The sequence below is a fragment of the Agrobacterium sp. CMT1 genome (genome assembly GCF_037203725.1).
Classification (GTDB): domain Bacteria; phylum Pseudomonadota; class Alphaproteobacteria; order Rhizobiales; family Rhizobiaceae; genus Agrobacterium; species Agrobacterium pusense.
This window is the reverse complement of sequence record NZ_JBBCAR010000007.1, coordinates 229732-342521: the sequence shown is the minus strand read 5'-3', so window position 1 is coordinate 342521 and position 112790 is coordinate 229732. Positions and strand designations below refer to the sequence as shown.

Sequence of the window (112790 nt, the reverse complement as noted above, 5' to 3'; positions counted from 1 at the left end):
AGCAAGGCCAGCAGCAGAGCAGCAAGATGCGCCAGCAGATCGACAAGCTAGGCGAAATCCTGCAGCAGCAGCAGAAGCTGATGGACGAAACCTTCAAGCTGGATCAGGCATTGCGCGACCGGATGCAGCGCGGTGATCCGCAGCAGGGCGGCGAAAGCGACGACCAGCAGATGGGCGAAAACGGCCAGCAACAGCCTCAGGGCCAGCAAGGCCAACAGGGTGAAAATGGCCAACAGGGCGGACAGCAGCAGACTGACCAGATGACCGCCGAGCAATTGCGCGAAGCGCTGAAAAACCTGCGGGCCCAGCAGGATGCCCTCGGCAAGCAGCTCGGCGAATTGCAGCAGGGACTTCGCGATCTCGGCATGGAGCCGGGCGAAAATTTCGGCAAGGCGCAGCAGGAAATGCAGGGCGCCGGTGAGGCGTTGGGCAGGAGCCAGGGTGAACAGGCCGTCGAGGGCCAGGGCAATGCGCTGAATGCGCTGCGCCAGGGCGCACAGGACATGATGGGCCAGATCATGCAGGCCATGCGCCAGCAGGGCCAGCAGCCGGGTCAGGGGCAGGAAGGCATGGCCGGTCAAGGCGGCCAGAACGGCCGCGATCCGCTCGGCCGTCCGCGCAGCACCACCGGCCCTGACTTTGGCGATCAGGTGAAGGTGCCTGACGAAATAGACGTGCAACGCGCCCGCGAGATTCTTGACGCCATCCGCGAAAAGCTCGGCAACAATCCGCCGGGTGAGGTGGAACGGCGTTATCTCGAGCGGTTGCTGGATATCAGGTGACGGTTAGCACAGGTAATGGTGCGCCTCGTTACATCCTTTTTCAGAAGCTAAAGTTTCCGTCATGCCGGACTTGATCCGGCATCCAGCAGACGCGCGTCTGCGCGGCGGAAAGAGTTCTTTCAGCCCAAGGACTTGGGCTGGCTGGATTCCGGCTCAAGGCCGGAATGACGGAGGTAGGGAACTGCGCTGAGCCAGGGGGCTGACCAACAAAAAAGGCGGCCCGACGGCCGCCCTTTAAATCTCTGCGCCCTTACCACTCAGGCCGCAAGCGCCCGCGCCACGGCCTTGCGAATATCCGGAAGCGCAAAAGGTTTGGAAACCACGTCCACGATCTTCGTCGCCAGATCATCCGCCCGTTCGCGCTGCTCGGCGTAACCGGTCATCAACAAAATACGCATGGCCGGGAAGCTTTCGGCGGCGCGGTGCGCCAGCTCGATGCCATCCATGACCGGCATGCGGATATCCGAAAGAAGAAGATCGAAACTGGTTTCCTGAAGCTTTTCCAGGCCCTGCTCGCCGTCTGCCGCCTCATGGGTCTCGTGACCGTCGAGACGGAGCGCCCGCGCCACGAAAGAACGCAGCGCATCCTCGTCTTCGGTAATCAGAATCTTCGCCATTACTCATTGCTCCTGGGCATCATTTCCAGCCGTGAGCAACATCGCAGGCTCCTCTTTTCAAGAGGTAAACACCCAGGCTTTGGCTGGGTGAATGGTTAATAAGGCGTCTCTTCGCTGTGCCGTTCCGGCACGGGAAAACTGCTCAGGCGTCGCCGGTGACAACGCCGACGAAGGGCAGCTCGCGGAACGCATAAGCGACATCCATGCCGTAACCCACCACGAAATAATCAGGACATTCGAAACCGACATAATCGGCTTCCAGATCTTCCTTGCGCTTGACTTTCTTGTCGAGAAGCACGGCGATGGTGACGTTGCGAGCGCCACGCTCGTAAAGCAGTTCCTTGGCGAAGCGCAGCGTGCGGCCGGATTCGAGAATGTCGTCAATCAACAGGACGTCGCGGTCTTTCACGTCGCTGTCGATATCCTTGACGATCCTCACGCCCTGCGAAACCGTGCCGGTGCCATAGCTCGACAGCGTAATGAATTCGACTTCGGGGGCAAGACCACTGTCATGTAGCGCGCGGATAAGGTCGGCCGCGAAAATGAACGATCCCTTGAGCACGGCAATGACGAGCAGATCCTTGGTCGGGCCGCTGGCAATGTGCTTGGCCATGTCGCGATTGCGCTCTGCAATCTGCTCGGCGGTATAAAGCGGCTCGATATTTTTTCCACGGACGACGGGCATTCTTACTCCTGTGCTGCGCCTTGCCGATTTTACCTTTCAGTAAAAATAGAAGACAGGCGTTAGCACAGTCAGCGTCCGGACGCACCCGCCTCAACGAAGGAAAGCTTGATCTCGGGCGTTTTTCCACCGGGATGGCGCAGTTTTGCCGAAAAACCGTGGCTGAAACCGGGCTGCATCTGTTTAACCGGCGGGTCAATGACCATGCTGGCGACCAGCTGCCCCTTGGCGGCAAAAAGGTCCGCGCGAAGGGCCGGCACCTCTTCGAGCTTGCCGCCGTTATTCTCCACGATACCATTGATAAGCAGGATATCCATACCGCCCGCCTCCTGCGGCGTCACGGTGACATGGGAAATAGCGAGGGGGCTGACCGACGCTGCTACAGCGGTCTTTTCCGGCACCACCACGGAGAGGCCGCCTGAACAGACAAAAACAAGAATGGCGAGTCCCGCCACCAGCGCGGAATAAGCGTCCGCCGAAAGGAGGGATAATCTGCGATCCAGCCAGCCGATGAAGGCGAGGCCGAGCACACCGATGGTGACAGGTGGTTTTGCACCGTCCCGGGGCCTCGCGCCGCGATTGTCGTTTCCGGGCTGGCGCGGACGGTTTTCCTTGATGGTGACAAATTCCGCGTCTACCACGTCAATTGTCGGGTTTGCCGCCCGCGCCGTGCGGCGCAGCGGCGTCTCCGGCATCAGGAGGTCAAAATCGAATGCCGCTTGCCGGCGAGATGAACGGAACATAGCCATAGAATTCCTTGGGTGAGGTTTTCCGGCCCGCAAAACTGGGCATTGCAACGAATCCTGCCAAGTTTTAAATTTAAATGGTTAATGCTTCGCAAAAACCGCTCGCCGGGCGTCCCGAACCGGGGTAGACCGCGCCCTCCGGCTTCATCCCAGCGGCTTGCGAACCACCACGAAACGAAGAGACTGGAAGTCCGTTGATCCATTTCGAAAATGTCGGGTTGCGTTACGGCATGGGACCCGAAATCCTGAGGGACATGACCTTCGATATTCCCAAAGGGTCGTTCCAGTTTCTGACCGGCCCCTCGGGCGCCGGCAAGACAACGCTCCTGCGCCTGCTACTGATGTCGCTGCAGCCGACCCGCGGCAATATCCGCATGTTCAATCGCGATGTGTCACGCATTCCGCGCAGTGAGCTGCCGATGTTGCGCCGACGCGTCGGCATCGTGTTTCAGGATTTCCGGCTGCTTGATCATCTGACGACCTATGAGAATGTCGCCCTGCCGCTGCGCGTGCGTGGCAAGGAAGAAAGCGCCTATCGCAATGACGTGATCGAGCTTCTGAAATGGGTTGGGCTCGGCGAGCGTGTCAACGTGCTGCCGGCGATCCTTTCCGGCGGCGAGAAGCAGCGCGCCGCCATTGCCCGCGCGCTGATGGACCAGCCGGAAATATTGCTGGCCGACGAGCCGACCGGCAATGTCGATCCGCCGATGGCCAAGCGCCTTCTCAACCTGTTTCTGGAACTCAACCGGCTGGGCACCGCCGTCGTTATCGCCACCCATGACTTCGGCCTGATGGACCAGATCGATGCGCGCCGGATGATCCTGACCGAAGGGCGGCTCGACATCTATGAATGAGATCACCCGCAAACCGTTGAAGCCGGAAGCGGCGCAGCCGAAGCGTCCGCCCATGCGCATCCGCCCGATGGCACCCATTCTGCCGCCCTCCAACATTCAGGGCAATGCGCTGATGGTGGTCATCGCCATCATGGCTTTTCTCGCCTGCCTCACGCTCGGCGCCGTTTCCATGGTGCGCGCCACCGCCGCCACGTGGCAGAGCCAGATTTCCCGTGAGATCACCATCCAGATCAAACCCGAGGACGGGCTGGACATGAATGCAGCGCTGAACAAGGCGCGCAATCTGGCGCTCACCTTCGTCGGCACCCGCGATGGCACCATTCTTGACGATGCGGCGACATCGCGCCTGCTGGAGCCGTGGCTCGGCAGCGGGCTCGATCTCTCCGAACTTCCCATACCGCGTCTCGTCGTCATCACCATCGATGAAAACAATCCGCCCGATTTCCAGGCGATGCGGGATATGCTGAAGGCCGAGATTCCACAGGCATTTCTGGACGACCATCGCACCTGGGTCGACCGGCTCGTTTCCATGGCAAGAACCACTGTCATGATCGGCGTTGGCGTCCTCGTTCTCGTGTTCACAGCCATGGTGCTGACTGTCGTATTTGCCACCCGCGGCGCGCTTTCCGGCAATCGGCACATTGTCGAGGTTCTGCATTTTGTCGGCGCGGAGAGCAGCTTCGTGGCGCGGGAATTCCAGAAACACTTCCTGAAGATCAGCCTCAAGGGCGCGGCAGCGGGCAGTGCGCTGGCAGCCGCCGTGTTCCTCGTCGCCGGTTTCTGGCAGTCGAGCACCGTCGCCACCCCCCAGAGCGATCAGGCAAGTGCGCTTTTTGGCTCCTTTTCCGTCGGCCTTGGCGGTTATTTCGGCATTGCGATGACGATGATCATCATCGCGCTTCTCACCACCATCACCGCACGCGTCACCGTCATCCGCACCATCGACGATATCGATCGCGTCCGGTCCGATCCGTCGAAAAGCGACGGCCTGGCATCGTGATGACACGATGAATCTAGCGGAAAAACTGAAACCGTCACGAACGGGATGTAACCTGCGGACGGTGGACAAAAATGCCTGTTCCTTGCCTTAATCGGCGAGTAATCAGGAGGAATGTTTGTGAGTCGGACGGACCAGGATCAGGCAGCGACGCGACCGGCCCGAAAGGGGCTTTTGGCGCGGCGTGGTCCATTGCGCCGTTTTATCCGCGGCCTCATCCTGCTCTGCGTCATCGCGCTCGGCGCATTTTCCGGTGGTTTCCTGTGGTTTGCCGATTCTGTCGCCTCGATGCGCCCGCCCGAGGGTGCCAGAGGCGATGCCATTATCGTGCTCACTGGCGGTTATCAGCGCATCGAACAGGCGGTCGGCCTTCTGAGAGACGGCGTGGGCAAACGGCTTTTGATTTCAGGCGTCAACCCGGCCACAACCCGCTCGCAGATACGCAAGATGACGCAAGGGTCGTCCGATATGTTCACCTGCTGCGTGGACATGGGCTACAAGGCGATAGATACGATCGGTAACGCCAATGAGGCGGCGAGCTGGATACGCGATCACAACTACTCTTCCATCGTGGTCGTCACAAATAATTATCACATGCATCGCAGCCTTCATGAATTGCGCAGCGCCAGCCCACAGACGCAATTCATCGCCTATCCCGTCATCAGCGCCGATCTTGCCCGCACCAACTGGTTCGCGGAACCGGATGTGGTGAGAACCATGCTTTATGAATATCTGAAATTCGTGGCGGCGGCCGGACGTGACCTGACGGGCTTCGGCAAGGGCGATGGCCTGCGCAAGGCCACTGCCGATCACACTGCACCTAAAGTCACTGCAGCTTCCTCATAAGCATCCAGAAACACGCTTGCTGCCGCCCCTTGTTTTCGTGTAGGCGTCTGACATCGGCATCCGGCATCGAAGCGCTAAAGACTTCGAAACGGCTGCGTCCCGGGAAGGCTGTTGATGCTCAAGCTGCGCTCTTTTCTTTTTAATACGCTGTTTTATCTCAACCTGATTGTCCGCATGATCGTGCTGACGCCGATCTATTTTATCCTGCCACGCAAGATCGCCTACGAAATCCCGAAGAACTGGGCGCGCTCCAATCACTGGCTGATGAAAACCATCGTCGGCACCACCTTCGAGATCGAAGGGCTGGAAAACATTCCAGAGACTGGCTGCATCTTCGCGCCGAAGCACCAGTCCTTCTGGGACACCTATGCGCTGCTGCCCAACCTTCCCGATCCGGTCTACATTCTAAAGCGCGAACTTTTGTGGATCCCGCTGTTCGGCTGGTACGCGATGAAACAGAGGATGATCCCGGTCAACCGCGCCGCACGCGGTAAGGTGATGCTGAAGGTGATGGAGCGCGCGAAAGAGGAAATGGCCGCGGGCCGCGAACTCATCATCTATCCCGAAGGGACACGCCGGCCGCCGGGCGCCGAGCCTGAATATCGTTACGGCATCGCGAGGCTGTACCGTGACCTTCAGGTTCCGGTCATTCCCGTCGCCATGCATCCGGGCCTCTTCTGGCCGCGCCGTTCCACCATGCGTTATCCCGGCCATTTCAAGGTGCGTATCCTGCCCGCCATCGAACCGGGGCTCGACCCCGATGTGTTCTTCAAGCGCCTGATCGATGTCACGGAAAAGGCGAGCGACGAATTGCTGCTGGAAACCGTGCGCAACAATCCGCATTTGCCCTTGCCGCCGACTGCGGTGAAGCGGATTGCCGAGCTTCAGGGCAAGGAATCAACGGCTGGCTGAGCGACAAGCGCGCCGACATTGGCAGCGATGCTCTCCAGCAAGGAATCGCGTATGCCCATGTCCTGCAGATGCTGCACGGTGTTGAAGACGTAATCCGTGTTTGGACCGGAGCGACCGGCCGCAGCCGCGATGATGACAGCTGATTCGGCTACGCCGAGACCGCCGATATATTGCTCATGCGCGGGATCGGCCACATATGTCACGGCGCTGCCGCGCCGGCCGTCGGAAAGCGCGATCGAAACTACCCGCTCCTTGTAGACGTTCGTCACCAGTTCGCGCTCACGCAGATAGGCCATGACGGGATCATGATCCTTGCCCCGCACGCGAAAAGCGACGCCAAGACATGAGCCACCGCGTTCCAGCCCGAGAACGAGGCCGGGCTTTTCTTCCGTGCCTCTGTAAAAATTGGAGCTGATGCAGAGCGAGCGCCGATAACCGTGCAATCGTGCCTGCTGCCTCTCCTCAAAGGCGAAGCCAGGGTTCCACATTAACGAACCGTAGCCAAAGACCCAAAAATCGTCCATATCCCAAGCCAAATCAAAATTCCCTGAAGTCTGTTCATCGGAGATCAATATGGCAGCGTCAAGCCAATCCGGCACGGCCAAAAAATTCCTCTGGCTCGCCATCGCCATCCTCGTGGTTATCGGACTTTATACCGCCGGGTGGTTTTACGCCGCCGACAGGCTGAAGCAGACTGTCCTGAACGTGATTTCCCCCTCGCAGGCCCGCAGCGTCAGCGGCGAATGCAGCGATATCGCCTTCAAGGGTTATCCCTTCCGCATCGGCCTCTTCTGCGCGAAGGTGACGGTGGATGACAGCCAGAACGGCGTCTCCGCCTCCTTTGGCGAATTGCGCTCGGCGGCACAGGTCTACAATCCCGGCCATATCGTCTGGGAACTCGATTCGCCTGCGGAAATCCGCTCGGCCCACGGCCTGACCATTTCGGCAGAATGGAAGAACATGCAGTCCAGCATCGTCACCAGGCTGAAGGGCATTGACCGCAGCTCACTCATCATCGACGGGCTAAAGGCGCAGGCGGTTTCCTCGGTCACCGGCCAGACCATCGACTTCGATGCCGTCAAGACGGAGATGCACCTGCGCCAGAACGGCGCCGATCTCGATGGCGCGATCACGCTCACGGACTCCGCGACCGTCATCAAGGACTGGCCGCAGATTCTTCCGCGCCTCAACGCCATTGCCGATGTCACGCTCGCCGGCAAGGCAGGCATGGTGGATGGCAGCGATACAGCTGGCCTTTATGGCGCAAGCGGCGAGCTTCGCCGGCTGGTCGCCGATATCGGCGAAGGCCGTGTCATGCGCATCAGCGGCCCCTTCTCCTTCGATAACGAGGGTTATCTCTCCGGCAAGTTCAAGCTGGAGATCGAAAAGCTCGGCGCGTGGTCTGACAATGCCAAGCAGGCGTTTCCACAGCTGCAATCTACCATCGACACGGCGCGCAAGCTGCTCGGCGCACTCGCCGGCGGCGGTGACAGGGCGTCCGTCGATCTCGTAGTGGACCGCGGCCGCGCCACGATCAGCGGCTTTATCCCGCTGGGCAAGATTCCGCCGATCTGAGGGTTAGCCCGTAATCGACGTCATCCTTGGGACAAGCCCGAGCATGACGAAAGCAAGGCTTTGACACTTTACCAGCGGTTTGATGGCCGGATCAAATCCGGCCAAGACCGTCACCAGCGGCGCCCTACTTCTTCTGATCCAGCGCGTGACGACCGAAGTCGGGCGCATCGACGTCCTGACCTGCCTGCACGATGGAGCGACGAATAGCGCGGGTGCGCGAGAACAGCTCGAACAGCTTGTCGCCCTCTCCCCAGCGAATCGCCCTTTGCAGCGAGGCGAGATCCTCGGAAAACCGGGCCAGCATCTCAAGGATGGCGTCCTTGTTGTGCAGGCAGACGTCGCGCCACATGGTAGGATCGGAGGCGGCCAGACGTGTGAAGTCGCGGAAACCGGAGGCAGAATATTTGATGACTTCCGATTCGGTCACCGTCTCCAGATCATCCGCGGTGCCGACGATGTTGTAGGCGATGATATGCGGCAGATGCGAAACGATCGCCAGAACCTTGTCGTGGTGTTCGGCATCCATTTCATCCACGCGCGAACCGAGCGCCCGCCAGAAATCCTTCAGCTTTTCCAGCGCTGCCGCGTCCGTGTCCGGCAGCGGAGTGAAGATGCACCAGCGGTCACGGAAGAGGCCGGCAAAACCGGCATCCGGGCCGGATTTTTCCGTACCTGCCAGCGGGTGGCCGGGAATGAAATGCACGTTGTCAGGCATATGCGGCGCCATCTGTGCGATGACCGAAGCCTTGGTGGAACCCACATCGGTAACGATGGCGCCCGGTTTCAGATGCGGTGCGATCTGCCGCGCCACGCTTTCAGACGCGCCGACCGGCACCGAAACGATGACGAGATCGGCATCCTTCACCGCTTCCGCCGCCGAGACGGTATAATCCGTGCCAAGCGCCAGTTCTTCCGCCCGTTCTAGCGTATCTTCGCTGCGGGTGGAAATAATCACATGGCGGGCGAGCCCCAGTTCCTTGATGTCCCGGGCAATGGACGAGCCGATCAGGCCGATGCCGATCAGCGCGATGCGTTCAAACATGATCTCAGCCATCAAGCCCGTCCCATGAACTCGTTGAGAACAGCGATGACGCCAAGATTGGCCTCTTCCGAACCGATGGTCATTCTGAGCGCATTGGGGAAACCGTAACCGCGCACCGCACGCAGAATGTACCCGCGGCGGCTCAGGAACTCGTCAGCGTCCGTTGCCCGCTTGCCGTCCTGATCCGGAAAATGGATGAGGATGAAGTTGGTGACTGACGGCGTGACGGTGAGGCCGAGGCCGGTAAAGGTCGTGACCAGCTTTTCCATCCACACCGCGTTGTGCGCCACGGCTTTTTCGACGAAAGCCTGATCGCGGATGGCAGCGGCACCCGCTGCGATGGCCGGCGCGCTCATGTTGAACGGCCCGCGCACACGGTTCAGCGCGTCGACGATGGCGGCCGGACCATACATCCAGCCCACGCGCAGGGCGGCAAGGCCATAGACCTTCGAGAAGGTCCGGGTCATCACCACGTTGCGGTTGCCGGAAACCAGTTCCAGCCCGGCCTCATAGTCGTTCTTGCGCACATATTCGGCATAGGCCGCATCCAGCACCAGCAGAACATGTTTCGGCAGGGCGGCCTGCAGGCGGCGAATTTCCGCAACCGGAACATAGGTGCCGGTGGGATTGCCGGGATTGGCGATGAACACCATTTTGGTCTTCGGCGTCACGGCGGCGAGGATCGCGTCCACATCGACAGCGCAGTCTTTTTCCTTCACCGTCACCGGTGTCGCGCCCGCGCCCATGATCTGGATCTTGTAGACGAGAAAACCGTGTTCGGTGATGATCGCCTCATCGCCCGCACCCAGATAGACGTGGCAAAGCAGGCCAAGAAGCTCGTCGGAGCCGTTGCCGCACAGGATATTCGCGATGTTGAGGCCATGCACGTCGGCAATGGCCTGCCGCAACGCAATCGCCTGCCCGTCCGGATAGATTTCCAGATGGCTGGCCGCCGTACTGAAAGCCTCGATGGCTTTCGGGCTTGGCCCGAGCGGGGTTTCATTGGAGGAGAGCTTATAAACCTTCGCAACGCCATCCACATGCTCCTTGCCCGGAACATAAGCGGCGATATCCAGAATACCCGGACGCGGAACAGGTTGGCTAAGCTCTGCACTCATTTGATCGACCTTTGGAAAGCGCCGGAGAACCCGGCAAAAGCAATGCCGGAGGCATTAGACCGGAACGGTCGCTTTGTCGAGGGTCAGCGCGGCTTTCCTTGGCTTGCGACGCAGTGGGTCAATTCAGTGGATCAGGCTTGCCCCATGAACTCGCTGAGAACAGTGATGACACCGAGATTGGCCTCTTCCGCACCGATGGTCATTCTCAGTGCATTAGGGAACCCGTAACTGCGCACGGCACGCAGAATATAACCGCGACGGCTCAGGTACGTGTCCGCATCCGATGCGCGCCTGCCGTCCCGGTCGGGAAAATGGATCAGCAGGAAATTGGCGACGGACGGTGTGACAGTCAGGCCGAGCGTGACGAATGCTTGCGTCAGCTTATCGCGCCAGAAAAGATTATGCTCAATCGTCGTTTCCACAAAAGCCTGGTCGCGCAGGGCGGCAGTACCAGCGGCAATTGCGGGTGCGTTCAAGTTGAACGGGCCACGCACACGGTTAAGTACATCAACGATGTCCGCCGGACCGTACATCCAGCCGATACGCAGTGCGGCAAGACCGTAAGCTTTGGAAAGCGTGCGGGTCATAACGACATTGGCCCTATCGGACACCAGCTCGAGACCGGTTTCATAGTCGTTGCGGCGCACATATTCGGCATAAGCCGCATCGATCACCAGAAGAACATGTTTCGGCAGGCTGGCCTGCAGGCGGCGGATTTCCGCAACCGGAATATAGGTGCCGGTAGGGTTGCCGGGATTGGCGACGAACACCATCTTCGTCCTCAACGTCACCGCCGATAAAATTGCGTCCACGTCGACAGTGCAATCCTTTTCCCTGACTGTGACCGGTGTTGCTCCCGCTGCGATGATCTGGATTTTGTAGAGGAGAAAGGCGTGCTCAGTAACAATCGCCTCGTCGCCCGCGCCGAGATAGGCCCTGCAAAGCAGTTCCAGCAGCTCGCCGGAGCCATTGCCGCAAATAATATTTGCCAGATCGAGACCGTGAACCTCTGCAATTGCATGACGCAGTGCGGCGGCCTGACCGTCCGGGTAAATTTCCAGGTGGCCGGCGGCCTCGCTGAAAGCCTCTATCGCCCTGGGGCTTGGCCCAAACGGCGTTTCGTTGGCGGAAAGCTTGTAAACCCTGACGACGCCATCCACATGTTCCTTCCCGGGAACATAAGCCGCAATATCGAGGATACCCGGACGGGGAACAGGTAGGCTAAGCTCTGCGCTCATTTTTATCGACCTTTGAAAAGACGTCGGAGAACCCGGCAAAAAGCAATGCAGAAGGCCTAGGCCGGAACGGTCGCTTTGTCGAGGGTCAGCGCGGCTTTCCTTGGCTTGCGGCCGCGCGGGTGGTGGGCACCCCCTGTGGCGCGAGTACCGGCACGAAAACCCGGCGCGAGGCGCGCTGGGTGACTGGCAATCCCTGATAGAGACGTTTTTGCGCTTCCACCACGATGACGCCGGAAAACAGCGGCCAGAGACGACGCCCGGTATGTTCGAGGTAACGGCGGAATTTCAGCACCGGCCGGCTTGTAGTGGGCGGAAAGAACAGCGCCTCGGCGGTGGCGCCCGGCGTGAAATTGGTTTCGCGCAACAGCGCCGTCAGCTGCCCGCGCGAATAGGGCCGGCCGGAACCGAAAGGCGTGTGTTCCATGCGCGCCCAGACGCCGCGGCGGTTCGGCACCACGATGACCAGGCGGCCGCCCGGCGCCAGTACCCGCCATAGTTCCTTGAGGCTTTCCCGCGGATTTTCGGCAAATTCCAGCGCATGCACCATGAGAACCCGGTCTATCGACGAATCGGGCAGCGGCAATTCCTCATCGAACACCAACGCGGTGGAGGAAAGCTCTCCCGCCGGCCAGTTCACCGCCCCCTGCCCGGCCGGCATGAAGGCGAAGGTGCGCTCCGTATCGCGGCGGAACCGGTCCAGAAACGGCACGGCATAACCGAGGCCCACCAGCCGCTCTTCCGGCAAGGGAGGCCACAGCATCGAAAGCGCCATGGTGATCGCCTGCTCGGCAGAGCGGCCAAGCGGAGAATGATAGAATTCGCGCAGATCGACGATATCGGTATTCATGGGCGAGAATGTAGCATCAGGCGGTTGGACTTCAAGGCGTCTGCCCTTACATTGGAAGTCAGTTGGGAAAGTCAGGCAGGCGAATGCGCCGGTTTTGGCCGGCAAATGGAGAGGATACGATGAAACCTTTGGAAATAGACGTCTTTCTTTGCCGCAGCGACAATTTCGGGGTTCTGTTGCACCACCCCGAAAGCGGGGCGACTGCCGCCATCGACGCGCCGGAAGAAGGCCCTATCCTGCACGCTCTCGACGGCCACGGCTGGAAGCTCACCCATATTTTCACCACGCATCACCATCAGGACCATGTGGAAGCCAATCTTGCGCTGAAAGACAAGTTTCAGTGCGAAATTTACGGTCCTTATGATGAGGCCGTGGCCATACCGGGGCTCGACCGCTCGCAGGCCGATGGCGACGAATTCGAATTCGCCGGCCGCCGCGTTCAGATCATCGCCACACCCGGCCATACGGCGGGGCATATCTGTTATTATATGCCGGATGACGGGCTGCTGTTTGCCGCTGATACGCTGTTTGCCATGGGCTGCGGCCGCCTTTTCGAACGCCCGGCGGCGGATATGTGGCATTCCTTCCAGAAGCTGATGGCTTTGCCGGATGAGACCAAGGTCTATTTCGGCCATGAATACACGCTGAGCAATGCCCGCTTTGCCCTGACCGTCGACCCCGATAATGCCGCGCTGCGTGGCCGCGCGGAAAAGGTGGAAAAGGCACGCCAGGCGAATGAATTCACCATTCCCACCACAATCGGGCTCGAAAAACAGACCAACCCCTATATGCGGGTGGCGGATACCGGCATTCGCAAAAATCTTGGTCTGGAAAGCGCCACCGATGCCGACGTCTTCGCGGAAATCCGCACGCGCAAGGATAATTTTTGATGGAAACGGATATATCTGCGCAGGCGATCATTCGTGAACTGGGGCTGGAGCCGCATCCCGAGGGCGGTTTTTACCACCAGACTTTCCGTGACAAGGCCGGCGGCGAGCGCGGTCATTCGACGGCCATCTATTATCTCCTGGAAAAAGGCGATCGCTCGCACTGGCATCGGGTAACCGATGCGGTGGAAGTCTGGCACTATTATGCCGGCGCGCCGATCGCGCTGCATCTTTCGCAGGATGGCCGGGAAGTGCAGACCTTCACGCTCGGCCCTGCCATTCTGGAAGGCGAGCGCCCGCAGGTCATCGTTCCCGCCAATTGCTGGCAGTCGGCCGAAAGCCTCGGTGATTATACCCTCGTCGGCTGCACCGTCTCGCCGGGCTTTGCCTTTTCGAGTTTCGTCATGGCCGAACCCGGCTGGTCGCCTGGGGATGCGCAGTAACTTTCAGAGCAATGCTGGCAGCGGGATGAGGAGGCAAAGCGAGAGCTTGCCCCCTCATCCGACCCTTCGGGCCACCCTCTCCCTGGCGGGGAGAAAAAATACGCCGCAGCGTCTGCTTTTCTTACACTACCATCAGCCTTAGTCAGCCGCCGTATTTCGTGGCGGTGATGTAGACCTGTCCCACCCGCGTCGGGATGATCGCATAAACAGGCGCATAGACATCCATGTTGTTCGACTTGGCGAACCAGATCTCCATCGAAATGGATTTCAGATATTCGATATCCTTGCGCCCCTGCCGGTAACCCGACTTCGGCACATAACGCGCCTTGCAGACGATGGCGTCGCCATTAAAACCATTGGTCTTGAACGGCTTGGTGCCGCTGGAGCTCAAAACGAGATCGAGTCGCGATTCGCCGTCATAGATCGGCAGGCGAGTCGGGCAGATGCGGCCGCCCGCGGGAATGATGAGACCGGAAATCGGATCGAGAACCGAGCGCAGGTCGCGGTCCTTGACATCAACCCAATTGTCCGGCCGTGTCTTCGGCACCGGTTTCACCGTTGTCGATGTCACGTTGCCGTTGCGATAGACGACGTCATAGGTGCGCACGCGTTTGCCGTCCTTATAGACCAGCGAATACTCGTTGGCCTGCAGCCGGTGGCCACGTCTCGCGCCGGAAACGGTCGTCTTGCCGGAAATATCCTTGAGAATGCTGGCAAGACCGGCGGCACTGAAGGACCCGGAGATCGAATAATTTGGTCCATCCATGCGAGTCGAAAAACTCGCTTTGGCAATCGGCAAAATGCCGAGATTGATGCTGTATTCGCTTGTGTGGCGCGCTTCGGCAGCGAGCGAGGGGGAGACACCCGCTAACGCCATTGTCGCGGCCACGAAAATGCTTTTTCCTCTGGCAATCATTTCGATATCACCTTAAAAGAGGCGCGGAAGCGGCCTTATCGGGCGATGATATACGCCGACTTGTGGCAATAAAAAAGCGGATGCCGGTTGAAAACGCCGGAATTTCCTTTCATTTGCTCGCGAGCGGCTTGACTGTTAAGTCTCGTCTGACTATAGAACCGCAACTTTCCAATCATGGCCAGTTGGATTGCCACCCCGGTTTTTGCCGGTGGCGAGCCAGTGGTGAAACAGACGAAACGAAATAGGTGTACCCATGTCCCGTGTATGCGAATTGACCGGCAAGGGCGTCCAGACGGGCAACAACGTCAGCCACGCCAACAACAAGACCAAGCGCCGGTTCCTTCCGAACCTTTGCCAGGTTACGTTGATCTCCGATGCTCTCGGCCAGCGTTTCCGCCTGCGTGTTTCCGCAGCCGCTCTGCGCTCCGTTGAACACCGTGGCGGCCTCGATGCCTTCCTTCTGAAGTCCGGCGAAAACGAACTGAGCATGCGCGCTCGTCTCCTGCGCCGCCAGATCGCCAAGAAGACGGCTGAAGCTGCTTAATAGCAGTTTCGACATCATCGACATTCGGAAGGCTTGACTGGCTTTGGCCGCTCAAGCCTTTTGCTTGTTTAATCCGGTTCCAACTGGTGGCATCACCCAGGATAAAAAAATGCTCTACCTGCGCTATACGCTTATCTATGTCGTGCTGATGACCCTCGTGGTCGTTGCGTCCAATTTTCTGGTGCAATATCCGCTTTCCGGTTCGCTGTTCGGCATCAATCTCGGCGACCTGCTGACCTGGGGTGCCTTCACCTATCCAATCGCCTTCCTTGTCACGGACCTGACGAACCGCCAGTTTGGCCCATCCATCGCGCGCCGCGTCGTGCTTGCGGGCTTTGTCGTCGGGGTCACGCTGTCTTTCTGGACATCCATTCCACGCATTGCGGTCGCCTCTGGGACGGCTTATCTGATCGGCCAGCTGCTGGACATTTCCGTGTTCAACCGCCTGCGCCGCCAGCGCTGGTGGCATGCGCCGCTGGCCGGCTCCATGCTCGGTTCGGTGCTGGATACGGCGCTCTTCTTCTCCATCGCCTTTGCGGCAAGCTTCTCCTTCGTCGGCCCCAACGATGCCTTCGCCATCGAAAACGCTCCCATCCTCGGTGTCTTCGCCGTGGAAGCGCCCCGTTGGATTTCATGGGCCCTGGGTGATCTTTCGGTGAAGGTTCTCGTCGGCCTTGTCATGCTCCTGCCTTACGGCGCGCTGATGAACACGCTGAAGCCGATGCCGGGCGCCGTCAAAACCGGCCGCGTTTGAGACCGTCAAGCGCGGATCAAATCGCGCTTGCAAGCCAGCCGTCAGCATTGCAGTCTGTCGTCCGTGGCACAGCGCGGAGACAGGTAGACATGCAGATCAAGGACGTTATCGACATTGTAGAGGCCGCCAGCGCTACGCTTTCAGGCTCAACCTTCAATGACGTCAATCTTTCCGGCACGGTCTTCGACAACGTCAATCTTTCCGGGGCGAGCTTCAACAATATTAATTTGTCAGGTGCGTCGTTCACGGATAACAACATGTCCGGCTGGTCGATCGATGACGTCAATTTTTCCGGTCTGAAACTGAGCAACTCAAATCTGTCCGGTGCGCAGATAACGTCATGCCGAATGACCGGCATGAAGATCGACGGCATTCCCGTCGAGGATCTGATGGCTGCCTACAAGGCGGCGCAGCAGCAGACTTGATTTTACTCCACTAGTCTGAATTCCAGCATCAGGTTGCGCTGGAGGAAAGAGTGGTTGTCATCAGAAATGATGACGAGGCGCGTCGAACCATCCGGCCCCTTCACCACATCCATGCCTTCCATATTGTCGATCTGGTAGGCCATGCCGGCTTCCATGAGGATTTCACCATCCACCACCGCGCCCGGCCGGATATCAGCACCATGTATGCGGCGGATGCGCATGCCGACGCCTTCGGCAAAATTGAAGCGGCGCTCGAGCAGCAACAGGTCGCCATTGGGCAGGAATGCGCCATCAGTCACGTCGAACGAGGGATGGTGGGTAACCGCGAATGTGCCTTTCAGCGGCCCCTCAAGGATCGCGGCGAGAAGATTGCCGTCCGCATCAATGCTTTTCTCCGCAACGACGACGAGAGCGCCGGCGAGCGGCGAATCGGCTGGCGAGACCGCGAGCGCCTCCATGCCGCCATTGTGGCGCAGCTCATTATTGGGAATGAGATGCGGCAGACGGCCAAGTGGCTTCGAGGTGGCAAAGCCCGGATCGGGATAGATATCGATCCTGTGGCGTTGCTCGTAACTGACGAAAACCCTGCCGCCGCGCAGCGCCAGCCCTTCCGCATCCATCTCCATCTTGCGCGGCGGTTCGCGACCGTTCATGTCCAGCATCGGGGTAATACGGACTTCAGCAAGACCAGACAGCGCCCCGACAGCGTCACGTGTGACCCTACCGGTCAGCCAGTGGCCGGTATCCAGCACCGCAACGAAGTCTTCCCCGTTGGGGCGGAACCGAATGGAGGAGATAGCGCCGAACAACTTTTCCGGCGCACTCATCACCATGCCGCCAATGAATTCCAGCTTGCCGAAACGTTTTTCGCTGGTGCCGACCTCGAAACCGGAGAGCTGACGGACGCTGACCGGCACATCGATGGCGGACGCGCCAATGGAAACCGGACAAAGCGATACGGCCGCCAGAATGGCGGCCATCAAGAGCGTTTTGCGGGTGGAGGACGCTCCGCCCTGCTTATCCCGCACGACGGACCCTGCGGGACGAACCGGCAGCGCCGCTCGTATCTTCAAAGAGCGCCGCGAGCTGTTCGGTCATCGCGCCAGCCAGCTCGTCCGCATCCACAATGGTGACCGCGCGGCGGTAATAACGTGTCACGTCATGACCGATACCGATTGCCAGCAGCTCCACCGGCGAACGCGTTTCGATCTGCTCGATAACGGCGCGCAGGTGCCGCTCCAGATAGTTGCCCGGATTGACCGACAGGGTTGAATCGTCCACCGGCGCACCATCAGAGATCATCATCATGATCTTGCGCTGCTCGGGGCGGCCGATCAGGCGATTATGCGCCCACATCAGCGCCTCGCCGTCTATGTTTTCCTTGAGCAAGCCTTCGCGCATCATCAGGCCGAGATTGCGCCGTGCGCGCCGCCACGGCGCATCCGCCGACTTGTAGATGATATGGCGCAGATCGTTAAGGCGGCCCGGCGAAGCCGGCTTGCCGCTGGCGAGCCATTGCTCACGCGATTGCCCGCCCTTCCATGCCTTGGTGGTGAAGCCCAGAATTTCCACCTTTACACCGGAGCGCTCCAGGGTACGCGCGAGAATATCGGCGCAGGTGGCGGCAACCGTGATCGGACGGCCGCGCATCGAACCGGAATTGTCGATGACCAGCGAAACCACGGTATCGCGGAATTTGGTGTCGCGTTCCTTCTTGAAGGAGAGCGGCTGCATGGGATCGATGATGAGCCTGACGAGGCGGGCCGGATCGAGATAACCCTCTTCCAGATCGAAATCCCAGGAACGGTTCTGCTGCGCCATCAGGCGGCGCTGCAGACGGTTCGCCAAGCGCCCCACAGCGCCCTGCAGATGAGCAAGCTGCTTGTCGAGGAAGGCGCGCAGACGGTCAAGCTCGGCCTCGTCGCACAGTTCCTCGGCGTGGATTTCCTCGTCGAATTCCTGCGTGAAGATGCGGTAATCGACTTTCTCGTTGAAATCATCGAAAGGGCTGTTGGGACGGCGGGTCTCGCCGGGCGTTTCGGAATCCTCGTCGAGATCGTCGGACATTTCCTCGTCCGACATCTCGGCGCCGTCCATCTCGCCTTCTTCCATTTCCTCCTGCGAGGCCTCGTTCTCATCGGCGGGCGTCGCGTCGGAGCCGGCCTCTTCCTCAACCTGCTCTTCTTCGGTCTCGTTGGTGCGCGGCTGGTCCTCGTTGGATTCCGCTTCCTGGCTTTCCGGCTCGTTATCCTCGTCGCCGAAATCCTCCGCCATCTGCATGGAGGTCAGCATCTTGCGCACCAGACGCGAAAACGCCTTCTGATCGCCGATCACCTTGGAAAGATCGTTCAGGTCGCCGGCAGCCTTGTCCTCGATGAAGTCGCGCCAGAGGTCGAGAACCTTGCCGGCACTTTCCGGCGGCTTTTCGCCTGTCAGCTTCTCGCGCACCAACAGCGAAACGGCTTCGGCAAGAGGAGCATCGTCCTGTTTTGTAATACCGGCAAAATTCGCCTTGGCGTATTTTTCCGTGTTCATGGCATGGATATTGGAAGCCATGCCCGGCATCCGCAGCGCACCGATCGATTCAACGCGCGCCTGCTCAACCGCATCGAAGATCAACCGCGCTTCAGCGCCCTGCGGCGACATCACCGCATGGGTATCCGCATCGTGGCAGGCGAGACGCAGCGCCATGGAATCGCCGAGGCCGCGGGTTATCGCGATTTCCTGCGCGGTGGGTTTCTTGGAAATTTCCGGCAGGCGCATGCGCTCGCCGGCAAGACCCGGCCGTTCATTGGCGAAAACGACTTCGACTTCGGCATCGCCAGCGACGGATCGCACGCATCCGGCAATCGCCTGACGCAACGGTTCCGTATCGACCGCCGTACCCGGTTTCGCCCTGGAATTGTCGCCGCGCGCTGCCATTGTCTTTCCTGTCGATTGTCGACGCCTGCGGCCCACGCATCTCTGGATGCGCGATCCGCCGGCGTCCTCAAGTCATGGATGATCTTTTCCGGGCAAGCCGGGAACGATCAGGCGCTGAGAACGATGTTCGCAGCGCTTTCCTTCAGCTCGACGCCAAAGGCCCGCTGATACTGTTCGGCCACCAGCGTGCGCTCCAGCTCGTCGCACTTGTTGAGGAAGGTCACGCGGAAGGCAAAGGCGAGATCGCCGAAGATTTCCGCATTTTCCGCCCAGGTGATGACGGTACGCGGGCTCATGACGGTGGAGAGATCGCCATTGATGAAAGCCGAACGGGTAAGATCCGCCACGCGCACCATCTTGGAGACGGTTTCGCGTCCCTTCGGATTGTCGAAGCTCTTCACCTTGGCGGCGATGATGTTCACTTCCTGCTCATGCGGCAGATAGTTCAGCGTGGTGACGATGGACCAGCGGTCCATCTGCGCCTGGTTGATCTGCTGCGTGCCGTGGTAAAGCCCCGTCGTATCACCAAGGCCGATGGTGTTGGCGGTCGCGAAAATGCGGAAGGCCGGATGAGGACGGATAACGCGGCTCTGGTCAAGCAGGGTCAGGCGGCCAGACGATTCCAGCACGCGCTGGATCACGAACATCACATCCGGGCGACCGGCATCATATTCATCGAAGACAAGCGCGACATTGTGCTGGTAGGCCCAGGGCAGGATGCCGTCCTTGAATTCGGTAACCTGTTTGCCGTCTTTCAGGACGATGGCGTCCTTGCCGACGAGATCGATACGGCTGACATGGCTGTCGAGGTTGACGCGCACGCAGGGCCAGTTGAGGCGGGCAGCCACCTGCTCGATATGGGTGGATTTACCCGTGCCGTGGAAACCGGAGACCATGACACGTCGGTTGTGAGCAAAACCGGCAAGGATCGCGAGCGTCGTGTCGCGGTCGAAAAGATAGTCGGGATCGAGATCAGGCACATAGGCGTCGCCCTGGGAATAGGCGGGAACCCGCAGATCCGTATCAATGCCGAAAACCTCCCGCACGGACACCGTCGTGTCGGGCAGGTTGGAAATATCAAGGTCGATTTTGCTCATCACGTCTCCAAGGCGGGCGGCAGCCACCCGGCCACATCATCAATCAGGCGGTAAACACAGAAGTTGGCTTAGCAGAAACCTGACTGCTTTAACAATTGATATGCTTGAACAACAGCCCGAAAACGTTCTTCCGAACCACGATCGCCACCATTAGCATCAGGATGGTGCTTTTTGACAAGCTCCTTATAGCGCCTTTTTATGTCTTCCTGCTTTGCACTGGAAGAAAGTCCGAGCGTATCGAAGGCTTTTGCCTCCAGCGTCTTCAATTTGCGGTCCTGCTGCATGCGGGTGCCGCCTGCCTTCGAGCCGCCCGCAAAACCGCCGGCAAAGCCGAAAGGATCACGGATACGGGCATTGCCGCTCGCCGTGCCGGAGCGCAGCGTGGAATGCAGCGGGCTGTCGCGGGCGGTCTTGTTGACGCCAACCGTCCAGGTGGGGCGATGGCCGGTGATCGCTTCCTTCTGATAACGGGCGATCTCGCTGTCGGACAGGCCGGAAAAATAATTGTAGCCTTTATTATACTCCTTCACGTGCTCAAAACAGAACAGGAAGAATTGCCCCTCAGCATTGCGGCCGACGGGTGCCCGGTGAATGCCCGGCTTGTCGCATCCGTCCCACTGGCAGGTTGGGGCCTGAACCTCAGGTTCCCGCTCCCTTTTCCGGCGCGTGCGGATGCGGTCAAAATATTTCGAATCCAGTTTCATGATGCCCTGATTATGGGGTGCGAAAAGCCGCACAACAAGAATTGACAAAGCGGAATGTTACAGGCTTTTAGGGAGCCCCCTTCAAAGACCGGCAAACAGAATTGGAGCCCTTCGAATGTCTCTGCGAGAGCGCATAGAAACCAAGCTTCGGGAAAGCTTTTCACCGGAGCGCCTGAGGGTCGTCGATGAAAGCCAGATGCATGCGGGCCACCAGCCGGATATCACAGGTACCGGCGAGACGCATATGCGTGTTCAGATAGTGTCGGAGAGCTTTTCCGGCAAGTCCCGCATCGAACGGCACCGGGCAATCAACGCGCTTTTGAAGCCCGAACTCGATGCCGGGCTGCATGCTCTGGCGATAGAGGCAGCGGCACCGGGGGAAGCGGTGCGGTTCTAGTGTCTAGTAGTGCAGCATTACTTTCGTATTTCCGGGTTAAGAATTCAGTCAGCGCAAAGATTCTGCGTTCCAAGATAGAGGCTTAATTCGACGGATCACCCGAATGTCGACAGCAGGCAGCCTTTCACTACGCGTCGCCATCATTGGCAATAGCGGCTCTGGTAAAAGCAGTCTCGCGGTAAAAGCGGGGTCGGCGCTGAAATTACCCATTTGCGATCTCGATCACCTTCACTGGCACGAGGATGGCCGCAAGCGGGACGAGGTGGAAGCGAAACTTCTGGCGATGCAGTATGCCAGTACTGACGACTGGATCATCGAAGGCGTCTATGGCTGGTTGGTTGAAACGACGCTGCATCGTGCAAATGTGCTGATATGGCTCGACCTACCCTGGGCGGAATGTCACGACGGCCTGTTGCGACGCGGCGCGCAACACGGCGAGACAGAGAGCGATCAAGCGGCCCTTCTGGCATGGGCACGAGATTATTGGACGCGGGCGACCTCATCATCCTTCGCGGGGCATCTACACCTTTATGAGGCTTTCGACGGCTGCAAAATCCGCCTTCAAACCCGGGCAGAAGTTGCGGAGCTGTCGCCGCAAAAGATAGAACGTCTGGCCAACGAGGCTAGCGGCTTCTAATTGAGTGGCGATCTGGGCCGTCACCCCGGATGCTTCTCCGACAGAAAGGACTGCACCTCGGATGCCGCAACGTCATCCGCCACGAAGGACTGGCCAATGCCGTGGGTGAGGATGAAGGTGAGCTTGCCGCCCTTGACTTTCTTGTCCTGCGCAATTGCCGTCATCAGCGTTTCGACGGGCGGCAATTCTCCAGGAATATCTTTCATCGTGGTCGGCAGGCCGACTGCCTTCAGGTGCGCTTCGACGCGCGCGGCATCGTCAGGACTTGCAAGGTTCAGGCGGGCAGAGAACTGGTGCGCCAGCACCATGCCGATGGCGACACCTTCGCCATGCACCAGCCGCTTGCTGTCGTAATTGGTTGCCGCCTCCAGTGCGTGACCGAAGGTGTGGCCGAGATTCAGAAGGGCGCGTACGCCGTTTTCCTTTTCGTCGGCCACCACCACGTCTGCCTTGGCCTGGCAGCTGGTCGCAATCGCCTGGATGCGGGCAGGGCCGCCGGTGCGGATGTCGTCCCAGTTCTTTTCCAGCCAGAAGAAAAAATCCGGCTTGTCGATCAGGCCGTATTTCACCACTTCGGCGTAGCCGGCGCGGAATTCGCGCGGACTGAGCGTATCGAGCACCGCCGTATCCGCCAGCACCAGATCAGGCTGGTGGAAGACGCCAATGAGGTTCTTGCCGTGGCGGGTGTTGATGCCGGTCTTGCCGCCGACGGAGGAATCGACCTGCGCCAGAAGCGAGGTCGGTATCTGCACGAAACGTACGCCGCGGCGGACAATACCGGCTGCAAAACCGGCGAGATCGCCGATCACGCCGCCGCCAAGCGCGATTACCGCATCATTGCGCTCCACCCTTGCGGCTAGAACCGCATCGCAGACAGTGACGAGATGCTCGAAGCTCTTGGTCTTTTCACCGGCCGGCAGGGTCAGGGAAACAGCCTCGATGCCGTCCGTCTGCAGTCCGTCCATCAAGCCTTCAAGGTAGAGCGGCGCGACATGCTCATCGGTAATGATCGCCGCACGCCGGCCCCTCAGCCGCGCCGAGATTTCGCCGCCAGCCCGGCCGATGAGGCCGGGCCCGATCAGAATGTCATAGGCGCGCTCACCGAGCGGCACATGGACGAGACGTTCATCGGCGTGGATTTCAGAAGGCGTCATGGGAATCAGTCTTTCTGTTCGATGCCGGCAATGGCGGCCAGCACTTCGGTCACGATGATTTCCTTGCGGACATCACGGGATTCGATGGTGAGATCTGCTTCCGAATAGATCGGATAGCGCTTCTCCATCAGGGCCGCCAGCGTGGCCCTGGGGTTTTCGGTCTTGAGAAGCGGGCGGTGATCACGCTTGTTCACCCTCTCCCACAACACCTCCAGATCCGCCTTCAGCCACAGCGAAATCCCACCACGGCTGATGTGCCGGCGCGTATTGTCGTTTATGAAGGCGCCGCCGCCAGTTGAGATGACCTTGGGCCCGCCGCGCAGCAGCCGCTTGATGACCCGCGTTTCCAGCGCCCGGAATTCTTCTTCACCATAGGTGGCAAAAAGTTCTGATATCGTCATGCGCGAAACCCGTTCGATTTCGACATCCGTGTCGATGAAGGGAACCCTGAGCTGCTGGGCAACCATGCGGCCTATCGCCGACTTTCCGGCGCCCATCAGTCCGACAAAGACGATATTGCGCCGTCCGAGCTTTGCCCGCGCTTGCTCCCCGAGTGTGGCCGGGACGGATAAATTCGTTTCGCTCATAAATTTGAAAGCCCGTTTGGCATGGATATCTGCAAATGTTTACGAAGCGTCAAGCCAAATTGCTGACTGAATTGCGGTGAATCACAATGATCGCCGCATGCGGCGGTGACAGTGGCAGGCTTTTTCAGCTTGCCGCCGGTTTCGCCGCACCGCATATACGTTTCGATCGCCACCTTCACGGAGCCGCCATGCCCACCCTCTTCCGCTTCACGATGATACTGGCGACCATCGCGGGGCTGGTCTATGGCGGCATGGTGCTGCTCGTCATGGTCGTTCAGCCCCGCGACCGCGAAGTAACGGTGCGCATTCCCTCGGAAAGGCTGAACCCACCGGGGGCAGAACCGGCAAGGCCCACCCCATGAGCGGTCAGCCGGCGGGGGGGCGCGACAGCGCGCGGCTGGAGAGTTTTCTGGAGATGATGAGCGCCGAGCGGGGTGCAGCCGCCAACACGCTCGCATCTTACGAGCGTGATCTGACGGACCTGCGCGAATTCCTTGGGAGCCGCCGCCAGTCTCTGACAGAAGCCGCCACATCGGACCTTTCCGCCTATCTGACCCATCTTTCCGCGCAAGGCTTCGCTGCGACCTCGCAGGCGAGACGCCTCTCATCCATGCGGCAGTTTTATCGCTTTCTTTATTCGGAAGGCCTGCGCAGTGACGACCCGACCGGCATCATCGATGCGCCCAAGAAGGGCGTTGCCCTGCCGAAAACGATGAGCGTCGCCGATGTAAACCGTCTCCTTGGGCTCGCGGCGCAGGAAGCGGCAACCGAGGGTCCCGGCCAGCTCGCGCGCATCCGCATGCATCTGCTGCTCGAGCTTCTTTATGCCACCGGCATGCGTGTCAGCGAACTCGTCTCGCTTCCCGTCAAAGTGCTGCGTCAGGAAGGACGTTTCCTGATGATCCGCGGCAAGGGTAACAAGGACCGGATGGTTCTTCTTTCCCGAACGGCGATCGAGGCCATGGAAAAATATGAAGCCGCCCGAAAGGCGCTTGCCTCAGAAAAAGGCAAGGCAGCGAAAAAGGCCGAAGCGACGGATAGCCCGTGGCTCTTCCCATCCAACAGCAAGGAAGGCTATCTGCCCCGTCAGGTCTTCGCCCGCAACCTCAAGGACATCGCCATTCGGGCCGGGCTGCACCCCTCGGCAGTGTCACCGCATGTGCTGCGCCACGCCTTCGCCAGCCACCTCTTGCAGAACGGTGCGGATTTGCGCGCGGTGCAGGAACTGCTCGGCCACTCCGACATTTCCACGACACAAATCTATACACATGTGCTGGAAGAACGCTTGCAAGAGCTGGTACAAACACATCACCCCCTTGCCAAACAGGGCAAAAACCTTGATTAGAGCGACCGGAACCGCCGGATAATCCGGTCAAACCTTGCGCAAAACGATCGGAAACGGATCTCATGCACAATTATCTCGACTTCGAAAAACCTATCTCGGACCTTGAAGGCAAGATCATCGAGCTGAAGAAGCTTGCCGATGAAGACGAGAGCATAGACACCTCGGAGGAGATCAACCGCCTGGAATCGCGCGTCAACGATGCGATGCAGGACATCTATTCCAAGCTGAACGCCTGGCAGAAAACGCAGGTCGCGCGTCATCCGCAGCGTCCGCATTTCGTCGATTACGCCAAGGCGCTGTTTACGGATTTCACGCCGCTTGCCGGCGACCGCAAGTTCTCCGAAGACGCCGCCATACAGGCCGGCCTTGCCCGTTTCAACGGTCAGCCAGTCGCAATTATCGGCCAGGAAAAGGGCAATGACACCAAGAGCCGGCTGAAGCACAATTTCGGCAGCCCGCGCCCGGAAGGTTACCGCAAGGCTATCCGCGTGCTGGAATTGGCCGACCGCTTCTCGCTGCCTGTCGTGACGCTTATCGATACCGCAGGCGCCTACCCCGGCGTGGGTGCGGAAGAGCGCGGCCAGGCTGAGGCCATCGCCCGCTCGACGGAAATGTGCCTGAACGTGAAGGTGCCGATCGTCTCCGTCGTCATCGGCGAAGGCGGCTCGGGCGGAGCCATCGCGATTGCCACCGGCAACCGCGTCTACATGCTGGAACATGCAATCTACTCTGTAATCTCGCCGGAAGGTGCGGCCTCCATCCTCTGGCGCGATTCGACCCGCGCCAAGGAAGCCGCGACCAACATGAAGATCACTTCGGAAGATCTGAAGTCGCTCGGCGTCATCGATGGCATCATTCCCGAGCCGATCGGTGGCGCGCATCGCGCGCCGGAAACCGTGATCAGCGCGACAGGCGACGTTATCGCCAAGGCGCTGGCCGATCTTTCCCAGCGCTCGGGCACGCAGCTTAGGGCCGAACGCCGCCAGAAGTTCCTGGATATCGGCCGTAATCTCTGAGGCGGCCTTAATTTCCGCCGCTATCGCCCCAACTCGGCCATAGTCCGGTCACATCAAAAGATGGATCGGCGGCCGCGGGGGCGGATCCGATTTGAGTTAAGAAGATGTAAACGGTTAATACCGTATTTAAATTGCACACGGAACGGTATAGAACTGCCGCCACTTCGTGCCATCGTCTTTCGGATCAGATCATGCGTTTGACACATTTTGCACTTCTTGCCTGTACCGCGCTCGTTCTCGCCGGTTGTAACGATACACTCGAAACCGTCGAACGTGATGTGTCGCACATCAAGAACAAGGTTGATTACCCGCTGTCTCCGTCCATTCTGGCCGAGATCGACAAGAAGGGCATGGACCGCACGTCGCCGATCATGATCCGTATCTTCAAGGAAGAAGGTGCGCTGGAAATCTGGAAGGCCAAGCGCGATAACCGTTTCGACAAGATTGCCGAATATCAAATCTGCGCATGGTCGGGAAAACTCGGCCCCAAGGTCAAGGAAGGCGACCGGCAGGCGCCGGAAGGTTTCTACAATCTGACGCCAGCCCATCTCAATCCGAATTCGAAATATTACCTCGCCATCAATACCGGCTTCCCGAACCGCTACGATGCTGCCAATGGCCGCAACGGCACCAACCTGATGATCCATGGCGCCTGCTCATCATCAGGCTGTTACTCGATGACGGATGCGCAGATTCTTGAAATCTACGGTTTTGCCCGCGATGCCTTCAAGGGCGGCCAGAAGACAGTTCAGCTGCAGGCATTTCCTTTCCGCATGACGGCGGAAAACATGGCCCGTCATCGCAAGAGCGAGCACCTCGAATTCTGGAAGATGCTGAAGGTCGGCTACGACAATTTCGAAGTCACCAAACGTCCGCCGGAAGTGAATGTCTGCGAGAAGAAATATGTCTTCAACCAGCAGGCGGAAGGTGGCAGCTTCAACGCGTCGGCCCAGTGCCCGCCCATGAGCACGCCGCCCGCACTCGTCAGCGCGCTTTCGAGCTATGAGAAGACTTACGATCTCGCCTATGAAAAGGCGATGAAGAAATATGAAGGCATGGCCTGGTACGACCCGAGCGAAGCCGAGCGCAAGGCGCTGGTGGCCGAAAAGCGCAAGGGCCGCGAACCCGCCTATGCCCCGACGGGCTCGGCGCTGAAGGCCGGCAAGCTGATGAAGGAAACGGAATATGCCGCGCTGATGGAGAAGAAGGCGCAGCAGGTGACATCGTCTTCGCCAGCGACCACCGCAACCGCCTCGGCGCTGCGTGGCCCTCGCCCTTCGGCTAACCAGCCGGCCACGGCGCCGCAATCGAACCCGGCACCAGCTGCCCCGACAATGGTTGCCTCGGCTACGCCTGCAGCAGGCCAGACTGGCGCTGCTGCCCAGAGCGTTCCGGTGCCAGCCATGAACCCGCTTGCCTATTCCGCAGCCCCGGCGCCGGAAGCACCGGAGAAGAAGCCCTTCTGGAAGTTCTGGGCCAAGGAATGACCGCAACAAGCGAGATCATCTATGATTTGAGGGGGCTTAAATGCCCCCTTCCGGTTTTGAGAAGCCGCAAGAAACTTGCAACGCTGAAGACGGGGGATGTTCTCACCCTCGAGACGACCGATCCTTTGGCGGTGATCGATATTGCACATATGTGCAATGAGGATGGGCATCGTCTGGTGGAGACGACGGCGCTGGATAAGGGCCATCGGTTTCGGATTATGAAGGGTGGGAAAACCGACGTTTGACGGTGTCGCCGGTGGTTCACCCCCTCTGTCCTGCCGGACATCTCCCCTCAAGGGGGGAGATCAGTCGCTGTGGCCGCTCGTTCCCTCGCCAGTATGCTCGCTGCGACCGTCGATGCGGAAAAGAGTATTCGGAGCAGGCCCCTTGTCGATCTCCCCCCTTGAGGGGGAGATGTCCGGCAGGACAGAGGGGGTAAGCCACACCCCGGCCCGGCCGCCATTCCATACTACTTCAAAACTTCAACCCCGAAACCGCCAAAGGATTATCCGTCAGTGCCTGCCGGTCAGGTCGATCGATACCCAGCGCGCTGGTGAAGGCAGCGAAGAGGTCCTTTACGAAAGCCTCCGGCAAATCCTTCGTAATCAGCACCATGCGCGTGCGCTGATCCGCGGGGTCCGGCCAGGCGGAAAGACGCTCCGGCGCGTGAAAAATCGTCTGCACGCCATGGAGCACCAACGGCCTGTCCGGATTGTCCGTGAGCTTTACGATGGCCTTCATGCGCAGAAGCTTTTCACCATGCGCCGAGCGCAGCAAATCCACGAACATGTCGATGGCCATTGGGCTTATCGGCTCGTCGTGTATGATCGAAAAGGAACGAATGGATGCATCGTGGCGGTTCACGTCGTGGTCATGGTGGTGGTGGTGGTGATGGTGATCATGTGCATGATCATGGTGGTGGTGATCGTGCAGCGCCTCTTCGCCTAACCAACGGCTGACATCGGCAGTTTTATTGCCGGCATCGTAAAGGCCGTTATTGAGAAGCCCCGCAGCACTCCAGTCGGTTTTGTCACCGTCCTCGATGATCGCGCGCGGATTGAGCGCCTCTAGGCGGGCAGTCAATGCCGCAATCGTGGCGTCATCGGCGAGCGCTCGTTTCGTCACCACAAGACGATCGGCCACAGCCACCTGTTTCACAGCTTCCTGATGATTGTCGAGTGTGGAGAGGCCGTTCACGGCATCCACCACAGTAACCATGCCAACCAGCACGAAATTCTGCGCAATGATCGGGTTACCCATGACCGACTGCATGACGGGAGCGGGATCGGCAAGGCCGGTCGTTTCGATGACCACGCGCTTCACCGGCTTCAGCTTGCCGGTCTGGATACCGTCCATCAGTTCCGCCAGCGTGTCCACCAGTTCGCCGCGCACGGTGCAGCAAAGGCACCCTTCCGCCAGTTCTATAATGCCCTCGCCCGCGCTTTCGACCAGCATGTGATCGATGCTGACATCGCCGAATTCATTGATGATGATCGCCGCGTCGCTCATGTCAGGATCCTTAAGGAGCCGATTGAGCAGAGTCGATTTTCCGGCGCCGAGAAATCCGGTGATAATGGAAACCGGGATACGATCGCGAGACATGTCTGGCCTGTATGTTGATTGCCGCTTTGGGGAAGTCAGTTCAGGACGTAAAACCCGCAACGGCATGAAGCTAAAACAAGTCGCCCGAGGCTGAAAGCCGCGAGCGACATTGTAATATCATAACATGATCGATCTGCGAATAGCCAAATGGCAGGGCGGCCGGGAGACCTGTCCCAGCACCTTCGCCTGTCCGTCAGAATGTGGGGCGCGGGATCGGGATCGGCACATTCGCCAATTGGCCCTTTGCGGCCGCGCCCTTGGGCGCATTAACCGCGACCGTCTCGCTGCCCGGTATAAGACCGGCGAAGGAATATTCCGGCGGACGGGTCATTTCCTGCACATAGGGCGAATGGATGACCATGCGGCCGGCATCGTCGCGTCCCTCACTGCGGATTTTCGCCGCCTTCGGGTTGCATATTTCGGCGCTGATATCGTTGACCTCTGCGGTATCGCCATAAGGGGCAAGCGAGGCGAGCGAGACACCCTGACCGGAAGGAGACGTCAGGCCCATCTGCAGAAGATCGGCCGACTGGTCGGTTCGACCCGCGAGACTATCGGCACCCAGCACCACAGTGATGATCGAGCGGCCATTGCGCACGGCCGATGCCACCTGGTTGAACCCGGAAGCGCAGATAAAGCCGGTCTTCATGCCATCCGCGCCATCGAAGCGGCCAACCAGCATATTGAAATTGGCGTAATTCTTTTTGCCCGTGGTGACGCCCTCAAGCGAGAAATAATGCGCATATTCGGGAAATTCCCGCTTGATGATCAGCGCCAGCAGCGCGAGGTCGCGGGCCGTCGTGTATTGGCCCTTCCCCGGCAGACCGTTGGGGTTCACGTAGTGCGTGGAATTCATGCCGAGGCGCTGCGCCTGCGCATTCATCTGCGCCACGAAATTATCCGTGGTGCCGCCGATGGTCTCCGCAATCGCGACTGCAATATCGTTGGCGGACTTGATCAGCAGCAGCTTCAGCGCGCTGTCCATCGTCAGTTTCTGGCCGGGCTTGAAATACATCTTGGAGGCGGGCTGGTCGGCGGCCTTCTTGCTCATCACCACTTCGGTCTGCGGGCTGATCTTGCCAGCCTTCATCTGCGAAAAGGCGATATAGGCGGTCATCAGCTTGGTCAGCGAGGCCGGATACCATTTGCGGAAGGCTTCCTGGTGCGAGATCACCTTGCCGGTTTTGACATCGACCACCATTTTCGGATTGGCATTGGCCACCGGGGCCGCGGCGACGACACCTGCGGTGATGATGGCAATGGCTGCGGAAAGCCGGCGGGCGGCGTTTGGCGATTTGAAAGTCTGTGGCAAGGCTAGTCCTCGAATTCCCGTCTTCAGTCGGGGAATGGCAATATTCACCATATATGTCCTAGCAATGGCAAAGTACATTGATTACGTCAATTATGCGGCGCACTATCCACCACGGAGGATGGAGTTTTACGACACGCCGTACCGATGAACCCAGGAATGAACGAATGCCGATTTTGAACAGAGCCGCCGAACTCCAGCAGGAAGTCAGCGAATGGCGGCATCACCTGCATGAAAATCCAGAGATTTTGTATGATGTCGACAACACCGCGGCCTTCGTCGCGGAGAAGCTGAAATCTTTCGGCGTTGACGAAATCGTGACCGGTCTCGGCCGCACCGGCGTCGTCGGCATCATCAGGGGCAATCTTCCAGGCAATCGCACCATCGGCTTCCGCGCGGATATGGACGCGCTGCCCATAGTCGAGGAAACCGGCAAAGCCTGGGCATCGAAAACGCCCGGCGCCATGCACGCCTGCGGCCATGACGGCCACACCGCGATGCTTCTCGGCGCGGCGAAATACCTCACCGAGACCCGCAATTTCGCGGGCTCGATCGCTGTCATTTTCCAGCCAGCGGAAGAAGGCGGCGCCGGCGCGCTCGCCATGGTCGAAGACGGCCTGATGGAGCGTTTCGGCATCGACGAAGTTTACGGAATGCACAATATGCCGGGCATTCCGCTTGGCGCCTTCGCCATCCGCAAGGGCGGCATCATGGCAGCACCGGACAAGTTCTCAATCACGGTCAAGGGCCGAGGCGGCCATGCGGCCCAGCCGCATCGCACGATCGACCCCATCACCATCGGCGCGCAGATCGTCGGCAACCTGCAAATGATCGCCTCACGCAATGCCGATCCGATCCGCTCCGTTGTCGTCTCGGTCACGCGCTTTCAGGCCGGCTCCAGCCACAACATCATTCCCAACGAGGCGCTGATCGCCGGCACCGTGCGCAGCCTCGATGAGACAGTGCGCAATCTCGCCCAGGAACGTATCAAGCAGATGGCGGAAGGCATTGCGCTTGCCAATGGCGCAGAAGCCGAAGTCGTCTATGAGCGCTATTGCCCGGTGACCTTCAACCACGCCGCTGAAACCGACCACGCTATCCGTGTGGCCCGCGATGTGGTTGGCGAACCGAATGTAGACCCCGATGTCGATCCCTCCATGGCAGGAGAGGATTTCTCCTTCATGCTGAAGGAAAGGCCCGGCTGCTTCATCTTCATTGGCAATGGCGATTCGGCCGGGCTCCACAATCCGGGTTATGACTTCAACGACGAAGCCATCGCCTACGGCATCTCCTATTGGGTGAAACTTGCAGAACAGCGCCTGACGAGCTGATGTCAGGCCAACGCGAAGAAAGCGGAGGACGAGATCAACCGCGATGAAGAACGCGGTTGATCCGCCGGCTGGGTCAGGTTAAAGAGCAATTCAGTGTCCACGTAGCTCAGCAGGATAGAGCACAGGATTCCTAAGACAAATTGGGGGTTGCGTCCGGAAACGACGCAATCGATCTGCTCAAAGTCGGGGAAAGCTTCGCTGGTCTTCCAGCATGCCAATCCCGAGCCAAGCTCCGGAGAAATCCGGTGAAGGTGTAGAGACTGGATGGGCAGCACCTAAAGGCCTCACGGCCCATGGTGAAGGGACAGTCCAGACCACGAACGCCCTTTCCAACAAGGCAGGGCGGCGGCGAAAGCCGAAGCGGTATGAATCCTGGGGTCGGAGGTTCGAATCCTCTCGTGGACACCATTTCCTGAAAATTATTTAAAATCAATGACATAACCTGATAGCAACCAGCAGACAGCTGGTCCGGGCGCGAGAAGTGGTGCGTATTCTTTGCCAGCCTGCCGCCTGCAATTGGCAAATATCAGATCGACCGACATAATAGCGTTTCCTCCTAGAACACAGAAAGTTCAAAGCTTCGTAAGGGAACGTTGAAAGCCCGCAATCGCTTCCTATTTCCTATCAGTGACGACGAGGCGCCTGTCGAAGTGGGTCGCGCGAGACGAGGGAGATTTGATGATCGACGAATATGGTCCATATGTGCAGATGTCCACACTTGGAGAACAGATGGCTGCCTGCTACCAGACGGATGCAAATCTCGCGCTGGAACCGCATCTGGCACATTACATGGACGAGGTGGAGGTGAATATAGCCGCCGACAGCTTCAACCATGTTGGCTTCCTGAACAGGATCAGCAGCCGGTTGCAGGTGACGCTGGCGGCAACGACCAATCAAAGACGCCGGGAGTTTCTGCAAGCGGTTGTGGCTTCGCTTCAGGAGCGGATCGACCGCCATTCGTTCGATGTGGCTCAATAGGATTGGACCGGTCATCTCCCCGCGGTTGACCGGCTTGCCGCACTTGGTTGACGAGACGGTCACAAGGCCTGTCTTACAGGAGCCCTCGGCGGCCGTTGTCGACTTGGACGCGCCGTCGTCATTCGACGAAAATCCGGACACTCGACGCGCGGCCATCGGCGTCAATCACCGTGAGTGTGGAAAACCCCTGCCCTTCCGGGCGCCATTCACTGTTGCGACGGTGGGATGCATCCGGCAGAGGCAAACCGTTGGCGAGCCAGCGGAAGGGTGCACGCCCGCCCTGAAGCTTCAGCACTAGTGGCGAGATGCCCGACTGGCCGGAAAGCTCCACCCGCGCGCCCTCGGGCGGATAAACGATGCGCGGGGCGCTTTCACGTCTTGAAGCCGAAAGCAGGCCGTTTGCGGTCGTCGTAAAACGCCGCTGGTTTGCCGGAAGGTCGGCCACACTCACGCGCGCGACGCCGGAGGGTGCTGCCGGCATTGGCGTGATGGCCACGCCCGATTTTTCAAAGGCCTCGAAGAGGATGGGAGCCGCCGTCGCGTAACCGGCAATACCCGGCACGGCGCCGTTATCGGCGCGGCCGACCCAGACGCCGACCACGTGCCGCCCGTCATACCCGATCGACCAGGCGTCGCGGTAACCGTAGCTGGTGCCGGTCTTGTAGGCGATGCCGCGCTGTTTCATGCCGAGTGGCGGCAGCACGCCGGACAGGATGTCCGAAACGTTCCAGATTGCGGCATCGGAAAACAATCGGTCTCCTTCCAGTCGTTCCGGGGCGGAGCGGACGCCATCACCGAGGCGTACCGGACCCTCGCCACCTGTCAGCCCGGCATAAAGCTGGACAAGATCGACAAGCGAAATACCGGCGCCTCCGAGAGCAATGGCGAGCCCGGGTGCTTCGTTGGCGGGCAACGCGAGTGTGACGCCAGACCGCCGGAACCGCACCATCAACGCCGATGGGCTCACCGCGTCGAGCAATTTCACGGCGGGCACGTTGAGCGACAGTTGCAGCGCCTGCCTGATGCTGACATCGCCCTGATAATGCATGTCGAAATTGCGCGGCCGGTAACCGGAAAAATCAGCCGGGCGATCCTCGATGATGGTCTCCTGACCGATCAGGCCATCCTCAAAGGCGAGGCCATAAATGAATGGCTTGAGGGTCGATCCGGGCGAGCGCACCGCGCGGCTCATCTCCACGAAACCCCTCCTCGCGGTATCGAGATAATCCGCCGAGCCGACCTCCGCCAGAATATCCCCGCTCTCTGCGTCGGCCATGACGATGGCGACGGATACCTTATCGCCGATTTTTCCTGCTGCATGGCGCGCCACGCCTTCCAGTTCCCGCTGGATCGACAGCTTCAGAGTCGAGCGTATTTCCGCAGCATTGGGGAATTTCGCACGCGCGGCAGCAGCCATGTGCGGTGCTAACGCCGGCAGATCGCGCCGGCTGGTCGGAACGCCCGCAAGCGTCGCCCGTTCCGCTTCGCCCTCACCCACGACACGTTCGACGGCAAGCCTCTGCAAGACCCGTTCCCTTGCCTGTCTCGCCGCCTCGGGATACCTGTCCGGGCGACGCCTTTCTGGCAATTGCGGCAGGGCGACCAGAAGGGCAGCCTCGGCCGTGTCGAGCCTTCCCGGCTCCTTGCCGAACCAGGCGAGGCTGGCCGCGCGTATGCCTTCGAGATTGCCGCCATAGGGCGCGATATTCAGATAAAGATCGAGGATATCCGCCTTGCTGAGCCGCCGTTCGATTTGAATAGCCCGCAGGGCCTGAAGAAGCTTTGCCGAGAAGGAGCGATCGGCGCGTGGCTCGACCAGCCGCGCCACCTGCATGGAAAGCGTCGAGGCGCCGGATACGATCCGGCCGTTGCTCACCAGTTGCCACGCGGAACGCAGCAAGGCCCAGGGATCGATACCGTGATGGTCGTAAAAGCGTTGGTCCTCATAGGCGACCAGCATCCGCAGGAACTGCGGATCGACTTCGGCCGCCGTGGTGTCGAGCCGCCAGCGGCCATCCGCTGTTGCAAAGGCACGCAGCAACTTGCCGTCTCGGTCCAACACCTCGAAGGATCGCTGCCGCGCTGTCTCGAGCGGCGGCGGGTAGGCCTTGTCCAGCGCATCCAGACCGAAGGCCGCACCGCCGATAAGCAATGCGGCCATAACGAAGCCGACGATGACAGCTTTTTTCCGCCTCATGGGGTCGCCGAACGCACCTCCATGCGGCCGGTTGCGGTGCGGGCGGCAAATTGCGGCCGGTACATATCCTCGACAGACGCCGCCGGATGATCATAAGTACCGGGAGTGACCGCGCGGACGACATAGGCCAGCGCAATTTCCGAACTGTCCCCTGCCGAGCGATCGAAGGCCGCCACAAAACGGTCGTAGCGGAATTCTGTATGCGCCGCCTCCGTTTCCGGCAACCAGTCGAAATTCGACAGTTCGGCCGAATTGACGAGGCTCGGATTGTCGATCTCGAAACCGGAAGGCAGTAGATCCGTCACCAGAATGCGCGACTGCCAGTTATTCTGCGGCACCACGTTCAGAACAACGACATAACGTTCGTTCTGTGTGACGTCGCTCGGGTTCACCTCTTCACCGTCCATGGAGTAATAGGTGCGGGTGATGGTGAAGCCTTCGCCGCCGGCAGCGAGCGGCTGAGCCGGCGGGGCCACCGTAGTGACGACGGCCGTGACCGGATCAGCCGAGGCATTGGCGACCTTCAGCGGTGCGGCCAGCAACTCGTCGCCGCTCATCCGCTTCCCGAAACCGCCGGTCTGCAGATCACCGTTCACATCGAGACGGATATCCTTGTCCTCGCCTTTCACGGCCCGGGCGGCCAGCAGCATCCATGCCTGCTCCTGTGTGCTGGTATAGGGCTTCTTTTCCCATTCCTTTGCCACGGCACCGGCAAGCTGCGGCACGACGGCCGGAACCGGACGGCTTTCCGCCGCCAGCGCCAGCGCCGCCGCACCGTCGCGAAGGGCGGAGCCGTAATCGGCGCGGGCGAAGCTGACATTGGTGGCGCGGCTGGCCATATCGAGCGACGCACCGAACACGGTCTTCGAACGGGCCTGGTCGCCGTAAAGCGAAAGGGCTGCGGCAACCTGCGCCTTGGCAAGCGGCGTCGGGAAATCGGCAAGCGCAGTATCGGCGTAATAACGCAGATCGTTGATCGCCGCCTTGCGGTTGCGCGCCAGCACATAAAGCGAATAGGCGATCTCGTTGCCGCGATCCTTTACATTGCTGTCATAGGACAGGCCGTTCTGCAGGTTGTTCAACGCCTGCACCATGGCCGCTTCGGGGACATCATACTTCTGCTCGCGCGCGCGGGTCAGGAAGTCGGTAATATAGGCATCGAGCCACAGATCGCCGTAACCCGGCGACCAGAGGCCGAAGCTGCCGGAACTCGACTGGAAGGACAGCACGCGGTAGACCGCTTCCTGAACCCTCTTTCGAGTGTCGGGATCTTCAGCCATGCCGCTGTCCTTCGTCAGTTCCGAGACGTAAAGCAGCGGCAGCGCGCGGCTCGTCGTCTGTTCGGCGCAGCCATAAGGATATTTGTCCAGCATCATCACCAGCGCCGGGATATCGAAAGCGGGCGAGCGCGTGACATTAACGGCGACGGACGAGCCGAGGAGCATGCTGTCGGCCAGAAGATCGCCATTGATCGTCAGGCTGCTGTTCGGCGCAATCTTGATTTCGCGCCGCGTCGTGACTGGAAGAACGGCCGGGCGCACCGGAATGTTCAGAACCTGCTCAAGCGAGACACCTGCCGCATTGGAGACCTTGATTGTGATCGCGCCATTGCCGGGCTGTTCGCCCGTCAGCGGAACGGTCAAAGACGACTTGCCGCCCTTTTGCAGCGCAAGTGTCTGCGACACTTCACCCTGATCGACCGTCAGAGCCGTATTGCTGGTCACATCCAGCCGGTAGTCGCCGGCGTCGCCATCCGTATTTGCGATATCGAGCCGCAATTGCGAGATATCGCCGGGGGCGAGGAATTTCGGCGCGCTGGCCGTTACCACGACGGGATCGCGAATGATGGCATCGGAAACCGCATGTCCCACGCCGGTCTTCGTCCAGGCAACCGCCATGATGCGGGCCGTCCCGTTGAACTGCGGAATATCGAAGCTCACCGTCGCCTTGCCGTTAGCGTCAAGTTCGACCGGACCGGCAAAGAAGGCCACAAGCTTTTCCGTGGGCGGGCTGCCCTGAAGGGCCGCCCCGCCGCCATCACCGCCGGTGCGCAGCCGGCCGGTGGCGCCAAGCGAGCCGTCAATCAGGCGGCCATAGAGGTCGCGGATTTCCAGTCCCAGCCGGCGCTGGCCGAAATACCATTCATCCGGCTTCGGCGGCTCATAGCGGGTGAGGTTCAAGATGCCGACATCGACCGCCGCAACGATGGCGTAGGCCTTTTCGCCCACACCAGCCCCCGCAACCGTGATTGGAATTTCGAGCGGCTGGCGCGGCAGCGTCTTCTGCGGCGCGCCGAGTGTGACGGCAAGCTTGCGCTCGGCCGGATCGACGGCAAGCCACTTGATGCCAATGGCGCGCATGGGCATACGGCTTTCCTGCGCGTCGCCGGGGCGGAACAGCGTCGCCGTCACATAAGCGCCGGCGCCCCATTCCTCGGTGACCGGAATGTCGATCTCGCCGCCCTCTTCGCCGATCTCGGCATTCTGTACCGCAATCAGCTTTTCCGAACCGGACGTTATCATCAATTCACCGGCGAAACGTGAGGAGACCTTGAGTTTGGCCGTATCGCCGATCTTGTAGCTCTGTTTGTCCAGCGCGATTTCCAGCGCATCCGGCGTTTCCGTCGAGCTTGCCTCGACATAGAAACCGGCATCGAATTCGACACTGGAAACCGGTGCGCCATTACCCGCACCCTCCACTTCCAGCCGGTAGCGACCCCAGGTGACCGGCACGGAAATTTCGCCGCCATTGGCGTCGACCGAAAGCGTGCCGGTTTCCTGCTGCTTGGTGTATTCCACGGGCTCATAACGCCAGGAATTACCCTGACGATACCATTGATAGTTACGCTCTACCTTGATGAGCTTCCAGGTCAGGCCATTCATCGCCTGTTTGGCACCATCGGCACTGACACCGATGATATGGAAACGTCCAACGGAGTTCTGGGCGAGATCGCCGGAAAACTGCGGCTTGATGCCAATGACGGATGCTTCCGCCTTGATGGGCAGCGCCAGCGAGCGTTCCACGGCGCGGCCGCCGGCTTCGCGCATGCGCACGGTGATGTTGGCGGAGAGAAGCTGCGTTGTGGATGGCAGATCGGTGAGATCAACGTTGAAGCTCGCTTTGCCCTCTTCATCCAGGACCGGCAGATCGGCAAGCGTCGTGCGGTTTTCCTCTTCGCTTTCCTCATCGGCCAGGCCGAAGAAATAACCTTCGAAATCTGCGCTGGTGCGCGTCGGCTTGATCGCGACCTCCCCTTCCAGCGTCAGGCCGGCAGCGGGCGCGCCATAAAGATAACGGCCATCGACGTCGATTGCCGTTTCTGCGCCCGGATCGATCTGTTTTGCCTTGCTCGAGAGGTCAAACTCGGTGCGGTCAGGCACAAAATCATCGACAAGGAAGCTCTTTTCGCTGATCGCAGCCGTTTTTGGGTCGGTATGGATGCGCAATGTCCAGGTGCCGCGCATGGCATTTGCCTGCAACGGCAGATCGACCGCATGACCGCCGAGCGCCTTGCCGTCGCTGACAAAGCGCCGGTCTTCCACCCCGTCAGGGCGTGAGAAAATGAAAGTGAGCGGCAGGTCCTCGATTGCCTTGCCGTCAACGTCACGGGCCAGGGCTGCGGCATGCACGGTCTCGCCGGCACGGTAGATGCCACGTTCGGTCCAGCTGAACACGTCGATAGCACCGGGTGCTGCACGTCCCGTCACGCCGCGATCCGAAAGATCGAAGCCTGCACGGGTCATATCGAGGAACACGTAATCCTTATCGCCGTTGCGCGCCGTCAGGATGGCAGGCGCCTGAGCCGCCGTGCCGCGCATCAGGCCGGCAGAGAACACCGCGCGTCCGTCCGCATCGGTTTTCGCGGTGCCCAGCACCTCGTTGTTCTTGGCCAGGAGCTGCAGATCCACGTCCGCAAGCGGTTTGGCGCTGCCGAGTGCGCGGACAAATACATTCAAACCGTCCGTTCCGGCATAGGTGGTGATGCCGGTATCCGACACGAGGAACCATTGGGTGGCGCGCGAATCCCAGGTTTCCGGCGCCGTGCCCGGCGGCACTGCAGTCAGCACGTAGATGCCCGGCTTGCGCTCCGGCAAGGCCTCATCCACTGGAAAACTCGTCACAACATCCTTGTTGAGATCGGGCTGGATATCAATCGAGCCCTGCCAGACAAGCTCGCCGATTTCGTTTTCGATACGGTCGGCATTGTAACCGTCCATCTGCGTCAGAAACTGCGAATTTGCGAGCAGCGCGGTGATATTGCGGTCACCGACGCGATAAAGCTTCAGGTCGGCCTTGTCGGCATTCACAGAGACAATCGGAATGCCACGGCGCGCACTGCCCGGCAGCACGAAATTCTCGCCGGTGAAGCGCACGCTGGCCGTGCGGTCACGCACGTAAATATCGAGATTGACCTGTTTTTCCAGCGGCTCTTCCACGGAAGACGGCAGGCCGGCGCGCAGTGCGATCTTGTAGCGCTGGCCATGGGTCAGGCCTTCGACGCAAATTTCGCTGCCCTTCGCCTCGATGGCCTTAGGAGCTGCCCCATCCAGCGTGATGAAGGAAGAATAATCGACGCCATTCTTCACCAGCGGTTCGGAAAACTGCACGCAGGCGCGCGGGCTTACGCTGTCCGTATCCACCGTATTGTTGATGACGCGAAAACCCTGGCGCGTGCGCAGGTCGGCATAGGCCGCCTTTGTCTGTGAATCGTCGGTAAGCGCAAGGCTTTCCTTATAGGCATTGAGGGCTGCGCGATAATTCTGGGTTCTTTCAAATGCCTTCGCCAGCCGGTTCAGGGCTTCGGTGCGGGCGCTGACTGTTCGGCTCAGCTGATAGGCATTGATGGCGGCAGACGCCGCCTGCCCTGCGATCGAATAATTATCGGTGACCTGCGCCGCCTTTTCGGAAAGCTCCGCCCAGAGCGCGCCGTCGTCTGGCGTGATCGCAAGGGCCTGCTTATAGGTCGTAACCGCATCGGGAACATTGCCCGCGCCCGCCTGCTGCCGCGCCATCTGTACGAGGGCTTCCACGCCTTGCCCGCCCTCACCGTCATTCGCCGCAAGGCCGGATTTCATTCGGCGCGCTTCCTGCTGCAGGCTCTCAGTGACGAAGGACAGGCGCTGCGGCGCGCCGATATCGGCTTCCGTCGCCACTTCGACAATCTTGCCGGCAACCGCACCGGGGAAGGCGTTCAGCTGATTGAAATCAGATTTGAGGAAGCACCATTTCACCTTTGGATTGTAGGTAAAGGCCTTGCAGGATGTGTCCCCGGCGCAAATCTCGCCACATTGCTCCAACGAGACGTTTTGCTCCGTCCTGAGATCGAAGCCGAAATAATCGCCATTTTGGGTGGTCACGACCTTGCGGGAGGGTTCCGCCGCCATGGCTGGCGCAAAAATCATGGCGGCTGAGACCGCAACCAGCGAAATCCGGACGAGCGCGCGCAACGACATCAGTTTTCTCCCCGCAACAGACATGTCGGGCGGGACTCTGGTCAAATCCACGCATGGTTGTCAACGCATCTTCGTCAATTCGCTCCATGACAATCTGTGGAGAGGAAAAGAAGCTGCGTTTAGTCCTCTATTTTACGCGCTTCCGAGATGAGCATGATCGGCACACCGTCACGAATTGGATAAGCAAGCCGCGCATTTTCCGAGATGAGTTCATTGCGGGCCCGGTCATAGGAAAGGCGGCCCTTCGTCAAAGGGCAGACAAGCAATTCGAGAAGCTTCGGATCGACGTTGTTCATTCTGTCGTCCATGGCGGCGATCCTACTGCAGCACGTTGCCGCCCTCACCCGATCCCTGGGCAAGAACGATCTCGGTGATGGCGATCAATGTCTCGGCCCGCGTCTTCAGATCGGGCGCTTCCAGCAGCGCCTGTTTTTCGGCGGGTCCAAAGGGAGACATCATGGAAAGCGAATTGACCAGAACACGGTTGCCGGCCCTTTCCACACTCTCCCAATCCGCTTCCAGCTGGTTGGCCTCCAGAAACGAGCGGAACACCCGCAGCAGGTTTTCACGGTCCACGGCCTCCTCATCGTATTCGCCGGAGAGATCGGCGATGAAGGGCGCGTGACGGAAACTGCGATAGGGCTTGCCGGCCTCCACCTCCTCCAGCAGACGGAAACGGCACACACCGGTGAGCGAGATGATGTAACGGCCATCGCCGGTTTCGGAAAAGGAGGTGATGCGGCCAAGGCACCCAACCGCACTCAACGGCCCGCCCTCTAGGCCCGATTCAATGACATGAAGGGCTGGCTGCACCATGCCGATGAGACGGTGACCCGCCAACGCCGTGTCGATCATGGCAAGATATCTTGGCTCGAAGATATTGAGTGGAAGATGGCCTTCCGGCAACAGAAGAGCACCGGGAAGGGGAAAAACCGGCACGGTTTCCGGCAGGTCGTCGCTCTTCACATATCTTGCATTTCCGACATGCATGGGAATCAAGCCCCCTGTTCACTGCTGCCGGCCGGCGGATCAACCGCCTGGCCGGGATATGCCCGCATTAAGAAAACAGTATCGACGAAAGCTTCCGGCGGCCCGCGACGGTCGCCGGATCCTTAAAGCCCCAGGCCTCGAAAAATTCGAGAAGCTGGCGGCGCGCGCCGTCGTCGTCGAAGGTCCGATCCTTACGCATGACGTAGAGCAGATGATCCGCCGCCTCGTCGCGCCGGCCCTGCGCATTCAGCACCTTCGCAAGCTTAACCCGTGCCTCGTGTCGATCCGGGTCGGCTGCCAGTTCGCTTTCCAGCGCCACGGGATCGCCGATCTTGCGGGCTTCCTCATATTGCGCGATCTTTTTCGAAACGAGCTGAATGCCCGCATCCTCATTAAGTTCCGCCGGCAGTGACGACAGCAATTCACTGGCCCGCTCATATTGTCCGGCGGCGATCATGCATTCGGCAATGCCGGCAATCGCTGCGGGGTTTTCCGGATCCGCCTGCATGACGGCGCCAAAGAGCTGTGCTGCGCCGTTAAAATCGCCATCGGCCAGAAGCTGTTTCGCTTCGGTCAGAACGGCCTCGATCTCCGCCTTGGGATCGCCTGCATCAGGGCCGGCAATCTTTTCGATGAATTGCTTGATCTGGCTTTCCGGCACCGCGCCCATGAAGCCATCGACCGGCCGGCCATCCGCAAAAGCGACGATTGCCGGAATGGACTGGATGCCGAGCTGTCCGGGAATGGACGGGTGGTCGTCAATGTTCAGCTTCACGAGCTTCACGCGGCCATTCGCTTCGTTGACGACTTTCTCAAGCACGGGCGTCAGCTGTTTGCACGGGCCGCACCAAGGCGCCCAGAAATCCACGAGAACTGGCTGACGACGTGACTCTTCGAGAACGTCCTTGGAGAAACCAGCCGTCGTTGTGTCCTTGATGTGTCCGGAGGACGCACCATTCAGCTCGCCACTATAGTGCGCGCTTGCGGACATCTGCCCGCCGTAGGAACCGCCGTAAGGATTATTCGTGTCGCTCATGCCGGTCTCCCGTAACCTCTGTCATATGTCTTGATTGAAGCAAAGATCGTATCTCACTCGCTGACTTTCAAGACAAGCGGCGTATGTCCGGTCGCCTCGAGAAAGCGAATGAGATCCGCGGATGCGATTGTCGTCGTCTGGTCGTTGGAGAGCGGGTGGCCATTGACAAGTTCGTTTTCCAGCAGCGCGCTATCCAACACAAAAGTGACCTGCCGGTCCGTGTCGTTGATTGCGCCGAACACCGTGACCGAACCCGGCACCACACCCAGATATTCGAGCATTTTTTCCGGCCGGCCGAAGGACACGCGGCTTGCCGCACCGATGGTCTTATGGACGCTTTTCAGATCCACCACCGCGTTTTCTTCCACGGTCAGAACGAAGTACTGGTCCTTCTTGTCCTTTACAAAGAGGTTCTTTGTGTGGCCGCCGGGGATGAGGTCGCGCAATGACTGCGATTCCGCGACAGTAAAGACGGGCTCGTGCTGTTTCGTGGTGTGCGAAATTCCAAGCCCATCGAGAAATTCGAACAGCTCCGCTGCCGTCTTGCGAGAATTCTCCGCCATATGCTGCCACCTGCCTCTGCCGATTCCATTGTCGTTGCGTCATGATTAAGGGGGCAGCCGCCCATTGGCAACGCGGGAAAAATCAGCTGCAGGAAAAATTATCAATCTTTTCCGCCGCTTGTCGCATTTCTCAAAGAAATTTTCGCGTTTTTGTCATTTCCCTGTTGCATTCCAAAATCGATTGAGCGATATAGCGCCCGTCGCCGCTTCGGCGGCCCACGGTTCAGCATACTACCCCGGACCGGTGGATTTGAGCGGGTGTAGCTCAGGGGTAGAGCACAACCTTGCCAAGGTTGGGGTCGAGGGTTCAAATCCCTTCGCCCGCTCCAGTTTCCCAAGTCATGATCTTCCGGATGTTTATTTTTTCGCAGCGGCGGTTTTCGTTTCGGCGTCATCGGCTTCATATTGTCTGTGTACGAGCGGTACAAAAATCGTCCCCCGGGCGGAACCTATATCGAGGATGGCCGTTTGAACGCTGAGGCTCCTAACCTCAGTTCCCTCTGATTGCCCGCTGCCAGCGGGCATTTTTTTTACCCTCTTTAAAGTCGCCTCCTGCGCCCGCCCCCTTTAAAACTACGGGTGAGAGCCCTGTCATACGCGGCTGAATGGCAGAACAACCCTGTCAGCAGCAACAATATGACGCCTTGATCTTGCCATATTTCATTCAGTGTGCTTTTGTGCAGCCGCCCTTGTGGGAGGGGGTAGAGGTTGAGGCCCGCTGGCTGCATTTCAGCAGTAAGCGGGTTTCCCTTTTTTTGGGCGAGATTCGCCGGCAAAGGCGCCTGATCCATTGCTATTTTCCACCGAGACAAGCAACGAACTCCCGCGCTGCACGGTGAGGTATGGTTTTTTCGTATGAAGAAAAGCGGTAGCGGGAGAGGGACTTGAACCCCCGACACGCGGATTATGATTCCGCTGCTCTAACCACCTGAGCTACCCCGCCACAGGGGAAACGTGACAGTCATGTGACCGGCCGTTCCATCAGGATGAGCGGCTTATAAGGTGCCGCTCCCCAAAGTGTCAAGCGCAAGATGCGCAAAAAATTCGCTTTCCCCATCGCTGCAAAAAGCGAGTGGTTTCAGGCGGCAACCGGCTTTTCCAGAAGCGCCTTGAGCGACGCCTCGGCCTCCGCCGAGCGTTCGGACCGTTCAATGAAACCGCCGCCGTACACGCGGGCATCCGCGCCCGGCGCGGAATAAAGCACGCAGGCCTGACCGGGCGCGACACCCGCCTCTCCGGTCATCAGGTCGACATAGATACCATTCTCATCCGCATGCAGCACTGCCTCCGTCGGAGGACGGGTGGAACGCACCTTGGCGAAGCAGGCAAAGCCCTGCCCGGCGTCGACGGCCAGGTCGCCATCACCCAGCCAGTTCATGTCACGCAGATAGACGCGGCGGGTTTCCAGCGCCTCACGTGGGCCAACGATGACCCGGCGGCCACGCGCATCGAGATGCACGACGTAAAGCGGCTCGCCTGTCGCAACACCGATACCGCGGCGCTGGCCGATCGTATAATGCACGATGCCATCGTGGCGGCCGAGCACACGCCCGTCGAGATGCACGATATCACCCGCCAGAGCCGCATTCGGCTTCAGCTTGTTGATGATATCGGTATATTTGCCCTGCGGCACGAAACAGATATCCTGGCTGTCGGCCTTCTTGGCAACGACAAGCCCCATTTCTTCCGCCAAAGCCCGCGTTTCGGCCTTGGAGAGGCCACCGAGGGGAAAGCGCAGATAATCGATCTGTTCCTGCGTGGTTGCGAACAGGAACCAGCTCTGGTCGCGGTCGCTGTCGATCGGCCGATAGAGCGCGCGGCGGCCCGGCTGGCCGGGAACGGGGTTGGGCCGCGAACGGATGTAGTGGCCCGTGGCCAGCGCATCGGCACCCAGTTCCTGCGCGGTCGCTAGAAGATCGGCGAATTTTACCGTCTGGTTGCAGGCAACACAGGGAATGGGCGTCTCACCCATCGCATAAGCTTCCGCAAAGGGGTTGATGACGGTTTCACGGAACCGCGCTTCATAATCCAGCACGTAATGGGGGATACCCAGCGTTTCGCAGACCCGGCGCGCATCGTCGATATCCTGGCCGGCGCAACAGGAGCCGGCGCGGTGCACGGCGGCGCCATGGTCATATAGCTGGAGGGTGATGCCGAGGACATCGTAGCCCTCGCGCTTGAGGATACCGGCCACAACAGAAGAATCGACGCCACCGGACATGGCGACAACGATCCGGGTATCTTCCGGCCTCTTGTCAAAATCGAGCGTATTCACGTTTTTTCCCATCGTCAGTCATAACGGGGGTAAAGGCCCCGCCGCCTGTCGGTCATCCGCCGCGAGAAACCTTGCCCACTAAAAGGGCCGTCCTGTCTCGCCATACCGCGGATTTAAGGGCTGCATATAGAAAGGAATGGCTTCACACGCAAGTACGGGGCGGAAAACCGCCCCGTAAAGCCGTCTGATTCCCCTTGTGGAGGGCTTCAGGCGCCAGCCGTCTTCTGGCCGCTGCTGCCGAACCACTTGTCGCGCTCCCGCCACAGGGCGGGCATGGCCAGCAATCCGATGGCCGTGAAGGCGATCAGCGTCTTGTTCAGCTGCGACAGTTCGGCCGTGCGTCCATCGAGATAATAAACGCCGTAGACGATCGCCACGTGCCAGACATAGACCTGCAGCGAGTGGCGGCCGAGCAATTGCAGGAACTTCAGCGACAGCACCCAGATAACGCCTTCGGCGATTGAGCGCACGAGCGGGCGGTGGTGATGCGGTCCGGCAATCACGAGCCAGGTGAGGCCAACGCCGACGGCGAGGAAGTTGATGAGATAGACCGGGCCGAAATCGGCGCGGATTTCCATCGTCGAAAACTTGCCCATCATGAATTCCGGCATCAGACCCCACGCGGTAGCGATGCGGAGCGGCATGAAGAACAGGCAGATGACAAGCGCCGCCTTCGGCAGCCAGGTATGCTCCGGGGAGAAAATCTTCTTCCACGGAATGCGGTTCTGCGCCGTCATAGCACCCATCACCAGCGCCGAGTAGAACACCAGCTGCCAGCCGAGCAGGTTGAAGCTGACGCGAATACCCTGTTCGTCCACGCCCTTGACGAGTTCATCGAGAGGCGTCGTCACAATCTGCTGCAGGCCAAGCTGTCCCGCCATCCAGACCAGCAGCGAGCCGGCCATGACATAGGCCCACTTGCCATCGAGGCAGAGCTTCACCAGGACAGGCGCGAAAATCATGTAGACAATATATTGCGGCAGAATGTCCATGAAGGTCGGCTGGAAGAGAAATGTCGCAATTGCCGCCAGACGCAGCGGATCGTCGAAAGACGTCATGCCGAGCCAATTGTACCAGATATAGGGCGCATGCGGAATGATCATACGGAAGAACAGAACGGCGATGACGAGACCCATCGCATAACGATAGAGTTCCAGCGCGCGGTTCCAGATCATCTGTTTACCGGCGTCATAGCCATATTTCATCATCTTGCGCGCATATACCATGCCGATCAGCAGGCCGGACAGGAATACGAAGCCCTGCGCGTCCTCGACAAAGGCGAACTGGCGATGGTTGATTTCCACCAGCCAGAAGCCGCCGGCAAACACCAGATGGTTGATCAGCATGAAGACGAGGAAGTAACCACGCATCCCGTCGATCAGGTCAAAGCGCTTCATTTCGATAGCTCTCCGTTCTCGCGGGCCGTGCATTGCCCGGCCACCCAGCCCGGCCTGCGAGATGCCGGGAATTGGATTGTCAACGCGTTTTTGCGGCTGAGGTTCCGCTCCCAAAGCGGTTTAGAACCGGCACGAAAAGTCACATTGACGTGTACGCCCTGTGGTTAGGACGCGGGGACTGAATGCCGGATGAATGAAAAAAGGCAATTCCGTGAAGCGGATAAGCCATGCGCCGGGGACATACCGTGGCAAACAAGCCTCAAGGCCTTGCATGGCAGGGGAAAGCCGAATCCGCCGAGCGTGGCTGGCGGATATATCACCCGTAAGATCTCCCAATCTTTTTTCGCGGCATCCCGCCATGCTTTTTAGGAAGCTTATCGAACGAAACGAATAAAGGCCCGGCGGTGAAGCGACCGCCGGGCCTTATCCGTTTAAGAGGCTCTGATTCGTCAGGCGGCGGCCTGGATGGCGGCGACCTGCCAGTTGTCGTTGCCGGGGCGGCGGACAAAGGTCCACATTTCCACCGATTCGGACGGATGTTGCTCGTCACCTTCGATCACCTTGCCCGAGGTGCGGTCGCGCATCACGTCGATGGCAGAGTAGCGCATCGCGACTGTCGCGTAGTCCTGCCCTTCTTCGTGCCATGCTTCGGCGACATCGCCCTGCAGTAGCGTCACCTCGCGCACGTCGTTTTTCACACCGCTGGTCGCGTTATCGCTGAGTTCTTCAGCGAGATAAGACATGGCTTCGGGCGTCGTCAGTTTGCGCAATGTGCCATAATCCTCGGCGGCATAGGCAGCCTGCACGTCTTCCAGCATTTTCTGGAACGTCTCGAGGTCGCCCTGCGTGATGCCGATTTCGTCGCCTTCCGAGATGGCGTTGGCATGGGGCGTGGGCTTTGCCGTTGCGGCAGCAGCAGCCGCTCCGCCCGCAGCGCCGGCCATCGCGCCGATCTTCGGAATCTTGAACGAGGATGCTGCCGGACCCGCCTGCGAACCGCCATTATAGGAGGAGCCGGAATGATCCGTGCGGTGCGAGCCGTTGGCCGATCCATAAGCGGGCTGGCCCTGACGGCGCGACGCGAAGAAACGCATGGCGAGCATGACCAGAAGGCCGATCAGCGCAACCTGCAGCAACATGCCGAAGAAACCGGCCATGCCGCCGAAACCGCCACCCAGAAGCATGCCGAACAGACCGCCCATCAGCAGGCCGCCCATCAGACCGCCCATCATGCCGCCGAAGAGGCCACGATTTTGCTGCGGCGCCTGTGCGCCAGGACGTGCCGGCTGAGCAGCGCCAGGAGCTGCCTGGTTGGTGTTGGGCGTCATGCTGCGGTTAATCGGCGCGGTCTGGCCGGGCGCAGTGCTGGTCGAAGGCGGAGCGGAGTAGGTCCGCGTGCCACGGCTGCCGAAACCGCCGCTGGCGCGACGTGCTTCTGCCATATCAACCGCCACAAAAGACACCGCGATACCAAGCGCGGCGACTGCGAACAAACCCTTGAAGCGCCGAAAGGCAGCAAACATCGTTATCTCCTGTTGGCCGCCCTCCCATGAGCGGCATCTCAACAGGCGATATAGCAACTCATGATCATCATTTTTAGACCGCTCGGCTTAAATTTTTTGTGATATGCAACCAAGGCGTGAGGCGCGTGAAATCTGCCGCAAATCGAAAGCTGGAAAAACAAAAACCGGCACAGGGTTTCCCCCGCACCGGTTCCTATTGTCCCCTTGGGAGGAACGATAGATCAGTCGACGTTGAACGTCAGCGGCTTGACCTGGCGGATGGCCGGGTTGGCGCGCAGCTTGTCCAGCACCTCTTCGGAAACCGGACCGTCGACATAAAGCAGGGCGATGGCGTCGCCGCCTTCCTTTTCACGTCCAAGCTGGAAGTTGGCGATGTTGACGCCAGCCTCGCCGAGCGTGGTGCCCATGAAGCCGATCATGCCGGGAACGTCGGTATTGGTGATGTAGATCATGTGCGATCCGACATCGGCATCCATGTTGATGTTCTTGATCTGGATGAAACGTGGCTTGCCATCCGAGAACACCGTGCCGGCAACCGAGCGGATCTGGTTTTCCGTCTTCACCGTCAGCTTGATGTAACCGTCGTAAACGCCGGTCTTGTCGCGCTTGACCTCGGAAAGGATGATGCCTTTCTCCTTGATCATGACCGGGGCCGAAACCATGTTCACGTCGGCAACCTGACTGCGGATGAGGCCGGCCAGCAATGCACTGGTCAACGCCTTCGTGTTCATGTTGGCGGTTGCACCGTCATAAAGGATTTCGATTTCCTTGGTGGCGCTTTCCTGTACCTGGCCGACGAAAGACCCGAGAACATCCGCGAGACGGATGAAGGGCTTCAGACGCGGCGCTTCCTCAGCCGTGATCGACGGCATGTTGATGGCGTTGGACACGGCACCCTTGACGAGGTAATCCGACATCTGCTCGGCAACCTGCAGGGCAACGTTTTCCTGTGCTTCCGTGGTCGAAGCGCCAAGATGCGGCGTGCAGACGACGTTCGGAAGGCCGAAAAGCGGGCTCTCGGTGGCGGGCTCGACTTCGAACACGTCAAAACCGGCACCGGCGACATGGCCGGACTTGATGGCGTCCGCAAGGGCAGCTTCATCCACAAGACCACCACGGGCGCAGTTGACGATACGTACGCCCTTCTTGGTCTTGGCAAGGTTTTCAGCGTTGAGGATGCCGCGCGTCTTGTCGGTCATCGGCACATGCAGGGTGATGAAATCGGCCTGGGCTAGCAACTCGTCCAGCTCAACCTTGGTGACGCCCATTTCCTGCGCGCGCTCCGGCGACAGGAAGGGGTCGTAGGCGAGAACGTGCATCTTGAGGCCAAGTGCACGCGAGCAAACGATCGAACCGATGTTACCCGCACCGATGACGCCGAGCGTCTTGCCGGTGATTTCGACACCCATGAACTTCGACTTTTCCCACTTGCCGGCCTGCGTGGAACTGTCGGCTGCAGGAAGCTGGCGGGCGACGGCGAACATCAGCGCAATCGCGTGTTCTGCCGTTGTGATGGAGTTGCCGAATGGCGTGTTCATGACGATGATACCGCGGCGCGAGGCAGCCGGGATGTCAACGTTGTCGACGCCGATGCCGGCGCGGCCGATGACCTTGAGGTTGGTGGCGGCTTCGATCAGCTTTTCGGTTGCCTTGGTGGCAGAGCGGATAGCCAGGCCATCGTAATTGCCGATGATTTCGGCAAGCTTGTCCTTGTCCTTGCCGAGCTTCGGCTGGAAATCGACTTCGACGCCACGATCACGGAAAATCTGGACGGCGGTTTCCGACAGTTCGTCGGATACGAGTACGCGAGGTGCCATGGTTCACGGGCTCCTTGAAAAACGGTGCAGTTTTGAAAGCGGGAACTATGCGGCCCTGCATCAGCGCAGGGCCGGTATCAAATCAGGCGGCAGCCTTGGAAAGTGCTGCCTTCTGCGTCTGGTAAGCCCAGGTGAGCCAGGGCATGACGGCTTCCATATCAGCCGTCTCGATGGTGGCGCCGGCCCAGATGCGCAGACCGGACGGGGCGTCGCGGTAAGCGCCGATATCGAGGGCGACATTTTCCTTTTCGAGCAGGGCGACGACGCCCTTGGCAAAATCGGCCTGTGCCGCGGCATCCAGCGCCTGGACCTCGGGATCGACGATCTTGAGGCAAACAGACGTATTGGAGCGAGTTTCCGGCTTCACGGCCAGGTTGGCGATCCAGTCGTTCTTCTCGATGAAGTCGTAAATAACCTTGGCATTGGCATCGGCGCGGCCAATCAGCGCCTTCAGGCCACCGAGATTCTTTGCCCAGAGCAGCGCGTCGATATAATCTTCAACGCAGAGCATGGACGGCGTGTTGATGGTTTCACCGGTGAAGATGCCTTCGATCAGCTTGCCGCCGGAAACCATGCGGAAGATTTTTGGCAGCGGCCATGCCGGTGCGTAGCTCAAGAGACGCTCAACGGCGCGCGGCGACAGGATGATGACGCCATGGCCGCCCTCGCCGCCCAGAACCTTCTGCCAGGAGAAGGTGACGACGTCGAGTTTCGTAAAGTCCATATCCTGCGCGAAAGCCGCCGAGGTGGCGTCGCAGATGGTCAGGCCCTTGCGGTCGGCGGGAATGAAATCGGCGTTGGGAACACGAACGCCAGAGGTCGTACCGTTCCAGGTGAAGACCACGTCGCGGTCGAAATCGACTTCGGCAAGGTTCGGCAGCAGGCCGTAATCGGCCTCGAACTTGCGAACGTCCTTCAGCTTCAGCTGCTTGACGACGTCGGTGACCCAGCCGGCGCCGAAGCTTTCCCAGGCCAGCATATCGACACCACGTTCGCCGAGCAGCGACCAGAGCGCCATTTCAACGGCGCCGGTGTCGGATGCGGGAACGATACCGATGCGATAATCGGCGGGAACATCAAGAACTTCACGGGTGAGATCGATGGCCTGCTTCAGCTTGGCTTTGCCAACCTTGGCGCGATGCGAGCGACCGAGCGGCGCATCGGAGAGAGCATCTAGCGACCAACCGGGGCGCTTCGAGCAGGGACCAGAGGAAAAATGCGTATTGCCCGGACGGACGTCCGGCTTCACGATATCTGTCATTTGACTACCCTTCCAGATAGGCGCTCCACGTTAGGGTGGAGTGTCCTGACGCCGTTGCTATTCCTGTCGCCGATCCCAGTCAAGCGGAATATGTCGCTACGCAGAAGAATCTTGGTCCATATGCGTCATGTCCCTTGCCACATGCCGATAAAACAAAACCGCCCGCACCCGGAGGATGCGGACGGCCCGAAACTATCAGCGGGACGTGACGTCTATTTGTAGACGGCAGGCTGCAGCGGAATATCGGCAGGCGGCATGTACTGAGCGGTATCGCAGCCATTGAAGACATAACGGCCACCAACGCGTACCTCATGCGAATAAAGACCTTTGTCACGACCGGGGCCGCCGCCATTCTCATAAGCGAACATGTCGCCCTTGTTGATGTGACGGAAACGGTAACCGATATCGGCCTTCAGATTACAGGTAACATCAATGGATGCGCCGGCCATAAGGGCGTAAGCGAAACGCCACTTGCCCCTGCCGCCGTGTTCGGTGGTCGGGTCGCAGCCAAGACCATTGACACTGCAGGATGTGTTGCGCAGCTTGTCCCACTTGACGTAGGAGCCGCCGATACCACCGCCGACATACGGCGTCACGCGTCCGTAAGTGCCGAGATCAACGTAGGCATTTGCCATCAGAGTGTAGGCGCGAACCGAGCTAAGATCCTCCGAGACGCAGCGGCCGGGAACGGAACCGCAGAAACCGCTCGTGGAGCCACGAAAATCCGACTTGCCCATATAGTCGAAGGTCACGTCACTGCGGAAATAGTTGTTGAACTGATAACCGACACCGGCGCCAATGACATAGCTATCGTCGATCTTCGCGGTATCGAAATCAGCGAGATAGCCACCAGGGCCACCCTGATAATAATTGGCACCACGCAGCTTATTGAAAGAATAACCGACGTCGCCACGCAGATACCAGCCGCTTGCCTGGGTGATCTCCACTTCGGGAGCATAGGTCGGCGCAGGCTCAGCTTGATAAAGATCGGCGGCAATGGCGCTGGTGCCGGTCAGCAGGACGGCCAGAAATCCGGCCAGGGCGTTTTTCATGACTTCCACTCCAGAAGAGGCACGTGCGTTTGCGGCAGCAGATGCCAGTGAACTGTTCAGTCATGGAGATTGACGTAAAATGGTTAAGTCCCGATTAACCACGCTCATTCACTATATTTATTAGTATATACTCAAAGAAAAAGCCGGCGGAAAGCCGGCTTTTTGCTGATTTATTGTTGCTATGCCTCACGCGGCAGAGCGGGCATTCGCGATGATGCCGACAAGATCATTGACGATACGCTCCACCTTCGCGCTATCGTCGCCTTCCGCCATCACGCGGATCAGCGGTTCGGTGCCGGAAGGGCGGATGACGAGACGGCCATTATCGGCAAGCGCACTTTCCGCATCCGCAATTGCCTGCTGCACGACCGGGTTTTCCAGCGGTTTGCCACCGGAGATACGGACATTCTTCAAAAGCTGCGGCACGGGCTCGAACTTGCGGCAAACCTCGCTCACCGTGCGGCCGGAGCGCTTGACCTTTGCGAGAACCTGCAATGCCGCAACAAGCCCATCCCCCGTCGTGCCGTAATCCGACAGCACGATATGGCCGGACTGCTCGCCGCCAACATTGAAATTGTGGTTGCGCATGTGTTCGACGACATAGCGGTCGCCCACCTTGGTGCGGGCAAGGGTGAGGCCCTTGTCGCCAAGAAAACGCTCAAGGCCGAGATTGGACATGACAGTTGCGACGATGCCACCGCCGCGGAGCGTGTTGTCTTCGGCCCAGCTGTCGGCGATGACGGCCATCAGCTGGTCGCCATCAACGATCTCACCGCGTTCATCAACGATGATGACGCGGTCCGCATCACCATCCAGCGCAATGCCAATATCGGCCCGCACCTCGTGGACCTTTTTCTGAAGGGCTTCCGGGTGCGTGGAACCGCATTCGAGGTTAATGTTGATGCCGTTCGGCTCGTTGCCGATGGTGACGACCTCCGCGCCGAGTTCCCAGAGAGCCGCGGGCGCCACCTTATAAGCCGCGCCATTGGCGCAGTCGATGGCGATTCGCAGGCCGCTCAATGTCACGTCGCGCGGCAGGGTGCGCTTCACGAACTCGATATAACGATAGATGTCGCCATCGACGCGCTTCGCTCGGCCGATTTCGGCAGGTTTCGCCAGTTGGGCGTAGATATCCTTGTCGAGGAGGTCTTCAATCTCCAGCTCCAGCTCATCGGAAAGCTTGTAACCGTCAGGCCCGAAAAGCTTGATGCCGTTGTCGGAGAAGGGATTGTGCGAGGCCGAGATCATCACGCCGATATCGGCGCGCAGCGAGCGGGTCAGCATGGCGACGGCAGGCGTCGGGATGGGGCCGAGCAGGAAGACATCGAGACCGGCGGCGGTGAAGCCGGCAACCAGGGCGTTTTCCAGCATATAGCCGGAAAGGCGCGTATCCTTGCCGATGACGACACGATGGCGATGATGGCCACGGCGGAAAATCGTCCCGACGGCAATGCCAACCCGCATCGCCAGATCAGGCGTCATGGGGAAGACGTTCGATTGTCCGCGGATACCATCGGTTCCGAAATAACGGCGTGCCATTTTAACTCCAAATCTTTTCCAGCATTCCGGCATAAGCTGAAAACAGCCGGAAGCGTTTTTGGCTAGATGCCACAAACCACGATAAACAGCACGTAAATTACCGCAAAAATGGCTTATATCTTGTTACCAAAATGAAAAGGCCACCCGGAAACCCGGATGGCCTTTTACAATTTCTAACAGACGCGGTCGATCAATGCGGCTGCGGCTCCATGCCGCCTTCGGCTTCACCGTCGCCCTTTGCTTCGCCGTCACCCTTCACTTCACTGGGACCGTCCTTCTTGGTGCCGGCCTTCGGCACTGCGGAACCACGGCTGCCCGGAGAATCGTCGCCCAGATCGCGGGCGGGCTTCTCACCCTTCAGCAGGGCCTTGATCTCGTCACCCGTCAGGGTTTCGTATTCAAGCAGACCCTCGGCAATCGCAACGAAACCATCGTGATTTTCCGTCAGAATGCGGCGAGCCTCGGCATAGGCCTCATCGATCAGGCGGCGAACTTCCGTGTCGATCGTCTGGGCTGTGGCTTCGGAGACGTTCTTCGACTGCGAAACGGAGTGGCCGAGGAACACTTCCTGCTGGTTTTCACCATAGGAGACCTGGCCGAGCGCATCGGAAAAGCCCCATTGCGTCACCATGGCGCGGGCGAGCTTGGTTGCCTGCTCGATATCCGAAGACGCGCCCGAGGTAATGTTTTCCTTACCGAAGGTCAGTTCTTCGGCAACGCGGCCACCCATCATGATCACGAGGCGCGACACCATCCACTTGTAGCTCATGGAATAGCGGTCGCCTTCCGGCAGCTGCATCACCATGCCAAGTGCGCGGCCGCGCGGGATGATCGTTGCCTTGTGCAACGGATCGGCCACGGCAACCTTCAGAGCGGTGATGGCATGACCGGCTTCGTGATAGGCGGTCAGCTTCTTTTCGGCCTCGGTCATGGCGGAAGAGCGGCGCTCCGCGCCCATCATGATCTTGTCCTTGGCGTCTTCGAACTCCTGCATGGTCACCACGCGTTTGTTGCGGCGGGCGGCCATGAGGGCGGCTTCGTTGACGAGGTTCATCAGATCGGCACCCGAGAAACCGGGGGTACCGCGAGCCAGAACCTTGAGATCGACATTCGGCGCGAGCGGCACGTTGCGGATATGCACCTTGAGGATGCGTTCGCGGCCAACGATATCAGGGTTCGGCACGACAACCTGACGGTCGAAACGGCCGGGACGCAGAAGTGCGGGGTCGAGAACGTCAGGACGGTTGGTGGCGGCGATGAGAATGATGCCCTCATTCGCCTCGAAACCGTCCATCTCAACCAGCAGCTGGTTCAGCGTCTGTTCGCGCTCGTCGTTACCGCCGCCGAGGCCGGCGCCACGATGGCGGCCGACGGCGTCGATTTCATCGATGAAAATGATGCAAGGCGCATTCTTCTTTGCCTGCTCGAACATGTCACGCACACGGCTGGCACCGACGCCAACGAACATTTCCACGAAATCCGAACCGGAAATCGTGAAGAACGGCACATTGGCTTCACCTGCGACGGAGCGGGCCAGAAGTGTCTTACCTGTGCCCGGAGGACCAACAAGCAGAACGCCGCGCGGAATCTTGCCGCCGAGGCGCTGGAACTTCTGCGGGTCACGCAGGAATTCCACGATTTCCTCAAGATCTTGCTTGGCTTCATCCACGCCGGCAACGTCGTCAAACGTCACGCGGCCATGGGCTTCCGTCAGGAGCTTGGCCTTGGACTTGCCGAAGCCCATCGCACCGCGCGAACCGCCCTGCATCTGCCGCATGAAGAACAGCCAGACGCCAAGAATGAGAAACATCGGCAGAAGCGTGCCGAGATAGCTCAGGAAGCCCGAGGAGCCATCGCTTTCCGGGCGCGCCACGATGGTCACGTTCTTGCTCTGCAAGCGCTCCATCAGGCTGTCGTCGATGACGGGGGAATAGGTCTGAAAGGCCGTGCCGTTTTCGGTATAGGTTCCGAGAACCCGGTTACCGGTGACGGTCACGTCGCGAACTCGCCCGGAATCCACGTCGCGGAGAAACTGGGAATACGGAATTTCCCGTGAACCCGTTTGCGTCGGCGACGTCTGGAACATGCTGAACAGCGCGATCAGCAAGAGGGCGATCACGGCCCACAAGGCGAAATTTCTGAAATTTGGGTTCATCGAACTCCCCGAACTCACACGGGCACAACTACTGCCCGCTATTACGTGCCCTTAACATAAGGACGACATCTGCCCTTGCCAAGGCAAAGCGCATTATCTGATGCGTTTTGGTGTAAAAACTGTTCCAAGGCAATTCACGAAAATGAGGCCCGATTTAAACCGGGGGCTGTGGATATGCCGGCCGTCCGAACAAAACAGCGATCGTATTTGCCAACTCAAGGTCGAAGCGTGGCAGAAAAAGATCGAAGGGCGCCAGCCTTGGCGTCACATCGACCGTCAACTCCCCGACCGTTTCCCCCGCTTCCGCTGCGGCGATTTGCGGAAGGCCCGATAGCGCCAATCTGGTCACTCCCGGCGGCACCGATGGAAAACCCGCTCCAGTACCAGCCTCCTCCGCGCTGACCCGGACAGGGAAAGGCGACCGGTTTTCCACGATGAAGCGATCATCCCACAGGCCCTTCTGATATGCCTCAAGACGAAGCTCCGGCAGATTTCGTTGCTCGCGGAAGATATATAGCCCATCCCGTCGGCGATCGAGCAGGACACGACCGACTGTCATACGTCCGTAATTGCCGGTTTTAAGGAAGCAAAGAACGCGCTCCATGCTGCCCGCGGCCGGCAGATAGGGCCGCCCGCCGAGACTTGCTATCAGCACTGCCAGCCCGTGCCGGAAATCCGCCCGATCAGGCGACACGCCGTCCGGCTGCAATTTCGCGAGCGCACCAGAAAAGACCTCGGCGTGTGCGCGCAGGAAAACTGCCGTTTTTTCAGAGGATATACGCCTTTTTTCCGCCTCTCCCCCATCGGCCGGAAGCGGAACATCAGGCAAGGCCTGCCGCATGCGAACACGCTCAAATCGTGGATTTTCGTTGCTTGGATCGTCGAGCCAGCGCCGCGAACGGGACGACACGTAATCGCGGATCGCCTGCCTTTCACACCTCAGGAATGGCCGCATGATCCAATGGCGCCGAGCGTATAAAACCGCGTCCGCCATGCCGGAAAGGCCGAGATTGTCCTCGCCGCTGTTGCGGGCAGCACGCATCGCGACGGTTTCCCTCTGATCGCCGGCCGTGTGACCCGTCACCACGAGATCGGCATCGAACGCGACGGCTGCTTCCGCGATAAGCCGGTAGCGGGCAAGACGGGACGCTTCCGAAATGCCGGAGACCGGCTTTAAACCTTCCCACCGGCGTGTGACGTGCGGAATGCCCAGCTCGGCGCAAAGTGTCGCAACCTTGCGGGCCTCATCGGCGGATTCCACTCGCAGAGCGTGATCCACTGTAACGGCAGAAAGCCGAAGCAGATCGCGCCCCTTCTCGGACATCACCTCATGCAATGCCAGCAACAGGCCGGTGGAATCGCTGCCGCCGGAGATTGCGACGAGAATATGCGCAGGTTCGCGGAATTTTTCGACAAAGGACCGTGCGGCCGCAAGCGGCGCAATTGGCTGTTCATTCGGAATGCGGACATCAACCGGCATGAAAAGACCGCCGCAATGGCAGGGAAAAGATCAGCAGCTCAGCCGCTTCTGTTCACTGGCGACTTTGTTCAGCACGGTCTTCGAGGCATTGGGGTAACGCTTCGGCACCTCGCGCAGCGTGGCGCAGGCCGTTTCGGTATTATCGAGAGCGGCAAGGGACATGCCAAGCTTCATCAGCATTTCCGGAGCCTTCGGAGACTTGCCATAGGCCTGGTGGCCGTTAAGAAATGTCTTCGCGGCTTCGTTGAACTTGCCCTGAGAATATTGCGCTTCACCCAGCCAGAAGCTCGCATCCGCGGCTTTCGTGCCCTTGGGGTAACCCTGCAGATATTGCTGGAACCCCTGCTCCGCCAGCTTGTAATCACCGGAAAGGACATGACCGTAAGCGGCCTGGTAGATATCGCCTTCGCTGGTCAGCGCCGCTGTATTGACGGGATCGGTCTTGCGCGTGCTGTTGCCTGTTGTCACGCCGGGAAGGCTGCCGGAAGAATTGTTGGCGCCTGAATTGAGCGTGCCGCCAATAGGCATCCCCTTGGAATCAAGTTCGATCGAACCGAGCGTGGTCTCACCCGGCGCGCCTGTCGGAGCACTGGAGGGAGCGGACGGTGAAACGGAAGCGCCACCCTCGGGTGGCGTTTCGATGATCGTTGCAACGTCGTCGGTCGGGGGCGTCGCCGGACTCACCGGACTTGCCTCCGCCTTCTTTTTCGGCGTTGCTGCAGGACTTCCGCCCTTTCCGCTTTCCAGTTCCTGGAAGCGGAACTCATTGTCTTCCTGCGCCTTGCGGATCGTTTCCTGCATCTGCAAAAGCTGGAAGCTCATTTCCTCGATACGGCCGTTGAGTTGCCGGATCTGTTCTTCAAGCTGCTGAACCCGATAGGCTTCATTGGCCTGAACCCGGACGACCGGGGGCTGCTGCTGAGAATTGATCGTGCCGAAGCTACCCCCCGCACCGAACAGCGGACCCGAAACGGCTGTGCCGCTCAAGCCGGTGCAGGCTGCAAGCCCCAGCATTCCCGCCACGACAAGTTTCTTCATCTCATTCGTCCTGCCTTAACTGATTTGCACCGGAATAGTGCAAGCCGGATTTTTTCCATATCGACCGAAAAAGCAACTTAACTTCGGCCAAACTATGAAAAAAACAAAAGGCGGCCCGAAGACCGCCCATTATTTACGTTCACAAAAACGTCAGGCGATTACATGCCTGCGCCGCCGAGAACCGTGACCGCGCGACGGTTCTGCGACCAGCAGGAAATGTCGTCGCAAACCGCGACCGGGCGTTCCTTGCCGTAGGAGATCGTCTTCATGCGGCTTGCCGGAACACCCTGAGAGGCCAGGAAGTCGCGGGTTGCTGCCGCACGGCGGGCGCCGAGTGCCAGGTTGTATTCACGCGTGCCGCGCTCGTCGGCATGGCCTTCAACCGTGATGGCGTAGTTCGGGTAACGGGCAAGCCACTGTGCCTGGCGCTGCAGGGTCTGCTGGGCGTCGGCGCGGATCGAGGTGGAGTCCGTGTCGAAGAAGATGCGGTCGCCGACATTGACCGTGAAGTCCTGCTGGGAGCCCGGCGTTGCAGAGCCTGCGCCACCAAGGCCGAGTTCACCGGCGCTGTTCGGCATGTTCTTCTTGTTCGCGCAGCCTGCGAGAGCAAGCGCGAGCGTCATGGCGATGACAGCCGGGTTACGGGCCAGTTTCTGCATGGGGCTGAGTGCCGAAATATGTGTACGGCTCATCGCCGGTCTCTCCTTAGGATTTCAATAACGTTGCCGGACACTAACTGATCGCGGTTAATAGCCGGCAAACGCTTATGGTTAACAGAAAGGAAATGTCCCAGTTTTTTGCTCCCTCACAACACTTTGCGGCAAGAAAGAGGCACATTTCCCTGTGGTATGCTTAAAACATCACGGCACCGGTTCAAGCCGGCGCCGTGATGGCAGTCATATCAGTCCAGAAGCGGCGACCAGGCCGGGTCTGAAGCGAAGGTCGGTGTCTTGATGAGCTGTTCATTATAGCCCGTCAGATCGATCGAATAGAGCTGCGGACCGCCCGCACCCGCGTTCTGGCGGAAGAACATCAGTACGCGGCCATTCGGTGCCCAGGTTGGCCCTTCATTGTGGAAGCCGCTGGTCAGGATTCGTTCGCCCGAACCATCCGTCTTCATCACACCGATCGAGAACTTGCCGCCAGACTGCTTGGTGAAGGCAATCAGATCGCCGCGCGGGGACCATACCGGCGTGGAATAGGAACCATCGCCGAAGGAAATGCGCTGCTGGCCGGAACCATCGGCATTCATGACGTAAATCTGCTGGCGGCCGCCACGGTCACTTTCAAAGGCAACACGCTGACCGTCAGGCGAATAGGACGGGGCCGTATCGATCGCCGACGTGTTGGTCAGGCGTGTCGTGGTACGAGAGCGCAGATCCATGGTGTAGATATTGGCGTTGCCATCCTGCTGAAGGCTCATGATTACCTTCTGCCCGTCAGGCGAAAAGCGCGGCGAGAACGTCATGCCTGGGAAGTTGCCGACGACTTCACGCTGTCCGGTTTCCAGCTGCAGCAGATAAACGCGTGGCTGCTGGCCTTCAAAGGACATGTAGGTGACTTCCTGACGGCTCGGCGAAAAACGCGGTGTCAGGACGATGTCGTTCGAGTTGGTCAGGTTGCGGACGTTGAAACCGTCCTGGTCCATGATCGACAGCTGCCGCTTGCGGGCCGTCTTCGGGCCGCTCTCGGAAACAAAAACGACGCGGGTATCGAAATAGCCCTTTTCACCGGTGACGCGCTCGTAGATGGCATCCGCGATGATGTGAGCGACACGGCGCCAGTTTTCAGGCTGGGTGAAGAACTGCTGGCCCGTCATCTGCTGATTGGCGAAGGTATCCCACAGGCGGAATTCGGCGCGCAGGCGGCCGTCGCTTTCGCGCGTCACGCGACCGGTAACGAGCGCCTGCGCATTAATGACTTTCCAGTCCTCGAAACGCGGCTGCTGATCCGGATTGCTGATCTTTTCGATGAAGGCGTTCTTGTTGACCGGCGCAAAAAGACCGGACCGCTGCAGGTCGGCGGCGATGACCGCGGAGACCTGCGCGCCGATGCCGTCGCTCGACATGAAGTCGGTGATGGCAATCGGCAGCGGCTCGACATTACCCTTGTTGATATTGATTTCCACCCGTGCAAAAGCCGGTGCGGAGAAAACCGACATGAGGGCCGCGACAGCGAGCACCAGCCGGATCGGCGAAAATATCTTCATGTTGCCAGGCCTTTCAGCATTCATAGCAATTCACTGGGATCGAAGTTCACGACGACTTCGTTCCATGCATCGTATTTGTCGGCAGGAAGGTTCGTGAACGGAGCAGAACGCATGATGGCGCGATAAGCTCCGCCGGAAAGGGCACGGCGCGTCCCTTCGGAACCGCCCGTCGCCTCGATCTCGGGCCGACCGATGATGGAGCCATCACGGTCGAGCTTCATGGTCACCCGGACGCGAACGTCCGAGGCATCCGCCATGCCGGGAATGATCTGCCAGTTCTTCTGGATCGCGCCGCGTAGCGCATCCATTTCCGTCTGGCTGAGCGTCGAGCCGCCCGTTGATTTCTTGCCGCCAAGGGCTGCCGTCTGCGTCGAGCGCTTTGCGCCGCCGCCGGAAGGCGCCTGCTTGTTCAACAGCGCGGCAATATCGTCAGCGTTGAAATCGCTTTCCTTCGAGGAAGCGGACTTCGCAGTCTCCTGCTTCTTCTCGCCGGGCTTCTTATCGGAAGGCTTGTCCGTCGACTTTGCCTGATCCGGCTTTTTCTCAGCTGGCTTTTCGGCCGGTTTTTGCTCCGCTGGCTTCGTCTCGGCCTGTTTCGGCTCTTCCGGCTTCGGTGGCTCGGGCCTCGAATTCGGACGGGGAACGTTCTGCGGCACCGGTATTTCTGCCGGCTCCTGCGTGGCAGGCGGCGGTTCTTCCGCCTTGGTTTCCTGCGGCGGCGGCTCGGTCTTGGGCTGCGGTGCGACTTCAGGCTTGGTCTGCGGCAAGGCGGCCATTTCCTGCGGCTTGGGAGCCGAGGTTTCCTCCTTCACGATTTCCTTCACCTCATTCGCTTTGGTATCAACGACGGGCTGCGGCTTCTCCTGCTTTGGCGGTGCGGCCGCGGCGATATTGTCGTTAGGCTTGGCGGTCGGCGTCGGCGGCGCCTCGATATCCGCGGTGTTATTGCCAATATTCTGCGCGTTCTCGATGATATCGGGACGGGTTGTTGGAACAGGCGCGGATTTTTCCGCCTTGGGCGCATTTTTATCGCCCTGCTGTATCTGGGTCAGTTCCTCGATCGGCACCAGCTCCACCGGCAAGGCCTCAGCCTGAGACACGTCAAGGGGTTCCGGCGAGCCCAGGGAGACAAGGGCGAAAGCCAGAAGCGACGCATGCACGATCGCGGATGTGGTAAGGCTGCCCTTCATCGCTTTACGTCAATTGTCCTGTTTCTGCTGGGTCACAAGGCCGATGTTTTTGAAACCGGCCGCCTGGATACGCGCCATCACATCCGCAACGACGCCATAGGCGGCAACGGAATCCGCGCGCACGAAAATGCGTTCGTTATAGCCGGTCGTGGCGATTGCCTGCAGCTTGTCCGCCACTTCAGCCGCTTGGATTTCCGTTTCCTGCAAATGGATCTGGCCATTGGCATTGACGGAAATGGTGATCGGTTGCGTGTCCGAATTCAACGCATTGGCGGAGGTCTGCGGCAGGTCGATCGGCACGCCGACAGTCATCATCGGCGCCGCCACCATGAAGATGATGAGCAGCACGAGCATGACGTCGACCAGCGGCGTCACGTTGATTTCGCTGATCGCGCCGCCTCTGCGCCGTCCGCCGCGTCCACCCCGGCGTCCGCCGGAACCGCCGCCGCTGCCACCTGCTGACATACCCATATCATCTACTCCGTTTTGCCTTGCGGCAAATCACTCGACGGCATTGCAGTCGGCCGCTTACTGGGCGGCCTGCCGTGTCTGAAGTTTTTCATCGATCTGTCGCGACAGGATTGCCGAAAATTCGTCGGCGAAACCTTCCATTCGGGCGGAAAGCTTGTGCGCGTCAGCCGTGAACTTGTTGTAGGCGATAACCGCGGGAATAGCCGCGACAAGGCCGATCGCGGTTGCAAGAAGCGCTTCCGCGATACCGGGAGCCACGACCGCGAGGTTGGTGGACTTCGAACCGGCAATCGCCTGGAACGAGGTCATGATACCGACAACCGTGCCGAAGAGACCGATAAAGGGGCCGGCCGAACCGATGGTGGCGAGCGAGCCGAGGCGCGCCTCGTATTGCTCGCTTTCCCGCGCCATGGTCACGTCCATTGCCCGGTCGATACGCATCTGCAGGCCGATGGGCGAACGTGCGCCACGCTCGAAGGATTTTTTCCATTCGCGCATGGCCGAAACGAAAATTGCGGCCAGACCGCCATTCTGGCGCTCCGCCAGCGTCCGATAGAGCTCTTCAAGAGACTGGCCCGACCAGAACACCTGTTCGAACTGGTCGAACTGGCGCCTCGCCTTGCCGAAGCTCACATATTTGTCGAAGACGATTGCCCACGTCCAGACCGAGGCGGCGATAAGCCCGATCATCACGAGCTTAACGATGAGGCCCGCCTGCATAAACAGCGCCCAGAGACTTACATCATGCGTCGCCGCTGCCAAACCTGCCTGTTCCATAAATATCCAATCCCCGAATCCAAACGCCCGGTACGGGACCGGGCGATTCAAACGCGTGTTAACGCTCGAAGTCCTGCGGCAACAGCCGCCAACCCCTTAGCCATACCCCGATACTTGCCAGTAAGCCTTACTTGCCAATAAATTTGGTGAAAGGAAGGCGTGCGCTGCACAAATGCCAGTTGCTAAAGTAAGACACCATTATGGTTAAAGGAGTGTTACAACCCGGCCACGCCCGGCGGATTTACTGATCCGGCCAGTCAATTACTTCAGAAATTTTTCCGCCACCGTCTCGGGAAGACGCCTTGGCCGGCCATTGGCATTGATGACGGCTATGATGACCTTGGCGGCGACGAGCAGCGTTTCACCGCGCCTGATTTCCTGATTGAGCACCATTTTTGCGCCCCCGGCCTTCTCGGTGATGGTGGTCACCGTCAGCACGTCATCCATCCGGGCGGGGCTTTTAAAATCGATCTCCATGCGATGCACGACGAAGACCAGACCTTCTTCATCAGCGGTCAGAAGCGCACTTTGTTCACAGCCGAGGCAACGCAGGTAATCGGTACGGCCGCGCTCAAGAAAATGCAGGTACCGCGCGTGATAAACCAGGCCGGAAAAATCGGTGTCCTCGTAATAGACGCGTTGCATCAGGCGGTGACCGTGTTCGATCAGTTCACCCGACAGCGAAACCAAAAGCTCGCTCATAATGTCTCCTTGGGATTTTCAGTAGCGTCAGAGCGGCCCTCGCGGACAATCAGATGCTCGTGCCGCAGGGGCAAGGCCTCGATGCGCTCTGCGATGAAGCGCGGGCGCAGATCGTTCCTGATCAGCGCGGAAGTTCGTGAAGGCAGCCAGCGGAATTCGACCTCAACGCCATCCATCACCCTGTGGACGATGTGGTTTTCATGGAATGGCAGGGCATGGCCCAGCGAAACGAGATAATAAAATCCCAACTCATGGGCCGAATAACCGTCATAGGCGAAAAAGTTTTCGGCCGACCATAAAAGGCGCTCCACCGAACACGTCCGATCAAGCTCCTCACCGATCTCGCGAACAATGGTCTGCTCGGAGCTTTCACCGATTTCAGCCCGACCGCCAGGCAAGGCCCAGTAGTCATCCCCTGCGCCACGCTGCACCAGAAGATGATCACTCTGAAAAATGAGGGCTGCCACGCGCATGCTGAAAAGCTGCGGTCTGCGATCCAACCGGATCATGTGACGTTGGGGCGGAGAGATCATTTATCGTCCAGATCGCCGTCGTGCCAGACAAGGTGTCGCGTGGCCCTGGGCAGGTTCTCTATTTCGTCGGCGATGAAATAGGGGGGAATATCGAGCTCCGTCAATGCCTGCCGGGTTGCCGCGACCCAGCGAAACTCAAGCTCGTTATCGCCATCCTGAACACGGTGAATAATGTCGGTGGGATGAAAGGCAAGCGTTTGCGGCAGGTCCATCAGGTAATAAAAGCCGAGTTCGTGCCAGTCCTTGCCTTCGTAATGGAAGAAATTTTCGACCGCCCAGAGAAGCCGCCCGATCTTGGCTTCCACACCGAGCTCCTCGACCATTTCTCGCGCCAGCGTTTCTTCTGAGCGCTCACCCATTTCGGCACGCCCGCCTGGAAAGGTCCAGAATTTTTCATGTGTGGCCCGGTGCACCAGGACGTGGCCATCGCGGAAGGCCAGCCCCGCGACCCGCATCTGGAAAATGCGCTTCGGCTTGAACTTGATGCGGATGCGGGTGTCCTGCTTGGTATCGTGTGTCATTGGGCAGGCCTGCGGGCTGGAAACATCAAATCGGTTTCCGTCCACCCTAATGCATCCATCTCGTCTTTTCTCGCCTTTGCATCATCTCCCACAATGAATTCATCCAGTTGCGGCGGCTTGACGGGGGTCCCGGACAGCATCGCATGCGCCTGCCCGCGATGATGCGTCTGGTGCTGGAAGAGATGCGACAGAACGTCGTCGCAGCGATCCTGCTGGATACGCCTGCCGCGGTGGATATTGACAGTAGCGGCGAGGCGATCTTCATCGAGCCCGTCGACAAGGGCGATCAACACCTCGTCAAGCTCTGTCTGGGCGCCTTGCAACGCCAGCATGTTGGCAAAGGGTTCCTCTACGGCAAAGGCGGCCAGTCCCAGTGTGCCGCCCTGCAACGCATCGATATAAAAGCGGTCGACAGTGTAGATATGATTGAGCGTCGCACGCAGCGTCGGGAAGAAACTGATGCGGCGGGCAACAAACGCCTCCTGCGAAAGCTGGAGACAGGCTTGATGCAGCCGGTAATTGGCGAGCCGGTTGTTGCGCGCAAGTTTGCGGAAAATCCGCAGCGGATCATAAGGCATCGGCATCCCTCCCGTAACACCTAACGGCGTCGTTCAATCGGTGCGTTCGAGCTCTGATCTGCTTTTCAGAACCTTGCCGCCATCTTCCTGTTCGATGAGATAAGCGGGTTCGTCTTTGCTCGCCTTACGCTTTATCGTGGAACCGGAAATCGTTCTTTCGACATCTTCGGTGAAGACTTCAAGGATTTTCCCTTCACCTGTACCCGTGCCCCAGTTCCAGCGGACCTTCGTACCCTTGCGATATCCAGACATGACCATCTCCGTGCTAAAGACGATCAAAGCCGGCAAGGCGGGTTTGTTCCCCTCAATCGTCCTCAAGCGTGAGCCGGAACTGTGCTGCCTCGAGATCCTTCGGCGGCTGCATGCCCAGATGTTTCCAGGCCGTGGCGGTCAGGATACGACCGCGCGGCGTGCGCTGGATGAAACCCTGCTGGATCATATAGGGCTCGATGATATCCTCGATCGCGTCGCGCGGCTCCGACAGTCCAGCGGCAATGGTCTCGATGCCGACCGGGCCTCCGCCAAAATTGACGGCGATCATGGTCAGATACCGCATGTCCAGCTGGTCAAGACCCATATTGTCGACCAAGAGCCGCGTCAAAGCCTCGTCGGCGATATCCCGGGTAACGGCTTCCGCCCGCGCCACCTCGGCAAAGTCGCGCACCCGGCGCAGAAGCCGTCCGGCAATGCGGGGCGTGCCACGCGCCCGCCTCGCCACTTCACGGGCACCCTCATCCGTCATGTTGAGACCCATCAGCCGCGCACCGCGACGGACTATAAGTTCCAGTTCATCAACCGTGTAAAAGGACAAACGCACGGGAATGCCGAAACGGTCGCGCAGCGGTGTCGTCAAGAGGCCGAGGCGGGTGGTGGCGGCGACAAGCGTGAATTTGGAAAGATCGATCTTCACCGAACGCGCCGCCGGGCCTTCCCCGATGATCAGATCGAGCTGGAAATCCTCCATCGCCGGATAGAGGATTTCTTCCACGGCCGGGTTGAGGCGATGAATTTCATCGATGAAGAGAACATCGCGCTCTTCAAGATTGGTCAGGAGCGCGGCGAGATCGCCCGCCTTGGCGATCACCGGCCCTGAGGTGGACTTGAAGTTCACTCCAAGCTCCTTGGCCATGATCTGCGCCAGGGTGGTCTTGCCGAGGCCGGGCGGACCGACGAACAGCACGTGATCCAACGCCTCGCCACGATTCTTGGCGGCCTCGATGAAGACCTTGAGATTGGCGCGCGCCTCCGCCTGCCCGGTAAAGTCGTCCAGCGACTGCGGACGCAGGGTGGTGTCGATGTCCTCACCGCGCTTTTCAGGGGTGATCAGTCTGTCCGCATCGCTCATTCAGGGCATTCCATTATTTCTAGAATTCATGAGGTCGTCTTCGCCGCTATAACATGGCTGTCGCGCCAGGGCCCGTCACGAAATTCAACACCGCATCCGGACGCTTGTGTAACGGGCTCACCTTACCGTGAAAGCTCCTTCAGCCCCAGCCGGATCAGCTTGGCGCTATCCGCGCCCTCACCGCCATTTTTCAGCGCCGCGGCGACCGCATTGGCGGCCTGGTCACGCGAATAGCCGAGATTGGTGAGTGCAGATACGGCGTCCGCCACCGGCGCGGAGGCTACACCCTCCCCGAGTTCCTGCTTCAGTCCGATAGCCCCGGACGCCTCGCCCGCGAAAGCCGGGGCCTTGTTGCGCAATTCGGTCACGAGCCGCACGGCCACTTTGGGCCCAACCCCCGGCGCACGCGATATTGACGCCTTGTCCTGGAGCGCTATGGCATTGGCAAGCTCGGTGGGCGACAGGGTGGAAAGCACCGCAAGAGCGACTTTCGATCCGACGCCCTGCACGCTCTGCAAAAGGTTGAACCATTCCCGCTCCAGCGCCGAAAGAAAGCCGAAAAGCTTGAGCTGGTCCTCTCGTACATAGGTTTCGATGAAGAGGATCACGGCCTCTCCGACGGAGCCTATTTTCGACAGCGTGCGCGCCGAACAATAGGCGACGTAACAGACGCCATGCACATCCACCAACACGTAATCCGTGCCGATTTCCTCGATGCTGCCCTTCAGTTTTCCGATCATGATCGCGCCCGCTGCAATGAGACTTAAAATTAACCGGCCGCCAGCAGCCGACGCATCCTGTCACCGCCGCGATTATGGGCGTGGCAGATTGCGATCGCGAGGGCGTCCGCCGCATCGTTACCCTTGAACTCGGCCTTCGGCATCAGGATTTTCAGCATCATGTGAATTTGCTGCTTTTCACCATGCCCCACGCCGATGACAGCTTTTTTCACGGCGTTCGGCGCATATTCGAACACCGGCAAACCGGCACGCGCCGGAACAAGCATGGCAATGCCGCGCGCCTGTCCGAGTTTCAGCGTGGCCACCGCGTCCTTGTTGACGAAAGTCTGCTCCACAGCCGCCTCATCGGGCTGATGGCTGTGCACGATTTCCGCCAGGCCGTCATGAAGCTGGCAAAGCCGGGAGGCGAGATCCATGTCGCCATCTGAAGTCACCGTGCCGGAAGCGACGAAACGCAGGCTGTTTCCCAATGTGTCGATCACGCCCCAGCCGGTGCGCCGTAGTCCGGGGTCGATGCCGATGATCCGAATCGTCTTTTGCATGAGGTACCTTATCTTTCCGGCCGCGAGACTGCCAGCGATAAGTGAACAAAACGACAACATTCCCGGATACAGACGTCAAGTCAGGGCCAAAGTTGTGCCAATGCCGACCTTTGGTAAAGGCCAATTTTTTTGATCCATCCTTCAATTCTACGCGACCTGTCTGGTAAATCCGCAGACGCGCCTTACATCCGCTGCAAAGACCCAGATTACGCAGGAGCGTCGGATGATCCCCTTTTCCCTTCTCGATCTTTCGCCCATCGGCGAGGGCGAGAGCGTCAGCGCGGCGCTCGAAAACTCCCGCCGGATGGCGATCAAGGCTGAAGAACAAGGTTATAACCGCATATGGCTGGCCGAACATCACGGCATGCCCGGCATCGCAAGCGCCGCGACGTCGCTCGTTATCGCCCATGTGGGTGCGGCCACGAAACATATCCGCGTCGGCTCGGGCGGTATCATGCTTCCCAACCACTCCCCGCTCGTCATTGCCGAACAGTTCGGGACGCTTGCAGCACTTCTGCCCGGCCGGGTCGATCTTGGCCTGGGCCGCGCCCCCGGAACGGATATGCGAACCGCACGGGCGCTGCGCCGTAATCTCGACGCCGGTGCGGAGAATTTCCCGCACGACATCGTCGAATTGCAAAGATATCTCGGCCCGCCTCAGCAGGATCAGGCGATCCTCGCCGTACCCGGCATGAATTCGAACGTGCCTCTCTGGCTGCTCGGCTCCAGCACCTATAGTGCGCATCTGGCCGCAGCCCTTGGCCTGCCCTATTCCTTCGCATCCCATTTTGCCCCTGACATGCTGATGGAAGCGATCCATATCTATCGCGAGCGTTTCCAGCCCTCCGAGGTGCTGGACAAGCCCTATGTGATGGTGGGCGTGATGGGTGTCGGCGCCGATACCGACGAGGAGGCGCAGCATCTCTTTACCTCGTCACAGCAGCAATTCGTCAATCTGCGGCGCAATGTGCGGACGCAGTTCCCGAAGCCCGTGCACAGCATGGAAGGCTACTGGAACGAGATGGAGCGCTTCTCCGTGGAGCACACGTTGCGTTTTGCCGCCGTTGGCGCGCCTGAAACGATCCAGCGTCATCTCGACGGTTTTCTGGCTGAAACACAGGCTGACGAACTGATTGTCTCGATGCCGATCCACGACATCGAAAAGCGGCTGCGGTCGGTCGAGATTTTCGCCGACGTGCGGACATCCATCAAAAAGGCCGCCTAAACAAAAAGCCCCGGAGCGGATCGCTGCCGGGGCCTTTTTTTAGGAACGTGAAAACGTCAGGCGGAAAGCTTGGCGAGAATTTCTTCCGACACTTCGAAGTTCGAATAGACGTTCTGCACGTCGTCATCGTCCTCGAGGTTGTCGATGAGTTTCATCAGCGACTGTGCCTTTTCTTCATCTACAGGTACCGTGTTCTGCGGCTTCCAGATGGCCTTGACGCTTTCGGCTTCGCCCAGCACGCCTTCCAGCGCCTTGGACACCTCGTTCATCGCTTCGAAACCGCAGATGATGATGTGGCCGTCTTCGGAAGATTCAACATCGTCCGCACCGGCCTCGATGGCCGCTTCCATCACCTTGTCTGCATCGCCGACTTCCGCCTTATAGGAAATCTCGCCGACACGGTCGAAGGAGAAGGAGACCGATCCGGTTTCACCCAGCGCACCACCAGCCTTGGTGAAGATGGATCGTACATTGGAGGCAGTGCGGTTACGGTTGTCGGTAAGCGCCTCGACGATGACGGCGACGCCGCCAGGGCCGTAGCCTTCGTAGCGGACCTCATCATAGTTCTCGCCTTCGGCACCCGCAGCCTTCTTGATGGCACGTTCGATATTGTCTTTCGGCATGGACTGGGCCTTGGCGTTCTGGATGGCCAGACGCAGGCGCGGGTTCATGTTCGGGTCGGGCATGCCCGTCTTGGCCGCAACGGTGATTTCGCGCGCAAGCTTGGAAAACATTTTGGACCGCACGGAGTCCTGCTTGCCCTTGCGGTGCATGATGTTCTTGAACTGTGAATGACCAGCCATGGAAAACCTGATTTATCGTAATTTGGAGATTGCGGGCCTTATAAGTGCGATAGGCTCATCGTTCAAGCCCGCAGGCGCTTTCTCTTGCCGCAACAACAGAAGGAACTGATTTATCCGCTCTTCGTTCTGATCATGAACGCGACGGAGAAGGCCATCTTGTCCACTCCGCCGCAGCCCCAAACCGGAAGGAGAAGACATATGGTCAGCCTGACTGAAGCAAGAGAAGCCCCGGCCCGCCAGCTCTGGGACGAGATCAATTCCGTCCATGCCGGCATGCTCGGCCTTGAGGGCCTGCACAGTCACATGCAGCCTATGGCGCCCCACGCTGACCCCAAGACCAACACGATCTGGTTTTTTTCCAAAAAAGATACTGATCTGGTAAAATCGCTCAAATCCGGATCCCGCGCACATTTCTGCCTCGTGGGCAAGGATCATGATTATCACGCCTGCCTTTCGGGCGTCCTCGAAGCGCGCGATGACAAATCAAAGATCGACGAATACTGGAATTCAGTCACCGCCGCCTGGTACGAGCACGGCAAGAGCGATCCGCAACTGACCATGCTGGCTTTGCATGTCGATGATGCCGATATCTGGGCTTCGACGGACAGTACGCTGAAATTCGGCTGGGAAATCGCCAAGGCAAACATGTCGGATGACAAGACGCCCGACGTCGGCGTTCGCCAGCACCTCACCTTCGCCTGAGAACCCGCTCCCCGAGCCTTTCCCCGCCCGTCGCCATTTACATGCCTTTCGGCACCAGTATCTGCGGCTGGCGGGGAAGGTTTCTCATCGAGACCCGGATGACCGGATCGCTTGCATAGGCGATAGCGAAATTTTCGCCAAACATGGTCAGAAACTGCTCCAGCGGCGGGCCGGTGCGATGCATCGGCAGAATCAGCGCGGAGCGCAGGCGCTTGACCACCCTGCTCATGCTGTCGGCCCCCATGGTCAAACCACCATCGACAGGCACCATCAAGACATCCAGGCGGCCGATCTCGGCATAATGCGTGTCCGTCAACTCATGATGCAGATGGCCGAGATGGCCGATACACAGCCCGGCAACCTCGAAGATGAAGATGGAATTGCCGTTTTCCTGAAAAGACTCATAATCTCCCCAGCGGTTGCGGATGTCGGTTGAGACATTGCGGATGTAAACGTCGCCCACGAGCACCTTGTGCTCGGCTTTTTCTCCCGGCGTATCGCTCCAGCCATGCAGCACATATTGAATGGCCGGGTCCGGATTGAGGGTGAAATGTGTTGAATGCGCCCGGTTCATGGTCACCACCGTCGGCATGACGGGAGGGCGATAGACGCCGTTATAATCCGTGGCAATCGTTACCCCGCCGGGACTTTCGATCAGGTAGGTGGAGTGGCCGATGAAGCTGATTTTCACCTCTTCCTTCGCCGTGGCCTGAGCCAGCTGAACACTGCGCGCATCGAAGCGCGCGAACATCACGCCCGGAATGGCGCTGGCGATCGCCTGGCACTGGCTGACGGGAGGACGGCTCGCCGACTGGGAGAAGGCCGCTCCCGAACAGGCGATCAGTCCTGTTATTGCAAGCATTAGCACGCGCAGCATCATGCCACTCCCCTGAACTTGCGAAGCTGAGAGGATGGGACAGGTTTTGCCGAGCGTCCAGTTACATCAGCAACTGAAGGCTGGCACTCTCGTCATTGTGAACGCTTCGGCGGGATCAAACCCAGAAGGAAGGCAGCGTTTCCGAAAGTCGCGGCCCGATGCGCAGTGGCGCAATTTTTTCCGCAAGCCCAGTCCGGTCGGAAATCTCCACCCCGACACCGCAGATCGTGGCAGGCCCGCTCGCTGCCTCAAAGCGGCCCTTCGGCATCTTGGAGATAAAGCGGTTGATCGGCTCTTCCTTGTCCATTCCGAGGGAACTGTCATAATCGCCGCACATGCCCGCATCCGACATGTAGGCGGTTCCGCCGTTCAATATCTGTGCGTCAGCCGTCGGAACATGGGTGTGGGTGCCGACGACGAAGCTTGCACGGCCATCCACGAAATGTCCGAAGCACTGTTTCTCGCTGGTCGCCTCGGCGTGAAAATCGAAGATGATGGCATCCGCCTGTTCCTTCAGCGGGCAGGCAGCAAGAATGCTTTCCGCCGACTTGAAGGGGTCGTCCAGCTCCGGATGCATGAAGACCCGCCCCATGATGTTGGCGACCAATATGCGTGCGCCGTTGCGGGCATAAAAAATGCCCGAGCCCTTGCCCGGCGTACCCTCGGGGTAATTGGCGGGCCGCAGGAACTGGTCATGGCGCTCGCAGAAGGAAACCGCCTCTTTCTGATCCCAGACGTGATTGCCGGTGGTGACAACATCGGCACCGGCATTGATCGTCTCGAGATAGATATCCTCGGTGATACCGAAACCACCAGCAGCGTTCTCACCGTTGACGATGACGAAATCCAGCTTCAGATCGGAAATCAGCCCGGGCAATCGCTCCCAGACAGCCGTGCGTCCGGTCTTGCCAACCATGTCTCCGAGAAAAAGAAGCCTCATTCACCCGCCCCGATCTTGCGCATGTTTCGATATTTCGTCCCCTCTAACGGGTAATCCATCTTTTAAAAAGTGCTAAAGCGCCTTTTGCCCACTATCGGAGATCGACAACGGGGCTGAAAACCAGCGCAGACCGCTTTCTGTCAGAATGGCGTGAAGCGAGACATCGTGCGGTTCCGCGGGGATGTCTGCCACTTCCTGACAGTCAAAGGCGACACCGATGAGAACGGGCTGTTTGCCCTTGGCGTGCAACCGCGCGATGGCGCGGTCATAATGGCCTGCGCCATAACCAACCCGTTGCCCGTGTCCATCGAAGACGGACAGAGGTACGAGCAGTATATCGGGATCGAGAAGCTCCGCATCCTCACCCGGACCGGTCGTGCCGAAGCCGGTCTTCACCAGCGGCGTATCCCTCTCGAAAGCCCTGAAGACAATGGTTTCACGATCCAGCACAACGGGAAGGACGAGACGTCCACCCCTCGCCCGCAACGCTTCCATCAGCGGACGGGTATCCGCCTCCGAGCGGATCGGCATGAAGCCGGAGATGACGGTCCCCGGCACAAGGGGAATATCCGCGGCACCGTGGGCGGTAATGAACTGGCTCTTCTCTTGCCGTTCCGCCAGTGTCAGAGCATCTCGCGCGGCGAGCCGTTCGCCGCGCAACCTTGCTTTTTCGGCAACGTCACCGGGCATCAGGCGGCCCGGCTCACGAGAACCTTGTCGATGCGGTGACCATCAAGGTCGATGACCTCGAAACGCCAGCCGTTGCGGGTTACATGTTCACCCAGTTCCGGCAGGCGACGGAACTCGTCCAGGACAAGTCCGGCGACGGTTTCGAACTCGGCGTCCTCATTGATCTGGAAGCCCATGCGATAAGCGAACTCATCGGCAGGCATCCAGCCGGCAACGAGGAACGAACCGTCCTCGCGCTCGACCATGGCCGGCTCTTCGTCGTCATCTTCCTGAAAGGCACCGGTAATGGCCTCCAGCACATCGCCGGAGCTGATGATACCTTCAAAATGGCCGTACTCGTCATAAACGAGGACCATGTGCACGGTGGAGCGACGCAGCGACTGGATGACGTCAACGGCGCTCGTCAGGTCGGACACGACGGGCACCTCGCGCAGAAGCTCACGAATGTTGAGCTCCTTGCCGGAGGCCAGCGCATCGAAGGCGTCCTTGGCGAAAAGCACGCCAAGAATTTCGTCGGACGCGCCGTTGCGCACCGGCAGACGCGAACGCTGCGTCCCGCGAAGCTGCTCGCGGATTTCCTCGGCGCTGTCTTCGATATCGACCACCTCCACGTCGCGACGCGGCGTCATCAGGCCGCGCGCGTTGCGGTCAGCAAGGCGCATGACGCTGGTGATCATCGCCGATTCTTCGGTCTCGATCACGCCGGCGCTATGGGCTTCGGCCAGAACGGTGCGAATTTCATCGTCGGTAACCGACGCGTTGGATTCGCCACTATGGCCGAGAAGCGCCAGAATGGCCTTACCCGACCGGTCGAGCAGCCACACCAGCGGCGCGCCGACCTTGGACAGTAGCATCATGGTAGGCGCAACACGCGCGGCAATCTTTTCAGGATCGCGCAACGCAATCTGCTTTGGCACCAGTTCGCCGACGATCAGCGACAGGTAAGTAATGGCGACGACGACCGAGCCGACGCCAATTGCATCGGCCGCACGGTCAGGAACACCCTGCTCCAGAAGCCACGCCGTAAAGCGGGCACCGAGCGTGGCGCCGGAAAATGCGCCCGAGAGGACGCCGACCAGCGTGATGCCGATCTGCACTGTAGAAAGAAAGCGTCCGGGGTTTTCGGAAAGGCTGAGCGCCTGTGTGGCGCCCTTGCTGCCTTGCGTGGCAAGCACCTTTAGCCTCGCCGGTCTGGAGGAGACAACGGCAAGCTCGGACATGGCAAGCACACCGTTCAATACGGTGAGCAGGACCACGATCATAATTTCAGTAAACAAGTTTAGCTCTTTGGGCTGTTGAACGGCACGTCGCGGTTTTGGCCGCAGCGCCCCTTTTTAAAGGGCATGACAGACATACCAATCCGGATAATAGGGAATTGTTCCGCCATTGCAATGACAGGAATATAAAAAAGCCGTGCCCGGCAGTTATGAAAAATGACTGTCGACTATCTCGAGGGTACAGGGAAGCATCGGAATTGTCCCGAAACTTCAAGCGCGTTCCACGGCGACCGATGGAGATTTACGATCCTGGGTGCCTACAAAAGTAGGTGGGCACCGTGTGTCCAGCCCCACGGGACTGGCCAGGGACAGCTCCCTTTGGATCGAGTATGGCCCCAGGGATTGTGGTTCCTGTCGAGAAGCGCAGAACGCATTCAAGATATAGGACGGATCGGTAAAAACCGCCAGAGGCGCAGAGCGAAATTTTATCGCTTCGGATTCCGGACGATCAGTGTGCCGCCGGTTTTGGGCGGTCCAGCAATTTTTCGGTAATGCCGTTCAGCCGGTCGGCCAGATCGCCGATGGCAAGCGCCACCATCTCATCCGACTTCGCCTTGTGCTCGGCCATGCCATCGCGATTGCGGGAGAGGGATGCGACCTCACCTTCCAGCTTCTCGATCTTGCGGTTGAGCTCGGAAAGCTCGTCCATCACCATGATACCAGCCATCACCGTTAGCCTCAGGTCGCCGATTTCTCCGAACTGGCTCTTGAGATGCCCGACATACCGGTCGAAACGGGTGGCAAGGTCGGTCAGGTGGTCTTCCTGGCCTGCTTCGCACGCCATGCGATAGGCCTTTCCGTCGATCATAACAGTAACTTGCGCCATGATACCGCTCCTATCGATCCAGCACCGCGCGGATCGTCTCCATGGCCGTCACCAGCCGGCGCGAAACCTCGCGATTGACTTCTTCAAGACGGTTAGCGCGAAACTCGGCCTGGTCCAGTTCCTGCGCCAGTCTGGCGCGGTCGACATGGACGCGCTTCACCTCGTTATCGATCTCGCCGGTCTCTCTCTGCCGCTCGATACGCATATCGATGGCATTTTCGAGATTTGTGATGGCAGCATTCAGCTCCGTCAGCGCAGATTGTAAGGTCTTCTCAGCCGACATCGTTTTTTCCAACTCGCACGCCACCGGCCGAATCGTCCGGTTTCAGGCCATTTAAACGCTCACGAGGTTATTACCCGATTTACCATCCCGTCAATCAAACCAGTGCATTGTGGCGTTTTGCTCTGTGGATGAACGAAGAAACCGGGCCGGGCGGGACACGAAATCCGTTCCAGCCCCCGCTTTGCGAAACGATTTTTATCGACCGCAGAACCGCAATTGCCCGTCGATTTATTGACTTGCCTGCCTCACCTGCTATGGATCAACCCGCTTTTTGGATAGTTGCGTAAAACTATCTCCTTTCACCCGGAAACAGACGGAAAAGCCATGATTTCTCGCGACAAACACAACCGGATGGCAAATGCGATCCGCTTTCTTGCCATGGATGCAGTGGAGAAGGCCAACTCAGGCCATCCCGGTCTGCCGATGGGCGCCGCTGATGTCGCCACCGTTCTCTTCACCCGCTACCTGAAATTCGATCCCAAGGCGCCGCTCTGGCCGGATCGCGACCGTTTCGTGCTGTCGGCAGGTCATGGTTCGATGCTTCTTTACTCGCTGCTCTATCTGACGGGCTACGAGGACATGACGATCGACGAGATCAAGCGTTTCCGTCAATTCGGTTCCAAGACCGCCGGCCATCCTGAATATGGCCACGCCACCGGCATCGAAACGACCACCGGTCCGCTCGGCCAGGGCATCGCCAACGCCGTGGGCATGGCAATCGCCGAACGCAAGCTGGAAGAGGAGTTCGGCTCCGACCTGCAGAGCCACTTCACTTATGTACTGTGCGGCGACGGCTGCCTCATGGAGGGCATCAGCCACGAAGCCATCGCGCTTGCCGGCCATTTGAAGCTTAACAAGCTCGTTCTCTTCTGGGATGACAACAACATCACCATCGACGGCGAAGTTGGCCTCTCCGACAGCACCGATCAGATTGCCCGTTTCCAGGCGGTTCACTGGAACACCATCCGTGTTGACGGCCATGATCCGGATGCGATCGCCGCTGCCATCGAAGCCGCGCAGAAATCGGACCGCCCGACCTTCATCGCCTGCAAGACCGTCATCGGTTTCGGCGCGCCCAACAAGCAGGGCACCCATAAGGTTCATGGCAACCCGCTCGGCGCAGAAGAAATCGCTGCGGCCCGCAAGAGCCTGAACTGGGAAGCCGAAGCTTTCGTCATTCCGGAAGACGTGCTGGATGCATGGCGTCTTGCCGGTCTGCGCTCCACCAAGACGCGTCAGGACTGGGAAGCCCGCCTCGAAGCCGCTGAGGCCGGCAAGAAAGCCGAGTTCAAGCGCCGCTTCGCCGGCGACCTGACGGGCAACTTCGATAGCTCGATCGATGCTTTCAAGAAGAAGATCATCGAGAACAACCCGACCGTTGCGACCCGCAAGGCCTCGGAAGACTCGCTCGAAGTCATTAACGGCGTGCTGCCGGAAATGATCGGCGGTTCTGCCGACCTGACGCCGTCCAACAACACCAAGACCAGCCAGATGAAGTCCATCACGCCGACGGACTTCTCCGGCCGTTACCTGCACTACGGCATCCGCGAACACGGCATGGCTGCTGCCATGAACGGCATCGCACTGCATGGCGGTCTCATTCCTTATGCGGGCGGCTTCCTGATCTTCTCGGACTACTGCCGTCCGTCGATCCGTCTTGCCGCGCTCATGGGCATCCGTGTCGTCCACGTTCTGACGCATGATTCCATCGGCGTTGGTGAAGACGGCCCGACCCACCAGCCGGTGGAGCAGATCGCTGCCCTTCGCGCCATTCCGAACCTGCTCGTCTTCCGCCCGGCGGATGAGACCGAGACGGCGGAATGCTGGCAGCTGGCGCTGGAACAGAAGCATCGTCCGTCTGCGCTGGCCCTCACCCGCCAGAATCTCGCTCCTTCGCGCAAGGAATATGAAGAGAAGAACCTGTCTGCTTACGGCGCCTACGAACTCGTTTCCGCCAGCGACGCCAAGGTTTCGATCTTCGCTTCCGGTTCGGAGGTCGAAGTGGCTCTGAAAGCGGCCGCAACGCTGAAGGACAAGGGCGTATCCGCCCGCGTCGTTTCCGTTCCCTGCTTCGAACTCTTCAAGGAACAGCCGGAAACCTATCGCAACGCCATCATCGGCAAGGCTCCGGTCAAGATCGCGGTGGAAGCCGCCATCCGCCAGGGCTGGGATTATTTCATCGGTAACGATGGCGCTTTCGTCGGCATGCACTCCTTTGGAGCGTCCGCCCCGGCGAAGGATCTCTTCAAGCACTTCGGTATCACGGCAGAAGCTGTCGTCGCCGCAGTCGAGGCAAAACTTGCGTAAGGGCTTCCCAAGCCCTCACCATTCAGCAAAGACCAAGCCCATTCTTGATCGGGAGACTGTAAATGACTGTAAAAGTTGCCATTAACGGCTTCGGCCGCATCGGCCGCAATGTTTTGCGCGCCATCGTCGAATCCGGCCGCACCGATATCGAAGTCGTCGCCATCAACGACCTCGGCCCGGTTGAAACCAACGCTCACCTGCTGCGCTACGATTCGATCCACGGCAAGTTCCCGGCCGACGTCAAGGTCGAAGGCGACACCATCATCGTTGGCGGTGGCAAGCCGATCAAGGTGACGGCCGTTCGCGACCCGGCAACGCTGCCGCACAAGGAACTGGGCGTCGATATCGCGCTTGAGTGTACCGGCATCTTCACGGCCCGTGACAAGGCTGCTGCCCATCTGACGGCCGGCGCCAAGCGCGTCATCGTTTCGGCTCCCGCTGACGGCGCCGACCTCACCGTCGTCTTCGGTGTCAACCATGACCAGCTGACGAAGGATCACCTCGTCATCTCCAACGCATCCTGCACCACCAACTGCCTCGTGCCGGTCGTGAAGGTTCTCGATGACGCCGTTGGCATCGATCATGGCTTCATGACCACGATCCACTCCTACACCGGCGACCAGCCGACGCTGGACACCATGCACAAGGATCTGTACCGCGCCCGCGCTGCAGCCCTGTCCATGATCCCGACCTCGACAGGCGCCGCAAAGGCTGTTGGCCTCGTCCTGCCGCACCTCAAGGGCAAGCTTGACGGCACGTCGATCCGCGTTCCGACCCCGAACGTGTCGGTCGTCGACTTCAAGTTCGTGGCCAAGAAGAGCACGACGGTTGCCGAAATCAACGCAGCCATCAAGGCGGCTTCCGACGGCCAGCTGAAGGGCATCCTCGGCTATACCGACGAGCCGCTGGTTTCCCGCGATTTCAACCACGACAGCCACTCGTCGATCTTCGCCAATGACCAGACCAAGGTCATGGAAGGCAACTTCGTGCGCGTCCTGTCCTGGTACGACAACGAGTGGGGCTTCTCCAACCGCATGTCGGATACGGCTGTCGCCTTCGCGAAGACCATCTAACGAATACCCATCAGTCGATGCATTCCGGCGGGAGCGATCCCGCCGGATTTTTTATTCCCGGTTTTCCTCTATAGTGCCGCCATGTTTTCAATTTCCTGCCTTTGTCTGGTCCATTTTGAAACGGACAAGGGACTCAGGGATAACGGTCGTGCGCAATGCACTTCGGCCCTGCCGTATCTTTCGATACACCCCGCCTTGCGTTACCTTTCAACGCCGCCGACCGAGCGCTGACAGACCGCAACCCGTGGCGCATTGACTGCGAACGTGCAGAGCAATCATTGCGGTGGCCAGCGCGGCGTGAAAGAGGCGGTGGACGTGGAATCATTTTATCTGTTGTTGCTGGTGGCAACTGTTCTTGTCCTCGTCGCCGCCTTCTCGAGCCTCATCGCCTACCGCTTCGGCGCGCCGCTGCTGCTGCTTTTCCTTGTGATTGGACTTGCGGCGGGTGTGGACGGACTCGGTATCGAATTCACCAACAACCCTCTCGCCTATATGCTCGGTTCGCTGGTACTTGCCGTCATCCTGTTCGACTCCGGGTTTGGCACGTCGATCCAGTCTTTCCGGCTTTCCGCGGCACCGGCAATGGCGCTTGCCACGGTCGGCGTTATTCTCACATCCGTCTTTTTCGCGGGCGCAGCCGCCCTCCTGCTCGGGCTCTCCTGGCTAGAGGGCCTGCTGCTCGGTGCCATCGTCGCCTCCACCGATGCGGCAGCGGTGTTTTTCCTGCTGCGCATCGGCGGCATCCACATCCGCGATCAGGTGCGCTCCACGCTGGAGGTCGAATCCGGCACCAACGATCCAATGGCCATCTTCCTCACAGTCGCCCTGGTCGAGATCATCGCCAAAGGACAGGGCCTGGCCGGTATCGACAGCGGTTTTCTGCTGCTTTTTGTTGAGGAAATGGGCCTCGGTGTGATCGTCGGCGTGCTAGGCGGTCTCATGATCGCCGCCGTGGTTAACCGTTTTGCCGCCGATCGCGGGCTGGCGCCGATCTTTGTGCTTGCGCTGGCGCTGCTCGTGTTTTCCTTCACCGGCACGATTGGCGGCAGCGGCTTTCTGGCGGTCTATGTCGCCGGCATTGTCGCCGGCAATCGCAGGATCTTCGCCAAGGAAACGATCCGTCGCTTCCACGAAGGGCTGACGTGGCTGGCACAGATCATCATGTTCCTGATGCTCGGCCTGCTTGCCACGCCGTCGCAGTTTCCTGCAATCGCAATTCCAGCCATCCTGCTGGCGCTGTTCCTGATCTTCGTCGCCCGTCCGCTCGCGGTCTGGCTCAGCCTCATGCCGTTTAACTACACCCAACAGGAAACCTCTTTCGTCGCCTGGGTGGGCCTGCGCGGCGCCGTCTCCATCCTGCTTGCCATCATGCCCATCCTCGGCGGACTTGATGACGCCCAGATCTATTTCAATGCCGCCTTCATCATCGTGCTGGTATCGCTCCTCGTGCAGGGCTGGACCATCAAACCGGTGGCAACAAGGCTGGGGCTGATCGTGCCGCCGCGCATGGGCGAGGTGGACAAGCTGGAGGTTGACCTTCCCGGCACGGCCAATCACGAACTGATTTCCTACCGCGTGGCAAAGGGCAGCGCCATCCTGCAGGGCGAGCGCATTCCCCGCTGGGCGATGCCTTCGCTGGTGGTGCGTGACGGTAAATCGATTCGCTACCAATATGCCGGGCGACTGCGTGAAAATGATCTTGTCTATCTCTTCATCGCCCCCGGTTATTCCCGCCTGATCGACCGGCTCTTCGCGAGCGCCCTGCCCGTCGCCGATGACGACGCCGATTTCTTCGGCACCTTCGCGATCTCTCCCGCCCGGCCGGCGAAGGAGCTTGATGCCGCCTATGGTCCCGGCCTGCTTGCGCCAGCAGAACAGGCAATGAGCATCGCAGAACTCATCGAGACACGTCTTGCCGGACGGGCCGATTATGCCGACCGCGTGCGCCTCGGCTCCATCGTCCTGATCGTGCGAACTTTGGACGAACATGAGGCGATAGCTGGTGTCGGAATTTCGCTGGAGCCGGTCGAACCGGCTACCACCCTGCCGATCTTCATCAGCTTCTCGGAAATTTTCAAACGGGTGCGCGACTATCTGGCGCAGCGGCGTCAGTCGCGTTCCACCGCTACCGCACAAGACGTGGTCGCACCTTCAAACACCGTGAGAGAAAATGAAGCCTGACCGGCTTGCGTCGGCAATCAGGCATAGTATGGTCCCTGCCGAACTCGCAACAAATCAGGATCGACCTATGCCCGCTTTCAAGACCATCGATGACCTCAACGACATTGCCGGAAAGCGCGTTCTCGTCCGCGTTGATCTCAACGTGCCGGTCGCGGATGGCAAAGTTACGGACAAGACCCGTATCGAGCGGGTCGCGCCGACCATTCTGGAACTTTCTAAGAAGGGCGCAAAGGTTATTCTGCTTGCCCATTTTGGCCGTCCGAAGGGCGAACCCGTGGCTGACATGTCGCTTTCCCAGATCGTACCAGCAGTTGAGGAGGTGCTGGACCATGCCGTCTCGTTCGCGTCCGACTGCATCGGCGCGCCGGCGGCGGAGGCCGTTGCGAAACTGAACGACGGCGATATCCTGCTTCTGGAAAACACGCGCTTCCACAAGGGCGAAGAAAAGAACGATCCCACCTTCGTCGGGGCTCTGGCGGCCAATGGCGATATCTATGTCAACGACGCCTTCTCCGCCGCGCATCGCGCCCACGCCTCCACCGAGGGCCTCGCCCGCCACCTGCCCGCCTATGCCGGCCGCACCATGCAGGCCGAGCTTGAGGCTCTGGAAAAGGGCCTCGGCCAGCCGGTCCGTCCGGTCGTCGCCATCGTCGGCGGCGCGAAGGTTTCAAGCAAAATCGATCTTCTGATGAACCTCGTGAAGAAGGTCGATGCCCTCGTCATCGGCGGCGGCATGGCCAACACCTTCCTCGCCGCCCGTGGCGCCCAGGTTGGAAAATCGCTCTGCGAGCACGATCTGGCCGAAACCGCAAAGCAGATCATGATCGAGGCCGCGACTTCCGGCTGTGCCATCGTGCTGCCGGAAGACGGCGTCGTTGCCCGCGAATTCAAGGCCGGTGCGGCCAGTGAAACGGTCGACATCAATGCCATTCCCGCTGACGCCATGGTGCTCGATGTCGGCCCGAAATCGGTTGAAAGCATCAAGGCCTGGATTTCACGCGCGGAAACGCTGGTCTGGAACGGGCCGCTCGGCGCCTTCGAAATCGAACCCTTCGATGCAGCCACCGTGGCTGCCGCAAAACATGCCGCGGAATGCACGAAGGCCGGCAAGCTCGTCTCCGTCGCAGGCGGCGGCGACACCGTGGCCGCGCTCAACCATGCCGGCGTTTCCGAGGATTTCTCCTATGTTTCGACCGCCGGCGGCGCCTTCCTTGAATGGATGGAAGGCAAGGAACTGCCGGGCGTTGCCATCCTGACCGCCGCCAAGTAAACTTATCTCACTTGCCTGACACGAGGCCGGACAAGCGATGCTTGTCCGGCCTTGTCTTTTGGTAAGTGCACGCGGGAGGAAAAGTTTCAAACGATTGAAATCATTTCAATCGTTTCAATGAGTTAGCGTGCCATTTCCCTGCCCTGGAACTTCTGTTATCGGAAATTTATTGTGCCTTGGGAGAATAGCAAATGACCGAACGTCTCGAAGACATCGCAATCAAAATGGTCGCCGACGGCAAGGGCCTGCTCGCCGCCGACGAATCCACGGGAACGATCAAAAAGCGTTTCGACAGCATCAATCTGGAGTCCACCGAGACCGCCCGCCGCGACTATCGCGAGATGCTGTTCCGTTCCGACGACGCCATGAAGAAATATATCTCCGGCGTCATTCTCTATGAAGAGACCCTGTTCCAGAAGGCTGCCGACGGCACACCTTTCGTTGATATCATCAAGGCGGCTGGCAGCCTGCCAGGCATCAAGGTGGATATCGGCGCCAAGCCGATGGCCTTCCACCCGCATGAATTCATTACCGAAGGCCTCGACGGTCTTTATGAGCGCCTGCGCAAGTACCACGAAGCCGGTGCGCGCTTCGCCAAGTGGCGTGGCGTCATCACCATCGGTGAACAGCGCCCGAGCTGGGGTTCGATCAAGGCAAATTCCCAGTCGCTCGCCCGCTATGCCGCTCTCTGCCAGCAGGCGGATATCGTGCCGATCGTTGAGCCTGAAGTCCTGATGGACGGCGAGCCGGGCACGCATGACATCGACCGCTGCGCGGAAGTCACGCAATGGGTTCTGCAGACCGTCTTCGCGGACCTGTTCGACGCCCGCGTGAACCTCGAAGGCATGATCCTCAAGCCGAACATGATCATCGACGGCAAGAAGGCCCGCAAGGCTTCCGTCGAGGAAGTGGCGGAAAAGACCGTGAAGGTCCTGAAGGCGACCGTACCTTCCGCCGTTCCGGGCATTGCCTTCCTTTCCGGCGGCCAGTCCTCCGAAGAAGCAACGGCACATCTCTCAGCCATGAATTCCGGCTATGACCTGCCCTGGTCTCTCACCTACTCCTACGGCCGCGCGCTTCAGGATACGGCCCTCAAGACCTGGGGCGGCAAGCAGGAGAATGTCGCTGCCGGCCAGCGCGCCTTCACGCACCGCGCCGCCATGAACAGTCTGGCGGCCAAGGGTAACTGGAAGCAGGAACTCGAAAAGGCAGCCTGAGGCTTCGCTCCAGAGCTTTAGTGAATGAAAGCCGCCTCCCGGGGCGGCTTTTTCTTATGGGCGCAGAAGCAGCGTTACCGACCAGATGACAAAGGCGGCAACCGCTATCTTCCAGCAATCGCCCCGTTTCTTCAGCCCCGGCAGGCCGAGCGGCCGGATAATCTGGACGGCCATGGCCAGCAGTAAAAAAAGGCCGATCGCCTTCGTCATTTATTGAGCCTTTTCTTTATTTCTGCATCGTCACAGGCTGGACATTTTTACCGTTCACCAGAAGAGTGCAACTCATTCGGGTAACTCCCGTTGTATGACCTGTCCGACCGTCCGTCCGAACGCATGAGAGTGTTGTCATGAGCAGAAATCTTCTACCCGTATTCGCTCTTTTATCCAGCACTCTGTTTCTCTTTCTCGGCAACGGTCTTCAGGGCCTCGTTCTGCCAGTGCGTGGCTCGGCAGAAGGTTACTCCAACGAGATACTTGGTTTCCTCGGAACCTCCTGGGCTGCGGGCTTCGTTGTTGGTTGTTTTGTCGCGCCGGCCATCGTGCGCCGTGCTGGGCATGTGCGGGCTTTTGCGTCTTTCGTCGCATTGGTATGCCTGACCGTGCTCATGACCGGTCTCATCGTTGATGACGTCTGGTGGATTACGCTGCGTGCGCTTACCGGCTTCTGCACCGCCGGCACCTCAATGATCATCGAAAGCTGGCTGAACGAGCGTGCCACGAACGAAAGCCGCGGCATGATCTTTTCGCTCTATATCGCCATCACGCTTCTGGGCGTCGTGGCGGGACAGATGATCGTGCCGATGGGAGATATCAGCAATACCTCGCTGTTCATGATCTGCGGCATCATTTATTGCATCGCCATTCTGCCGGCAACGCTTTCAAAGGCGGCCAGTCCACAGCCTTTGCAGAAGGTGAAACTGGATTTGCCGGCGCTCTATCGAAACTCCCCGGTCTCCTTCGTCGGCATTCTGATGATCGGCATCGCCAACGGTGCGTACGGCACGCTCGGCGCCGTCTTCGGTGCCCGGGCAGGCCTGGATCCGACCATGATCGCCATCATGGTGTCCGTCACGATTTTCGTCGGCGCATTGGCGCAGTTCCCGGCGGGTCGCCTTTCGGACAGGATAGACCGTCGTTACGTGCTGGCCGGCCTCGCGGGGCTTGGCGCCGTCGCGGGACTTGCGGTCGCAGCCGTGCAGCCGCATCACGTCTACGTTCTGATTCCGATGATCGCCGTTTACGGTGCAGCCGCCAATGCGCTCTATCCCATCGCCGTGGCGCACGCCAACGACTTTGCGGCGTCCGAGGATTTCGTCAAGGTTTCAGGCGGGTTGCTGTTGCTTTACGGCGTCGGCACCATTATCGGACCGACGCTCGGCGGCGCTGTCATGACCTATTCCGGGCCCTATGCGCTGTTTCTGGTCACAGCCGTCGCCCATATTTTGATTACTGCCTATGCCATTATCAGAAGCCGCAGGCGCGCCGCGCTTTCAACCGACGAGAAGGATAATTTCTCGACGATGATGCCGACGACGCCTTCGCCGCTGGTGACACCGGAGAGTATTGCGCTTGACCCGCGCGCGCCGCAATATCCCGGCGAGGATGGGGACTACGTGGAAAAAGGAGCAGGCATATGAGCCTCTTTGACGACGACCGCCCGCAAAAACCCGCTGCACACCAGATTGGCAGCGATCTCAGCCTCCTCTCCGTGGACGAACTGGACAGCCGGATCGAGCTTCTCCAGGCCGAAATCACCCGACTCGAAGAGGAAAGAAAGCGGAAATCCGCGGGAAGACAGGCGGCGGAGAATCTTTTCCGATCCTGATGCGCGGTGACCAATAAACCCGGCCCGCACGTGCCTAACGGCAGAATCGGTTCAACGTGCGTTCCAAAACAAGAGGTTTTGGGTCAGTCTTTCGTTTACCATTAACCAAAAATTAAGCTTTCTGAGAGATTACTATACATGTCCAGTTCTTCTGGATTTCAGGCATCTTCTCCATTCGGCGAATTGGTCTGATTTTTCTCCCTGTTTTACCTTGAGAGCCGCTTTCGCGGCTCTTTTTTTGCCGCCGTCGGCTTCGGTAAAACTGTGGGTATTAACCCTTCTTTAATAATTGCCTTGCGCATTTCAGGTAAAGATACCATCCTGAAAACACTAAAGGCCGGAACAAAATATCCGGATCGTCGTTGCCTGACAGTGTGGTGCGTGAGCAGGGATTTAAAGAAATGTCGGAACAGGTTTTAAATACCATAAGCTTTGCGGGGCGCGCGGCTGCTTCCAACCAGTTCAAGACCCTCTATACCGAAGGCATGACCCTGGTCGAGGAAACTGCAAGCTATCTCGACGGCGCCGGCCGCGCTGCCTCGAAAGTTTTGCCGCGCATGGCCTCAGTGCTTTATGCCGCGGAATCGATGCGCCTCACGACTCGCCTGATGCAGATGGCCTCCTGGCTGCTTCTCCAGCGCGCCGTCAACAACGGTGAAATGACCCGAGATCAGGTTTTGAGCGAGAAGAATAAGGTTCGCCTCGACAGCTTTAACGTCGACCGCAACGCGCCCGGCTGGAACGACCTGCCGGAGTCCTTCCGCGATCTTATCGAGCGCTCGCTGCGTCTCCAGAACCGTATCGCCCTGCTCGACCGCGAAATCTATCGCCCCTCCGAAGCCGCGAAGGTGCCGGACAATGAGAACAGCGTTCAGGCGCAGCTCAACCTTCTGCGCACGGCTTTCTCAATCAACTGAGAAAACACCACATTGAGTGGACAATTTGAAAGCAGGCTCACCGGCCTGCTTTTTTGTTTCAGCGGTCATGCGGGTAGATGCCGTCGCCAAAACAGCGCAACAAAAAAGCCCGGTAAAACCGGGCTTTTTTAACAATCCGTCCGCAAGGGAATCAGAGGCCGAGGCCACCGAAACGCTTGTTGAACTTGGAAACGCGACCACCGCGGTCCATAAGCTGCTGGTTGCCGCCCGTCCATGCCGGATGGGACTTGGGGTCGATCTCAAGGTTCATGACGGCGCCTTCCGAACCCCAGGTAGAGCGGGTTTCGTATTCGGTGCCATCGGTCATGACCACCTTGATCGTGTGATAATCGGGATGGATATCAGCCTTCATGACAATCTTCCTGGTTAAGTGACGTGCGGTCCATTTGCCGCAATTGCGTCAACTGAGCCAATTCAATAAATGAAGCCATAGTCCAGATGGGCTATGGCTTCCCAATTCGATGCGGAGCCTATACATGAAGGTCGCCGAGATAACAAGAGCCTGCTATCCCCTTGTGAAAGGAGATGGCTGCCGGGCAGGAATTTTACCGCAGACCGGAAATTCGCCCGCAAAAGGCCGAAAAATGGCGAAGAACGAGGAGCATAGAGGACGTGGCAGACATCGAACAGCATAAAGCGGTGAAACAGAGAAGCCTGAAACCGCTCCTTGGCCTGTTTCCTTATCTCAGGCGTTATCGTGGCTTGATGGCTGCGGCTCTTTTTGCACTTGTTCTGTCTTCCGCCACGACTCTCGCCTTGCCGCTCGCCGTTCGCCGCATCATCGATCACGGTTTTCAGACGCCTGATGGCGGTATGATCAACAGCTACTTCGCCATGCTTTTGGCCATTGCGGTTGTTCTCGCGCTCGCCAGCGCCATGCGTTATTATTACGTCATGACGATCGGCGAGAGGGTCGTCGCCGATCTTCGCCGCGATGTGTTCGCCCATCTCACCACGCTGTCACAGCAATTCTTCGATGCCAACCGCTCAGGCGAGCTCACCTCGCGACTGACGGCCGACACGGTGCAGATCCGCTCCGCATTCGGCTCATCTGCGTCGGTGGCGTTGCGCAACATCATCATGTGCTGCGGCGCCGTGGCGATGATGATCTATACCAGCCCCGGTCTTTCCGGACTCGCGCTGCTGGCCATTCCCTTTATCGTTTTTCCCCTGATTGCCTTCGGGCGCTCGGTTCGCGCCCGCTCCCGCACGACACAAGACACATTGGCCAATTCCGCCGCTTATGCTTCCGAGACGATTGCAGCGAGCCGCACCGTACAGTCCTTCAATGCCGAGACGCTGGCGAATGCCCGTTATGGCGCTTCGGTGGAAGCGGCCTATCAGGGCGCACGCGCCGCCATCGGCGCACGCTCCATCCTCACCGCCGTCGCCATCACGCTCGTCTTCGGCAGCGTTGTCGGCATTCTCTGGTATGGGGCGCAAAGCGTCCTGTCCGGTAGCATGACCGCGGGAACGCTCGGTCAGTTCGTGCTTTATTCGGTCATCGCGGCCAGCGGCCTTGGCCAGCTCTCGGAAGTCTGGGGAGAACTGGCGCAGGCCGGCGGCGCGGCGGAACGGCTGTCCGAACTGCTGGACGAGCGCTCGCCGGTTCTCGATCCCGTCGCGCCCGTCACTCTGCCCCAGCCACCGCGTGGCGAAGCCGCATTCGAGAATGTCGATTTTGTCTACCCGCTCGCGGCAGGACGGCCGATCGTCTCCGGCCTCTCCTTCAAAGTCAGTGCCGGCGAAACCGTCGCCATCGTCGGACCCTCCGGTGCGGGCAAGAGCACGGTCTTTTCGCTGCTGATGCGATTTTACGATCCGCAGCAGGGCCGTATCACCATTGACGGCGCTGATATCCGCGACGTCAAGCTCGCCGATCTGCGGGCGCGCCTGTCCATCGTCCCGCAGGATGTGGCGATATTCGCCTCCTCCATCCATGACAATATCGCCTTTGGACGGCCTGACGCGACACGGGAAGAAGTGCGCGCCGCCGCCATCGCCGCGCAGGCCGACAGCTTCATCGAACGCCTTACCGACGGATATGACACCCAGGTGGGAGAGCGCGGCGTGACGCTTTCCGGCGGGCAGCGCCAGCGCATCGCCATTGCCCGCGCCATCCTGCGCAACGCACCTATCCTGCTTTTGGACGAGGCCACGTCGGCGCTCGACGCGGAAAGCGAGACACTGGTACAGAAGGCTCTCGATGAGCTCATGAGCAGCCGCACCACCATTGTCATCGCCCACCGCCTTGCCACCGTTCTCAAAGCCGACCGCATTCTGGTGATGGATGAAGGCCGCATCATCGAGGAAGGCACGCATCAGAGTCTCATTCGCCAGAACGGTCTCTATGCCCGGCTCGCCCGTCTGCAATTCCAGACCGGGCCCGAAGAACTGCGCGCACAGGCCTGAGTTACGTCAGCACACTGCGCCCCGCAATGCGCCCGGAAAACAGGCATCCTCCAAGGAAAGTGCCTTCAAGCGCGTTATATCCATGCATGCCGCCACCGCCGAAACCAGCCACCTCGCCAGCGGCATAAAGCCCCGGCACCGGCTTACCGCCGGCGTCCAGCACCCTCGTCTCAAGGTCGGTGTGCAGGCCACCCAGGGTCTTGCGCGTCAGCACATGCAGACGCACGGCAATCAAAGGCCCCATGGCAGGATCGAGCAGGCGATGCGGTTTCGCCGTTCGCATCAGCCGGTCACCGAGGTAACGGCGCGCACCGTGGATCGCCGTTACCTGCGTATCCTTGCTAAAGCCGTTTTCAATCTCACGGTCGCGCGCTTCGATCTGCCGGCGGATGTGGTTGGTGTCCAGACGATCATTTCCGGCGATGGCGTTCATCGCAGGCACCAATTCTTCCAGCGTATCACGAACGGCGAAATCCTCGCCCCTTTCCATGAAAGCCCGCACGGGTCCAGGCGGCTCCTTTCCCAACCTTTTCAGCAACAGGCGCATATTCTTGCCCGTCAGATCAGGATTCTGCTCCGAACCTGAAAGCGCAAACTCCTTCTTGATGATCGCTTTGGTCAGAATGAACCAGCTGTAACCGCTGCCACGTTCACCCAGCATCTTCAGTGTGCCAAGCGTATCAAAGCCAGGCATGGCCGGCGCATGAAGCCGGTCACCATTCGCATCGCACCAGAAGGACGAAGGACCGGGCAGAATGCGGATGCCGTGACCTGGCCAGATCGGGTCGTGGTTTTTGACACCCTCGGTGTAATGCCACATGCGGTCACGGTTGATGACCCCGCCACCCGCCGCCTCGGTGATGGCGATCATGCGGCCGTCCACATGCGCCGGCACACCGCAAACCATGTTTTGCGGCGGCTGGCCCAGTCGTTCCACGGGCCAGTTGCGCCGTACCAGCTCCTGATTTCCGCCGATGCCGCCGGAACTGACAATGACCGCAGCAGCGGAAAGACTGAATTCGCCCTGCTCTTCCCGGCTGCTCTCCTCTCCGCGTTGCACCGGATCGCTTGCAAGAACCGCGCCGGAAACGCCGGTCACCCGGCCATCGGCGATATCCAGCCGATCAACCCGGTGGCGGAAGCGGAAGGATAGCCGCCCATCCGCCGCGATCAGCTTTGCCTTTTTAACGAAGGGAGCAAGCACCCCGGGGCCTGTGCCCCAGGTGACATGGAAGCGTGGAACAGAATTGCCATGGCCATCGGCCAAACCGCCGCCACGCTCGGCCCAGCCGACAACGGGAAACCAGCGCATACCCATGCGGTGCAGCCATTCCCGCTTCTCACCGGCAGCAAAATCGAGATAGGCCTCCGCCCAGCGACGCGGCCAGTGATCTTCCGGGCGATCAAAACCGGCCGAACCGAACCAGTCCTGCCTCGCAAGGTCGAGACTGTCTCGCACGCGCATCCGACGTTGTTCTGGGCTATCGATGAAAAACAGGCCGCCAAGCGACCAGAAGGCCTGTCCGCCCAGGTTCTGCTCACCCTCCTGATCAACCACGCAGACGCTGAGACCTCGCGCGGCAGCCTCCGTTGCCGCAACCAGCCCGGCAAGCCCCGCCCCGACAACGATCACATCATAGCGTTCCATCAGCCCCTCCCAGATATGACGGAATTACTTTTACGCGAACGTAAGTTTACTTTCGTCGGAAGGCAACCGCCCAGATGCGGTCCGCGATTTCAGCGCTCGGTCAGCTTGAGTTCGATACGGCGGTTCTGCTGCCGTGCCTCCGGTGAGTCACCTTCTGCAATCGGCTGATATTCTCCAAAGCCGGCAGCGACCAGACGGTTTGCCGGCACGCCCTTGGAGATCAGGAACTTCACAACCGAAGTGGCACGGGCCGAGGAGAGTTCCCAATTGTCGCGGTAGCGGCCGGAGCCGGACAGCTGGACATTATCCGTATGGCCATCGACGCGCAGGACCCAGTTGATCTCCGCCGGGATTTCCTTTGCGAGATCAAGCAGCGCGGTTGCGAGCTTCGCCATTTCCGCTTGCCCTTCCGGATTGAGTTCATTGCCGCCGGAAGGGAAGAGCACTTCGGATTGGAAGACAAATCGGTCGCCGACGATGCGGATGTTTTCACGATCGGACAGAATTTCGCGCAACCGCCCGAAGAAGTCGGACCGATAGCGGTTCAGTTCCTGCACCCGCTGCGCCAGCGCGACATTGAGGCGGCGGCCGAGATCGGCGATCTTGACCTGAGAAGAGGCATCCTTGGCTTCCGAAGCCTGCAGCGCGGCTTCGACCGAGGCAATCTGCGCCCTCAGCGCCGCAATCTGCTGGTTGAGCAACTCGATCTGCGCGGAGGCGCGGGAATTGGCCTGCCGCTGCTCGTCCAGTTCACCGGTGAGACTGCCGATACGGGCGTTGGCGCTGGCATTGTTGCCGGAGCCAGCGTCGAGCAGTGCCTGCAGCCGCGACCGTTCATTCTCAGACGCGGCAAGAGTGGATTGCAGGCTCGCCAAGGCGTCCTCCACATCCTGCTTGTTGCCCTTTTCCATGGCCAGAAGTTCGGTCAATTCGGCAATCTGGCTGTTGAGACGCGTCAGCACCTCGTCCTTGCCGGTAATCTCACGCGACAGCACGAATTGCGCGAGCACGAAGACCGTCAGCAAAAACATGATGGCCATCAGCAGCGTCGACAGCGCATCGACGAAGCCCGGCCAATAATCCACACCCCTGTCGCGGCGGCGGTTGCGCGCAAGCGCCATGGCTATTCGCTCCCGTTATCGTGCCGGGTGCGTCCGGAAGACTTCGTATCGCTGTCAATCCGCGCCGAAAGCCGGTCGAGCGTGCGGCGGAGCGATTTGGATTCCTCCTGTTGCGCCTCGATCCAGTCGCGCAACATCTGCTGTTCGCTGCGCATGTTCTTGACCAGACCCTGAATGCCTTCGGCAAGACTGGTCATGGCCGCCAGCGAACGCTCGGTGCTCACCACGGCCCCTGCGTCGCCCCGGGACTCCCTTGGGGCGTCCGTCGTATCCGTCACCGAGGAAAGCCAGTTTTCGAGCTGGGTGTAGAAACGGTTCTGGGCGCGGCCGGCCTGAAGATCGAGAAAACCGAGGATCAGCGAACCGGAAAGACCGAGCAGTGACGAGGAAAAGGCCGTTCCCATACCCGCCAGCGGCGCGGTGAGACCGGCCTTAAGCGAACCGAGAATATCATTGCTGTCACCGGCGCTTGGGTCGAGAGACTGGATGACGTTGCTGATGGCGCCAATGGTGCCGATAAGGCCCCAGAAGGTGCCGAGCAGGCCAAGAAATACCAGCAAGCCGACGAGATAACGCGAAGTATCACGCGTCTCGTCGAGGCGCGTTGCGATGGAATCGAGAATCGTGCGTTGCGTAACGGCAGAAAGGCGGACTTCACCACGCTTGCCGATCAGCGTGCTCATCGGCGCAAGCAGTTTGGGCGCGCGACCGACCTTTTCGACGCTGCCCGCGGCACGAAAGGCGTTGAACCAGCGGACTTCCGAACGCAGGCTCATCGTCTGCGTAAACACCAGAATGATGCCGATGGCGAGCACGCCGAGAATGAAGCCGTTGAGCCCCGGATTGGTCATGAAGGCGGTGTGCGCCTGCCGATAGAGAATCGCTGCCAGAAAACCGACGAGGATCAGAAACAGAACCATCGTCCAGAGAAACGGTGTGGGGCTGGACAGCTTGTGGCTGTATTCCCGTGTGGTCACCGGTTTCTCGACGCCAAGATCGAGCAGCTCCGAATCCGCCATAACGTTCGCATTCCCTTTGGTCAGCTATCCAGCGGAAGCTATTTGAAAATTGCGACGATTTGAAGCGAAAAGCCGGTCTTTCGTCACAGGCTTTTCACGAAAGAAGGCATGGAGCCGGGTGAGGGAAAACAAAAACGCCCGGCGAACATTCGCCGGGCATCGAAAACTTGTAAAAAACGGCAGGTTTTCTGCTGAAAACCAATCAGCGGCCCGGAATAGGACGGTTGGCCACCTCAACGAGCGCCTTGTGGATATATTCGTTGCCCGCAGCAACGGAACTGCTGCCGAAGATATCGGTGCCGCCCTTGATGTCGGAGGCGAAACCACCGGCTTCCCGAATCAGCACGAGGCCGGCCGCCATATCCCACGGCGAAAGATCGGCTTCCCAGTAACCGTCGAGACGGCCAGCGGCAACGTAGGCGAGATCGAGCGACGCCGCACCCATGCGACGGATGCCTGCAGCCTCCCCCATGACGTGACGAAGCTCGACCAGGAACTTGCCGTGGTTGCCGCGGCCGAGATGCGGCACGCCGCAGCCGATGACGCAATCCGTCAGCGCCTTGCGCGCGGCAACGCGGATGCGGCGATCGTTGAGGAACGCGCCGCCGCCACGCTCGGCGGTGTAGAGTTCGTCGGTGGCCGGATTGAAGATCACACCGGCGACGACTTCGCCGTTACGCTCCAGTGCGATGGAAACCGCAAAATGCGGAATGCCGTGCAGGAAGTTGGTTGTGCCATCGAGCGGATCGACGATCCAGCGGTGTGCACCATCGGTTCCCTTTTCCTCGCCGCCTTCTTCACCCAGGAAATCATAGGTCGGGCGCGCCTTCATCAGCTCCTCGCGCACGATCTTCTCGGCCTTCAGATCCGCCTGCGAAACGAAGTCGCTCGGTCCCTTGACCGAGACCTGCAGGTTCTGCACTTCACCGAAGTCACGCGACAAAGACTTACCCGCCTTTATGGCGGCCTGAACCATGACATTGAGAAGGGCTGAACGGGCCATCGATGTTTTTTCCTGGAAAGCTTGCGAACCGCCCGGAAGCTCACCGGGCAGGCACGTCATTATTTTCTTGAATTGAAAGTTTGCGGTTCAAGACCACAAAACGCGCGGAAATTCAAGGTAAAAAGCCCATGGGTCAACCCCGGTCAGGGAACGCAACCCTTCCATCAGGTCGGACGGAAACGATTTGCGGCCTCGATCGCCTTCTTCTGCTGCTCGTCATTGATGCCGAGATAGAAGTCCTCGAGAGACGGATCCTTCAATCCGGCGCGGCGGGAAAGCACGTACCATTTGGCTGCCTCAACCGGATCAGGCCGGGTACCGAGTGCCTGAATATAGAGATGCGCAACCTTGTTCTGCGCCACGACATTACCGCGCTGTGCTGCGCCATAGAGCCAGCGGAAGCCTTCGTCGAGATTACGCTCGCCACCAAATCCGTTGACCAGCCAGATACCGAGATCGACCTGTGCAGTGTCATAGCCGGCCTTTGCGGCGCGCATCAACCAGTCGCGCGCCTTTGCCTTTTTCTCGGCAGGCACATCCTTCAAGGACCAGTAAATTTGCGATACCGCATATTGCGCATCGGCAATGCCCTGTTCGGCGGATTTTTCATAGAAGGGCAAAGCCATCAGCAGGCCCTTGGCGCCCGGATTTTCCGAAACCAATATCTGGCCCCAGTTGAACTGGGCAGAGGCGTTGCCGGCTTCCGCTGCGCGACGCATGAAATCATCGGCCTTCGCCTTGTCACGCGTAACGAATTTTCCTTCCATCAGGATAAGGGCAAATTTGAACATGGCGACGGGATCGCCGCCCTGTGCGGCCTGCTGATACCAGAACGCGGCTGTTTTCTCGTCACGCGCAATGCCAAGTCCGCGCGACATCATTTCCGCCACCAGCGTCTGGGCGGGTGCGTCACCGTTCTGCGCGCGGTTCAGCGCCTTATCAAGCGCCTGCACATATTCGCCGCGCTGGAAATGGCCATAGGCCTCATCCACCCGGCCCTTGAATTCCTTCTCAGGCGGCAGTGCCGGCAGATCCGCACCCATGCGCTGATAGACGTTCACGCCGGCTGAAGGCTGCAAGTCCTTCTGCTCTTCGGATTGCACCCTGCCCTGACGGGTCGGCTGAGCCTCATTTTCCAGCTGTCGGGAAAGCGCGTTGTTTTCACTCTGCGGCCCGGATTGAGCAAGAGCGACACCCGCCGACGCGCCGAAAGCAAACGCCAGCAGCGAAACTGAGAGGCAGAAATGAAGCGAGCGCATGATCATCGCCTGTATCAACCGTCAAACCGTGGCGCTTTTTCGTCAAGCAAAGCGTTGATTTCAGAAACGGCCTGGGCGGCGCCACCGACATTATCGAAAACACCGCTGCGCATAGCCACGAACTCCACGCCCGTCTCCGCCACGGCAACCACGGATGAGAGGTCCGTGCCGCCCATGACGATGGCGGGGATTTCGATCATCGACGCCCACCACTCACCAAGCGCCAGGTTCTTGGGATGCGCCTCGGGCTTGATGTCGCCTTCGAGCTTCCCGAAAAACACGTAATCCGGATTGGCCTCGCCCTGCTCCAGCGCCTTGTGGCGGTCATCGGCATTTCCGCCGCCGACGATCAGTTTCGGGGTGAATTTTTCCACAGCCTCCGAAAGCGCCTCGGCGTTACCGACCACATGCAGCCCGTCCGCCTTCACCCGGCCGGCGACACGGCTGTCACCGGCAATGAGCGCTGCGGCACCCAACGCCTGCACGAGGGGTACGATCAGTTCGGCGCGTTTCTGGAAAGCGGCGTCATCCAGACCATATTGCGGAATGATGACCGAAGCGACATCGCCTCCCCGCAGCGCGGCTTCCACATCTGCCGCCTGCTTTTGCGCATCGTCCGATTGCGGGACGATCAGGACAAGGCGGCAACGGTCTTCAACAATGCTCATCGTTTCGTCCATTTCAAGCAGACGACGCTTCCGGCGCGATCTGCACTCGTTTTCATATGACAAATCCGATAAACCGGACCGGCGAAAGGATCAACCATACATCCATGCTGACCGATTTTCATTTTTATCTCGTCGCCATTCCCGCAGTGGTTCTCGTCGGCCTTTCCAAAGGGGGACTGGGCGGCGCGCTGGCGCTGATGGGCGTGCCACTGATGGCGCTTGCCGTATCGCCCGTGCAGGCGGCGGCGATATTCCTGCCGATCCTGATCGTCATGGATATTGTCGCGCTCTTCGCCTGGCGGCACTACAACCATCGCCAGACGCTCCTTATCATGCTGCCGGGGGCTATCGCCGGCATTGCACTCGGCTGGGCAACTTCGAGCATGATCTCCGCAGATGCCATGCGTCTCGTCGTCGCCTCGGTCACGATCCTATTCGTGTTGCGTTACTTTTATGAGAGTTTCAAAAGCCGCAACGGTCAGGAAATTCCGGCAAAACCGCAAAGGCCGGCCGCCGCCACGCTCTGGTCCAGCCTGTCCGGTTATGCGAGTTTCGTGGCCCATGCGGGTGGACCGCCCTTCCAGATCTACGTTCTGCCGCTGAAACTCGACCCGAAGACCTATACCGGCATGAGCGTGCGCTTCTTCGCCATCATGAATGCGATCAAGCTCATACCCTATTTCGCACTTGGCGCGCTCGACGCCACCAACCTCAAGACATCGGCAAGTCTGCTGCCCGTCGCGATGCTGGCGACGCTGGCCGGTGCAAGAGTGGTGAAATACCTTAAACCATCCGTGTTTTACCCGCTGATGTATGCCATGGCGTTGATTGCGGCACTGAAACTGCTGTGGGACGGACTGCCGTTCTAATACGGCAATAAAAAAGCTCTGGCAGCAGGTTTTCGCCGCCAGAGCTCGAAAGGGTCAGACCGCCGACCCCTCATTCATCGAGGGCCAGCGATCTGCCATAAATCAATGTCTTGTGGAGGCCTTGAGCCTCTGGAGTTCATCCTTCAGGCGCAGTTTACGACGTTTAAGGTCCGCGATCTCTCTATCGTCAGACGACGGGGAAGCAAGAATACTCTCGAGCTCCTCCTCCAGAGCACCGTGTTTCTTTTCGAGCGATGCAATATGAGCCTGAATGGTCATGCGGCACGTCCTTCCTTTTTGAACCTACCTCCAGCTCTCCATCGCTGGAGTTTCAGGTTTGCGACGACAATGTGACACGGATCGGTCGGCTTGTCGAAGGCGAAATGAAGGCAATAAGTGGGCAATTTGGTCGCAACGGATAACTTCCCGTTACCGCGATTTGATGATAGAGGCTCGTGAACGATCACATACGCGCCGGAGGCTATCCGGCTGGCATAAAATGGGGATGACAAGATGCCCGATCAGGACCAGGCGGACATCAGGCTCACGCTGGCGCGGCTGCGCCAGGAGCATGAGGATTATGACGCGGCGATCAATGCGATGATCCAGACCAGCTGCGACGCGCTGCGGATACAACGCATGAAAAAGAAGAAGCTGGCCGTCAAGGACAAGATGACCCAGCTGGAAGATCAGGTCATTCCCGATATCATCGCCTGAGCCCGGAGACATTACGTGACAGCAGAAACGCCCCCCGTCGCCATCATCATGGGCAGCCAGTCCGACTGGGAGACCATGAAGAACGCTGCCGACACGCTGGATGCGCTCGACATCGAATACGAAGCCCGCATCATTTCCGCCCATCGCACCCCTGACCGGCTTTACGATTTCGCCAACGGCGCGAAAGACGAAGGCTTCAAGGTCATTATTGCGGGCGCCGGCGGCGCTGCCCATCTGCCGGGCATGACAGCTGCCATGACGCCGCTTCCGGTCTTCGGCGTTCCGGTCCAATCGAAGACCATGTCCGGTCAGGACAGCCTCTATTCCATCGTGCAGATGCCCGCCGGCATCCCTGTCGGCACGCTCGCGATCGGCAAGGCGGGCGCGATCAATGCGGCCCTTCTCGCGGCCGCGGTGCTGGCGCTTGGCGATGAAGACCTTGCCGATCGTCTGGACGCCTGGCGTGCGCGCCAGTCGGCGGCTGTCGCGGAATACCCCATGGACAGCGCCCAGTGACGACACACGACATGGCAAAGACAACCAACCTCACCATCGGCATCATCGGTGGCGGGCAACTCGGCCGCATGCTGGCGATGGCCGCGGCGCGTCTCAACCATCGTACCATCGTGCTGGAGCCGCAGGCGGATTGTCCCGCGGCACAGGTCTGCAACGACCAGATCGTGGCAGCATATGATGACGAAAAAGCACTTGCGCAACTCGCAAGCCGCTGTGATGTCGTGACCTACGAGTTCGAGAACGTGCCCGTTGCCGCGGCAGAAAAACTCAGCGCCTCGGTTCCCGTTTATCCGCCGGCACAGGCGCTCAGCGCCTCACAGGACCGCTTGACGGAAAAACGCTTCCTCAACGATTGCGGCATTCCAACCGCCGATTTCCGCGCCGTGGATAGCCAGGAAGAGCTGGAAGCCGCGCTGGCAGCCTTTGGCGGCAAAGGTGTGCTGAAAACCCGTCGCATGGGTTATGACGGCAAGGGACAGCGCCTCTTCCGGGGAGGCGAAGACCCCGCGGGCGCGTTTGCAGCGCTTGGTGGCGTGCCGCTGATTCTTGAAAGCTTCATCGCCTTCGAACGCGAAATTTCGATCATCGCCGCCCGTTTCCGGGACGGGACCGTGACCTGTTACGATCCGGCCGAGAACGTTCATCTGAACGGCATCCTGCACACATCCACCGTGCCGGCCGCGCTTTCGGATGCCGCAAGGGATATTGCCGTGAAATCGGCGGAAAAGCTGCTGGCCGCTCTGGATTACGTCGGCGTTATCGGCATTGAGTTTTTCGTCCTGCCGGATGGATCGCTGGTCGCCAATGAAATGGCGCCCCGCGTGCACAATACTGGCCACTGGACGGAGGCGGCCTGTGTGATCTCGCAATTCGAACAGCATATCCGAGCCGTATCGGGCCTTAACCCCGGCAACACTGATCGCCATTCCGACTGCATCATGACCAATCTGATCGGCGACGACATCAACGACGTACCGGCATGGCTGTCGAAAAAAGACTGTCTCGTCCACCTCTACGGCAAGACGGAAGCACGGCCGGGCCGCAAGATGGGCCACGTGACGCAGCTTCTGCACACAGGAAAAGCCTAGTCTTTTAAGGCAAAGACGCGGGCAAGTGTTGACAGGCAGGGCTCAAACAGGTATCTGCCTGCCAACCGAAAAGAGCGCGCCCCGTTGCGCGCTTTTGATTGTTTGAATAGCACGGCACAAACCGTGCAAAACTGCGGACCAGTAAAATGAAGATCAAGAATTCGCTTAAAGCGCTTAAGGCCCGTCATCGCGATAACCGCCTGGTTCGCCGCAAGGGCCGCGTCTACATCATCAACAAGCAGAACCCGCGCTTCAAGGCTCGTCAGGGCTGATTGACTGCGACTGCGGTTCGCGATCAGATCGCGGATCACTTTGTTGACAGACCAGAAGTTTGCATTTGATATTGGGCGCAGTCGGGTTAAGCTTTAACCCATGCGCCCAAATCGTTTTTGCACCGCTCTGATTATTGCTCAGGGCTTCATGGTCTCAAGCCTCGCGTTTGCGGGAACGGCTGCTGTTGCTCAAGCGGCAGACGGAAAGCCAGCTGTTGCTGTCGAATCGGCGCCATCACCCGCCAAGACAATCGACACGCTTTTCGCTTCGCTGAAAAAGGAACGGAATGCGGTCAAGGCGCGCAACATCGCCAACCAGATCGCCTCCGAATGGAATGATTCCGGCAGCGCAACGATCAATCTCCTGATGCAATGGGCGGGTGAAGCTGCCGACGAAAAGCGCAACGCCGCCGCTTACGATTTTCTCGACCAGGTTGTTTTGCTCGATCCCGACTATGTCCAGGCGCCCTATCGCCGCGCGATGGTCCATTTCGCCGATGGCGACACCCGCAAGGCAATGGCGGATATCAACCTGACGCTGGAAAAAGAACCGCGCTATTTCCCTGCCCTCGCAAGCCTGGCCAACATCCTCGAAGCCTCCGGCCGCGACGAGCTGGCGCTGAAAGCCTGGGAGCGTTATCTGGCGCTTTATCCTGCAGACAAGGATGCCCGCAAGGAAGCCATCGACCTTTCAGAAAAGCTGGCTGGCACGCGCGGCTGATGTCGAGGGCAGTTTAAACAAAAATCGCCGCAGAAGCGGCGATTTTTCATTGAGGCATTTTCAGCCGATCATTCCATGCCGAGCGCGGCCATATAAGTCTGAAGAATCGTTTCTTCCTCGATGCGCTCGTTGGCATCCTTCTTGCGCAGGCGGATGATGGTGCGGATCGCCTTGGTATCGTACCCACGCCCCTTCGCTTCGCCCATGACATCCTTGATATCACCCTGAATAGCAGCCTTTTCTTCTTCGAGGCGCTCGACGCGCTCGATGAACTGACGCAGTTCGGCGGCGGCGACGGTTTCGGTGGTGCTGGTTTCGTCCATCATATCATCCTTCATTGGCGGCCCGCATGTGGGCCTTGTTCATTCAAACTGGCAAGGCGTTCGCCGGTCGCTGCCAGCAGGCAGCAAAATTCAGGCCTGTGAACTGCCCACTGAAAGGCGTCCCGTCAAGTCGATTCCGTCGGTGAAGACTTATTCCTTGGGCCGGTTCTGCTCGAAAGCGGCTTTCTGGTCGCCACTCGCTTCGCCCTGGTATTTCTCTTTCCAGTCCTCATAGGGCATGCCGTAGACGATTTCCCGGGATTTTTCCTTGCTGAGCGAAACACCCGCTTCCTCGGCCGCTTCACGGTACCAGTTGGAAAGGCAGTTGCGGCAGAAGCCCGCGAGATTCATCAGGTCGATGTTCTGCACATCGTGGCGTTCACGAAGATGTTTGACGAGACGCCGGAATGCGGCCGCCTCAAACTCGATCTGCCCGTTGTCGTTCTCATTTGTCATGGCGAAACTCCAGGCTCAATAGGGGCCGGTGCGGGAAGCGAACAGCTGATATTCATGCAGAACCGGATCGTCATTCATTACGGCAAAAATGGGAGCGAGCCGGTCTGACCATTCGGCGATCCCCTCCTCGTTCCCGATCAGATCCTGCCTGACCTCCAGAAGTGCGTGCGGTATACCCTTCGCCATACAATGACGATACATGGTATCGCCCTTGAGTGCTCCGTCATAGGGTTCGTTGTCGCCGACGAGAATGTCGCCGGTAGCGCGCAGATGCGCCAGCAGCGGATCGACCGCGCGATGATCCGTATCCCACAGAACCGCCGCATGCCATGGCCTCGGCGTTTCCTTCCAGAACGGTGTATAGGAATGCAGTGACAGGACGAGCGGCGCTTCTTCCGAGGCCTCGGCCACACGGGTCAGCACGCTGTCCACGGCATTGTGATAAGGCCGGTGAAAAGTCTCGATCCGCTTTTGCCATTCCTCGTCAGAAATCGGATGGTTTCCGGGGATGATCGCTCCGTCCGAGATTTTCATGATGAGAGTTGGATCATCCTCACCACGATTCGGATCGATCAGCAGCCGCGAGAAACGCCCGAGCACCGCCGGCACGCCAAGGCGCACAGCCAGCGAGCGCGTTAGCCCCTCTATACCGATATCAAATGCGATGTGGCGATGAAAAGCGGTTTGCGGAAGACCAAGATTGCCGTAGTGTGCCGGCAGAAGGTTCATGGCGTGGTCTGCCAGCAGAACCATGCCTTTGTCATAATCGCCTTCTATGATTTCATAGGGTATGAAGTCGTTCATCGATGATTTTTCTGGGGCAGCATTGAGGAGAGAAACTTGATGGCATGGCTTGAGGCCGGGCGCAAGTTACGGCGGAAGAACAGCCATCTACCTTATCGCACTCACGATCCCACGAACAATATAATCGATTAAACTCGCGTTGACTTTCTTGGGCGGCCACGCCAAGAAGTGTGTTCATTATAACCATGGAATCCGGATGGAAGCCGTGACTCAGTCATCTCTCGCTCGTCCCCGCCACATCAGGCACCTCGCCCGTCTTTTTTCCATAGCGGCATTGTTTCTGACCCCTTTCATGATCGCGGCGCCCGCGTATGCGGATTTTCGCGTCTGCAACAGCACGCAGAATCTCGTGGGGGTCGCAATTGGCTATCGGGCACAGGAGGGCTGGGTCAGCGAAGGCTGGTGGCAGGTCCCCGCCTCGACCTGCGCGACGCTGATCGAAGGTGAACTGCAGTCACGTTATTATTATCTCTATGCCGAGGATGCCGCTCATGGCGGCCGCTGGACCGGTGACGTCAACATGTGCGTGGCGGAAAACGAGTTCAAGATCACCGGTGTGGATGATTGTTATGCCCGCAGCTTCCAGAGAATGGGTTTCAAGGAATATGACACGGGCAGACAGGGCAGCTGGATGGTCCAGCTTTCCGATACGCCAGGCACACAGGGAAATCAAAACTGATGAAGCGTAACCGCAAAGTCAAAATTCTTGCAACTCTCGGCCCTGCCTCCTCCGATGAGGCTATGATCGAAAAGCTGCATCTCGCCGGCGCGGATCTTTTCCGGATCAACATGAGCCATGCGAGCCACGACCTGATGCGGACGCTCATTCAGCGCATCCGTTCGGTCGAGAGCCGCAACGGCCGCCCCATCGGCATTCTGGCCGACCTGCAGGGTCCCAAGCTGCGCGTCGGAAAATTTGCGGAAGGCAAGGTCGAGCTCGTACCTGGCCAGACCTTCACCCTTGATAACAACGACGCACCTGGCGACAACACCCGCGTTTTCCTGCCGCACCCCGAAATTCTCGAGGCGGTCAAACCGGGCCATCGCCTGCTGATCGATGACGGCAAGCTGCATCTGCGCGCTGAAAAGAGCGACGGCAAGAGCATCGTCACCACGGTCATTTCCGGCACGCGCATTTCCGACCGCAAGGGTATCAGCCTGCCCGACACTCTGCTCGGCGTCGGCGTTCTCACCGACAAGGACCGCGTCGACCTCGATGCCGTGCTGGAAACCAACGAGGTAGACTGGGTCGCGCTTTCCTTCGTCCAGCGTCCTGAGGACCTGGCTGAAGTGCGCAAGATCGCACGCGGCCGCGTCGGCCTTATGTCCAAGATTGAAAAGCCGCAGGCGGTGGAGCGCATCGAAGAAATCATCGAGCTTTCTGACGCCCTGATGGTTGCCCGTGGCGACCTTGGCGTCGAAATGCCACTGGAAGCCGTTCCCGGCATTCAGAAGCAGCTGACCCGCGCCTGCCGCCGCGCAGGCAAGCCGGTCGTGGTTGCCACGCAGATGCTTGAATCGATGATAACAGCGCCTGTACCAACCCGCGCTGAAGTGTCCGACGTCGCCACCGCCGTCTTCGAAGGCGCTGACGCGATCATGCTCTCTGCCGAGTCTGCCTCTGGCGATTATCCGGTCGAAGCCGTTTCCACAATGGCCTCCATCGCAAGCACCGTGGAACAGGATCCGCATTATTCCAACATCATCTACGCGCAGCGCGCCCAGCCGGAACCGACAGGCGCCGATGCGATTTCGCTGGCCGCCCGCCAGATTGCCGAAACCCTGAAGCTTGCGGCGATCGTCACCTACACATCGTCGGGCACGACAGGTCTGCGCGCGTCGCGTGAGCGGCCGCAGGTTCCGATCATCGCCCTCTCGCCGATCATCCAGACCGCACGCCGACTGTCGGTTGTCTGGGGTCTGCACTGCGTCGTCACCGGCGACGCCAGCGATCTGGACGACATGGTGAACCGCGCTTGTCGCATCGTCGTTTCCGAAGGCTTCGGCAAACCGGGTGACCGTATCATCATCTCCGCCGGCGTTCCGCTCGGCACACCCGGCGCGACCAACATGGTGCGTATTGCCTATATCGGCTCGGACGGCCAGAGCGGCGTCTGACGGACAGATGTCAGGAACAAAAAAACCCGCCGTCACCGGCGGGTTTTTTATTGGCCTCTCGGGCCGCATTGGCAATGAAGGCTCAGTGCATCTTGACCGGCGTGCTGAAGCGGCTCGATTCGATGGCGACCGCGCCCGGCTTGAAGCTTGCCGACGTCGCGGAAGCCGACATATCGTGGCTCAGCATGCGGTTGGCGACAACCCGCGGCGCCTTGACCGAACGCCCGGTCGTGCCCTTGTTCTGATTGAGCGCCCAATCCGAAATCAGGTCCTGTGTCAGACGCCCGCCGCCGACCATGGCCTGGTGGGAAACCGCAGCATCCTGCTTGCTCGGGCGTGCACCCTTTGTCGGCAGCCCGGCAGTGAGACCACTATTGATGGCAGGTTTCAGATCGAAAGCGTCACCGAAGCCGGGCTGTGGTTCCGCCTTGGCCGTTTCAGCAGGTGCGACCGTGACCTTGTGATTGACGGCGGCCGGGAAAGGAGCGGCTGTCGGCGTGACGGCTGACTGAACCTGCGACCGGGCAGCCTGACCGCTCTGTTCCAGAGCTGCGACCACCGTTGGTGAAAGTGTATCCTGCTGCGTCTCGGCGAGGTCGTCTTCACCCTCCGGATCGGCATTCGCGGCCGCCAGCAGGGCTTCCGCAACAGCCGGACGGTTGGCGGGGACCGGAACAGAGGCCAGTTCGCCCGTTGCTGCGGGCGTTGCGCCGTCAGCGGAAGCGGTGAGAACAGAACCCTCGGCATCCCCCTTCATGCCACGCGGCCCGAGAAGCGTCGGCACCGGAACTGAAACCTCGGCGAGATCGGCAAATTGCTGACGCTCGGCAGGCGCGGATGTGGGCGTCGGTGTGGTCGCTGCCTGCAGCGCATCCTGGGCTGCGTTACGCGCCGGCGAATAAAGCGCGGTCGCAAGGCCGGTATTGGCAGGCGGCTGGTTGCCGAATGCGGGACGGGCCGTGGGCAACGGAGCATCGGTCACACCCGGAAGTGCCTGGGCCGAAGCAACGGCGATCGTCGGTTCGGGCTCAGGAGCCGCCTGCTGCGGAGCTGCCGGGCGAGCAACCGCCGGACGTTCGGCGGGCTCGGGCGCTGCGATGCTATCGGGATCTTCATCCTCGTCACCGCCGCCAAACAGGGCCTGCAACAGGGTCTTGCGCTTGCCGCCGCCCGAAGAGGCCGGACCGGCACCGGCACTGGAAGCAACTTGAATGGAAGAGGAACTGACGCGCTTCTTGTAATCGGCAAGCGCCTGCTCATAACCGGGAAGCGGCTTACCATCGGAAGGAAGATGCAGCGTATTGCCATTCGGGAAGATGCGGACGAGTTCCTGGCGGCTCATGCGCGGCCAGGCACGAACGCCGCCGACATCCATATGCACGAAAGGAGATCCCGATGTCGGATAGAAACCGACGCCGCCGATCTGCATCTGCATGCCGATCTCGCGAAGCCGGGAAAGTTTCACGCCGGGGATATAAAAGTCCATGGCCTTGCCCAGCATGTGCTGGCTCTTTTCTGCGACACCCTTGGTGCGCGTGCGCAGAAGACCATTGGTTTCAGGCGAGCGGAAAGCCGACACAACGTTGATATAATCGGTGGCACCACTGCGGCGATAGACTTCCCAGACGAGATCGAAAAGGCGCGGGTCCATGCGTGTCGGCTGGTTGCGACGCCAGTCGCGCAGGAACCGGTTCAGCTCCTGCAGACCCTTCTGGTCATATTTTCCATTGCGCTTGAAGGTGATGACCGCCTTCTCGCGTGTGTGGATATAATACAGCTTGAGACTGCGCGTTTCGGCGGCGGCTTCCGTCGCCGAAACACCAACGAAAGGCATTGCGGCGAGCATCAGGCAGGCAAAGGTGACAGCGCGTGCCGACAGCTTCGTGCATATATCCTTGATCAAGCCGCGCGCCATCTTGCCTGAAAGCGCGTTATTCCGATGCAGATATGGCAATTCGATCCCCGCCTGGAAGACAATTTCTGTCACATTGCCTCAAATGAACGTCAAATACGGTGACACGATGGCAAAATTGCCACACACATACAACCTTCCTCTATATAGTGAATCAGCCACTAACAAGAGGTTTATAGACGGTAAGCGGATATCCTTGCTCAGAAGTTAACGAATTTTGCGATCTGCCCTCGAATAAGTGCCTTGCGCGATCATGCGACGTCTCGAAGTGGATCATCGGGATCGATGCCGTAATCCTTCAGCTTGCGATAAAGTGTCGAGCGGCCGATGCCGAGCTTTCTGGCAACCTGACTCATCTGCCCGCGATAGAAACGCAGGGCGAAACGAATAAGCTCCTCTTCGATCTCCGCCAGCTTGCGGATGTTGCCTGTCTCATCCGTGCTGGAGATCAGGCTTCCTCCCCTGTAAATGGTGGTGGAAACATCCGCCGGTTCATCCGTGACGACATGGTTTTCGACGGCTGGTGCCGGTGGCGAATAGGCTGCGAGCTTCAGTGACGATCCGGATGGCGAGCGGATGACATCCTCTGCGTCATCGCCTGTCGAGAATTCCGGCAGTTGCAGCGCGATCTGCGGAAAATCGGCATCCGACAGTTCCCCGCCCTGCGACAGCACGACGGCGCGGAAGACGGCATTTTCAAGCTGGCGAATATTGCCGGGCCAGTCATAGGCGGTCAGCAGCGCCAGCGCGCTGGCATCCAGGCCGACGGGATTGGGCAGCTTCTGCTCCGCGGAAAAACGTTCGGCAAACACCCGTGCGAGGTGGGGGATATCTTCCTTCCGGCGACGCAAGGCGGGAATGGTAATCGGAAAGACGTTGAGGCGATAATAAAGATCCTCGCGGAAGCGGCCTTCCTTGACCTCCTCGATGAGATTCTTGTTGGTGGCCGAGATCAGCCGCACATTTACTTTCTGCACCCGAGCGGAACCGACGGTCTCTATTTCGCCTTGCTGGACGGCGCGCAGCAGCTTGACCTGCACGTCCAGCGGCAGATCGCCGATCTCGTCCAGGAACAGCGTGCCACCATCCGCTTCCATGAATTTGCCGACGTGCTTTTCCGTCGCGCCGGTGAAGGCGCCCTTCTCGTGACCAAACAGAATGCTTTCCACGAGATTATGGGGAATAGCGCCGCAATTGACTGTAATAAAGGGCTTGTTCGCCCGGTCGCCGGCGGACTGGATGGCCCGGGCGACCATTTCCTTGCCCACGCCCGACTCACCCTCAAGCACCACGGGAATGCTGGACTGGGCGGCGCGCTGCGCCAGTTCGATCACCCTCAGCATTGCGGGGCTTGCGGAAACGATATCGGTAAAATTCACTGCATTGCTCCGTCCGCGCCTGCCCGTGCGGGCCTTTGCCTCTCTTCTGTCGAGCTTGAGCGCATTGGAGATGGCGGCGCCGATCCTTTCCGGTGAGACCGGCTTGACGACGAAATCGAAGGCGCCGGCGCGCATTGCCTGCACCACCGTGTCGATGCCGCCCTGCCCCGTCTGGACGATGACCGGAACGTCGACGCCCAGTTCACCGACGGCTTTCAGAAAGCCGAGACCATCCATCTCCGGCATCATGAGATCGAGGACGACGACATTTATTTCACCGCTATATTGCTTGAGGAGCTCCAGGCCGGCCTTGCCGTTCTCGGCAAGCAGGGCCAGGTGCCCATAACGTTCCACCGCATTTTTGAGCAGGCGGCGCTGGACGGGATCGTCGTCTATCACAAGAACATGCGCGGTCATTTTTAGCTCCGGTTTCCGGTTTATGGACCTGCGTCATGCGGTCCCTTGTGCCGCACTCTGGCACGGGAGACTTGAACATCCAGTTTTGAGAATTGCTTGCATTTTATCCATTGCCGCGGGAAACAAAGGCCCCATATGCTGCGCAAAGCATAATCAGAAGGACATATCCGATGACCCTCAACCAACCCGTTCCGCAGCCTGTCTTCGCCCTCGCCGAAACAGCCGCCCCAGTGCTTGGCGACCTGCCCGGCTGGAAGCTATCGGACCTTTATCCGTCGGGAGATTCGGCCGAATACAGGGGTGACCTGGAGAAAGCGGCGTCGATGGCGGCTGCTTTCGAGCAGAAATGGAAGGGCAAGCTTGAGGCCGCCGCAAAGGCGACGGGCGAAAAGGGCATCGGCGCGGCGCTGAAGGAATATGAAGCGCTGGACGATCTTATCGGCCGCATCGGCTCTTTTGCCGGGCTCACCTATTTTTCCGACACATCCAATCCGGCAAACGGCAAACTCTACGGCGACGCCCAGGCGAAACTGACGGATATTTCCTCCCGCCTCCTGTTCTTCACGCTCGAACTCAACCGCATCGACGACGCCACGATGGACGCCTGCATGGCGAATGATGCAGCTGCAGGCCATTACCGCCCCTGGCTCGTGGATTTGCGCAAGGACAAGCCGCACCAGCTCGATGATCAGCTCGAACAGCTTTTCCTCGAAAAATCGATGACCAGCGCGGCGGCGTTCAACCGCCTCTTCGACGAGACGATGGCAGATCTGCGTTTCGACATAGACGGTGCAAGCCTGCCGCTGGAAGTGACGCTCAACATGCTTCAGGAGCCGGAACCGGAAACCCGAAAGAAGGCGGCGGAAGCGCTGAGCGCCACCTTCAAGGCCAATCTGCGGGTCTTCACGCTCATCACCAACACGCTCGCCAAGGACAAGGATATTTCCGACCGCTGGCGCAAATTCGAGGATATTGCCGATAGCCGCCACCTGGCGAACCGCGTCGAGCGCGAGGTTGTCGATGCGCTGGCGGCGGCAGTCAAAAAAGCCTATCCGCGTCTTTCGCATCGCTATTACGCCATGAAGGCGAAGTGGCTGGGCATGGAGCAGATGAATTACTGGGACCGCAACGCGCCCCTTCCCGATACGTCGAACACGATCATTTCGTGGGATGAGGCAAAGGATACCGTACTTTCCGCCTATGGCGACTTCGCGCCGGAAATGGCCGATATTGCCCGCCGCTTCTTCGATGAAGAATGGATCGACGCCCCTGCCCGCCCCGGCAAGGCGCCGGGTGCCTTCGCACATCCCACCGTGCCCTCGGCCCATCCCTATGTGCTGGTCAACTATCTCGGCAAACCACGCGACGTGATGACGCTTGCCCATGAGCTTGGCCATGGCGTGCATCAGGTTCTGGCCGGCGAACAGGGGGCCCTGATGTGCGCGACGCCTCTCACTCTGGCTGAAACGGCCTCGGTGTTCGGGGAAATGCTGACCTTCCGCAAACTGCTCGATGACACGAAGGATGTTCGGGAACGCAAGGCCATGCTCGCCCGCAAGGTGGAGGACATGATCAATACGGTCGTGCGCCAGATTGCTTTTTATGAATTCGAGCGCAAGCTTCACACCGCGCGCAAGCAGGGTGAACTGACCTCCGAGCAGATCGGCGACTTGTGGCTTTCCGTTCAGGCCGAGAGCCTGGGTCCGGCGATCCGGATTTCCGAAGGCTATGAAACCTGGTGGACCTACATCCCCCATTTCATCCACTCGCCCTTCTATGTGTACGCCTATGCCTTTGGCGATTGCCTGGTAAACTCGCTTTATGCGGCTTACCAGAAGGCCGAGTCGGGCTTTCAGGAGAAGTATTTCGAGCTTCTGAGGGCGGGCGGCACCAAGCACCATTCGGAACTCCTGAAGCCCTTCGGCCTTGATGCGACCGATCCCTCCTTCTGGGACAAGGGGCTTTCCATGATCGAGGGGCTGATCGACGAGCTGGAAGCGCTGGATAACAGGCAGGCTTAATCTCATCCACCGGCAGGGCTATCCTGTTTCGGACAAGCTTTGCCGGTTGATGCTGCCGGCACAGGATGCCGGTCATCAATTTCGGACGACGAGCACAGGCCATGAAACGCAAACCCGCCGATCTGACCTTGAGGGAAACGCTGCGCTGGGAGCCACAGACCGGCTTTCAGCGCATTGACCAGCATATCCGCCGGCTGCTGCGCTCTGCCGACGCGCTCGGTTTCCGTGCCCCGGCCAATGCGGTTCAGGCGCTGGAAAAGGCGGTGGGCGGCGACAAGCCGCTCTGCGTCAGGCTGGTGATGAACTACAAGGGGGAACTGGACATCGAAACCACCGAGTTCGAGCCCCTGCGACAGGATACGGTCTGGCGGGTTCGTATCGCCCGGAACGTCAAACTCGATTCCACTGATACCTTCTATCGCCATAAGTCCTCGCGCCGCGAACCCTATGACGCCGCCCGTGCTGAATTTTCAGCCGGAGAGGCCGACGAGGTACTGCTGCTCAACGAACGCGGCGAATTGTGCGAGGGATCATCGACCAGCATTTTCGTGGAAATGCCAGATGGGCAATTGCTGACGCCGCCGCTCGACAGCGGCATTCTGCCGGGCGTGCTGCGCGCCGATCTGATCCGCGAACGCAAGGCGCGTGGCCAGGCGCTGAGGCCGGAAGACATTGCCGGCCGCAGGCTCTTCGTTGGCAATTCGCTGCATGGGCTGGTTGCGGCGGAACTCATCTAAACCGTTACCGCCAGAAGCCGGTCGCGGCCCTTCTCCTTGGCCGCATAAAGGGCCTGATCGGCACGCGTGAAAATATCGTCCGCGCTTTCCGCCGTCCGATAGGCCGTCATGCCGGCCGAGCAGCTGTAGGAAAAATCCGGAAAATCCGCGAGAGGTCGCGAAAGCCGAACTCGCTGCAGCAGCCGCTCGACAATGTCCCGCCCCTCGGCAAGAGACGTTCTCGGCAGGACGAGCATGAATTCTTCACCACCGATCCTGCCGAAACAATCGACCCTGCGGATGACGGAATGGGCGACGCCGACAAAATCGCGCAGCACCGCGTCACCGCACTTATGACCGAAACGATCATTGATCTGCTTGAAAAAATCGATATCGAGCGTGCAAAGGCAAAAAGAGGCTTCCAGCCCCTTTGAGACCTGCTCGACCTGCAACGCCAGCTTGGCGAAGACGAAGCGGCGGTTCGCCGTTCCCGTGAGTTCGTCCGTCTGGGAGGCGCGTACGGCCAGATCCCTGTCCTGCCTCAGCGTTCTGTAACCCTGGCGCAATTCGGTGACATCGCTTGCAACGCACAGCATCCAGCCATCCTGCTGCACCGTTTCCGTCATCCAGAACCAGCGGCCGTCATACATGTCCATCTCGAAGGCGCGGTAAGGCAGCTTGCCGCGACGGGACTGCGCCGACAGCAGCCATCCCTCGAAATCATTGTTGCGAATGACGACACCGGTCCGCAGCCGGTGGTTCAGCCGCATGATATCCGCCCAGGTCGGAAAATCATCTTCGGCAAGCCTGAAGCTCCCCCGAAACGACGGATTGGCATGCCGCAACCGATCGTCGGAATCATAGAGGGCGATCAAAACGGGGGTGGCACTCTGAAGCGCTGTTACACGCGCGAAAAGATCACTCAACAGGCAACTCCTGTGATGGAGAAATCCCTCCCCCATCATCCCGTCAAGCCCTCCCCGAGCCTTGGTCGATGGCGAAAAGAAGAGTTCAATTATAAACGCGCCCTCCAAAATGCGAAGAGGCAGAATGAAGGGAAGAGAAGCTGAACCGACCTTGCGAGCAGCACCGTCATATGTCCGTCATCTGCCTGCCCTTTATTGTGGCACGCTTTTGTGATCTAGCTTACTTATTGGCTGAAAAAGGAAAATTGACGAATGACGGACGCAAACCACCCGATTTATGGCGATATCGATGGCCCAATCATCATGATCGGCTTCGGCTCCATCGGGCGCGGCACTCTTCCGTTGATCGAACGTCATTTCAATTTCGACCGGACCCGCCTCGTCGTCATCGATCCGCGCGCAGACATCGCCCGGTTTCTGGCCGAGAAGGGCATCCGTCATATCCAGACACACCTGACAAAGGAGAACTATAAGGAGGTTCTCAAGCCGCTTCTTAAAGGCGTGCGGGGTCAAGGTTTCTGCGTCAACCTTTCCGTGGATGCCGCATCCGTCGATCTCATGCGGATTTGCCGTAAACACGGCATGCTCTACATCGACACCGTCGTCGAGCCATGGCCCGGCTTTTATTTCGATGCCGATGCCGACAATGCCGCGAGAACGAATTATTCGCTGCGCGAGACCATGCTCAAGGAAAAGGCGCGCAGACCCGGCGGCACGACGGCCGTTTCGACCTGCGGCGCCAATCCGGGCATGGTCTCGTGGTTCGTGAAACAGGCGCTCGTCAATCTCGCAAAGGATATCGGCGTCGACATCGAGGAGCCGCAGTCCCATGACCGGGAGGGCTGGGCGAAACTGATGGAGCGGCTTGGCGTCAAGGGTGTTCACGTGGCTGAACGCGACACCCAGCGGGCGAAAGAACCCAAGCCCTTCGGCGCTTTCTGGAACACGTGGTCCGTCGAAGGTTTTATCGCGGAAGGTTTTCAGCCGGCAGAGCTCGGCTGGGGAACGCATGAGAACTGGATGCCGAAAAACGCAAAAAAACAGAAGAAGGGCAGCAAGGCAGCCATCTATCTCGATCAGCCGGGCGCCAACACAAGAGTTCGCACATGGTGCCCGGGCCTTGGGCCGCAATATGGATTTCTCGTCACGCACAATGAGGCGATTTCGATTTCGGATTATTTCACCGTCCGCAACGATGGTGGCGACGTGACATACCGACCCACCTGTCATTATGCCTACCATCCCTGCAACGACGCGATTCTCTCCCTGCATGAACTCTTCGGCAATGGCGGCATTCCCCAGCCGGTTCAGCATGTGCTGGGCGAAGACGAGCTTGTCGATGGCGCCGACGAGCTGGGCGTCCTGCTCTATGGTCACGAAAAAAACGCCTATTGGTATGGCTCCCGGCTCGGCCTGCAAGAGGCGCGGTCGCTTGCCCCGAACCAGAACGCGACCGGACTGCAGGTCAGTTCGGCGGTGCTGGCCGGCATGGTCTGGGCGCTCGAAAATCCTCAGGTCGGCATCGTCGAAGCCGACGAGATGGACTATCGCCGCTGCCTTGAAGTGCAGCGCCCCTATCTCGGCCCGGTCGAGGGTCATTATACCGACTGGACACCGCTTGATGGTCGTCCCGGCCTGTTCCCCGAAAATCTCGACAAGTCCGATCCCTGGCAGTTCCGCAACATCCTCGTGCGCTGATGGAAGAGTCTCATATTTGCCACGCCGGGACTTTCCTGAATGACCTCAGGAACCGGGGAGAGCGAACAACGTTGCCTTGAAATAAAGAACGCTTCACG

Annotated in this window: 109 protein-coding genes, 2 tRNA genes, 1 other RNA gene and 2 pseudogenes (1 of these 114 running past the window's edge); 43 read left to right on the top strand and 71 right to left on the bottom strand. The window is 59.4% G+C overall.

What is annotated here, in order from left to right; all coding sequences use genetic code 11:
- A protein-coding gene (locus WA845_RS10210; RefSeq protein ID WP_112554707.1) for a TIGR02302 family protein crosses the window boundary here: on the top strand, positions 1 to 782 show its 3' portion. It extends 1915 nt beyond the left edge of the window; the window shows 782 of its 2697 coding nt (coding positions 1916–2697); its start codon lies off the left edge, out of view; the stop codon is at positions 780 to 782.
- A gap of 257 nt (positions 783 to 1039) precedes the next feature.
- On the opposite strand, the gene WA845_RS10205 is transcribed toward WA845_RS10210, so the two are convergent.
- From WA845_RS10205 to WA845_RS10195, 3 genes are all read right to left on the bottom strand, one after another.
- On the bottom strand, positions 1040 to 1399 hold the full coding sequence (locus tag WA845_RS10205) for a response regulator (RefSeq protein ID WP_004445642.1): 360 nt from the start codon (positions 1397 to 1399) through the stop codon (positions 1040 to 1042).
- Between the two features lie 142 nt (positions 1400 to 1541).
- Positions 1542 to 2084, bottom strand: coding sequence for a hypoxanthine phosphoribosyltransferase (gene hpt, locus WA845_RS10200; protein WP_004445644.1), 543 nt, complete (start codon positions 2082 to 2084; stop codon positions 1542 to 1544).
- 68 nt (positions 2085 to 2152) lie between these two features.
- Complete coding sequence (locus WA845_RS10195) at positions 2153 to 2824, bottom strand: hypothetical protein (protein ID WP_337322303.1); 672 nt, start codon at positions 2822 to 2824, stop codon at positions 2153 to 2155.
- A 197-nt stretch (positions 2825 to 3021) separates the two neighbouring features.
- Between WA845_RS10195 and ftsE the strand changes: the two genes are divergently transcribed.
- From ftsE to WA845_RS10175, 4 genes are all read left to right on the top strand, one after another.
- Complete coding sequence (gene ftsE, locus WA845_RS10190; RefSeq protein ID WP_004445648.1) at positions 3022 to 3681, top strand: cell division ATP-binding protein FtsE; 660 nt, start codon at positions 3022 to 3024, stop codon at positions 3679 to 3681.
- Complete coding sequence (locus WA845_RS10185; protein WP_035209125.1) at positions 3674 to 4681, top strand: cell division protein FtsX; 1008 nt, start codon at positions 3674 to 3676, stop codon at positions 4679 to 4681. The genes ftsE and WA845_RS10185 overlap by 8 nt, the downstream gene beginning before the upstream one ends.
- Positions 4682 to 4792: 111 nt before the next feature.
- A complete protein-coding gene (locus tag WA845_RS10180) occupies positions 4793 to 5524 on the top strand; it encodes a YdcF family protein (RefSeq protein ID WP_034497226.1) in 732 nt (243 codons plus the stop codon).
- A 114-nt stretch (positions 5525 to 5638) separates the two neighbouring features.
- Positions 5639 to 6436: a lysophospholipid acyltransferase family protein gene (locus WA845_RS10175; protein WP_004445653.1), complete on the top strand. Its 798-nt coding sequence runs from the start codon at positions 5639 to 5641 to the stop codon at positions 6434 to 6436.
- On the opposite strand, the gene WA845_RS10170 is transcribed toward WA845_RS10175, so the two are convergent.
- On the bottom strand, positions 6409 to 6960 hold the full coding sequence (locus WA845_RS10170; RefSeq protein WP_004445654.1) for a gamma-glutamylcyclotransferase: 552 nt from the start codon (positions 6958 to 6960) through the stop codon (positions 6409 to 6411). The genes WA845_RS10175 and WA845_RS10170 overlap by 28 nt on opposite strands.
- A 49-nt stretch (positions 6961 to 7009) precedes the next feature.
- Here WA845_RS10170 and WA845_RS10165 point away from each other — a divergent pair, with 49 nt between their 5' ends.
- The gene (locus WA845_RS10165; RefSeq protein ID WP_004445657.1) at positions 7010 to 8011 is read left to right on the top strand and encodes a DUF2125 domain-containing protein; all 1002 of its coding nucleotides are present in this window, start codon (positions 7010 to 7012) and stop codon (positions 8009 to 8011) included.
- Between the two features lie 124 nt (positions 8012 to 8135).
- Here WA845_RS10165 and WA845_RS10160 read toward each other — a convergent pair whose 3' ends face one another.
- The 4 genes from WA845_RS10160 to WA845_RS10145 form a co-directional block, all read right to left on the bottom strand.
- Entirely contained in the window at positions 8136 to 9065 is a 930-nt protein-coding gene (locus WA845_RS10160; RefSeq protein ID WP_112554703.1) for a prephenate/arogenate dehydrogenase family protein, read from the bottom strand.
- Entirely contained in the window at positions 9065 to 10171 is a 1107-nt protein-coding gene (hisC, locus tag WA845_RS10155; RefSeq protein WP_112554701.1) for a histidinol-phosphate transaminase, read from the bottom strand. The genes WA845_RS10160 and hisC (WA845_RS10155) overlap by 1 nt, the downstream gene beginning before the upstream one ends.
- Positions 10172 to 10302: 131 nt before the next feature.
- On the bottom strand, positions 10303 to 11409 hold the full coding sequence (gene hisC / locus WA845_RS10150) for a histidinol-phosphate transaminase (protein WP_112554699.1): 1107 nt from the start codon (positions 11407 to 11409) through the stop codon (positions 10303 to 10305).
- Positions 11410 to 11494: 85 nt separating this feature from the next.
- Positions 11495 to 12256, bottom strand: coding sequence for a methyltransferase domain-containing protein (locus WA845_RS10145; RefSeq protein ID WP_112554697.1), 762 nt, complete (start codon positions 12254 to 12256; stop codon positions 11495 to 11497).
- 119 nt (positions 12257 to 12375) lie between these two features.
- Here WA845_RS10145 and gloB point away from each other — a divergent pair, with 119 nt between their 5' ends.
- Both gloB and WA845_RS10135 read left to right on the top strand, forming a co-directional pair.
- Positions 12376 to 13146 carry a hydroxyacylglutathione hydrolase gene (gene gloB, locus WA845_RS10140; RefSeq protein ID WP_112554812.1) on the top strand — a complete coding sequence of 257 codons (771 nt, stop codon included), beginning with the start codon at positions 12376 to 12378 and terminating at the stop codon, positions 13144 to 13146.
- Complete coding sequence (locus tag WA845_RS10135; RefSeq protein WP_162719187.1) at positions 13146 to 13586, top strand: cupin domain-containing protein; 441 nt, start codon at positions 13146 to 13148, stop codon at positions 13584 to 13586. The genes gloB and WA845_RS10135 overlap by 1 nt, the downstream gene beginning before the upstream one ends.
- A gap of 142 nt (positions 13587 to 13728) precedes the next feature.
- On the opposite strand, the gene WA845_RS10130 is transcribed toward WA845_RS10135, so the two are convergent.
- A complete protein-coding gene (locus WA845_RS10130; protein ID WP_112554695.1) occupies positions 13729 to 14502 on the bottom strand; it encodes a DUF3108 domain-containing protein in 774 nt (257 codons plus the stop codon).
- A gap of 253 nt (positions 14503 to 14755) precedes the next feature.
- Between WA845_RS10130 and rpmB the strand changes: the two genes are divergently transcribed.
- The 3 genes from rpmB (at position 14756) to WA845_RS10115 (ending at position 16225) form a co-directional block, all read left to right on the top strand.
- Positions 14756 to 15046, top strand: a complete 291-nt coding sequence (rpmB, locus tag WA845_RS10125) for a 50S ribosomal protein L28 (RefSeq protein WP_003509888.1) — start codon at positions 14756 to 14758, stop codon at positions 15044 to 15046.
- A 109-nt stretch (positions 15047 to 15155) separates the two neighbouring features.
- Positions 15156 to 15800, top strand: a complete 645-nt coding sequence (locus tag WA845_RS10120) for a queuosine precursor transporter (protein WP_112554693.1) — start codon at positions 15156 to 15158, stop codon at positions 15798 to 15800.
- 89 nt (positions 15801 to 15889) lie between these two features.
- Positions 15890 to 16225, top strand: coding sequence for a pentapeptide repeat-containing protein (locus WA845_RS10115; protein WP_006697146.1), 336 nt, complete (start codon positions 15890 to 15892; stop codon positions 16223 to 16225).
- Positions 16226 to 16227: 2 nt separating this feature from the next.
- Here WA845_RS10115 and WA845_RS10110 read toward each other — a convergent pair whose 3' ends face one another.
- From WA845_RS10110 to WA845_RS10095, 4 genes are all read right to left on the bottom strand, one after another.
- Entirely contained in the window at positions 16228 to 17205 is a 978-nt protein-coding gene (locus WA845_RS10110) for an esterase-like activity of phytase family protein (RefSeq protein WP_162719194.1), read from the bottom strand.
- Positions 17206 to 17242: 37 nt separating this feature from the next.
- A complete protein-coding gene (gene cobT, locus WA845_RS10105) occupies positions 17243 to 19147 on the bottom strand; it encodes a cobaltochelatase subunit CobT (protein ID WP_022563024.1) in 1905 nt (634 codons plus the stop codon).
- A gap of 107 nt (positions 19148 to 19254) precedes the next feature.
- On the bottom strand, positions 19255 to 20244 hold the full coding sequence (cobS, locus tag WA845_RS10100; protein WP_004445672.1) for a cobaltochelatase subunit CobS: 990 nt from the start codon (positions 20242 to 20244) through the stop codon (positions 19255 to 19257).
- Positions 20245 to 20312: 68 nt separating this feature from the next.
- Positions 20313 to 20948, bottom strand: a complete 636-nt coding sequence (locus WA845_RS10095; protein WP_004445673.1) for a J domain-containing protein — start codon at positions 20946 to 20948, stop codon at positions 20313 to 20315.
- Positions 20949 to 21063: 115 nt separating this feature from the next.
- On the opposite strand from WA845_RS10095, the gene WA845_RS10090 reads away from it, so the two are divergent.
- Positions 21064 to 21345: a BolA family protein gene (locus WA845_RS10090; RefSeq protein ID WP_004445674.1), complete on the top strand. Its 282-nt coding sequence runs from the start codon at positions 21064 to 21066 to the stop codon at positions 21343 to 21345.
- A 103-nt stretch (positions 21346 to 21448) separates the two neighbouring features.
- Positions 21449 to 21982, top strand: coding sequence for an adenylate kinase (locus WA845_RS10085; RefSeq protein WP_112554689.1), 534 nt, complete (start codon positions 21449 to 21451; stop codon positions 21980 to 21982).
- A 20-nt stretch (positions 21983 to 22002) separates the two neighbouring features.
- Here WA845_RS10085 and aroB read toward each other — a convergent pair whose 3' ends face one another.
- Both aroB and WA845_RS10075 read right to left on the bottom strand, forming a co-directional pair.
- On the bottom strand, positions 22003 to 23136 hold the full coding sequence (aroB, locus tag WA845_RS10080) for a 3-dehydroquinate synthase (RefSeq protein WP_004445676.1): 1134 nt from the start codon (positions 23134 to 23136) through the stop codon (positions 22003 to 22005).
- Positions 23137 to 23141: 5 nt separating this feature from the next.
- On the bottom strand, positions 23142 to 23723 hold the full coding sequence (locus WA845_RS10075) for a shikimate kinase (protein ID WP_004445677.1): 582 nt from the start codon (positions 23721 to 23723) through the stop codon (positions 23142 to 23144).
- A gap of 188 nt (positions 23724 to 23911) precedes the next feature.
- On the opposite strand from WA845_RS10075, the gene WA845_RS10070 reads away from it, so the two are divergent.
- The 5 genes from WA845_RS10070 to WA845_RS10050 all read left to right on the top strand — a co-directional run bounded on the left by WA845_RS10070 (position 23912) and on the right by WA845_RS10050 (position 27816).
- Complete coding sequence (locus WA845_RS10070; RefSeq protein ID WP_037092754.1) at positions 23912 to 24085, top strand: hypothetical protein; 174 nt, start codon at positions 23912 to 23914, stop codon at positions 24083 to 24085.
- Positions 24082 to 25068 carry a site-specific tyrosine recombinase XerD gene (gene xerD, locus WA845_RS10065; protein WP_112554687.1) on the top strand — a complete coding sequence of 329 codons (987 nt, stop codon included), beginning with the start codon at positions 24082 to 24084 and terminating at the stop codon, positions 25066 to 25068. Before WA845_RS10070 ends, xerD begins: the two co-directional genes overlap by 4 nt.
- 62 nt (positions 25069 to 25130) lie before the next feature.
- Complete coding sequence (locus tag WA845_RS10060; protein ID WP_004445681.1) at positions 25131 to 26084, top strand: acetyl-CoA carboxylase carboxyltransferase subunit alpha; 954 nt, start codon at positions 25131 to 25133, stop codon at positions 26082 to 26084.
- A 191-nt stretch (positions 26085 to 26275) separates the two neighbouring features.
- Positions 26276 to 27571, top strand: coding sequence for a L,D-transpeptidase family protein (locus WA845_RS10055; protein ID WP_006697153.1), 1296 nt, complete (start codon positions 26276 to 26278; stop codon positions 27569 to 27571).
- Positions 27568 to 27816 carry a sulfurtransferase TusA family protein gene (locus WA845_RS10050; protein ID WP_112554685.1) on the top strand — a complete coding sequence of 83 codons (249 nt, stop codon included), beginning with the start codon at positions 27568 to 27570 and terminating at the stop codon, positions 27814 to 27816. Before WA845_RS10055 ends, WA845_RS10050 begins: the two co-directional genes overlap by 4 nt.
- 229 nt (positions 27817 to 28045) lie before the next feature.
- Here the strand turns inward: WA845_RS10050 and WA845_RS10045 are convergent, their stop codons facing one another.
- The gene (locus WA845_RS10045; RefSeq protein WP_112554683.1) at positions 28046 to 29173 is read right to left on the bottom strand and encodes a GTP-binding protein; all 1128 of its coding nucleotides are present in this window, start codon (positions 29171 to 29173) and stop codon (positions 28046 to 28048) included.
- 193 nt (positions 29174 to 29366) lie between these two features.
- Entirely contained in the window at positions 29367 to 30485 is a 1119-nt protein-coding gene (locus WA845_RS10040) for a D-alanyl-D-alanine carboxypeptidase family protein (protein ID WP_173615310.1), read from the bottom strand.
- A 164-nt stretch (positions 30486 to 30649) separates the two neighbouring features.
- Between WA845_RS10040 and WA845_RS10035 the strand changes: the two genes are divergently transcribed.
- Both WA845_RS10035 and WA845_RS10030 read left to right on the top strand, forming a co-directional pair.
- Positions 30650 to 31813: an amidohydrolase gene (locus WA845_RS10035; RefSeq protein ID WP_112554681.1), complete on the top strand. Its 1164-nt coding sequence runs from the start codon at positions 30650 to 30652 to the stop codon at positions 31811 to 31813.
- 678 nt (positions 31814 to 32491) lie between these two features.
- On the top strand, positions 32492 to 32791 hold the full coding sequence (locus WA845_RS10030; RefSeq protein WP_004445697.1) for a hypothetical protein: 300 nt from the start codon (positions 32492 to 32494) through the stop codon (positions 32789 to 32791).
- Positions 32792 to 32909: 118 nt separating this feature from the next.
- Here the strand turns inward: WA845_RS10030 and pbpC are convergent, their stop codons facing one another.
- From pbpC to WA845_RS10000, 6 genes are all read right to left on the bottom strand, one after another.
- Positions 32910 to 34988, bottom strand: a complete 2079-nt coding sequence (gene pbpC / locus WA845_RS10025; protein WP_112554679.1) for a penicillin-binding protein 1C — start codon at positions 34986 to 34988, stop codon at positions 32910 to 32912.
- On the bottom strand, positions 34985 to 40441 hold the full coding sequence (locus WA845_RS10020; protein ID WP_112554677.1) for an MG2 domain-containing protein: 5457 nt from the start codon (positions 40439 to 40441) through the stop codon (positions 34985 to 34987). The genes pbpC and WA845_RS10020 overlap by 4 nt, the downstream gene beginning before the upstream one ends.
- Positions 40442 to 40560: 119 nt before the next feature.
- The gene (locus WA845_RS10015) at positions 40561 to 40749 is read right to left on the bottom strand and encodes a Trm112 family protein (RefSeq protein WP_004445702.1); all 189 of its coding nucleotides are present in this window, start codon (positions 40747 to 40749) and stop codon (positions 40561 to 40563) included.
- 10 nt (positions 40750 to 40759) lie between these two features.
- The gene (locus tag WA845_RS10010; RefSeq protein WP_162696268.1) at positions 40760 to 41431 is read right to left on the bottom strand and encodes an LON peptidase substrate-binding domain-containing protein; all 672 of its coding nucleotides are present in this window, start codon (positions 41429 to 41431) and stop codon (positions 40760 to 40762) included.
- A 67-nt stretch (positions 41432 to 41498) separates the two neighbouring features.
- Entirely contained in the window at positions 41499 to 42467 is a 969-nt protein-coding gene (trxA, locus tag WA845_RS10005) for a thioredoxin (protein WP_022563036.1), read from the bottom strand.
- 53 nt (positions 42468 to 42520) lie between these two features.
- Positions 42521 to 43030: a prolyl-tRNA synthetase associated domain-containing protein gene (locus tag WA845_RS10000; RefSeq protein WP_113381497.1), complete on the bottom strand. Its 510-nt coding sequence runs from the start codon at positions 43028 to 43030 to the stop codon at positions 42521 to 42523.
- A 254-nt stretch (positions 43031 to 43284) separates the two neighbouring features.
- Here WA845_RS10000 and WA845_RS09995 point away from each other — a divergent pair.
- Positions 43285 to 43359, top strand: a tRNA-Gly gene (locus tag WA845_RS09995).
- A 540-nt stretch (positions 43360 to 43899) separates the two neighbouring features.
- On the opposite strand, the gene WA845_RS09990 is transcribed toward WA845_RS09995, so the two are convergent.
- The 24 genes from WA845_RS09990 to ruvC form a co-directional block, all read right to left on the bottom strand.
- Positions 43900 to 43973 (bottom strand) — tRNA-Met (locus tag WA845_RS09990).
- A gap of 135 nt (positions 43974 to 44108) precedes the next feature.
- Positions 44109 to 45305 (bottom strand): tRNA 2-thiouridine(34) synthase MnmA, encoded by a 1197-nt coding sequence (mnmA, locus tag WA845_RS09985; RefSeq protein WP_035209137.1) that lies wholly within the window; start codon positions 45303 to 45305, stop codon positions 44109 to 44111.
- 206 nt (positions 45306 to 45511) lie between these two features.
- Positions 45512 to 46702 carry an OpgC family protein gene (locus WA845_RS09980; RefSeq protein WP_337322302.1) on the bottom strand — a complete coding sequence of 397 codons (1191 nt, stop codon included), beginning with the start codon at positions 46700 to 46702 and terminating at the stop codon, positions 45512 to 45514.
- A gap of 449 nt (positions 46703 to 47151) precedes the next feature.
- Positions 47152 to 48225, bottom strand: a complete 1074-nt coding sequence (locus WA845_RS09975) for a Tim44 domain-containing protein (RefSeq protein ID WP_022563039.1) — start codon at positions 48223 to 48225, stop codon at positions 47152 to 47154.
- Positions 48226 to 48446: 221 nt separating this feature from the next.
- Entirely contained in the window at positions 48447 to 50042 is a 1596-nt protein-coding gene (gene serA, locus WA845_RS09970; protein ID WP_080864757.1) for a phosphoglycerate dehydrogenase, read from the bottom strand.
- Between the two features lie 82 nt (positions 50043 to 50124).
- Complete coding sequence (locus WA845_RS09965) at positions 50125 to 51303, bottom strand: phosphoserine transaminase (RefSeq protein ID WP_022563040.1); 1179 nt, start codon at positions 51301 to 51303, stop codon at positions 50125 to 50127.
- A gap of 212 nt (positions 51304 to 51515) precedes the next feature.
- A complete protein-coding gene (locus tag WA845_RS09960; RefSeq protein ID WP_004445720.1) occupies positions 51516 to 52355 on the bottom strand; it encodes an outer membrane protein in 840 nt (279 codons plus the stop codon).
- A 186-nt stretch (positions 52356 to 52541) separates the two neighbouring features.
- Positions 52542 to 53894, bottom strand: a complete 1353-nt coding sequence (gene glmM / locus WA845_RS09955) for a phosphoglucosamine mutase (protein ID WP_004445721.1) — start codon at positions 53892 to 53894, stop codon at positions 52542 to 52544.
- A 190-nt stretch (positions 53895 to 54084) separates the two neighbouring features.
- A complete protein-coding gene (gene ftsH, locus WA845_RS09950) occupies positions 54085 to 56049 on the bottom strand; it encodes an ATP-dependent zinc metalloprotease FtsH (protein ID WP_004445722.1) in 1965 nt (654 codons plus the stop codon).
- A 154-nt stretch (positions 56050 to 56203) separates the two neighbouring features.
- Positions 56204 to 57529 carry a tRNA lysidine(34) synthetase TilS gene (gene tilS, locus WA845_RS09945; protein WP_112556202.1) on the bottom strand — a complete coding sequence of 442 codons (1326 nt, stop codon included), beginning with the start codon at positions 57527 to 57529 and terminating at the stop codon, positions 56204 to 56206.
- Between the two features lie 30 nt (positions 57530 to 57559).
- On the bottom strand, positions 57560 to 58567 hold the full coding sequence (ybgF, locus tag WA845_RS09940) for a tol-pal system protein YbgF (protein ID WP_022563043.1): 1008 nt from the start codon (positions 58565 to 58567) through the stop codon (positions 57560 to 57562).
- Positions 58568 to 58725: 158 nt separating this feature from the next.
- Positions 58726 to 59259 (bottom strand): peptidoglycan-associated lipoprotein Pal, encoded by a 534-nt coding sequence (gene pal / locus WA845_RS09935; protein ID WP_004445728.1) that lies wholly within the window; start codon positions 59257 to 59259, stop codon positions 58726 to 58728.
- A gap of 209 nt (positions 59260 to 59468) precedes the next feature.
- Entirely contained in the window at positions 59469 to 60776 is a 1308-nt protein-coding gene (tolB, locus tag WA845_RS09930; RefSeq protein WP_004445729.1) for a Tol-Pal system beta propeller repeat protein TolB, read from the bottom strand.
- 20 nt (positions 60777 to 60796) lie between these two features.
- A complete protein-coding gene (locus tag WA845_RS09925) occupies positions 60797 to 61966 on the bottom strand; it encodes a hypothetical protein (protein WP_072493288.1) in 1170 nt (389 codons plus the stop codon).
- A gap of 9 nt (positions 61967 to 61975) precedes the next feature.
- Positions 61976 to 62437, bottom strand: a complete 462-nt coding sequence (tolR, locus tag WA845_RS09920; protein ID WP_004445732.1) for a protein TolR — start codon at positions 62435 to 62437, stop codon at positions 61976 to 61978.
- A 57-nt stretch (positions 62438 to 62494) separates the two neighbouring features.
- On the bottom strand, positions 62495 to 63214 hold the full coding sequence (tolQ, locus tag WA845_RS09915; RefSeq protein ID WP_003523238.1) for a protein TolQ: 720 nt from the start codon (positions 63212 to 63214) through the stop codon (positions 62495 to 62497).
- Between the two features lie 261 nt (positions 63215 to 63475).
- The gene (ybgC, locus tag WA845_RS09910; RefSeq protein ID WP_004445735.1) at positions 63476 to 63916 is read right to left on the bottom strand and encodes a tol-pal system-associated acyl-CoA thioesterase; all 441 of its coding nucleotides are present in this window, start codon (positions 63914 to 63916) and stop codon (positions 63476 to 63478) included.
- Complete coding sequence (locus WA845_RS09905) at positions 63913 to 64449, bottom strand: NUDIX hydrolase (RefSeq protein ID WP_034497285.1); 537 nt, start codon at positions 64447 to 64449, stop codon at positions 63913 to 63915. The genes ybgC and WA845_RS09905 overlap by 4 nt, the downstream gene beginning before the upstream one ends.
- Entirely contained in the window at positions 64446 to 64970 is a 525-nt protein-coding gene (locus WA845_RS09900; RefSeq protein WP_034497288.1) for an NUDIX hydrolase, read from the bottom strand. Before WA845_RS09900 ends, WA845_RS09905 begins: the two co-directional genes overlap by 4 nt.
- A complete protein-coding gene (locus WA845_RS09895; protein WP_112556207.1) occupies positions 64967 to 65548 on the bottom strand; it encodes a DinB family protein in 582 nt (193 codons plus the stop codon). The genes WA845_RS09900 and WA845_RS09895 overlap by 4 nt, the downstream gene beginning before the upstream one ends.
- Positions 65549 to 65581: 33 nt before the next feature.
- Complete coding sequence (locus WA845_RS09890; RefSeq protein ID WP_004445742.1) at positions 65582 to 65800, bottom strand: DUF2945 domain-containing protein; 219 nt, start codon at positions 65798 to 65800, stop codon at positions 65582 to 65584.
- A gap of 52 nt (positions 65801 to 65852) precedes the next feature.
- Positions 65853 to 66893: a Holliday junction branch migration DNA helicase RuvB gene (gene ruvB / locus WA845_RS09885; protein WP_004445743.1), complete on the bottom strand. Its 1041-nt coding sequence runs from the start codon at positions 66891 to 66893 to the stop codon at positions 65853 to 65855.
- A gap of 122 nt (positions 66894 to 67015) precedes the next feature.
- A complete protein-coding gene (gene ruvA, locus WA845_RS09880) occupies positions 67016 to 67633 on the bottom strand; it encodes a Holliday junction branch migration protein RuvA (protein WP_004445745.1) in 618 nt (205 codons plus the stop codon).
- A gap of 29 nt (positions 67634 to 67662) precedes the next feature.
- Entirely contained in the window at positions 67663 to 68175 is a 513-nt protein-coding gene (gene ruvC / locus WA845_RS09875; RefSeq protein WP_004445748.1) for a crossover junction endodeoxyribonuclease RuvC, read from the bottom strand.
- Positions 68176 to 68398: 223 nt separating this feature from the next.
- Between ruvC and WA845_RS09870 the strand changes: the two genes are divergently transcribed.
- Positions 68399 to 69400 carry an LLM class flavin-dependent oxidoreductase gene (locus tag WA845_RS09870; protein ID WP_004445749.1) on the top strand — a complete coding sequence of 334 codons (1002 nt, stop codon included), beginning with the start codon at positions 68399 to 68401 and terminating at the stop codon, positions 69398 to 69400.
- A 56-nt stretch (positions 69401 to 69456) separates the two neighbouring features.
- On the opposite strand, the gene WA845_RS09865 is transcribed toward WA845_RS09870, so the two are convergent.
- The gene (locus tag WA845_RS09865) at positions 69457 to 70203 is read right to left on the bottom strand and encodes a YebC/PmpR family DNA-binding transcriptional regulator (protein WP_004445751.1); all 747 of its coding nucleotides are present in this window, start codon (positions 70201 to 70203) and stop codon (positions 69457 to 69459) included.
- 198 nt (positions 70204 to 70401) lie between these two features.
- Here WA845_RS09865 and WA845_RS09860 point away from each other — a divergent pair, with 198 nt between their 5' ends.
- Complete coding sequence (locus WA845_RS09860; RefSeq protein WP_004445753.1) at positions 70402 to 70905, top strand: pyridoxamine 5'-phosphate oxidase family protein; 504 nt, start codon at positions 70402 to 70404, stop codon at positions 70903 to 70905.
- Between the two features lie 37 nt (positions 70906 to 70942).
- Here the strand turns inward: WA845_RS09860 and WA845_RS09855 are convergent, their stop codons facing one another.
- The 7 genes from WA845_RS09855 to WA845_RS09825 form a co-directional block, all read right to left on the bottom strand.
- Positions 70943 to 71785 (bottom strand): MBL fold metallo-hydrolase, encoded by an 843-nt coding sequence (locus WA845_RS09855; RefSeq protein ID WP_112556209.1) that lies wholly within the window; start codon positions 71783 to 71785, stop codon positions 70943 to 70945.
- Positions 71786 to 71897: 112 nt separating this feature from the next.
- Complete coding sequence (locus tag WA845_RS09850) at positions 71898 to 72722, bottom strand: TIGR00282 family metallophosphoesterase (RefSeq protein ID WP_004445757.1); 825 nt, start codon at positions 72720 to 72722, stop codon at positions 71898 to 71900.
- A 72-nt stretch (positions 72723 to 72794) separates the two neighbouring features.
- On the bottom strand, positions 72795 to 73412 hold the full coding sequence (locus WA845_RS09845; RefSeq protein ID WP_112556211.1) for a 5-formyltetrahydrofolate cyclo-ligase: 618 nt from the start codon (positions 73410 to 73412) through the stop codon (positions 72795 to 72797).
- A complete protein-coding gene (locus WA845_RS09840; protein WP_004445761.1) occupies positions 73412 to 74674 on the bottom strand; it encodes a hemolysin family protein in 1263 nt (420 codons plus the stop codon). Before WA845_RS09840 ends, WA845_RS09845 begins: the two co-directional genes overlap by 1 nt.
- A gap of 229 nt (positions 74675 to 74903) precedes the next feature.
- Positions 74904 to 75062: non-coding RNA, 6S RNA (ssrS, locus tag WA845_RS09835), on the bottom strand.
- 75 nt (positions 75063 to 75137) lie between these two features.
- The gene (locus tag WA845_RS09830; protein ID WP_004445763.1) at positions 75138 to 75515 is read right to left on the bottom strand and encodes a cell division protein ZapA; all 378 of its coding nucleotides are present in this window, start codon (positions 75513 to 75515) and stop codon (positions 75138 to 75140) included.
- Between the two features lie 10 nt (positions 75516 to 75525).
- Positions 75526 to 75798 carry a DUF4164 domain-containing protein gene (locus WA845_RS09825; protein ID WP_004445765.1) on the bottom strand — a complete coding sequence of 91 codons (273 nt, stop codon included), beginning with the start codon at positions 75796 to 75798 and terminating at the stop codon, positions 75526 to 75528.
- Positions 75799 to 76122: 324 nt separating this feature from the next.
- On the opposite strand from WA845_RS09825, the gene tkt reads away from it, so the two are divergent.
- The 5 genes from tkt (at position 76123) to WA845_RS09800 (ending at position 83846) form a co-directional block, all read left to right on the top strand.
- Positions 76123 to 78105: a transketolase gene (tkt, locus tag WA845_RS09820; RefSeq protein ID WP_004445766.1), complete on the top strand. Its 1983-nt coding sequence runs from the start codon at positions 76123 to 76125 to the stop codon at positions 78103 to 78105.
- A 62-nt stretch (positions 78106 to 78167) separates the two neighbouring features.
- The gene (gap, locus tag WA845_RS09815; RefSeq protein ID WP_004445768.1) at positions 78168 to 79178 is read left to right on the top strand and encodes a type I glyceraldehyde-3-phosphate dehydrogenase; all 1011 of its coding nucleotides are present in this window, start codon (positions 78168 to 78170) and stop codon (positions 79176 to 79178) included.
- 315 nt (positions 79179 to 79493) lie between these two features.
- Positions 79494 to 81359, top strand: a complete 1866-nt coding sequence (locus tag WA845_RS09810) for a potassium/proton antiporter (protein ID WP_035209187.1) — start codon at positions 79494 to 79496, stop codon at positions 81357 to 81359.
- A gap of 67 nt (positions 81360 to 81426) precedes the next feature.
- Complete coding sequence (locus WA845_RS09805) at positions 81427 to 82629, top strand: phosphoglycerate kinase (protein ID WP_112556213.1); 1203 nt, start codon at positions 81427 to 81429, stop codon at positions 82627 to 82629.
- A gap of 191 nt (positions 82630 to 82820) precedes the next feature.
- Entirely contained in the window at positions 82821 to 83846 is a 1026-nt protein-coding gene (locus WA845_RS09800) for a class I fructose-bisphosphate aldolase (protein WP_004445772.1), read from the top strand.
- 54 nt (positions 83847 to 83900) lie between these two features.
- Here the strand turns inward: WA845_RS09800 and WA845_RS09795 are convergent, their stop codons facing one another.
- Positions 83901 to 84056: a hypothetical protein gene (locus WA845_RS09795; protein ID WP_004445774.1), complete on the bottom strand. Its 156-nt coding sequence runs from the start codon at positions 84054 to 84056 to the stop codon at positions 83901 to 83903.
- A 137-nt stretch (positions 84057 to 84193) separates the two neighbouring features.
- Between WA845_RS09795 and WA845_RS09790 the strand changes: the two genes are divergently transcribed.
- The 3 genes from WA845_RS09790 to rcdA all read left to right on the top strand — a co-directional run bounded on the left by WA845_RS09790 (position 84194) and on the right by rcdA (position 86588).
- On the top strand, positions 84194 to 85483 hold the full coding sequence (locus WA845_RS09790; protein WP_004445776.1) for an MFS transporter: 1290 nt from the start codon (positions 84194 to 84196) through the stop codon (positions 85481 to 85483).
- Positions 85480 to 85671: a DUF1192 domain-containing protein gene (locus tag WA845_RS09785; protein WP_004445779.1), complete on the top strand. Its 192-nt coding sequence runs from the start codon at positions 85480 to 85482 to the stop codon at positions 85669 to 85671. The genes WA845_RS09790 and WA845_RS09785 overlap by 4 nt, the downstream gene beginning before the upstream one ends.
- Before the next feature lie 401 nt (positions 85672 to 86072).
- Complete coding sequence (gene rcdA, locus WA845_RS09780) at positions 86073 to 86588, top strand: protease adaptor protein RcdA (protein ID WP_003506184.1); 516 nt, start codon at positions 86073 to 86075, stop codon at positions 86586 to 86588.
- A 151-nt stretch (positions 86589 to 86739) separates the two neighbouring features.
- Here the strand turns inward: rcdA and rpmE are convergent, their stop codons facing one another.
- Positions 86740 to 86961 carry a 50S ribosomal protein L31 gene (gene rpmE, locus WA845_RS09775; protein ID WP_003497640.1) on the bottom strand — a complete coding sequence of 74 codons (222 nt, stop codon included), beginning with the start codon at positions 86959 to 86961 and terminating at the stop codon, positions 86740 to 86742.
- Between the two features lie 260 nt (positions 86962 to 87221).
- Here rpmE and WA845_RS09770 point away from each other — a divergent pair, with 260 nt between their 5' ends.
- Positions 87222 to 89021 (top strand): ABC transporter transmembrane domain-containing protein, encoded by a 1800-nt coding sequence (locus tag WA845_RS09770; RefSeq protein ID WP_037092114.1) that lies wholly within the window; start codon positions 87222 to 87224, stop codon positions 89019 to 89021.
- Position 89022: 1 nt separating this feature from the next.
- Here WA845_RS09770 and WA845_RS09765 read toward each other — a convergent pair whose 3' ends face one another.
- From WA845_RS09765 to WA845_RS09740, 6 genes are all read right to left on the bottom strand, one after another.
- Positions 89023 to 90669 (bottom strand): FAD-binding dehydrogenase, encoded by a 1647-nt coding sequence (locus tag WA845_RS09765; protein WP_112556217.1) that lies wholly within the window; start codon positions 90667 to 90669, stop codon positions 89023 to 89025.
- 89 nt (positions 90670 to 90758) lie between these two features.
- On the bottom strand, positions 90759 to 91790 hold the full coding sequence (locus WA845_RS09760; RefSeq protein WP_004445789.1) for a peptidoglycan -binding protein: 1032 nt from the start codon (positions 91788 to 91790) through the stop codon (positions 90759 to 90761).
- Positions 91791 to 91792: 2 nt separating this feature from the next.
- Complete coding sequence (locus tag WA845_RS09755) at positions 91793 to 92809, bottom strand: hypothetical protein (RefSeq protein ID WP_004445790.1); 1017 nt, start codon at positions 92807 to 92809, stop codon at positions 91793 to 91795.
- A 202-nt stretch (positions 92810 to 93011) separates the two neighbouring features.
- The gene (locus WA845_RS09750) at positions 93012 to 93812 is read right to left on the bottom strand and encodes an inositol monophosphatase family protein (RefSeq protein ID WP_004445792.1); all 801 of its coding nucleotides are present in this window, start codon (positions 93810 to 93812) and stop codon (positions 93012 to 93014) included.
- 164 nt (positions 93813 to 93976) lie between these two features.
- Complete coding sequence (locus WA845_RS09745) at positions 93977 to 95077, bottom strand: tetratricopeptide repeat protein (protein ID WP_072493302.1); 1101 nt, start codon at positions 95075 to 95077, stop codon at positions 93977 to 93979.
- Positions 95078 to 95085: 8 nt separating this feature from the next.
- Positions 95086 to 95739 carry a thiamine phosphate synthase gene (locus WA845_RS09740; protein ID WP_112556219.1) on the bottom strand — a complete coding sequence of 218 codons (654 nt, stop codon included), beginning with the start codon at positions 95737 to 95739 and terminating at the stop codon, positions 95086 to 95088.
- A 104-nt stretch (positions 95740 to 95843) separates the two neighbouring features.
- Here WA845_RS09740 and WA845_RS09735 point away from each other — a divergent pair, with 104 nt between their 5' ends.
- Positions 95844 to 96608: a sulfite exporter TauE/SafE family protein gene (locus WA845_RS09735; RefSeq protein ID WP_034497639.1), complete on the top strand. Its 765-nt coding sequence runs from the start codon at positions 95844 to 95846 to the stop codon at positions 96606 to 96608.
- Positions 96609 to 96710: 102 nt separating this feature from the next.
- Here the strand turns inward: WA845_RS09735 and WA845_RS09730 are convergent, their stop codons facing one another.
- A complete protein-coding gene (locus tag WA845_RS09730; protein ID WP_003506164.1) occupies positions 96711 to 96887 on the bottom strand; it encodes a YdcH family protein in 177 nt (58 codons plus the stop codon).
- A gap of 234 nt (positions 96888 to 97121) precedes the next feature.
- Here WA845_RS09730 and WA845_RS09725 point away from each other — a divergent pair, with 234 nt between their 5' ends.
- From WA845_RS09725 to WA845_RS09705, 5 genes are all read left to right on the top strand, one after another.
- Complete coding sequence (locus WA845_RS09725; RefSeq protein WP_003497661.1) at positions 97122 to 97325, top strand: YdcH family protein; 204 nt, start codon at positions 97122 to 97124, stop codon at positions 97323 to 97325.
- Between the two features lie 48 nt (positions 97326 to 97373).
- A complete protein-coding gene (gene purE, locus WA845_RS09720) occupies positions 97374 to 97841 on the top strand; it encodes a 5-(carboxyamino)imidazole ribonucleotide mutase (RefSeq protein ID WP_034497641.1) in 468 nt (155 codons plus the stop codon).
- 11 nt (positions 97842 to 97852) lie between these two features.
- Entirely contained in the window at positions 97853 to 98929 is a 1077-nt protein-coding gene (locus WA845_RS09715) for a 5-(carboxyamino)imidazole ribonucleotide synthase (protein WP_112556221.1), read from the top strand.
- Between the two features lie 146 nt (positions 98930 to 99075).
- Positions 99076 to 99201, top strand: a complete 126-nt coding sequence (gene ykgO / locus WA845_RS09710; protein WP_003497670.1) for a type B 50S ribosomal protein L36 — start codon at positions 99076 to 99078, stop codon at positions 99199 to 99201.
- A gap of 100 nt (positions 99202 to 99301) precedes the next feature.
- A complete protein-coding gene (locus WA845_RS09705) occupies positions 99302 to 99922 on the top strand; it encodes a tetratricopeptide repeat protein (protein WP_112556223.1) in 621 nt (206 codons plus the stop codon).
- 68 nt (positions 99923 to 99990) lie between these two features.
- Here the strand turns inward: WA845_RS09705 and WA845_RS09700 are convergent, their stop codons facing one another.
- From WA845_RS09700 to WA845_RS09690, 3 genes are all read right to left on the bottom strand, one after another.
- Positions 99991 to 100248 (bottom strand): DUF2312 domain-containing protein, encoded by a 258-nt coding sequence (locus tag WA845_RS09700; RefSeq protein ID WP_006314683.1) that lies wholly within the window; start codon positions 100246 to 100248, stop codon positions 99991 to 99993.
- A 147-nt stretch (positions 100249 to 100395) separates the two neighbouring features.
- The gene (locus tag WA845_RS09695) at positions 100396 to 100701 is read right to left on the bottom strand and encodes a DUF1244 domain-containing protein (protein ID WP_072493306.1); all 306 of its coding nucleotides are present in this window, start codon (positions 100699 to 100701) and stop codon (positions 100396 to 100398) included.
- A gap of 15 nt (positions 100702 to 100716) precedes the next feature.
- The gene (locus WA845_RS09690; protein WP_112556225.1) at positions 100717 to 101505 is read right to left on the bottom strand and encodes an N-formylglutamate amidohydrolase; all 789 of its coding nucleotides are present in this window, start codon (positions 101503 to 101505) and stop codon (positions 100717 to 100719) included.
- Between the two features lie 292 nt (positions 101506 to 101797).
- Between WA845_RS09690 and WA845_RS09685 the strand changes: the two genes are divergently transcribed.
- Entirely contained in the window at positions 101798 to 102184 is a 387-nt protein-coding gene (locus WA845_RS09685; protein WP_318252556.1) for a DUF1036 domain-containing protein, read from the top strand.
- Positions 102184 to 103623: a pyruvate kinase gene (pyk, locus tag WA845_RS09680; protein WP_004445813.1), complete on the top strand. Its 1440-nt coding sequence runs from the start codon at positions 102184 to 102186 to the stop codon at positions 103621 to 103623. Before WA845_RS09685 ends, pyk begins: the two co-directional genes overlap by 1 nt.
- Before the next feature lie 82 nt (positions 103624 to 103705).
- On the opposite strand, the gene WA845_RS09675 is transcribed toward pyk, so the two are convergent.
- From WA845_RS09675 to WA845_RS09670, 3 genes and pseudogenes are all read right to left on the bottom strand, one after another.
- Positions 103706 to 105610, bottom strand: coding sequence for a DUF882 domain-containing protein (locus WA845_RS09675; protein ID WP_162702194.1), 1905 nt, complete (start codon positions 105608 to 105610; stop codon positions 103706 to 103708).
- Positions 105611 to 105786: 176 nt separating this feature from the next.
- Positions 105787 to 105957: pseudogene (locus WA845_RS25265) on the bottom strand (helix-turn-helix domain-containing protein); the annotation flags it as partial.
- Between the two features lie 183 nt (positions 105958 to 106140).
- A pseudogene (locus tag WA845_RS09670) lies at positions 106141 to 107331 on the bottom strand (sigma-54-dependent transcriptional regulator); the annotation flags it as partial.
- A gap of 170 nt (positions 107332 to 107501) precedes the next feature.
- Here WA845_RS09670 and WA845_RS09665 point away from each other — a divergent pair.
- Together WA845_RS09665 and WA845_RS09660 are read left to right on the top strand one after the other, a co-directional pair.
- On the top strand, positions 107502 to 109352 hold the full coding sequence (locus WA845_RS09665) for a M3 family oligoendopeptidase (RefSeq protein WP_112556226.1): 1851 nt from the start codon (positions 107502 to 107504) through the stop codon (positions 109350 to 109352).
- A gap of 101 nt (positions 109353 to 109453) precedes the next feature.
- Positions 109454 to 110089: an aminotransferase class IV family protein gene (locus WA845_RS09660; protein ID WP_112416213.1), complete on the top strand. Its 636-nt coding sequence runs from the start codon at positions 109454 to 109456 to the stop codon at positions 110087 to 110089.
- Here the strand turns inward: WA845_RS09660 and WA845_RS09655 are convergent.
- Positions 110086 to 110994, bottom strand: coding sequence for a diguanylate cyclase (locus tag WA845_RS09655; protein WP_112556228.1), 909 nt, complete (start codon positions 110992 to 110994; stop codon positions 110086 to 110088). The two genes, WA845_RS09660 and WA845_RS09655, sit on opposite strands and share 4 nt — an antisense overlap.
- Before the next feature lie 252 nt (positions 110995 to 111246).
- On the opposite strand from WA845_RS09655, the gene WA845_RS09650 reads away from it, so the two are divergent.
- The gene (locus WA845_RS09650; RefSeq protein ID WP_112556230.1) at positions 111247 to 112692 is read left to right on the top strand and encodes a saccharopine dehydrogenase C-terminal domain-containing protein; all 1446 of its coding nucleotides are present in this window, start codon (positions 111247 to 111249) and stop codon (positions 112690 to 112692) included.
- Positions 112693 to 112790 lie beyond the last annotated feature (98 nt).

What these genes read in the sequence shown, in the direction of transcription:
- WA845_RS10205 (WP_004445642.1), bottom strand. Translation starts at nt 1,399, where the DNA reads ATGGCGAAGATTCTGATTACCGAAGACGAGGATGCGCTGCGTTCTTTC.
- hpt (WP_004445644.1), bottom strand. Translation starts at nt 2,084, where the DNA reads ATGCCCGTCGTCCGTGGAAAAAATATCGAGCCGCTTTATACCGCCGAG.
- WA845_RS10195 (WP_337322303.1), bottom strand. Translation starts at nt 2,824, where the DNA reads ATGTTCCGTTCATCTCGCCGGCAAGCGGCATTCGATTTTGACCTCCTG.
- WA845_RS10185 (WP_035209125.1), top strand. Translation starts at nt 3,674, where the DNA reads ATGAATGAGATCACCCGCAAACCGTTGAAGCCGGAAGCGGCGCAGCCG.
- WA845_RS10180 (WP_034497226.1), top strand. Translation starts at nt 4,793, where the DNA reads ATGTTTGTGAGTCGGACGGACCAGGATCAGGCAGCGACGCGACCGGCC.
- WA845_RS10175 (WP_004445653.1), top strand. Translation starts at nt 5,639, where the DNA reads ATGCTCAAGCTGCGCTCTTTTCTTTTTAATACGCTGTTTTATCTCAAC.
- WA845_RS10170 (WP_004445654.1), bottom strand. Translation starts at nt 6,960, where the DNA reads ATGGACGATTTTTGGGTCTTTGGCTACGGTTCGTTAATGTGGAACCCT.
- WA845_RS10165 (WP_004445657.1), top strand. Translation starts at nt 7,010, where the DNA reads ATGGCAGCGTCAAGCCAATCCGGCACGGCCAAAAAATTCCTCTGGCTC.
- WA845_RS10160 (WP_112554703.1), bottom strand. Translation starts at nt 9,065, where the DNA reads ATGGCTGAGATCATGTTTGAACGCATCGCGCTGATCGGCATCGGCCTG.
- hisC (WP_112554701.1), bottom strand. Translation starts at nt 10,171, where the DNA reads ATGAGTGCAGAGCTTAGCCAACCTGTTCCGCGTCCGGGTATTCTGGAT.
- hisC (WP_112554699.1), bottom strand. Translation starts at nt 11,409, where the DNA reads ATGAGCGCAGAGCTTAGCCTACCTGTTCCCCGTCCGGGTATCCTCGAT.
- WA845_RS10145 (WP_112554697.1), bottom strand. Translation starts at nt 12,256, where the DNA reads ATGAATACCGATATCGTCGATCTGCGCGAATTCTATCATTCTCCGCTT.
- gloB (WP_112554812.1), top strand. Translation starts at nt 12,376, where the DNA reads ATGAAACCTTTGGAAATAGACGTCTTTCTTTGCCGCAGCGACAATTTC.
- WA845_RS10135 (WP_162719187.1), top strand. Translation starts at nt 13,146, where the DNA reads ATGGAAACGGATATATCTGCGCAGGCGATCATTCGTGAACTGGGGCTG.
- WA845_RS10130 (WP_112554695.1), bottom strand. Translation starts at nt 14,502, where the DNA reads ATGATTGCCAGAGGAAAAAGCATTTTCGTGGCCGCGACAATGGCGTTA.
- rpmB (WP_003509888.1), top strand. Translation starts at nt 14,756, where the DNA reads ATGTCCCGTGTATGCGAATTGACCGGCAAGGGCGTCCAGACGGGCAAC.
- WA845_RS10120 (WP_112554693.1), top strand. Translation starts at nt 15,156, where the DNA reads ATGCTCTACCTGCGCTATACGCTTATCTATGTCGTGCTGATGACCCTC.
- WA845_RS10115 (WP_006697146.1), top strand. Translation starts at nt 15,890, where the DNA reads ATGCAGATCAAGGACGTTATCGACATTGTAGAGGCCGCCAGCGCTACG.
- WA845_RS10110 (WP_162719194.1), bottom strand. Translation starts at nt 17,205, where the DNA reads ATGGCCGCCATTCTGGCGGCCGTATCGCTTTGTCCGGTTTCCATTGGC.
- cobT (WP_022563024.1), bottom strand. Translation starts at nt 19,147, where the DNA reads ATGGCAGCGCGCGGCGACAATTCCAGGGCGAAACCGGGTACGGCGGTC.
- cobS (WP_004445672.1), bottom strand. Translation starts at nt 20,244, where the DNA reads ATGAGCAAAATCGACCTTGATATTTCCAACCTGCCCGACACGACGGTG.
- WA845_RS10095 (WP_004445673.1), bottom strand. Translation starts at nt 20,948, where the DNA reads ATGAAACTGGATTCGAAATATTTTGACCGCATCCGCACGCGCCGGAAA.
- WA845_RS10090 (WP_004445674.1), top strand. Translation starts at nt 21,064, where the DNA reads ATGTCTCTGCGAGAGCGCATAGAAACCAAGCTTCGGGAAAGCTTTTCA.
- WA845_RS10085 (WP_112554689.1), top strand. Translation starts at nt 21,449, where the DNA reads ATGTCGACAGCAGGCAGCCTTTCACTACGCGTCGCCATCATTGGCAAT.
- aroB (WP_004445676.1), bottom strand. Translation starts at nt 23,136, where the DNA reads ATGACGCCTTCTGAAATCCACGCCGATGAACGTCTCGTCCATGTGCCG.
- WA845_RS10075 (WP_004445677.1), bottom strand. Translation starts at nt 23,723, where the DNA reads ATGAGCGAAACGAATTTATCCGTCCCGGCCACACTCGGGGAGCAAGCG.
- WA845_RS10070 (WP_037092754.1), top strand. Translation starts at nt 23,912, where the DNA reads ATGCCCACCCTCTTCCGCTTCACGATGATACTGGCGACCATCGCGGGG.
- xerD (WP_112554687.1), top strand. Translation starts at nt 24,082, where the DNA reads ATGAGCGGTCAGCCGGCGGGGGGGCGCGACAGCGCGCGGCTGGAGAGT.
- WA845_RS10060 (WP_004445681.1), top strand. Translation starts at nt 25,131, where the DNA reads ATGCACAATTATCTCGACTTCGAAAAACCTATCTCGGACCTTGAAGGC.
- WA845_RS10055 (WP_006697153.1), top strand. Translation starts at nt 26,276, where the DNA reads ATGCGTTTGACACATTTTGCACTTCTTGCCTGTACCGCGCTCGTTCTC.
- WA845_RS10050 (WP_112554685.1), top strand. Translation starts at nt 27,568, where the DNA reads ATGACCGCAACAAGCGAGATCATCTATGATTTGAGGGGGCTTAAATGC.
- WA845_RS10045 (WP_112554683.1), bottom strand. Translation starts at nt 29,173, where the DNA reads ATGTCTCGCGATCGTATCCCGGTTTCCATTATCACCGGATTTCTCGGC.
- WA845_RS10035 (WP_112554681.1), top strand. Translation starts at nt 30,650, where the DNA reads ATGCCGATTTTGAACAGAGCCGCCGAACTCCAGCAGGAAGTCAGCGAA.
- WA845_RS10030 (WP_004445697.1), top strand. Translation starts at nt 32,492, where the DNA reads ATGATCGACGAATATGGTCCATATGTGCAGATGTCCACACTTGGAGAA.
- pbpC (WP_112554679.1), bottom strand. Translation starts at nt 34,988, where the DNA reads ATGAGGCGGAAAAAAGCTGTCATCGTCGGCTTCGTTATGGCCGCATTG.
- WA845_RS10020 (WP_112554677.1), bottom strand. Translation starts at nt 40,441, where the DNA reads ATGTCGTTGCGCGCGCTCGTCCGGATTTCGCTGGTTGCGGTCTCAGCC.
- WA845_RS10015 (WP_004445702.1), bottom strand. Translation starts at nt 40,749, where the DNA reads ATGGACGACAGAATGAACAACGTCGATCCGAAGCTTCTCGAATTGCTT.
- WA845_RS10010 (WP_162696268.1), bottom strand. Translation starts at nt 41,431, where the DNA reads ATGCATGTCGGAAATGCAAGATATGTGAAGAGCGACGACCTGCCGGAA.
- trxA (WP_022563036.1), bottom strand. Translation starts at nt 42,467, where the DNA reads ATGAGCGACACGAATAATCCTTACGGCGGTTCCTACGGCGGGCAGATG.
- WA845_RS10000 (WP_113381497.1), bottom strand. Translation starts at nt 43,030, where the DNA reads ATGGCGGAGAATTCTCGCAAGACGGCAGCGGAGCTGTTCGAATTTCTC.
- WA845_RS09980 (WP_337322302.1), bottom strand. Translation starts at nt 46,702, where the DNA reads ATGAAGCGCTTTGACCTGATCGACGGGATGCGTGGTTACTTCCTCGTC.
- WA845_RS09975 (WP_022563039.1), bottom strand. Translation starts at nt 48,225, where the DNA reads ATGTTTGCTGCCTTTCGGCGCTTCAAGGGTTTGTTCGCAGTCGCCGCG.
- serA (WP_080864757.1), bottom strand. Translation starts at nt 50,042, where the DNA reads ATGGCACCTCGCGTACTCGTATCCGACGAACTGTCGGAAACCGCCGTC.
- WA845_RS09965 (WP_022563040.1), bottom strand. Translation starts at nt 51,303, where the DNA reads ATGACAGATATCGTGAAGCCGGACGTCCGTCCGGGCAATACGCATTTT.
- WA845_RS09960 (WP_004445720.1), bottom strand. Translation starts at nt 52,355, where the DNA reads ATGAAAAACGCCCTGGCCGGATTTCTGGCCGTCCTGCTGACCGGCACC.
- glmM (WP_004445721.1), bottom strand. Translation starts at nt 53,894, where the DNA reads ATGGCACGCCGTTATTTCGGAACCGATGGTATCCGCGGACAATCGAAC.
- ftsH (WP_004445722.1), bottom strand. Translation starts at nt 56,049, where the DNA reads ATGAACCCAAATTTCAGAAATTTCGCCTTGTGGGCCGTGATCGCCCTC.
- tilS (WP_112556202.1), bottom strand. Translation starts at nt 57,529, where the DNA reads ATGCCGGTTGATGTCCGCATTCCGAATGAACAGCCAATTGCGCCGCTT.
- ybgF (WP_022563043.1), bottom strand. Translation starts at nt 58,567, where the DNA reads ATGAAGAAACTTGTCGTGGCGGGAATGCTGGGGCTTGCAGCCTGCACC.
- pal (WP_004445728.1), bottom strand. Translation starts at nt 59,259, where the DNA reads ATGAGCCGTACACATATTTCGGCACTCAGCCCCATGCAGAAACTGGCC.
- tolB (WP_004445729.1), bottom strand. Translation starts at nt 60,776, where the DNA reads ATGAAGATATTTTCGCCGATCCGGCTGGTGCTCGCTGTCGCGGCCCTC.
- WA845_RS09925 (WP_072493288.1), bottom strand. Translation starts at nt 61,966, where the DNA reads ATGAAGGGCAGCCTTACCACATCCGCGATCGTGCATGCGTCGCTTCTG.
- tolR (WP_004445732.1), bottom strand. Translation starts at nt 62,437, where the DNA reads ATGGGTATGTCAGCAGGTGGCAGCGGCGGCGGTTCCGGCGGACGCCGG.
- tolQ (WP_003523238.1), bottom strand. Translation starts at nt 63,214, where the DNA reads ATGGAACAGGCAGGTTTGGCAGCGGCGACGCATGATGTAAGTCTCTGG.
- ybgC (WP_004445735.1), bottom strand. Translation starts at nt 63,916, where the DNA reads ATGAGCGAGCTTTTGGTTTCGCTGTCGGGTGAACTGATCGAACACGGT.
- WA845_RS09905 (WP_034497285.1), bottom strand. Translation starts at nt 64,449, where the DNA reads ATGATCTCTCCGCCCCAACGTCACATGATCCGGTTGGATCGCAGACCG.
- WA845_RS09900 (WP_034497288.1), bottom strand. Translation starts at nt 64,970, where the DNA reads ATGACACACGATACCAAGCAGGACACCCGCATCCGCATCAAGTTCAAG.
- WA845_RS09895 (WP_112556207.1), bottom strand. Translation starts at nt 65,548, where the DNA reads ATGCCTTATGATCCGCTGCGGATTTTCCGCAAACTTGCGCGCAACAAC.
- WA845_RS09890 (WP_004445742.1), bottom strand. Translation starts at nt 65,800, where the DNA reads ATGTCTGGATATCGCAAGGGTACGAAGGTCCGCTGGAACTGGGGCACG.
- ruvB (WP_004445743.1), bottom strand. Translation starts at nt 66,893, where the DNA reads ATGAGCGATGCGGACAGACTGATCACCCCTGAAAAGCGCGGTGAGGAC.
- ruvA (WP_004445745.1), bottom strand. Translation starts at nt 67,633, where the DNA reads ATGATCGGAAAACTGAAGGGCAGCATCGAGGAAATCGGCACGGATTAC.
- ruvC (WP_004445748.1), bottom strand. Translation starts at nt 68,175, where the DNA reads ATGCAAAAGACGATTCGGATCATCGGCATCGACCCCGGACTACGGCGC.
- WA845_RS09870 (WP_004445749.1), top strand. Translation starts at nt 68,399, where the DNA reads ATGATCCCCTTTTCCCTTCTCGATCTTTCGCCCATCGGCGAGGGCGAG.
- WA845_RS09865 (WP_004445751.1), bottom strand. Translation starts at nt 70,203, where the DNA reads ATGGCTGGTCATTCACAGTTCAAGAACATCATGCACCGCAAGGGCAAG.
- WA845_RS09860 (WP_004445753.1), top strand. Translation starts at nt 70,402, where the DNA reads ATGGTCAGCCTGACTGAAGCAAGAGAAGCCCCGGCCCGCCAGCTCTGG.
- WA845_RS09855 (WP_112556209.1), bottom strand. Translation starts at nt 71,785, where the DNA reads ATGATGCTGCGCGTGCTAATGCTTGCAATAACAGGACTGATCGCCTGT.
- WA845_RS09850 (WP_004445757.1), bottom strand. Translation starts at nt 72,722, where the DNA reads ATGAGGCTTCTTTTTCTCGGAGACATGGTTGGCAAGACCGGACGCACG.
- WA845_RS09845 (WP_112556211.1), bottom strand. Translation starts at nt 73,412, where the DNA reads ATGCCCGGTGACGTTGCCGAAAAAGCAAGGTTGCGCGGCGAACGGCTC.
- WA845_RS09840 (WP_004445761.1), bottom strand. Translation starts at nt 74,674, where the DNA reads ATGATCGTGGTCCTGCTCACCGTATTGAACGGTGTGCTTGCCATGTCC.
- WA845_RS09830 (WP_004445763.1), bottom strand. Translation starts at nt 75,515, where the DNA reads ATGGCGCAAGTTACTGTTATGATCGACGGAAAGGCCTATCGCATGGCG.
- WA845_RS09825 (WP_004445765.1), bottom strand. Translation starts at nt 75,798, where the DNA reads ATGTCGGCTGAGAAGACCTTACAATCTGCGCTGACGGAGCTGAATGCT.
- tkt (WP_004445766.1), top strand. Translation starts at nt 76,123, where the DNA reads ATGATTTCTCGCGACAAACACAACCGGATGGCAAATGCGATCCGCTTT.
- gap (WP_004445768.1), top strand. Translation starts at nt 78,168, where the DNA reads ATGACTGTAAAAGTTGCCATTAACGGCTTCGGCCGCATCGGCCGCAAT.
- WA845_RS09805 (WP_112556213.1), top strand. Translation starts at nt 81,427, where the DNA reads ATGCCCGCTTTCAAGACCATCGATGACCTCAACGACATTGCCGGAAAG.
- WA845_RS09800 (WP_004445772.1), top strand. Translation starts at nt 82,821, where the DNA reads ATGACCGAACGTCTCGAAGACATCGCAATCAAAATGGTCGCCGACGGC.
- WA845_RS09795 (WP_004445774.1), bottom strand. Translation starts at nt 84,056, where the DNA reads ATGACGAAGGCGATCGGCCTTTTTTTACTGCTGGCCATGGCCGTCCAG.
- WA845_RS09790 (WP_004445776.1), top strand. Translation starts at nt 84,194, where the DNA reads ATGAGCAGAAATCTTCTACCCGTATTCGCTCTTTTATCCAGCACTCTG.
- WA845_RS09785 (WP_004445779.1), top strand. Translation starts at nt 85,480, where the DNA reads ATGAGCCTCTTTGACGACGACCGCCCGCAAAAACCCGCTGCACACCAG.
- rcdA (WP_003506184.1), top strand. Translation starts at nt 86,073, where the DNA reads ATGTCGGAACAGGTTTTAAATACCATAAGCTTTGCGGGGCGCGCGGCT.
- rpmE (WP_003497640.1), bottom strand. Translation starts at nt 86,961, where the DNA reads ATGAAGGCTGATATCCATCCCGATTATCACACGATCAAGGTGGTCATG.
- WA845_RS09765 (WP_112556217.1), bottom strand. Translation starts at nt 90,669, where the DNA reads ATGGAACGCTATGATGTGATCGTTGTCGGGGCGGGGCTTGCCGGGCTG.
- WA845_RS09760 (WP_004445789.1), bottom strand. Translation starts at nt 91,790, where the DNA reads ATGGCGCTTGCGCGCAACCGCCGCCGCGACAGGGGTGTGGATTATTGG.
- WA845_RS09755 (WP_004445790.1), bottom strand. Translation starts at nt 92,809, where the DNA reads ATGGCGGATTCGGAGCTGCTCGATCTTGGCGTCGAGAAACCGGTGACC.
- WA845_RS09750 (WP_004445792.1), bottom strand. Translation starts at nt 93,812, where the DNA reads ATGGCCCGTTCAGCCCTTCTCAATGTCATGGTTCAGGCCGCCATAAAG.
- WA845_RS09745 (WP_072493302.1), bottom strand. Translation starts at nt 95,077, where the DNA reads ATGATCATGCGCTCGCTTCATTTCTGCCTCTCAGTTTCGCTGCTGGCG.
- WA845_RS09740 (WP_112556219.1), bottom strand. Translation starts at nt 95,739, where the DNA reads ATGAGCATTGTTGAAGACCGTTGCCGCCTTGTCCTGATCGTCCCGCAA.
- WA845_RS09735 (WP_034497639.1), top strand. Translation starts at nt 95,844, where the DNA reads ATGCTGACCGATTTTCATTTTTATCTCGTCGCCATTCCCGCAGTGGTT.
- WA845_RS09730 (WP_003506164.1), bottom strand. Translation starts at nt 96,887, where the DNA reads ATGACCATTCAGGCTCATATTGCATCGCTCGAAAAGAAACACGGTGCT.
- WA845_RS09725 (WP_003497661.1), top strand. Translation starts at nt 97,122, where the DNA reads ATGCCCGATCAGGACCAGGCGGACATCAGGCTCACGCTGGCGCGGCTG.
- purE (WP_034497641.1), top strand. Translation starts at nt 97,374, where the DNA reads ATGGGCAGCCAGTCCGACTGGGAGACCATGAAGAACGCTGCCGACACG.
- WA845_RS09715 (WP_112556221.1), top strand. Translation starts at nt 97,853, where the DNA reads ATGGCAAAGACAACCAACCTCACCATCGGCATCATCGGTGGCGGGCAA.
- ykgO (WP_003497670.1), top strand. Translation starts at nt 99,076, where the DNA reads ATGAAGATCAAGAATTCGCTTAAAGCGCTTAAGGCCCGTCATCGCGAT.
- WA845_RS09705 (WP_112556223.1), top strand. Translation starts at nt 99,302, where the DNA reads ATGCGCCCAAATCGTTTTTGCACCGCTCTGATTATTGCTCAGGGCTTC.
- WA845_RS09700 (WP_006314683.1), bottom strand. Translation starts at nt 100,248, where the DNA reads ATGATGGACGAAACCAGCACCACCGAAACCGTCGCCGCCGCCGAACTG.
- WA845_RS09695 (WP_072493306.1), bottom strand. Translation starts at nt 100,701, where the DNA reads ATGACAAATGAGAACGACAACGGGCAGATCGAGTTTGAGGCGGCCGCA.
- WA845_RS09690 (WP_112556225.1), bottom strand. Translation starts at nt 101,505, where the DNA reads ATGAACGACTTCATACCCTATGAAATCATAGAAGGCGATTATGACAAA.
- WA845_RS09685 (WP_318252556.1), top strand. Translation starts at nt 101,798, where the DNA reads ATGATCGCGGCGCCCGCGTATGCGGATTTTCGCGTCTGCAACAGCACG.
- pyk (WP_004445813.1), top strand. Translation starts at nt 102,184, where the DNA reads ATGAAGCGTAACCGCAAAGTCAAAATTCTTGCAACTCTCGGCCCTGCC.
- WA845_RS09665 (WP_112556226.1), top strand. Translation starts at nt 107,502, where the DNA reads ATGACCCTCAACCAACCCGTTCCGCAGCCTGTCTTCGCCCTCGCCGAA.
- WA845_RS09660 (WP_112416213.1), top strand. Translation starts at nt 109,454, where the DNA reads ATGAAACGCAAACCCGCCGATCTGACCTTGAGGGAAACGCTGCGCTGG.
- WA845_RS09650 (WP_112556230.1), top strand. Translation starts at nt 111,247, where the DNA reads ATGACGGACGCAAACCACCCGATTTATGGCGATATCGATGGCCCAATC.